Below are 115343 nucleotides of genomic sequence, written 5' to 3'. Positions count from 1 at the left end.
GCGACCACCACGACCGCAGAGGCGCCAGCTTCGATCGCCGAGAAGGGCGAGCCCTACGCGGACCTGCTCGAGCCGTGGTTGCAATCGTCAGTAACGGACGGCGCGGTCGGGGTGCCCGTCGACGCACCGGTGACCGTAAAGGCCGGCGACGGCGTGCTCGGCGCGGTGAAACTGGTCAACGCGCAAGGCGAGACTGTGGACGGTCAGGTCGATTCGGACGGCGTGACCTGGTCCACCGCGGAACCCCTGGGTTACAACAAGCGATACACGTTGACCGCCGAGGCACTCGGGATCGCCGACGCGATCACTCAGCAGATGACGTTTCAGACTCAGTCGCCAAAGAACCTGACGATGCCCTACGTGATGCCGAATGACGGCGACGTGGTAGGAGTGGGCCAGCCGGTAGCCATCCGCTTCGACGAAGACATCACCGACCGGACGGCTGCACAACAGGCCATCGAGGTCACCACGAGCCCCCGCGTCGAGGGAGCGTTCTACTGGCTGAGCGATCGCGAAGTCCGTTGGCGCCCAGCGGATTATTGGACACCCGGCACGACTGTCGAGGTCGCGGTGAACACCTACGGTGTAGACCTGGGCGAGGGACTGTTCGGACAGGACAACATCATCACCCGGTTCACCATCGGCGATCAGGTCATCGCCACCGCCGACGACGCCACCAAGACATTGACGGTGCGACGCAACGGCGAGGTAGTCAAGACCATGCCGATGTCAATGGGCAAGAACAGCACCCCCACCGACAACGGCGCCTACATTGTTGGCGACAGATACGCCAACCTCGTCATGGACTCATCGACCTACGGCGTCCCCGTCAACTCACCCAACGGCTACCGCCTCGACGTGGATTGGGCTACCCAGATGTCCTACAGCGGCATCTACGTCCACTCCGCCCCCTGGTCGGTGAGCAGCCAAGGCAAAACCAACGTCAGCCACGGCTGCCTCAACGTCAGTCCAGACAACGCAAAGTGGTTCTACGACAACACCAAACGCGGTGACATCGTTGAAGTAGTCAACACGGTGGGGTCGACCCTCTCCGGCGTCGACGGCCTCGGCGACTGGAACGTTCCCTGGGAACAATGGCGGACCGGCAACACCACCGTCTAAGAGCCGCGGCCATTGGCGGGGCGGTGTTCGTCACCGACAGGCCACTTACAATCTACGTAGCAACTGCGTAGACTTTCTTGAGTGGCGTAACGCGGTAACTGCGGCACGTCGTATGGGTGTAATTGTTTCGATCCCAGGAGGAGTCATGACTCGGCGAGCCAACGTGTGGGCTGCGCTCGGCGCAGTCGCCGCCATCGGCTTCAGTGCCACGCTATCGACGGCTCCGACCGCGAACGCCGAACCTGGGGTCCCGGTTCTACCCGATCCAGTCACGCCTGCATTGACCGTTGATCCGATGACGGACACGACAACCACTTCCGATCAATCGGCGGTGCCACCCCCGTCACGGCAGCCACCGGGTGCGTCGACCATTCCAACCACGGTCGCGTCCGGCATCCCAGCTGGTCAAAACCCGACTCCCTACTCCGGTCCACCGGTATTCGCCCCGCCCACGTTCAACCCGGTCAACGGCGCAATGGTGGGGGTCGCCAAGCCGATCGTCATCAACTTTCAGCGGCCCATCGGCGACCGTCCGATGGCTGAGCAGGCCATCCACATCTCGTCGAACCCACCCGTTCCAGGCAAGTTCTACTGGATGTCCGACAGCCAGGTCCGATGGAGACCGATCGACTTTTGGCCGGCCAACACAACAGTCACCATCGACGCCTCCGGAACTAAGTCGAGTTTCCGCACCGGCGAGTCACTCGTCGCCACCATCGACGACGCCACCCACCAAATGACCGTCGCGCGCAACGGCGTTGTCGAAAAGACGTTCCCGGTGTCGTTGGGCAAGTCCAAGTACGAAACCAAGAACGGTACCTACTACGTCTTGGAGAAGTTCGCCGACATCGTCATGGATTCCTCGACATACGGCGTCCCGATCGACTCGGCCGAAGGATACAAACTCAAGGTCCAAGACGCCGTCCGCATCGACAACAGCGGCATCTTCGTGCACGGCGCCCCCTGGTCGGTCGGTGACCAAGGCAAACGCAACGTCAGCCACGGCTGCATCAACCTCAGCCCCGCCAACGCCCAGTGGTTCTACGACAACTTCGGCAGCGGCGACCCCGTCGTCATCAAGAACACAAGCGGTGGCCTCTACGACCAACCAGACGGCGCTCAGGACTGGCAGATCTGATCAGCCGCGGTCAACTCTCTAAGACCGTGTGAGCATCACAAGCACCCAAGTCATACGAGCAGCAGCTGCGTCGGTGCCGACATGAACGCCCCACTAGCGCGGAAGTCTGATCTGAGACAGATCACCTACGAAGGGAGAAACCATGACAGCACTTGCCCCCTCCACCCCGAATCGGCCACAACGGCTTTACCAAGCCTTGGCGATCACGGGCATCGCGGTCGGATTCTTCATCATTGCCGTCGGCCTGTATTTCCTCATCGCGCGTCCGGGTTGCTGCGACTCCATGAACATGAGCAACAACAAAATGATGGAACAACCCATGGACATGCCGTCGATGTCACCGATGCCGGGGGCATCCGTTCCAGCCCCCACACCCTGAAGATCCTCGTAGCGACATGACCTCACCCAGGGTGGGTGACCGACCGTGGTCGATAGGGTTCTCACCTGTGACGGCTGGTGTGCCAGCCCTACCAACGGCCACTAGCTCGCCTCAGTGCTGACCTGGTCGCCCGTCCACCGACCTGGCCGGTCCTGACAGCGGACGTCCACGCGGCGGATGCATCGCGGCCTCGGTGCGGCCTCACGAATCCGCGTATGGGTCGGTTCGATCCGATATTCGACGACGCTGCCCCACCGGTACGTGGGGGCCGCGCCGCGTCATTTCGAGTGTCACGCCGTAGCCAAAAGCCACTCACTACGAGGTCAATACGTAGAGTGTCCAACGACCGGAAGGCGCCAGTGTGCAGCTCAGTAGAAGCATCGCCGCAATCCTGACCGGGGCTCTGGCCGCGGCGTGTTCGTCGAACGCCCCCGAGAGCGCGCCGCCCGCGGTCGTGCCGGGCATGGTGCACGTCCACGGGCTCGGTATCAATTCGTCCGACGAAACGCTGAACGTAGCAACTCATTACGGCCTTTTCACGGTCAAGCCCGGTCAGGCGCCACAACGAGTCGGCGACCTCGTGCAGGACTTCATGGGCTTCACCGTCACCGGGCCCGACGAATTCTTGGCCAGCGGCCACCCGGGTCCGACCGATCGCCAACAACCGCCCCATCTGGGCCTGATCAAGAGCAGCGACGCCGGCCAATCCTGGGAGACCCTGTCGCTACACGGCAGCGCCGATTTTCACGCACTCGAGTACCGCCACGGACAGGTCTACGGTCACGACAGCCAGTCGGGCACTGTGATGGTCAGCCCCGATGCGCAGTCCTGGCAGCGGCGAGCTGAAGTCCCGGCCGCGGACCTCGCAGTGTCACCCGCGAATGCCGATGAGGTTCTCGCGACCACACGCCAGGGGCTCCTCCGAAGCACAGACGGGGCAATGTCGTTCGACGCAGTCAACGGTGCACCGGCACTGGTGCTCGTCAGCTGGCCCGAGCGCGGCCCCCTCCTTGGAGCCGACATCGAAGGAAGCCTCTACTCCAGCACCGACGCCGGGCAGACCTGGCAGCCACGACACGCCCTCATCGCCAAGCCTCAGGCCCTTCTCGCTGCTGACAACGGTCACGTCTACGTCGCGACAGATACGGCCATCTACACCTCGACCGACGATGGTGCCACGGTGCACGTCCTCACCGCCGTCGAATAGAACTCCGGCAGCGGTAACAAGAACACCGCTAAGCCAGCATTTAAACCACGCAGGAGCCGTCGGCCGGGTCCACCACGTGTACCGAGATTGCCGCCTACGCGCGGCCCCTCGGACCCATCTCGGCCGCGGAGTTTCGGCGGTGTCCCACCCCCGACTCCCCGCAACTGCTGGGCCCGCACGGCCGGCGTTCCCGCCCGTCCTGTGCTGGTCGACGCCACCACGGTTCGCCGCGATGCACCGACATGATTGGTGAGTACACGTACTTTCGACGGAAGCTACTTGGTCCCGCTTCTAGGTGCCTCCAACTCGCCGACTGTTGGTGCGTCGCACCACCTTGCCGGTCAGGTCGATGCGCGGCGCGGGACTTATGGGCGCCCAATGCGACAGGACGCGCCATGGGCCACTGAGCGCGGCGAGTGCGTCCCTGAGGCGCCGCAGAGGCGCCGCCTCAGCGAGACGCTGCTTTCACCCAGCGTGGGTTGGTCGCCAAGCAGCGCCGCCTGCACAGCGGCGGCATCTCAGCCGTGCCGCACCGCGGCGCGCAACGCACCGATCGTGTGCGCCGCACACCGCGACTGTCGAAGCGCCGCACCGCATGGCGGCCACCGCCGCGACGCATCCGCGCCATCCGCTCAATGTCGTCGCCCTGGGAACCGGAAACGACGTGCGCCTGACGGTCTGTCGTCGCCGCGATCTTCACGCACATCGGGTTGTCGCACTCGTGCAAACCCAGCACCCCAGCTGCCATGGCTCCGCTTGCGATCGCCACGCGTAGGAAAGCGGGAGCACGCAGAACCCCACACCGTCGCGCGCGAGGTAGAACCGGCCGTAGCCATCGGCGCCGATGCCACCGATCAAGATGTCGCAGTCCGAACGCGATGGCCCGCAGACGACGTGACCGTCGGGGCGCAAACTTTCGGCGGCGCGCAGGCGCCGATCGACGAATAGTTGGCCCGCGCTTCCATGACCGACGGCCTAGAACCGAACACCGACACACTGCGCGGCCGCAGCAGCGCTCGAGGCGATCACAGGCCGGCCACTCTGGACCAGGAGCTGACCGCCGCCAGGCCTGGTTCCTCGCCGCATGTCGGCGCGCTCGCCACTGCATCACCGAGCGGCGCGCTGCCCTGCAGTGGAGCCGTCGCGCCCCGCGCACCGAGCACGGACGGTCAGACCACACGCCCTCCAGGTTTTGGCCCAGCGTCGCCGTTGTCACATCAAGGCTGCCTCGGGATTGTCTGTAGCACCGTCGCCAGGACCCCTGGCGTGGCGGCGACGCCATTGCCGCCGCCTAGTGCGAGTGCGCATGGGAACCGTTGCTCGCCGTGGGCCGCTCGGCTTTTGGGGCGTGTCGCAGCATGGTTCGGACGATCCCGACGCCCACGTCGGTCCGGGCGGCGATGGTCGACAGCGTCTCACCACGGCTCTGCATGCGGGCGACCGCCGCGCCGGCCTTGGCCCGGTGCGTGGCCACTCGCTTGGCTGCCTCGGTGTCGACCTGGTCGCGGAGCTGGGCCAGGCGCTCCTTCTTCCAGGTCTCGACTTCGGCAATCCTGCCGACCGCGACGAGAAAGTCGGTGGCGTCGTCGATGTTCGCCTTGTCCCGCGCGGCGCGGGCCTCGTTAGCTCGCCGGGTCGCTTCGACTGCCCGTCGCCGGGCTTCCAACTTGGACGTTCCTGCTGCTGTCATGACCGGGACACTAAAACCGGCCGGGCCGGACGTGCCACCACCACAGCCACATTCGCCATCTACCAATTTTTCGCCGTCACGCCTGCCACACCAACGCCCACCGCTCACCAGCCGCTCACCCCTGCAGCGCGCCGCCGCCTCTGCGCCCATTCAGCTCACCCCCTCACAGCCCCCTGCCACGGCTCCCCGGCAGACCACACACCTCTTGCACTCAGGAAACCCGGCAGTCTAAGAGTTTTGTGAGAACCTCCGGTTTGGTGGTGGCTTCGCCAACCCCGGAGTTCGTAGCGTGCGGCGCATGCGGACATCGGCGTGCGCGTCATGGTGATGACGCTGCACAAGCTGACCGCCGGGGACGGATACCTGTACCTGGTGCGGCAGGTCGCTGCCTCTGACAGCACTGAGCGGGGCCGCTCCACACTGGCCGACTACTACTCCGCCAAGGGGGAATCGCCGGGCCGCTGGATGGGACGCGGCCTGGCCGCACTGTCTGACACCGGCCGATGCGAAGTCAGTCCGACTGTCCGCGAACAAATTTGGACCGTCGAGGACGGGTCGGGGGTCAGCGAGGCACAGATGCGCGCCCTGTACGGGGTGGGCCTGCACCCCAACGCCGAGCGCATTCAGACTTACGTCACCGGCCGCAATATGGGCAACCAGCGCCCGGCGAGCCGCCTGGGGCGCGAGTTCGCGGTCCGCGACGGCGAGCCAGAGTTCGCGCGTCGGCTGGCAGTCGCGTTCCGCGATCACAACGCCGAAGTCGGTGCGCATTGGAACGCCACCATCGATCCAGAGATTCGTGCCGACATCCGGACGCGCGTGGCGATGGAGTTGTTCGGTGAGGAGCACGGTCGCCCGCCCGCCGATGACCGCGAACTGTCCGGGTTCATCGCCCGCAACACCCGCGCGAAGACCACCGCTGTGGCCGGCTATGACCTGACGTTCTCGCCGGTGAAATCGGTATCGGCACTGTGGGCTATCGCCCCGTTACCGGTGTCCGAGCAGATCGAAGCCGCTCACGATGCGGCTGTGGCGGACGTCCTGGAATGGTTGCAGGATCAGGCCGCATTCACCCGCACCGGCGCCGGCGGAGTGGCCCAGGTTGACACCGAAGGGCTCATCGCCGCGGTATTCAGCCACCGCGATTCCCGGGCCGGGGATCCCGACCTGCACACCCACGTGGCGATCTCGAACAAGGTGTCCTATGTCGACGCCAATGGCGTGCGCCGTTGGCTCGCGTTGGACGGCCAGCCCCTGCACCGCGTGACCGTCGCGGCCTCGGAGTTGTACAACACACGGCTGGAAGCCCATTTGATCGCCAGGCTGGGTGTGCGCTTCACCGAACAGTCCCGCGGGCGGGGCAATCGCCCGGTGCGTGAGATCGTCGGAATGTCAGCGAAATTGATGGAGCGGTGGTCACGTCGCCGTGCGGCGATCAAGGCCCGCACCGCCGAGCTGGCCAAGGCGTTTCAGGCCGATCACGGACGCGAACCGACCAACGTCGAGATCGTGGCATTGGCCCAGCAGGCGACCCTGGAATCGCGCGAAGCCAAGCACGAGCCGCGCTCACTGGGAGAGCAGCGCCAGCAGTGGCGCACCCAGGCCGTCGAGGTCCTCGGAGAACGCGGCGTGACCCAGATGCTGGCCGACACGTTGGCCGCACCGCAGACCACCCGCGAGGCCGTCACGATCGACGAGGAATGGATCGCGTCGCGAGCTGGCGAACTCATCGCCACGGTGGCGGAAACCCGGGCCACCTGGCAGCGCCACCATGTGCGCGCCGAAGCGCTGCGGATGGCCCGCGGCCACGACGTGGCGCACGATGTCGCATTGGTCGAACGACTCACCGATACCGCCCTCGGAGAGGGCTTCTCGGTGCCGCACGCCCGTGTCGAAGACGCCGAGTTGGGTGAGCCTGTCGCATTGCGTCGCCGCGACGGTGCCAGCGTCTACCGCCGCCACGGTGTGCAGTTCTACACCAGCCGCGAAACGCTGGCCGCCGAGCGTCGAATCCTGGATGCGGTGCATCGCGGCGACGGCCGTGTCGCGACCGCCGCCGACGTCGAACTGGCGCTCGCAGATTCGACGGCGCGGGGGCGCACACTCAACCCCGGTCAGGCCGCGCTGGTCTCGGAGATGGCCACCGCGGGGCGTCGTGTAGCACTCGCTCTGGCCCCGGCCGGAACCGGCAAGACCACGGCCATGGCGGCGCTGGCGCACGCGTGGCGCAGCTCGGGCGGACACGTCATCGGATTGGCCCCCACCGCCGACGCGGCGATCGTGCTCGCCGAGGACCTGCGCGCCACTACCGACACCCTCGACAAATACGTGTGGTCGGCCGATCCCGGCAAGGCCGCGACATCACATGTGCCCGACTGGTTCAGCCGCGTCGGACCCGACACCCTGATCGTGGTCGACGAGGCCGGCAAGGCCGCCACCGCCGGGCTGGACGCGATGATCACCGACGCGCTACGCAAGGGCGCCAGCGTGCGCCTGGTCGGTGATGACGGACAGCTCTCGTCGATCTCGGCCGGCGGCGTTCTGCGTGACATCGCCGAGGCCACCGACGCGCTCACCCTCAGCGAAGTGGTGCGGTTCACGTCCCCGGCCGAGGCCGCCGCCGGGCTCGCGCTACACGACGCCGACCCGGCCGGAATCGGCTTCTACATCGACCGTCACCGCATCCACGTCGGCACCGACGAGACCGCCGCCGACATGGCGTACGAGGCCTGGCGGGCCGACCTGGCTGCCGGTGGAGATTCCATCCTGCTCGCGCCGACCAACGACGTCATCAACGAACTCAACGCCCGCGCCCGCCTCGATCGCCTGGCCGCCGACCCCGAAGCCGCCAAGGCGCCCACGGTCGTGCTGGCCGACCAGCTGCACGCCAGCGTCGGGGACACCATCCGCACCCGCAAGAACAACCGCCGAATCGCGATCGGCCGCAACGATTTCGTCCGCAACGGCTACCGCTACACCATCACCGAAGTCCTCCCCAATGGCGGCCTGAAAGCCCGCCATCTGCGCAGCGGGCGCATCGTCACACTGCCCGCTAGCTACGTCGCCGAGCACGTCACCCTGGGTTACGCGGCCACCATCGACTCCGCCCAAGGCTTGACCGCCGGCCGCCGAGACACCAAGGGCACCTGCCACATCGTCGGCTCCGACATGCTGACCCGCCAAGGGCTGTACGTCGCGATGACCCGCGGCACCGACGAGAACCACCTGTACCTGTCCACGGCCGAGGGCGACCCGCACCGGCTGCTGTCCCCCAAAGCCACCCACCCCGACACCGCTGTCGACGTGTTGACCAGGATCTTGGCCCGCGACGGCGCACAGGTCTCGGCGACCACCGCCGCCCGACAGGCCGCCGATCCCGCCGCCCGGCTGCAAGCCGCGGCCGACATGTACTACGACGCGCTCGGTGCCGCCGCCGAGAACCGGCTCGGCGTCGGTGCCCGTGATCGCCTCGGTGCCATTGCCGACGCGGTCATCCCGCAGTTGAGCCAGCGTGAGGCCTGGCCGGTGCTGCGCCGCAACCTGTCCGTCCTCGCCCTGCGTGGGGCTCACCCGCGCGAGCTGCTGACCCAGGCGCTGGCCAAGGGCAGCGTCTCCGACGCCGCTGACCCGGCCGCGGTGCTCGATCACCGCATCGACCCCGCCGGCACGCATTCGTCTGGCATCGGGGTGCTGCGCTGGCTGCCCGCCGTCCCGGCAGCGCTGGCCGACGATCCGCAGTGGGGCGCCTATCTGGGCCGTCGCGAGAAGCTGGTCGAGGACCTGGCCGAGGAGATCCGCGAACGCGCACGCGGCTGGACCAACGCCACCGCACCCGCCTGGGCGCGCCCCCTGATCACGGTGAACCCAGTCCTGACCGCCGAGATCGCGGTGTTCCGCGCCGCCACCGGGGTCTCCGCCGCCGACACCCGCATCACCGGCGCACGCCAGTACCCGGTGCGCACCCGCGGTGTGCAGGCCGCGCTGCAACGCCAGGCCGCCGCCGACATCGGCCGCCACAGCGCCAACACCTCCCGCTGGAACGACCTCATCGACGGCATCGACCCACGGCTGCGCGCCGATGCCTACTGGCCCCAACTGGCCGCCCAGCTGGTCCAGGCCGCCCGCATCACCCCTGACCTGCGGCACATCATCACCACCGCGGCACGCCAAGGACCGCTACCCGACGAGCTGCCCGCCGCGGCCCTGTGGTGGCGCATCGCCGGAGCCCTGTCCCCCACGGCCACCCTGGCCACCACCCATTCACGGCTGCGGCCCGCCTGGATCACCGACCTCGACGCCGTATTCAGCGCCGCGTTGACCGAAACCATCACCTCCGATCCCGCCTGGCCTGGGCTGGTGGCCGCCATCAGCGCCGCCGACCCACGCAAATGGACGCCCCGCGACCTGCTCCACGTCGCCGCCGAACACCTCGCCGACGCCACCGACGAACACCACCCAACCCCGCCCGGCGACTATGCCCGGCTCATCACCTACACCGTCGATGCGTTTACGCACCGCCTCCGCAGTGATCTAGGCGCCGGCGACATTCCCATGGACCACGACGCCCCGCCGGACCCAGCAGACGATGCACTGCTTCCACCCGACCCCGACGACCTCTGCTCAACAGACGACGGATTCTTCGATGACGACCACCCGCCAGACGGTCTCCACACCTTCGACTACGGAGACGGTCCCTTCGAGGGACTGCACTTCGACCAACTGTCAACCAGACGCCCACCGCGTGACCTCAGCATCGCCATGACCAGTGTCGCCAGCCTGCGCGAGGAGTATCGAACTGTTCGCGAACAGATCACCGCACTCGATGCGGAGATCCGCACTGGAAGAGGACCGGCCCAGCGTGCCGCCGCCGACCAGCTGCTGCGCATGCGCCGCCAGGTCGACGCCGATCGCCCCTACAGCCACGCCGTCACCGATGTGATGGAGCAGTGGTCCGACGCCGATACCGCCTACAACGACACCCTGCGCCTCATCGAACACTCACGAACCCAGCTCGACCTCCTACTGACCAACCCCGACGCCAACCAAATCGACATCACCTCGGCCCGCCAACAGATCGCCTTCTACACCGGCCTGCTCCCCGATCAGCCGCCCGCTCTGCAGTTCCAGCAGGCCCTCGCCGACGCCCACGCCGCCCGCGCCGTTGCCGCCGGCGGTGCCGACAAGATCGTCACCGAGCGCGACATCGCCGCCGCACGCGGCGACGCCGAGCGCGCCGACCTGACCGCCCGAGCCGCACTGCGGCAGCGGCGCCAGGTGCTGCGCCGCGAACTCGAACGCGCTGACCGCGACATCGCCGCTGCGTTCGCCGCTGCGCAGACCGCCACCTCCGACACCCTCGAACACCTGCTGGAGTCGGCACGCTCGGAAGTCGCTCTCCTCCAGGTCGCCAGCGGCCTCGATCTCAGGGGCACTCCGCTGGTAATCCCCGACGCCGCACTGTCCGGCCTCGAACCCCAGACCGCCGACCGCCTCAAATCCGTGGCCGCGCAACCTTATCGACTCGCCGTCATCCGCGCCGACATCACCAACAGCGAAACCGCCGCAGCCCTCTACACCCTGCGCAACGCGGCCAACGCCGAAGACCGCAGGGTGCTGTGGCTTTCGCCCACCGAGGCCAGCTCGACCCCCGCCCACGACGCCGAACTGGCTGACACCATCACCACCATCGAGCACGCCCACCAGCAGGTCAGTGACCAGCAGTGGGCACTGCCGCCCGGCGCCATCGTCGTCATCGAGGATCCCGCGGCGGCTGAGTCCGGCCAGCTCGTCGACCTCGCCCGCCACGCCGCCGCGGCCGGCGCTCGGGTGATTCTGCTCGACCGTGGCGCCAGCCGCGGGCCCAGCTCGTCGGCGGTGCAGCTGCTCACGCGCTCGCTGCCCTGGAACGACACCCTCACGACCACCACCTCAGCGCCGGAAGATCCGCTCCAGGAGCCCACTCCGGCAGTCACCCTGGCCGACCGCCTCGGCAGCAAGCGCCTCAGCGAACCGTGGCAGCAACTGCTCACCCAGTACGACACCGCAGCCTCGGCGGTCCGCTCCGCCCAGCGTCGCCACCTCGCCCTGGGATGGCGTACCCAAGCCCGCTCGGCCGACCGCGACGCCGCCCTCGGCGCCAGCATCGACGACTAAAACAGATCACTTGGGCTTTGATTGTGGACTCGCGTAGGCATGCCCGCCACGATGTCCATGACTATGCGCGCCGAGCAGACTCCCTACTACGGTTTGGATGTCAGCAAGACGAACGATGTAAGAAAGTCGGGAGCGCTTCCCATGTCGCCCCCACGCGCGCCGGATATTCCCACGGTCCATCGGCAGCGCCTTCACCCCGGTCCGCTCAGATCCCAACCTCGTTGCACGAAGCGATAGCGGCCCCCAGATTGACGGGCTCGCGGGTTGTCGCTCTCGCAAATGTCTTTCAGACTTTGATCCGGCAGCGCTCATGCAAACGCTTCCCGTACGGGCGGACGGCCTGCGAGACTGGGGTCCTCCAGTAGCCGAAGCGACTCGACCATGCCCCTGCGCCGATCAATCGCCCTCGCTCAAAGGCGCCGCGACGATCCCGAGCTGTGGTGCACCACCGACCGCCGCTACCGAAAAGGACTTCTTTGGCAACGGACGCCCAACGCTTCACCGCCGGTTGGTTCGACAACGGCGTCTACGAGAGTTGTCTAGCTATCAGCCTCGTCCTACCCGATGACGTACCCGTTCAGGGGGTGTTTCCGCTCCGCGTCGTTGAACAGTTCTTTGACAACCGGGGTACGGGAGCACCCAAGCTGGACGACAGTTGGATGGAATGCCCATACACCCTCAAGATGAAGTGGATGCACCGCCCGTGGCCGGTCCAGCCTGCGCTGGAGGACTATTCAATCGCAAGAGATGTGCTTGATCGGACAACTCTTGGCGAGATCGGCAATGATGACATCTCGCCGCCGCGAGCGTCCCTTGGCCAACGGCGATCAGTTGTCGTCATTGTGCTTCCGGTAAAAGCTCGTGAGCCGGCCCTGTCTCCGAAGGATGGCGTGGTAGGCGCGTTGACCTTGGTGCATTGGGTTCTAACTGATTGGCTGCGGGCAGCTCGGATGAGCACCGGGGCCCCCATCAGGGAACTCACGTATGGTCGGCTTCCGCTAATCATCCCCGTCAGGCATGCAGGCGTCCTGGACGATGGGGCGCTCAGCTGGTCCGACGACCGGTACGACATTGTCGATGACGAAGCGATGGCCCGAGTGCTCCCGCGACCGGTCATGTCGGGTCCGCACGCCGATAGCATTGGCGAAGCGTTCGGACAAATCACATGGGGCAGGCTCGGCGCCGTTCAGCTCGATCACGTCAAACGCGGTGATTCGGCGGCCTTCCACGGTGATTACGTCGGCGCGGTACTGGCGTATGCCACGGCGTGTGAAATAGCGATTGTGACCCTGAGCCTTGCGTTGGCTTGGGAAGACGGCATGCAACCCGGAGATGCTGCCCGTAACTACCGCGACGCGAGTGTAACGAAGATGTTGACATCGCTGTGTCATCCGCTGGGCGGCAGGTGGTCCGTTGACGATCCGGGTTTCGCGCAGGATTGGCGCATTCACGTCTCGGAAATCAGAAATAAGATTATGCACGCCGGATTCCGGCCAGAACACACGGAAGTAAAGCAAGCCCGTCAGGCACTCGAGACCCTCATGACCACTATCCCCGAGCGCCTAGTCGGGAAGTGGAAAGCATATCCGAGGACGTTATCGCTGCTAGTCAGTCGGCAGTCGGTTGACCTGTACTCTTCGAAAAAGGCACGTCCAAAAATCCTTACCGATCTCGAAAGCCGAAGTCATGCTAGCGAAGAGGAGTTCGCAGCATGGCGTCGAGCCTACTATTCAAGCGCCGTCGGTGGCGGAACTCCAGGTTCGCGAGGACGATCCCCCGCGGTCGGTCGCATTCGCAGCAATTTACGAAGTTGGCGCCTCCGAAAGCGAACCCTTTGATGTGGTCGCGCAGTCGTCGCGACTCCGTGTCCGTTTGCCGTGGTCGTCACGCGCTTCGCGTCCATGGCCTCGGCGTCTTCGTCGGAACGAATCCTTTACCGTCGCGGCGATACCGGCGGCGGAGGCGTGTCGCTGAATATCTCAGTCAGGTTGTCCCAACCGTTGATAACACCCGTTGTGTCGAGCAGGAGGTTGGCCAACTGGTCAACCCTTTCCGGCTTTGCTAAGGCAGTTCTAGCTAACACAAGCAACTGCAGCCCGCTTACTAGGCAGTGATTCCGCATCTCGGCGTACCGACGCATCTGGTCGGGGAACGTGGGTTTCGTACGTTCGAGCGGAGGGTCATTGATGTAGGCGTTGATAATGAGAATTCCTTTCGACCTCTGCCCGGCTTCCAGATCCTCGGCGACCCACTTCTCGAGTTGGGCACAGTGGGATTCAGCCGCGCTCTTCGTGACTCCCTTGGTCTCGGCCACGATGCTGGCGTCGCCGCGCGAACCGCGCAAGTCGGTTCGACCAGGGATCGTCGGCTTAAGATCAAATCCCAGATGGGTAAGCGCGGCGGCCGCAGCTTCTTCGAAAGGCGTGCCAGTACCCGCGATTAGCAGCTTCCACTGCCGATCGGCATCTTGCTCTGCGTTCAGTAGGTCGAGTTCGGTTTGGAGCTGTGCGATTTTGGCCTGGCGCTGCGTAATCTCGGAGGCGCGGTCTACTTCGGTTTGGAAGCGATACTTGTCTGCCCAATCCGGCCATACAACCTTTTCGGCGCTGGTGAACGCGATCAACCAGTCCAGCACCATCTTGTCAATGGTGTCGCGGTCGAAGTCATCATCACCGATTGTCCTGTCTAATCCGAGCTGCTCCGACGGCTCCGCGCCGCCACCATGGTCGCGGGACTCCTCGCCGTCGCTATCGTCCTCGCCGTAGTCCGCATCCACATTGTCTTCGTCCCACGTGCCCGTCAGTAGGATGGGCAGAAATATGATGGTGCCGCCCTCGCAATCTGTATGCGCAGCAGTCAGCTTTGAGGTCCCTTTAACACGTAACAACGGTCGAAGGTCTTCAGATTCGTCAAATACGGACGCGTAACACCAGTAGTCTGCAGTTTGGCGATAAAGCGGGCCGATCGAACTGTGGGCAGGCTCCATTGCTTCGCCGAGTGTGGCTGCTCGCAAGGGCCTCTCGGGCAATGCGTCCAGTATGTTAAGAGGCTTCACAATGGTTGTGGTCTGGCGATTGCGCCCCGTCCCCGAGTGTGTGCGCTCACCCGAATCGATGTAGACGCGCATGTCGCCGGGCAGGAAGACGACAAGCGTACGCCCAAGTTTGAGAAACTCCTCGAAGTCGTTCTTTCGGCGGGAGATGTCATGCCGCAGCCGTGGGGAGTTGTGGTCCGATATGCGTGGTAAGCCATTGTGGGACCCGGCGCCGTAGCCACTCTGTAGATAGGTCTGCATGGAATTGTGCGGATCCCACATCACCAAGTCGTAGTCGTAGAGCGAATGTGTGGAATCGAAGCTGGCCTTCGCCGCGTCAATGGCCATGTCGGTATCAAGCAGAAGCACTCTCACGTTTTGATCAGCCCTCCGTCTTCATGTCTGAATTCTAGATGCTCTTATGCATCAAGGGCCTCAACGCGGACGGCGACGCCCGACCGCGACCGCGTCGCCGGCAGCGTACAGAGGATCCGAGGCACGTCGAGCGGCCTCGGTGGACTGGTTGGCCGAACTAGGAACGATTCAGAAAGAAGCTTGCCCCACGCGCCGCGGGAAGCGCGGATGAATGAACACCACGGTCTCTACCAACGGGCGCAACTTCATCACACAGCGGACGTGGACAAGATACACGTGGCTGGTGTGCGTGGAAGCCGGCGCCTGGCGACCGGCTTATCACGGAATTGTGCGCCGGATCCGCGGTGCGGCGCCGGAGCTTGAAGCGTTAGCCGGAATCATGGCCACGGCCCGCGCGGCGAGGCGTTTGATCGGGTCCTTGGCATAGGGGCCTACGAGCTGATAGCCCACGACACCTGCTATTCGTAGTTCCAGGCGGCCTAACCCAACTACCGGTCGTCCTGTGCGTCCGTGCAGGTCAAATTTCGTCGGTCGACGACGACAACGGCGGACATGTGAAGAATTTGCCCTGACGGCCAATCCAATATGGCTCAGCTGGTGGACCCGATTCCACCTGGAGTCATACGTTCACGTCATGCAATACCACGCCGGGGACCGTACGCCGGGTAGCGACCCGGTGACCTGTGGCCAAATCGCACCATCGGTGATCCTTTTGATCGCACTGCAACAGTTGTCCACAAACGCTGCCATCACGCCGCTGCTTCAGCGGTACGTGATGTACACCCCCGAGCTACCACGAGCTTCTGATCGAGGAGGTGAAACAATTGAGCACCAACATCTTTGACGGCTTGCCGCTGTTACTTGCAGTCCCTCAAGCCGCTGCAATCCTCGGCATCAGCCGGGCGGCAGCGTATCGGCTCGCCGCCTCGGGCGAACTGCCGGTGCGCCGACTTGGCGGCCGCGTCTACGTCGTCACCGCAGAGCTACAACAGCTGATTGCGTCGTAAGCCGCCGCGCCCTTCGAAGGGCGTTCGCGAGCGGTCCACGACGACTGGATCGAGCGTTAAGTGAGGCGAATCCAGTTCGCTGTGCGCACCTGTCGCAGACCTGAGGCAACATGGGATGGAACCACTCGGGCGCAGACGGGTGTCGGCAGGAGGGCAGATGACTACCACTGACGAGACAGGTGCCAAACGCTCCCGTCGCGCGGAGCCGATCACCAGACACACTGCAAGAAACGGCGCAGTCAGCTATAGGTTCCAGGTCGACGTCGGCATCCGGCCCGACGGCACCCGCGACAGGCAGCGATTCACCTACCCCACGCTCGCGGAAGCGCGTCGCGAGTACCGGAGAATCACCACCGAGGTGGCAGCTGGCGCATTCGTGAAACGTGATCCCACGACTGTCGCGGAGTATCTGAGCCGGTGGCTCGACAGCCGACGCGACGTGCGTCCTAACACCCTCACCGGATACCGGCATTCTCTAAAGCCTGTCATCGACACTCTCGGGAGCATGGGTCTTCAACAGCTGCGCACCGCTGACATCGACGCTCTGGTGACGGTGCGACTGAGCGGCGCGCCGATCACCCAGCGCGACAGAAGAGGCCGTCGTGCAGCAGAAGTCCTCACTTTCTTGCGAGGCCAGCCCGAAGGGGCGCAGTACAACGAGATCTTGGCCGCCCTCGGTGAACCCGGTATCAGGTCCCTTGACCGGCTTGTAACTTCGGGTGGCGTGGTGCGGAAAGGGCGCGGTCGCTACGTCGCCGCCGAACTCAGTGATCCACAGCGCCCCCGGGTTCCAGGCAGCGTCAGTCCGAGGACTGTGGTCACCATGCTCGTCGTGCTGTCGTCCGCCCTCGACGACGCGATGCGGGAAGGTCTGGTGGCGCGGAATGTGGCGCGATTGGTGAAGCGCCCGACAGTCGAACATCATGAAATGCAAAGCTGGACCCCTGAACAGGCCGGCCAGTTTCGGCATCACGTGCGCGACGACCGTCTGAACGCCTGCTGGTTGTTGACCCTCGCCGGACTTCGGCGCTCGGAAGTACTCGGGCTCAGATGGTCTGACGTCGATCTCGATGCCGGCACCGTGTCCGTCGCGCAGGGCCGCGTGGTGGTCGAAGGCACAGGCACAGTCACCGGCGATCCAAAGTCAAAGCGCTCACGCCGGGCGCTCCCGATGCCCGTCGACGTCCTTACAGCGCTCCGTACCTTCAGGCTTCGCCAAGCCGAGGAGCGCCTCGCAATCGGATCACAGTATCCCGACACCGGACTCGTTGCTGTCAACGCAGACGGCTCCCCCATCCGGCCGGAGACATACTCATCCCAGTTCGCGCAGCACGCGAAAGCCGCTGGCGTGCCGGTCATTCGGCTACACGATGTGCGGCACACCGCCGCCACCATGCTGCTCGACGGCGGCACCACACCGTCGGCGACGGCAAAGTGGCTTGGCCATGATCCGGCGATCACGCTGCGGGTGTATGGGCACGTCTATGACGATGCACTCGCCGCGGCGGGTGATGCGCTGATGGGACGGTCGCGCACTAGCGGCGAGCCGTAGGCGGGCGGTCGCCAGGGCTGCACGCCAGTGTTAGCGCGTGCCTCAACCCATTTGATTAGTCGGCGGCGGCGTTCTGCGATGCGCTCGGGATTCTGCTCCGCGTCACGCTCGGCGGCGTCGGCTTCCTCCCAGGCACGACGCATGTCAGCGCCGCGGAACTCCACAGTCTTCGCCATCACTCAACCCTCTCGGACAGCGCCAGCATAGCTGCGCCGACACAACACGTTAGGCATCTGCGACCTCGTTCAAAGCGAACGCCTAGGGCCGCCTACTTCCGCCTTTGCGCGATAGCAACGGGACCGAGGATCGAGTTGAGCGGTCAATTAACCGCGTCGGCCGGCGCGTTCGGCGAAAGCATCGAGCGCGGCGAGTACTTCTGGAGAACGCCACACTCTGTTGCGGGGCCCGTTGGTTGTCTCGATGAGAATTCCTGCTTTCGTGAGCGGGTTGAGATAGCGGTGAGCGTTGGTCGACTCGATGCCCAGTTCTTGCGCCAGTAGTACGGCGTTCAGGACCGGGCGGCGAGTCAACAAGTCGGCGACCTTCCACACCGCGGAGTCGGACCGCGCGGAGATCACACCGTTCCAGTTTTCCCGAATCTCGCGAAGTTCGACGACCAGTTGTCGCCCGTTGGCGATCGCCAGAATGGTGGCTCGCGAGAAGCTCTCGACAATCGGCGCAGCGTCACCGTCGCGATAGCTCGTCAATGCGGCGAAGTATGCGCCGGTGTCGGCCAACAGCCCGGCTGAGACCGGCACCGTAACCTGCCGCGTCAATCCCTTATTGCGCAGCATCGCTTGCACTAATGCGCGCCCTGTCCGGCCGTTGCCGTCGGTAAAGGGGTGGATGGTCTCGAACTGTGCGTGACTCACCGCGATCTGCGGCAGCGCGGGCACGTCGGCCCGGTAGGCGAACGCGATCAGATCGCCGATCGCCCCAGGGATCAGCTCATGACGCGGGCCGACAAACGTCGCGCCGATTGGGGTGGACCCACTCCCGATCCACACTGGCTCGGTGCGGAACTCGCCTGGGGTGTGGCGGGGATCGTTGATCATCAAGGCGCGGTGCATCGTCCGGATACTGTCCGCGTTCAAGGTGTCAGACAGGGTGACCGCTGCCTGCATCGCAGCGGTGTTGGCGACGACCATGGCCGCGTTTCGCTTGGACTTTCCACCGGGCAGCTCGGCCTCACCGATTGCGCGCGCCGAGGCGGTCAGGTTCTCGATCTGCGAACTCGCGGCGGATTCCGACCGCAGCAGCACTGATGCGAACGGAGCGATCTCGCCGCCGAGTTCGGCGTCAAACCGTGCAATCTCGCGGCTGGCTGACTCAGCGTCGGCCAACACAAATGATGGCAGCTCCAAAACTAGATCGGCAATGTTGGCGGGCACCGTGGGGTGATAGGTGCCGTACTTGGGCAGCGATCGCCCCGCATGCCTCCTGCTCTGCGGCTCCCAACGGACGTCCTCGCGAGTGACAGAGCTAAGTGAAGTCACCACCGCAGTCTAACTTCACTTATTTTCTACGTGAAGTCAGAATACACATCTGGCTTCAGTTAGCGGGATCGTCTGGGGTGTCCTACAACCAACTGGCGCCTCCGCGTGCAGGTCACGTCCACGGCCCGTTGGGCTCACCCGTTCGATACCTCTTGGCACACTATTGGCACACCGGGGGTTTTGAAATTAGCTCAAACTCGCGGCCGCGAGCCTCTGACCTGCAGTTATGACGGTGGGCGCGGAGGGTTTCGAACCCCCGACCGCTGGTGTGTAAAACCAGAGCTCTACCACTGAGCTACACGCCCGTGCCCGGGCAGGCTACCTGCAGCGTCGCCCGCGACGGAAATCCTGGTCAGCCCGCCAGCGCGGCCAACGCCTGGGTCCACAGGCCTTGGTCACGGCGCTCGCCGGGCTCCTTGCATTCGGCGAAGCGGATGACGCCGCCGCGGTCGATCAGGAAGGTGCCGCGGTTGCTCACGCCGGCGACCTCGTTGAAGACGCCGTAGGCCTGCGCGACGGCGCCGTGGGGCCAGAAGTCGGAGAGCACCGGGAAGGTGTAGCCGCTCTGCAGCGACCAGATCTTGTGGGTGGCGGGCGGCCCGACGGAAATGGCGAGTGTCTGGGTGGCGTCGTTCTCGAACACGCCGATGTTGTCGCGGATCTCGTCGAGTTCGCCTTGACAGACGCCGGTGAACGCCAGCGGGAAGAACACCAACAGCACGTTGCGGTGCCCGCGGAAGCTCGACAGCGAGACCGGTTGGTTGTTCTGGTCCTTCAGCGTGAAGTCAAGCGCCTCGGTTCCGGGCGGGAGCACCGCGTCAGGTCCGCCTGGCACGGGACTTCGGCTGCACCAGCCGGCTGGCGCTCCAGTCGCCCAGCGTGGCCGACGACGTCTGCATCAGCCCGGCCGTCGGCGCCGACTCGGCGATCTCGGCGGGCTGGACGTGCCCGGCTTTGCCCGTCTTCGGCGTGAGCACCCAGATCACGCCGTCATCGGCGAGCGGGGTGATGGCGTCGACGAGGGCGTCGACCAGGTCACCGTCCCCGTCACGCCACCACAGCAGCACGACGTCGACGACCTCGTCGGCGTCCTCGTCGAGCAGCTCACTGCCGCATGCCTCTTCGACGTCAGCCCGGATGTCGTCGTCGGTGTCCTCGTCCCAGCCGAGTTCCTGGACGACCTGGTCCGGTTGGATGCCCAGCTTTCGGGCGTAGTTCGGGGCGCCTGCCGCCGCGACCACCGTCGGACACCTCCTGACTCGATCTCGTCGATGCTGTCAACGTAACTGCTGCCCTATCGTCGCATGTCGCGAAACGGCAGGTAGTCATCGGCATGTCATGGCGCACCTCACCGCAGCCGGCAGCCCTCCGCTGCGGCGCGCCGCGTGGCGTTGAAGCGGTCCACCGCGTTGTTGTAATCGTCGCCGACGCCGTGGCGTTCGATGACCGCCCGCAGCGCGCGCGCCGCGTCCACCCAGTTATGCAACCGTGCGCGCAGATCGCTGCCGAGCGCATCGGTGATGCTGTCCTCGACGGCGTCGGAGACGTTGGTGAGCGAGGTGACGGCGCCCCGCGCGGCGCCGTCGACGTCGCCGCCGTGTTCGATGGCGTCGACGTAGGCGTTGACCGCGTCGATGGTGGCGCTGCTGCTCAGCAGCTCGTTGCAGGCCGACCGGACGGCCGCGGTGGTCGACGCCGCCTGCCGCGACGATTCGACGGAGCTCGCGATGGACTCCGAGCGCGCGACCGACGCCTTGTAGATCGGCACATCGCTGGAGTCGGCCACCGGGGTGCCGTCGGCGATGCGCGTGCAGCCCACCACCACCATGGCGACCACCGCCGCGCCGCCGGCCACGCTCCCGCCGATCCGCCACCGCCGTGAGCCGGCCCTGCAGTGCCCGGTCGGTCTGCCCACCACGGGGTCAGACGTTACCGGCTCGGGCCCGCGCGGCATCCGCTTCTCCCGCCGCTGCGACGTTTCGCACCTGGGCACACCGGCGCTGCATCTGCGGCACGATGAGAGGACGATGGGCGGTGACAGACACCTCGTCGGCCGACGTGCCGACCTCGCGTCGCACCGCCGGATAAGGAGTAGTGGGTTGACCACCGAGATCGTTCGCCGGGACGTAGCGGAAAACGCGTCCACCCCGCCGGATTCCGACCGCGTCCGGGTGATCCGAGAAGGTGTCGCCTCCTATCTGCCCGACATCGATCCGCAGGAGACGTCGGAGTGGCTGGAGTCCTTCGACGGCCTGCTCGCCGCATCGGGTCCGGCCCGGGCGCGCTATCTGCTGCTGCGGCTGTTGGAACGCGCCGGTGAGCAGCGCGTCGCGATTCCCGCGCTGACGTCGACCGACTACGTCAACACGATCCCGACCGAGCTGGAGCCGTGGTTCCCGGGCGACGAGGACGTCGAGCGGCGCTACCGGGCGTGGATCCGGTGGAACGCCGCGATCATGGTGCACCGCGCGCAGCGCCCGGGCGTCGGTGTGGGCGGGCACATCTCGACGTATGCGTCGTCGGCCGCGCTCTACGAGGTCGGCTTCAACCACTTCTTCCGCGGCAAGAGCCATCCCGGCGGCGGCGACCACGTCTTCATCCAGGGTCACGCCTCCCCCGGCATCTACGCGCGTGCTTACCTCGAGGGCCGGCTCACCGAGCATCAGCTCGACGGGTTCCGCCAGGAGCACAGCCACGAAAGCGGCGGCCTGCCGTCGTATCCGCATCCGCGCCTCAAGCCCGATTTCTGGGAGTTCCCGACGGTGTCCATGGGCATCGGCCCGATGAACGCCATCTATCAGGCCCGCTTCAACCACTACCTGCACGACCGCGGCATCAAGGACACCTCCGACCAGCATGTGTGGGCGTTTTTGGGCGACGGCGAGATGGACGAGCCGGAGAGCCGCGGGCTGGCGCATGTCGCCGCGCTGGAGGCGCTCGACAACCTCACCTTCGTGGTCAACTGCAACCTGCAGCGGCTCGACGGCCCGGTGCGCGGCAACGGCAAGATCATCCAGGAGCTCGAGTCGTTCTTCCGCGGCGCCGGCTGGAACGTCATCAAGGTGGTGTGGGGCCGCGAGTGGGACGTGCTGCTGCACGCCGACCGCGACGGCGCCCTGGTCAACTTGATGAACACCACGCCCGACGGCGACTACCAGACCTACAAGGCCAACGACGGCGGGTATGTCCGCGACCACTTCTTCGGCCGGGACCCCCGCACCAAGGCGCTGGTGGAGAAGATGAGCGACCAGGAGATCTGGAACCTCAAGCGCGGCGGCCACGACTACCGCAAGGTGTACGCCGCCTACCGCGTGGCGATGGAGCACAAGGGTCAGCCGACGGTGATCCTGGCGAAGACCATCAAGGGCTACTCGCTGGGTTCGCACTTCGAGGGCCGCAACGCCACGCACCAGATGAAGAAGCTGGCGATCGAGGACCTCAAGCAGTTCCGCGACACCCAGCGGATCCCGGTCAGCGACGCCGAGCTGGAGAAGGACCCGTACCTGCCGCCGTACTACCACCCCGGTCCCGAGGCGCCCGAGATCCGCTACCTCCTCGACCGGCGGCGGGCGCTGGGCGGTTTCGTCCCCGAGCGCCGCACCAAGGCAAAGGTGCTGACGCTGCCCGGCCACGACACCTACCAGGCGCTGAAGAAGGGCTCGGGCAAGCAGGAGGTCGCCACCACCATGGCGACCGTGCGGACCTTCAAGGAACTGTTGCGCGACAAGGAGATCGGGCACCGCATCGTCCCGATCATCCCGGACGAGGCGCGCACGTTCGGCATGGACTCGTGGTTTCCGAACCTCAAGATCTACAACCGCAACGGGCAGCTCTACACCTCGGTCGACGCCGAGCTGATGCTGGCGTACAAGGAGAGCGAAAGCGGCCAGATCCTGCACGAGGGCATCAACGAGGCCGGCTCGGTGGCGTCGTTCACCGCGGCGGGCACCGCGTACGCGACGCACGACGAGCCGATGATCCCGGTCTACATCTTCTATTCGATGTTCGGGTTCCAGCGCACCGGCGACTTCTTCTGGGCGGCGGCCGACCAGATGGCGCGCGGCTTCGTGCTGGGCGCCACCGCGGGCCGCACCACGCTGGTCGGCGAGGGGTTGCAGCACGCCGACGGCCACTCGTTGCTGCTGGCGGCGACCAATCCGGCGGTGGTGTCCTACGACCCGGCGTTCGCCTACGAGATCGCCTACATCATCGAGAGCGGGCTGGCCCGGATGTTCGGCGAGGACCCGGAGAACGTCTACTTCTACCTGACGATCTACAACGAGCCGTACCGCCAGCCCGCCGAACCCGAGGGTCTCGACGTCGACGGTCTGCGCAAGGGCATCTACCGCTACAAGCCGGCGCCGGAGCACAAGCGGTACTCCGCGCAGATCCTGGCGTCGGGGGTGGCGATGCCGTCGGCGCTGCGGGCGGCCGAACTCCTGGCCGAGGACTGGGACGTCGCCGCCGACGTGTGGTCGGTGACCAGCTGGGGTGAGCTGAACCGCGACGGCGTCGCGATCGAGAAGGCGGCGCTGCGCCATCCCGACCGCACGCCCGCCACGCCGTATCTCACCGAGGTGCTCGCCGACGCCCGCGGGCCCGTGGTGGCGGTGTCGGACTGGATGCGGGCGGTGCCCGAGCAGATCCGGCCGTGGGTGCCGGGCACCTACATCACGCTCGGGACCGACGGCTTCGGCTTCTCCGACACCCGCCCGGCGGCGCGCCGGTACTTCAACACCGACGGCGAGTCGGTGGCCGTCGCGGTGCTGCAGGGGCTTGCCCGCGACGGCGAGATCGACGAGTCGGCCGCGGTGGAGGCGGCCGAGCGGTACCGGATCGACGACGTGTCGGCGGCGCCGGAGCAGACGTCGGATCCCGGAGTCGCGTAGGCGACGACATTGGCCGGAGTCGCGTAGGCGACGCGACCTTGGAGGAACCTCTAACAGCGGGCGTACCTTTTGGGGATGGCCGACAACCGATTCGTGGTCCCGCAGTCGACGCTGGACCTCGTGGCGACCGTGCCGGATTCGCTGCTTCGGCGGGTCAAGCAGTACTCGGGCCGGTTGGCGACGCAGGCCGTGCAGATCCTGCAGGAGCGGCTGCCGTTCTTCGGTGACCTGGAGGCGTCGCAGAAGGCCAGCGTCCAGCTGGTGGTGCAGGCGGCGGTGATCAACTTCGTCGAGTGGATGCGCAACCCGCAGAGCGAGGTCAGCTACACCGTGCAGGCCTTCGAGATGGTGCCGCAGGATCTGACCCGTCGGATCGCGCTGCGCCACACGGTGGACATGGTCCGGGTCACGATGGAGTACTTCGAGGAGGTCGTGCCGCTGCTGGCGCGTTCCGACGAGCAGGTGTCGGCGCTGACGGCGGGGTTGCTGCGGTACAGCCGCGACCTGGCGTTCGCGGCGGCCTCCGCCTACGCCGACGCCGCGGAGGCCCGCGGATCGTGGGACAGCCGCATGGAGGCCAACATCGTCGACGCGGTGGTGCGCGGCGACACCGGCCCCGAACTGCAATCGCAGGCGGCGGCGCTGAACTGGGATCCCACGGCCCCGGCGACGGTCGTCGTCGGCATGCCGCATCCCGACCGGATCGACTTCGCGAGCCAGGATGTCCGCGACGCCGCCAAGCGGCACGGCCGGGCGGCGCTGTCGGACGTGCACGGCACCTGGCTGGTGGCGATCGTCTCGGGCGCCTTGTCACCCACCGAGCGCTTCGTCGGTGAGCTCATGGGCGCCTTCTCGGACGGCCCGGTGGTGATCGGGCCGACGGCGCCCATGCTGTCGGCGGCGCACCGCAGCGCGATCGAGGCCATCTCGGGCATGAACGCCGTCGCGGGGTGGAGTGGTGCGCCGCGGCCGGTGTCGGCGCGCGAACTGTTGCCGGAGCGGGCGTTGCTGGGCGACGCGTCCGCGATCGCCGCGCTGGAGTCGGAGGTGATGCGGCCGCTTGCCGACGCGGGCCCGGCCCTGACCGAGACCCTCGACGCCTACCTCGACAGCGGCGGCGCCATCGAAGCGTGCGCCCGCAAGTTGTTCGTTCATCCAAATACCGTCCGCTACCGGCTCAAGCGCATCGCCGACTTCACGGGGCGCGATCCGACGGCGCCGCGTGACGCCTACGTGCTGCGGGTGGCGACGACCGTCGGCCGGCTCTCCTATCAGGCACAGCGCTCGACCATGGGGAATGTGCCGGTCACCCGCGTGACGGGTCGAACCGGGATACCCCGGGTGGGCTGAGAGTCGCGGCACGGTCTCGGCCGTGTTGCATCGGAGGCCCTTTTGTGAGGACTGCACAAAAACCTAAGACAAGGTTCATAATCTTTAACACCGTGCGAAACCGTTTCCACAGTGTTTTCTTAATTCGTGCCACTTGGACCCGTAGCAGTGCTCGCTCCCGGGCAGGGATCGCAGACGCCTGGAATGCTCACGCCGTGGCTCGAGCTGCCCGGCGCCGCGGACCGCATCGCGACCTGGTCGGAGATCAGCGGGCTGGACCTCGCGCAGCTGGGGACCACGGCGAGCGCCGAGGAGATCACCGACACCGCCGTCACGCAGCCCCTCGTCGTCGCGGCGACCCTGCTGGCCCACGCCGAGCTCACCGGCCGCGGCATCTTCGCCGGCCGTGACCTTGTCGTGGCGGGCCACTCCGTCGGCGAGATCGCCGCGTACGCTATCGCCGGCATCATTTCCGCCGACGATGCGGTGAAGCTGGCCGCCACCCGCGGTGCCGAGATGGCCAGGGCCTGCGCCGTCGAGCCCACCGGCATGTCGGCCGTCCTGGGTGGCGACGAGGCCGAGGTGCTCGCCCGGCTCGAGAGCCTGGACCTGGTGCCCGCCAATCGCAACGCCGCGGGTCAGATCGTCGCCGCCGGCGCGCTGTCGGCGCTGGAGAAGCTCGCCGAGGATCCGCCCGCAAAGGCGCGTATCCGGCCGCTGGCCACCGCCGGCGCCTTCCACACCCACTACATGTCCTCGGCGCTGGCGGGCTACTCCGCCGCCGCCGACACCGTGGCCACCAACGAGCCCACCGCCACGCTGCTGTCGAACGCCGACGGCAAGCCCGTCACCTCGGCGGCTGACGCGATGGCGAAGCTCGTCGCCCAGCTCACCCGGCCGGTGCGCTGGGACCTCTGCACCCAGACCATGCGCGACGCGGCCGTTGCCGCCGTCGTCGAGCTGCCGCCGGCCGGTACGTTGGCCGGGATCGCCAAGCGCGAATTGAAGGGCACACCCAACCACGCGGTGAAGACGCCCGACGACCTGGCCGCACTGGCCGACCTGTAGCCCACAACTGCATACCGACCAAGACCACCGCAGTAAACCCGGGAAGAACCCCGGAAAAGAGATGAAGGGAGCCACACAGTGGCCGTCAGCCAGGATGAAATCATCGCCGGACTCGCCGAGATCATCGAAGAGGTGACCGGTATCGAGCCGTCGGAGGTCACCCCCGAGAAGTCGTTCGTCGACGACCTCGACATCGACTCGCTGTCGATGGTGGAGATCGCGGTGCAGACCGAGGACAAGTACGGCGTGAAGATCCCCGACGAGGACCTCGCCGGGCTGCGCACCGTCGGTGACGTCGTGGGCTACATCCAGAAGCTCGAGGAAGAGAACCCCGAGGCCGCCGAGGCCATCCGCGCGCAGATCGAAGCTGACCGCGCGTGACGCGTCCTTCCACTGCTAACGGCGGTTACCCCAGTGTCGTGGTAACCGCCGTTACGGCGACCACGTCCATCGCGGCGGACATCGAGAGCACGTGGAAGGGCCTGCTGGCCGGCGAGAGCGGGATCCGCGTCCTCACCGACGAGTTCGTCGACAAGTGGGACCTGCCGGTGCGCATCGGTGGGCATCTCAAGGAGCCGCTCGACCCGCTGATGACGCGGCTCGAGATGCGCCGGATGTCCTATGTGCAGCGCATGGCCAAGTACCTCGGCAACCAGCTGTGGGACACCGCCGGGCGGCCGGAGGTCGATCCGGACCGCTTCGCGGTCGTGATCGGCACCGGTCTGGGCGGCGGCGAGAAGATCGTCGAGACCTACGACGCGATGAACGAGGGCGGCCCGCGCAAGGTGTCGCCGCTCGCCGTGCAGATGATCATGCCGAACGGCGCCGCCGCCGTCGTCGGGCTCGAGCTGGGCGCCCGCGCCGGGGTCATCACCCCGGTGTCGGCTTGCTCGTCGGGTTCGGAGGGCATCGCTCACGCGTGGCGGCAGATCGTCATGGGTGACGCCGACATCGCCGTGTGCGGCGGCGTCGAGGGCGGCATCGAGGCGCTGCCGATCGCGGCGTTCTCGATGATGCGCGCGATGAGCACCCGCAACGACGATCCGGAAGGCGCGTCGCGGCCGTTCGACAAGGACCGCGACGGGTTCGTGTTCGGTGAGGCCGGCGCGCTCATGGTCATCGAGACCGAGGAGCACGCCAAGGCCCGCGGCGCCAAGCCGCTGGCCCGTCTCATGGGCGCGGGCATCACGTCCGACGCGTTCCACATGGTGGCCCCGGCCGCCGACGGTGCGCGCGCCGGGCAGGCGATGAAGCGGGCGCTCGAGACCGCCGGTCTGGAGCCCAAGGACATCGACCACGTGAACGCCCACGCCACCGCCACCTCGATCGGTGACGTGGCCGAGGCCAACGCCATCCGCGTCGCGGGGGTCCAGCACGCCGCGGTGTATGCACCCAAGTCGGCGCTCGGCCACTCCATCGGCGCGGTCGGTGCGCTCGAGTCGGTGCTGACGGTGCTGTCGCTGCGCGACGGCGTCATCCCGCCCACCCTGAACTACGAGACACCCGATCCGGAGATCGACCTGGACGTCGTCGCAGGCGAACCGCGCTACGGCGACTACCAGTACGCGATCAACAACTCTTTCGGCTTCGGCGGGCACAACGTCGCGCTCGCTTTCGGCCGATACTGAGTCGGTTTAGCAAGAAGGACAGCGCAGCAATGGCAGGCCTGACGACGGGGAACGGATTCCCCAATGTGGTGATCACCGGCTATGCACTGACCACGTCGGTGGCGTCGGACGCGGACACCACGTGGAAGGCACTGTTGGCCGGGCAGAGCGGTATCCGCCGCCTCGACGACCCGTTCGTCGAGGAGTTCGACCTGCCCGTCCGCATCGGCGGCCACCTCGTCGAGGAGTTCGACAGCCAGTTGACTCCCGAGGAGGCCGACGAACTGTCCTACGTGCAGAAGATGGCGCTGGTGCTCAGCCGGCGGGCCTGGGAGCACGCCGGTTCACCGGAGGTGGACCCCCGCCGGCTGACGGTGTCGATCGGCACCGGCATCGGCGCCACCGAGACGCTGTGGACGAACTTCGACGCCCTGCGCACCGAGGGCGTCAGCGCGGTCTCGCCGATGGCGGTGCCGACCTACATGCCCAACGCCGCGGCGGCCACCGTCGCGCGCGAGCGCAACGCCAAGGCCGGCGTCACCACGCCGGTCTCGGCGTGCGCCTCCGGTTCGGAGGGTGTGGCGCATGCCTGGCGGCAGATCGTGCTCGGCGACGCCGACGTGGCGATCTGCGGCGGCATCGAGAGCCGGATCGAGGCGGTGCCGATCGCGGCGTTCGCCCAGATGCGGATCGTCATGAGCACCAACAACGACGATCCCGCCGGGGCGTGCCGGCCCTTCGACCGCGACCGCGACGGGTTCGTGTTCGGCGAGGGCGGTGCACTGCTGGTATTGGAGACCGAGGAGCACGCCAAGGCCCGCGGCGCCACGATCCTCGGCCGGCTCATGGGTGCGAGCATCACCTCCGACGGCTATCACATGGTGGCGCCCGACCCCAACGGCGAGCGCGCCGGCTACGCGATGACGCGGGCCATCGAGCTGGCCGGCCTGACGCCCGACGACATCCACCACGTCAACGCGCACGCCACCGGCACCAACGTCGGTGACGTCGCCGAGGCGGCCGCCATCAACCGGGCCCTCGGCAAGGGCGGCAACAACGCCGTCGTCTACGCCCCGAAGTCGGCGCTCGGCCACTCCGTCGGGGCGGTCGGCGCGGTCGAGACGGTGCTGACGCTGCTGGCCCTGCGCGAGCAGGTGGTGCCGCCGACGCTCAACCTGCGCAACCTCGATCCCGACGTGGATCTCGACGTGGTTGCGGGTGAGCCACGACACGGCACATACGAGTACGCGATCAACAATTCTTTCGGCTTCGGTGGTCACAATGTGGCCGTCGTACTGGGCCGTTACTGAGCCGCAGTGGGAACAGGAGATCACCAGATGACCATCACGGTGCCCGAGGCCGTCAACGAGTCGCTCGATCCCCGCGATCCGCTGCTGCGGCTGGCGACGTTCTTCGACGACGATTCGGTCGAGCTGCTCCACGAGCGTGACCGATCGGGTGTGCTGGCCGCGGCCGGCACCGTCAACGGCGTGCGGACCATCGCGTTCTGCACCGACGGCACCGTGATGGGCGGCGCGATGGGCGTCGACGGCTGCAAGCACATCGTCGACGCCTACGACACCGCGATCGAGGAGCAGAGCCCGATCGTCGGCATCTGGCACTCCGGCGGCGCCCGGCTCGCCGAGGGCGTGCGCGCCCTGCACGCCGTCGGGCTGGTATTCGAGGCGATGATCCGGGCGTCGGGCTACATCCCACAGATCTCCGTCGTCGTCGGGTTCGCGGCGGGCGGCGCCGCCTACGGCCCGGCCCTCACCGACGTCATCATCATGGCGCCCGACAGCAAGGTGTTCGTCACCGGACCCGACGTCGTCCGCAGCGTCACCGGCGAGGACGTCGACATGGTGTCGCTCGGCGGGCCCGAGGCGCACCACAAGAAGTCCGGCGTCTGCCACATCGTCGCCGGCGACGAGCTCGACGCCTACGCCCGCGGTCGCCGGCTCGTCGGGCTGTTCTGCCAGCAGGGCCATTTCGACCGCAGCAAGGCCGAGGCCGGCGACTCCGATCTCAAGGCGCTGCTGCCCGACTCCGCCCGTCGCGCGTACGACGTGCACCCGCTGGTCACCGCGCTGCTCGATGAGGGCACGCCCTTCGAGGAGTTCCAGGCGAAGTGGGCCCCGTCGATGGTCGTCGGGCTGGGACGGCTGGCCGGTCGCACGGTCGGCGTGCTGGCCAACAACCCGCTGCGCCTGGGCGGCTGCCTGAACTCCGAGTCCGCCGAGAAGGCCGCGCGGTTCGTGCGGCTGTGCGACGCGTTCGGCATTCCGCTGGTCGTCGTCGTCGACGTGCCCGGCTACCTGCCCGGCGTCGACCAGGAGTGGGGCGGTGTGGTGCGCCGCGGCGCCAAGCTGCTGCACGCGTTCGGTGAGGCCACGGTCCCGCGGGTCACGCTGGTCACCCGCAAGATCTACGGCGGCGCCTACATCGCGATGAACTCCCGTTCGCTGGGCGCCACCAAGGTGTTCGCGTGGCCCGACGCCGAGGTCGCCGTCATGGGCGCCAAGGCCGCCGTCGGCATCCTGCACAAGAAGAAGCTTGCCGCTGCGGCGCCCGAGGAGCGCGAGGCGCTGCACGAGGAGCTGGCCGCCGAGCACGAGCGGATCGCCGGCGGCGTCGACTCGGCCATCGAGATCGGTGTGGTCGACGCGAAGATCGACCCGAGCCACACCCGCAGCGTGCTGACCCAGGCGCTCGCCGAGGCGGCTCCGCGCCGCGGCCGGCACAAGAACATCCCGCTGTAGCCGCTCGCCTCACCGCGCCCAAACCAACGAACGGGCGCGAAAGTACGAGTAGTCGCCGCCAGTTCGTCGATCGGCGAACTGGCCCCGGTCTGATGTCGTCGGCTACCCCACGCCCCTGCTGAGCCAGGTGACCTCCGCGCCCTCGCCGCCCGCGCGGAACGCCTCCAGCGCGTCGTCCCACGCGGTGCCGAGCACGGAGTCCAGCTCGCTCAGCAGGGTGTCGGCGCCGGCGGACATCATGGCGCGCAGCCGCATCTCGCCGACCATCACGTCGCCGTTGGCGCTCATCGCGCCGCTCCACAACCCGAGCTGTGGCGTGTGGCAGAACCGCTGACCGTCGACGCCGTGGCTCGGGTCCTCGGTGACCTCGAACCGCAGCACCGGCCACGACCGCAGCGCGTTGGCCAGCCGGGCGCCGGTGCCCACCGGCCCCACCCAGTTCGTCACCGCCCGCAGCTGCCCGGGCATGGCGGGCTGCGCCGTCCACTTCAGATTCGCCCTGGCTTCCAGGGTCGACGACAGCGCCCACTCGACATGCGGGCACACCGCCGCTGGCGAGGCGTGGATGAACACCACGCCCGTCGTCACGTCGGCGAACTGGTTCGACGCACGCATCGGCTGCTCCTTCGGCTCCTGGTGGGACGTCTTCCCCAACGACCCGGCGGCGCCGACTGAATTGCATCCGTGTAGTGCGTGCCTATTGTGCCCTGTGGGACGCCTGTTGCGCTAGTGTGCGCCGAAATCCCGCACCACGGCGTCCGACAGCGCCGGCCACCGCTCGTGCGTCCAGTCGCCGAAGTCGCGGTCGGTGAGCACCACCAACGCCAGGTCGGCGGCCGGATCCACCCACAGGAACGTGCCGCGCTGGCCGAAGTGGCCGTAGGTTCGCGGCGAGTTCGCCGACCCCGTCCAATGCGGCGTCTTGCCGTCGCGCAGCTCGAAACCGAGCCCCCAGTCGTTGGGTCGCTGCACACCGAAACCGGGCAGCACGCCGTCGACGCCCGGGAACTGGACCTGCGTCGCGGCGTCGTGCAGCTGCGGTGACACCAGCGCGGGCCGCAGCAGCTCGCCGGCGAACGACGCCAGGTCGCCGGCCGTCGCCGTCACCCCGTATCCCGCCGCGGCGGCGCCGCCGTCGAGCTGCGACGACGCCATGTCCACCGGCGCGAACACCGCGTCGTGGAGGTAGTCGCCGAACGGGATCTCGGTTGCGCGCTCGAGCGCCTCGGCCAGCACCGCGAAACCGGTGTTGGAGTAGATCCGTCGGGTGCCGGGCGCCGCCATGATCTCCGTCGACCGCATCGCGAGCCCGGAGGTGTGCGCCAGCAGGTGCCGCACCGTGGCGCCCGGCGGACCGGCGGGGGTGTCGAGGTCGACGGCGCCCTCTTCGATCGCGACGTGCACCGCCCGCGCCACCAGCACCTTGGTCACCGACGCCAGCGCGAAGCGGTGGCCCTGGTCGCCGAGCCACGCGAGCACCCCGTCGGGTCCGACGACGACGGCCGCCGCGGTGTCGACGGGCCAGTCGGCGACGGCCTGGAGGGCGGAGGGGGCGGACACCGTGTCGACGCTATCCGCCGAACAGCAGGTAGAGCCCGGTGAAGGTGTAGAAGACCATGACCAGCATCATGGCGAGCTGGCCGGTGAGCTGGTGTCCCCGGGGCAGTACCCGCAGCGCCTTGTCGTGCGCGGCGATGACCCCGCCCATGTGGCCGGCCACCACGCAGGCGACCTTCACGGTGGCCAGCACCGCGGGGTGCATCGACAGCACATACGTCACCTCGGCGTCGCCCAGACCCAGCAGGTTCCAGCCGCGCCCGAGCGGATCGGCGAGGTAGATCACCGTCTGCTGCCCGCGTTCGACGAGGTAGGTGAGGTAGTGGGCGAAGATGTACCCCACCACGATCGGGATGAGGGAGTGCGCGAGCAGACCCGGCAACGCGCGCCGCTGCGCCCGGTCGACCCCGCCCGTGGCTTGGGCCGCCAGCCAGAAGGTCACGCCGACGACCGTCACGAAGCAGAGCAGGCCGGCCGTCTTGAGCAGCGAGGCGGTCGCCGCGCTCGACGCCGTCGTGTCGAGGAAGTTCCGGAACGCCGGGCCGGCGGAGAAGCTGTCGAACGCCGTGGATCCCAGCAGCACCGCCAGCACGGCGACGAGGCCGGGCCGCACCGGCATCGACGGCAGGGTGTCGAAGGGGTTGCCCACCGCGATGCGGCCGTCCCGGCGCCGCCGCCACACCGACAGCCGGGACACCGCGACGCTGTACACCTCGAACGGGTCGGCGCGCCGCAGCCAGCCGTCACCGAAGGCGAGCGCACCGCCGAGCATCACGGCGGCGTAGCACAGCAGCCACCACTTGATCGCCGTGAGCGAGCCGGGGTCGGGGCTGGCCAGCTCGAGCCAGACGAACGCGAAGAGCCCGGCGGCCGCCGGCCAGTAGCCGAGCCGCACCGGATACCGCCGGCGGGGCTCCGGCAGCACCCGGGTGACGGTGCGCATCGGCGAGAGCACTCGCCACACCGGCCCGAAGAACAGCGACGCCGCGACCAGTCCCACCCACAGCAGCACGTAGAACGTGCCGGGCAGCGCGTTCTCCCCGTTCTGCGGCCCGAAGATGCCGGCCATCACCGCCCAGGCAGCGAACAGCAGGGCCAGCACCGCGACGACGAGCCGGGTGGCTCGCGCGTCGACCACTCGCTGCACCCCGGCCGGCACCGGCCTGCCCGGCTTCTCCGGGTCGAAGCGCGGCGTCCGCCACGCGAGCGCCACCACACCGAACGTGGCGGTCAGCGCCCACGCCGCGCCGATGAGCGCATAGCTGAGCGGGATCGGTAGGTCGGTGGACCCGCCGAGCCCGTGGGCCAGGACCGTCACGGTCGCACGTTGAGGGTGGCGACCGTCTTGTCGAGGTGGTGGAGTTCGACGTCGACGCGACCGGGTACGTCGACGGTGAATTCGAACGACTGCCCGGGTGCCGCCGCCACCGGGAAGCTGTGCTCCGGGTTGGAGTGCACGTGCAACTCGTCGGGTGCGTCGCTGGTGACCCGCAGGACGATCGGCTCACCGACCTTGGCGTCGAACGACCCGTTGGTCGGCGTGACCGAGCCGCCGGAAATGGTGATGTCGACGGTCAGCCCGGCGGGCTTGACCTCGCTGGGAGCGGTCGAGACGGCGATGCTGGTGGGACTTTCGCCGGCGGTCGCGCTGCTGGACGCGGCGGTGTCCTCGCCGGACGATCCGCACCCCGCCGCCACGGCCACCGTCACACCCGCTGCCGCCACGAGCCGTACCACTCTCACAGTTCCGTCGTCTCCTCGTCGTCGTTGTCTCCTTGGCGCCGGTCGCGGGCGACCACCCACAGCACCACGCCGGCGACCACGAAGGCCGGGATCACCGCGGGCAGCGCGAGCAGCAGTGAGTGGTCCGCCAGGTACACGCCCGGTCCGGTCACGCCTGCACGGTCGGACGGTTCTCGATCTCGGCCTCCGTCGGCGCCTCGGACTCGTTGATGCGGCCCGCGCCCCACGTGAGGCCCGCGATCATCACCAGCGTGCAGAACAGCACTACCAGGCAGGCGGCCGTCCACAGCCACGACGGAGCGTCGAAGGTGCGCTCGCGCTGCAGGATCTTGATCTCCGGCCCGAACGGCTGAGTGCTCTGCGGCTGCGCCGCATACTCCGGGATACCGACCTGCGGATCGCCGGCCAGGTAGATCGGCACGGCGGTGAGGGTCTTGCCGTCGTGGACGCGCAGCAGCGACTTCCACTTCCCGGAGATCGGGAAAGCCTGCGGCGTGCGGTAGTGACCCGGGCCGACCCGCTCCAGCGTGTCGACTTCGAGGCCGCGATCGTGGCTGAGGCCGCCCTGCCAGGACAGCACGGAGAGCCACTCCGGATCCTCCGACACGGTGTCGGGCGGCGTGATCCGCACGTCGGCGGTGGCCATACGCTGGCCGCCGACCTCCGGGGCGTCGGTCAGGGTGACGCTCGCGGTGGCGGTCGCCGGGACGTGGTAGCGCAGCCCGTTGGCCGTCGCTCCGCCGATCACCAGGACGGTCAGCACCACGGCGCCGATCGCGATGCCCCGGCTCGGCAGCCGCTGGCCCGTCAGCACCATGCCGAGCATGCCGCCGCAGATACCGGTCATGATGCCCACCGGCACCGCCATCGCCAGCGCCTCGGGGATCATGCTCGTGGTCCACGGGTAGTGGTACAGCGCGTCGACCCACAGCGACTCGAGCCACAGCCCGACGGTGCTGATCAGCAGGCCGCACACCGCGCCGAACACGATCGGTCGCTTGAACAGCGGCGTCAGCGCCAGCAGCTCGACCAGGACGGCCGGCCCCAGGTACAGCGCCCACCAGCTGATCGGCGCGCCGAGAATCGGGCCGACCACGAGCGCGACGGCGCCGCGCAGCACGATCGCGAACAGCGCCGCGGCGAGCGCCGCGCCGCGCCCCATCATGATCCGGGCGCCGACCAGCGCCACACCGGCGGCCGCGGCGATCAGCATCGGCTGGAAGACGAGCCGGAACTGCGGGACGCCGAAGTCGAACTCGATCTGATACACCGACAACCCGACGACGACGCCGCCGAATGCCAGGTACTGCATGAACTTCAGGCCCGGACCGTCCGGCCGCGCGTCGGGCCGCGGCACCCGCCGGCCCTCGTACTCCAGGTACAGCGCGGAGAGCGTCGAGAAGCCGGCACCGCCGATGAGCATGAGGTGGGTCGGTCCCCACAGCGTCACGTCCTGGCCGAAGATGCGGTGCCACACGTCGTCGAGCGGGAAGCCGATGAGCGCGTACAGGCCGCAGCCCGCCATGAGCACGCCACCGACGGGCGCATACCAGTTCTTGGTGATGCGGACGGCCGACGGGCCCGGCTTCTCGTACGGCAGCACACAGGCGGTGACGCCGGCGATGAACAGCATGAACAGCCCGACGAGGATGAAGTAGTGCGCCGGATTGGCCAGCGGCCCCTCGTCGCGGCCGTTGCCGATGTGCAGGCTCACGTCCCAGATGAAGCCGAACAGCGCCGTGATCAGCGTGGCGGTGAAGATGAAGATGGGCAGCGCCACCCACGCGGGCCGGTTGAACCGCTTGCCGGTGCGCTCGCCGAGGTTCGCCAGCCAGGTGATTCTCCGCATTCGGTGCATGTAGGCGATCCACAACACGACCGCCGTGACCACCAGGCCGGCCACCGAGAGGCCGATCACCTGGTCGAGTGCTGCACCACCTGCCGAAGCTGCAAGAAACATGGGACCGCCGGTATCGCTCATGGGGACAAGTATGGAGCACATCCGTACTCCGGAAAAGTACTTGCCCCTACCAATTGCGGATTAAACGCCCGCTGGACAAGTGTCCAGCGGGCAGTAGGTTAAAATCCATGAGTCAGACGGTGCGCGGTGTCATCTCGCGGGCGAAACGGGAGCCGGTGGAGCTGGTCGACGTCACGATTCCCGACCCGGGTCCCGGCGAGGTCGTGGTGGATGTGCTCGCCTGCGGCGTCTGCCACACCGACCTGACCTACCGCGAAGGCGGCATCAACGACGAGTACCCCTTCCTGCTGGGTCACGAGGCGGCGGGCACCGTCGAGTCGGTCGGCGACGGTGTGGTCACCGTGGCGCCCGGCGACTTCGTGATCCTCAACTGGCGCGCGGTCTGCGGCCGGTGCCGCGCCTGCCGACGCGGCCGGCCGTGGTACTGCTTCGACACCCACAACGCCGCGCAGAAGATGACGTTGGCCGACGGCACCGAACTCACGCCGGCGCTGGGCATCGGAGCGTTTGCCGACAAGACGCTGGTCCACGAGGGACAGTGCACCACGGTGGACCCCGCCGCGGACCCGGCGGTGGTGGGTCTGCTCGGCTGCGGGGTGATGGCCGGCCTCGGCGCCGCGGTCAACACCGGCGCCGTCGGCCGCGACGACACGGTGGCGGTGATCGGCTGCGGCGGGGTGGGCGACGCGGCGATCGCCGGCTCGGCGCTGGTGGGCGCGCGCACCATCATCGCGGTCGACACCGACGACCGGAAGCTGGCCTGGGCGAAGGACTTCGGCGCCACCCACACGGTCAACGCCCGGTCCGCCGACGTCGTCGAGGCCATCCGGGAACTCACCGGCGGGTTCGGCGCCGACGTGGTGATCGACGCCGTCGGCCGACCCGAGACCTGGAACCAGGCCTTCTACGCCCGCGACCTCGCCGGCACGGTCGTGCTCGTCGGCGTACCGACGCCGGAGATGATGCTCGAGATGCCGCTGGTCGACTTCTTCTCCCGCGGCGGCTCGCTGAAGTCCTCCTGGTACGGCGACTGCCTGCCGGAGCGGGACTTCCCGACGCTGGTCTCGCTGTACCTGCAGGGCCGGCTTCCGCTGGAGAAGTTCGTCACCGAGCGCATCGGGATCGAAGGCATCGAGGACGCCTTCCACAGGATGCACGCCGGTGAAGTCTTGCGGTCGGTGGTGATCCTGTGACCGCCATCGAACGCATCGTCACGTCGGGCACGTTCGAACTCGACGGGGGCAGCTGGGAGGTCGACAACAACGTCTGGCTCGTCGGCGACGACACCGACGTGGTGGTCATCGACGCCGCGCACGCGGCGGCGCCGATCATCGAGGCGGTGCGGGGCCGCAACGTGCTCGCGGTCATCTGCACGCACGGCCACAACGACCACGTGACCGTCGCCCCCGAGCTGGGCGCCGGCCTCGACGCGCCGGTCCTGCTGCACCCCGCCGACGACGTGCTGTGGCGGATGACCCATCGCGACAACGACTTCCGCGCACTCGAAGACGGGCTGTCGTTGACGGTCGGCGGCGTCGAGCTGCGGGCCCTCCACACGCCGGGCCACTCCCCCGGCTCGACGTGCCTGTACGCGCCGGAGCTCGGCGCGGTGTTCTCCGGGGACACGCTGTTTCACGGCGGCCCCGGCGCCACCGGCCGGTCGTACTCCGACTTCCCCACCATCCTCGACTCCATCTCCCGGCGGTTGGGCGCACTGCCGGGCGACACCGTCGTCTACACCGGCCACGGCGACACCACCACCATCGGCGGCGAGCTGGTGAACTACGACGAATGGGTCGCCCGCGGCTCCTGACACGCGTTCGCTGCGGCACAATCGGTGGCACCCGCCCCGCGTGATCCAACCGGAAGTGTGCGTGCCGCCGTCGCATGTGATTCGCCCCTCGCTGCCGGAGGGCAGCGGTCCCGGCGTGCTGCCCGCGGTCGAGTTGCTGGTGGCGGCCGCGGGTGCGGTCCCGATCGGCGGCTCACGGCCGCCGATCGTGGTCGCCGACTACGGCGCCTCGGGTGGTCGCGCGTCGTTGCTGCCGATCTCGCGGGCGGTCGAGGCACTGCGCGCCCGCGTCGGCACGCAGCGCTCGGTGCTGGTGGTCCACACCGACCGGCCGGACAACGACTTCACCAGCCTGTTCCGAACGCTGGCCGACGATCCCGCCAGCTACTTGCGCGACGATCCGGCGACGTTCTGCGCGGCGGTGGGCCGGGACTTCTTCGAGCAGGTGCTGCCCAGTGACAGCGTGACCCTCGGCTGGGCGGCGTCGGTGACCCAGTCGCTGCGACGGCCGCCGGTGCCGGTGCCCGACCACATCCACGTGGGCTACAGCGCCGACGCCTCCGCGCGGCGCGCATTCGCCGGGCAGGCCGCCCGGGACTGGCACGACTTCGTCGCCTACCGCGGACGCGAGCTGGCACCCGGCGGCCGGCTGGTGGTGCTGACCAGCACCGTCGACGACGAGGGCCGGCCCGGCTTCGAGCCGCTGCTGGATGCGGTGGCCGCCGAGCTCGACGCCCTGGCGACGGCGGGCGTGATCGGCGCCGACGAGGCCCGGCGGATGGCGCTGCCGACCTACGCCCGCACCGAGGCGGAGTTCACCGCGCCGTTCGCGCCGAGCGGGCGGCTGGAGAACCTCTCCGTCGAGCGGGTCGAACGCTACGTGGCCGCCGACGAGAACCACGAGCGCTACCTCGCCGACGGCGATGCCCGGCAGTTCGGCGCGCGCTGGGCCGGGCTGCTGCGCACTCTCATCCTCCCGGGGCTGGTCGCCGGCCTGGACGGCGGCCGCGCCGATCCCCGCTCCGCGGAGGTCGCGGACCGGATCGCTTCCGGCGCGGCGGCCCGGCTGGCGGCCGCGCCGCAACCGATGACGCTTCCCATGGCCCGGTTGCTGCTGGTCAAACGCCCGGCCGAGCGACCCTAGACCTGGACTGCGGCGACACCACAGGGCCGAAGCGCGGGTGACCGGACGTTTTGCGCGGCCGTCCTACGCCGGAGGTTGGAACAGCGGCGGTATGCCCGGGATCTGGGGTAGCGGCGGGATCTCCGGGAGCTGGAACGGCGGGGGCGGCGGGGCCGGCTCGGCGGGCGGCGGTTCCGGCGCGGGCTCGCTCGCCGGCGGTTCGGGCGCCGGCGCGGCGGGTGCCGGCTCCGGTGCGGCAGGCGGCGCGGCCTCGCTGGCCGGCGGTCGCGGCGCGTCGGCGGCGGGCGCCTGCGGTTCGGCGGCCGCCGGCGCCCCGGACTGCACCGGTACCGGGGTGGCGGCCGGCGGCGTGACGGGGCTCGTGGCCGGCGTCGAGGTGCTGCTGCGGGTTCCCGCATCGGACCCGTCGTCGCTGCGCGCCAGGTAGAGCACGCCGCCGGACGCCAGCGCGAGGACGATCGCCGCGGCGGCGATCACTCCGCCCGGCCGGCGGTACCACGGCGTCGTGGCGGCGGGCGCAGCAGCCGCGGCGGGACCGTCGCGGAACCGGACGCCGGGCCGGGCCTCGTCGGGATCATCGTCCGGCGGCGGTTCGGTGTCGCGGTACGACGGGTCGACGGGTGGCGCGACCGGCGGCACCGAATCGTCCTCGGACCAGGCCATGCCGCCGAACGCATGCGCATCGGCGTCATCCTCGGCCGGTGCGGCGGCTGCGGCCGGAGCGGCGACCGCCGCCGCCATGGCGGTCCGGCTGTCGTCGGCGGGAGTGCGGGCAGCGCGCCGGGCGGCGCCGTCGGCCGCCGCGAGTTCGGGATGGCGCGCCGTGACGACCGGCAGCCGCAGCTCCTCGGACAGGGTGGTCGTGATCGCCGGGATCGCCGCGCCGCCCCCGACCGTGGCGACGGCCGCCAGCGGCGGCACCGCGCTGCGCGCGACGGTGTCGCCCAGCAGCGCGACGAAGCCGGCGAGCGGTTGGCGGAGCTCGTCGTCGAGTTCGGTTCGGGTGAGCCGGATCTCGCCCCGGTAGCCGGGCAGGTCTGCGGGGAACGATGCGACCGTCGCCGCGGACAACCGCTCCTTGGCGGCGCGGCACTGCGCCCGCAACCGGCTCAGCGATCCGATGGCCGAGGTGTCCGACACGTCCGCCGACGCGGGCAGCGCGGCGACGAGGTGGCGCAACAACGCCTGGTCGATCAGATCGCCGGAGAAGTCGTTGTCGCGCACCGTCGGGGCGATCGGCCGGTAGCCGGCGGCGGCGTCGACCAGCGTGATGCTCGAGCCGCTGCCCCCGAAGTCGCAGACCGCGATCACGCCCCGCGCGGGCAGGCCCGGTCCGGCCTGCAGGGCCACCGCCGCTGCGGTGGCGTCCGGCAGCAGCACCGGCGGCGCACCCGCCCACTCGGGGACCGTCGCCAGCGCCCGCCGCAACGCCTCCACGGTGGCGGGCTGCCAGTGCGACGGGTAGGCAATCCCCACGGGTTCGGTCGGCGGGCGGCCGCCGGTGAGCGCGTACGCCATCGCCCGCAGCGCGGCCGCGGCCAGCGCGTCGGCGCGGTGGGTGGACCCGTCCGATGCCACGATGCCCACCGGGTCGCCGATGCGCTCGACGAAGTCCCCGATGACCAGCCCGCGTTCGGCCAGCTTCTGGTTCTCCTCCGGCGCACCCACCTCGGGCGGGCGGTGCCGGAACAGCGTGATCACCGACCGGCGGGTGAGCGCGCGCCCGGCGGTCACGCCCGCGAGGCGGGTGGCGCCCAGGGACAGCCCGAGCGTGGGCGACCCGCCGTCCGGGCCTGCAGCCATGTGCGTCACTTCCGTCGATTCAGCGAACGTGCTTCGCTATTCGGATATCCGCGGCGGGACGTCCTCCGTTACGGCCGATCTGTCAGTAGCACCGGGTCAGGTTGGGGCCGTAGCAGGTCAGCGGCCACGGCTCGACCGGCGTCGACAGCGGTTGCAGGTAGGTCAGCGTGAACCGCTTCTCCACCATGCCCGCGGGCTCGCCGCAGAACGCCGTCCGCAGCGTCTTGCGGACACCGGTCATGGTGACGTCGTCGAACGTGACGACCTCCTGCTCGGAGGTGGTGCTGCCGTCCGGGCAGGTGCGCGCGTTCATCTTGTTGACGGGGAACTGCCACAGGACGTTGGTCAGCCGGGCGTCGCCGCCGGGGACGTCGCCCTTGCTGATGATCACCAGTTTGCAACCGCCCGGCACGCACGACGGGAAGATGTCCCAACGCGCCGCCGGACCGTCCTCCTGCTGCACCAGGTACACGCCCTGGATCGGCTCGCTGGCAGCGGCCGGACCCGCCGCGACGACGGAGATCGGGACCAGCAACAGCAACGGCACGGTCATCCAGCGCAGGAACTTCATGACGGCCCTCCTGGGAAGCGGTGCATCGAGTATGGCAGCCGGCGGTGGCTTAGCCGAGACCCAACGCCTACGGTGAACCAATGCGCCGGCCCGTCGCACTCCGATTCGTCGGTGCGCTGGTGATATCGGCCGTGGTGGCGGCGGGCTGCTCGACCGGTCGGCGGGTCGATCTGGGTGACGCGGCGTCGGGAAACCTGATCGCCGCGATCGCCGGCGAACCCGACCAGCTCGATCCCCACAAGACGACGGCCTACTTCTCGTTCGAGGTGCTGGAGAACGTCTTCGACACGCTGGTGGAGCCGGACGAAAACCTGCAGATGCGCCCCGCCCTGGCGACCTCCTGGGAGACGACTCCCGACCAGCGCGTATGGACGTTCCACCTGCGTCCGGGCGTGACGTTCCACGACGGAACGCCGCTGCGCGCCGACGACGTCGTCTACTCCTACCGCAGGATCATCGACGAGAAATTGTCGAACGTCGACAAGTTCAGCGCGGTCACCGACGTCCGGGCACTCGATGACCGCACGGTGCAGATCACGGTGGCCCAGCCGACGCCGAACCTGCTGACCAACCTCGGCGGCTTCAAGGGCATGGCGATCGTGTCGCGGCGCAACGTCGAGAGCGGCGAGATCGCGACGCGCCCGGTCGGCACCGGCCCGTTCGCGGTGGTCGGCGCGACGAGCGGCGATTCGATCACGCTGAAGACCTACGACGGCTACTGGGGTGCCCGCCCGAAGATCTCCGGCGTGACGTTCCGCTTCGTCCCGGAGGCCACGACGGCCCTCTCGGCGCTGCAGGCCGGCGAGGTGGACTGGACCGACTCCATACCGCCGCAACGGGTCGCCCAGCTGCGCAACGACGATTCGCTGCGGTTGGCGGTGACGCCGAGCAACGACTACTGGTACCTCGCGCTCAACCAGGCCCGTGCGCCGTGGAACGACGTGCGGGTTCGCCGGGCCGTCGCCTACGGCATCGACCGCGACGCGATCGTCACGGCGACCAGTTACGGCACCGCCACCGCCAACCAGCTGGCCATCCCGCCGGGCAACCCCTGGTACACCCCGTACGACACCTACCGCTACGACCCCGACAAGGCGAAGGCGCTGCTCGAGGAGGCCGGCGTGCAGCCCGGCGACCTCGACATGTTGGTGACGACGGAATACCCGGAGACCGTCACCGCCGCCCAGATCATCGCCGACAACCTCGCCCCGCTCGGGTTCACGGTCAAGATCCGGACCGTCGACTTCGCCACATGGCTCGACGACCAGAACAACGGCAACTTCGACATGCTGATGCTCGGCTGGCTGGGCAACATCGACCCCGACGACTTCTACTACGCCCAGCACCACAGCAAGGGCACGTCGAACGCGCAGCACTTCAGCGACGCCGAGGTGGACCGGCTGCTCGACGCCGCCCGCGTCGAGGTCGACCGCAACGCCCGCGCGGCGGACTATGCGCAGGCAGCCACCCGCATCGCGGACCTGGTGAGCTACATCTACCTGTACAACCCGTCGGTGATCCAGGCCTGGACGACGGCGCTGACCGGCTACCAGGCGCGCCGCGACGGCGCGGTCCGCTTCGCCACCGCGCAACTCGACCGGGAGCAGGCGCGATGAGCGCCCACCCCGTGGTGCGGTTCCTCGCCCGGCGGGTGCTGCACTCGGTAGTGGTGCTCTTCGGCGTGCTCGTGGTGGTGTTCGCGCTCGTGCAACTCGTCCCGGGCGATCCGGTGCGGATCGCGCTGGGCACCCGCTACACCCCGGAGGCCTACGCGGCGCTGCGCTCGGCGAGCGGGCTCGATCGGCCGCTGATCGAGCAGTTCTTCGGCTACCTGACCTCCGCGCTCACCGGCAACCTCGGGGTGAGCTTCCGCAACGGCGACCCGGTCACGGGGCTGCTGCTCGAGCGGCTGCCCGCCACCGCCTCGCTGGCGCTCTGCGGGATCGTCATCGCGCTGCTCATCGCCCTGCCCGCCGGGATCTTCTCGGCGCTGCACCAGGGCCGGGCGGGCGATGCCGCGGTGCGGGTGGCGAGCCAGTTCGGGGTGTCGGTACCCGACTTCTGGCTCGGGATCCTGTTCATCGCGCTGTTCGCGTCGACGCTGGGCTGGCTCCCGACGTCGGGGTACCGCCCGCTGTTCGACGACCCGGGCGGCTGGCTCTCGCACATCGTGCTGCCCGCGCTGACGGTCGGGCTGGTGGCCGGCGCGATCATGACCCGCTACGTCCGCTCGGCGGTCCTGGAGGTCGCCGACTCCGGGTACGTGCGCACCGCGCGGTCGAAAGGCCTCGCGCCGCGGGTCGTCACGATGCGCCACATCGTCCGCAACGCGCTCGTGCCCATCCTCACGATCACCGGCATCCAGCTGGCTACCATCCTCGGCGGCGTGATCGTCGTCGAGGTGGTGTTCTCGTGGCCCGGGCTGGGACGGCTGGTGTACAACGCCGTCGCGGCCCGCGACTACCCCGTCATCCAGGGCGCGGTGCTGCTCATCGCCGCGCTGTTCCTGCTGATCAACCTCGTCGTGGACGCGCTGTACGCGGTCGTCGACCCCCGGATCCGGCTCTCATGAGCGACTCGCCCAGTACCCGCGTCGCCTCCTGGCGGTTGCTGCTCGGCAATCCGGTCAGTGCCGCCAGCGCTGCCGTGTTGCTGGTCGTCGCGGTCGTCGCGGTGTTCGCGACCTGGCTCGCGCCGTACGGCGTCAACGACGTCGACGTGCCCACCGCCCTCCAATCCCCCAGCGGCGCACACTGGTTCGGCACCGACGAGCTGGGCCGCGACGTGCTGTCGAGGGTCGTCGTCGCCATGCAGGCGTCGCTGCGCGTGGCGGTGGTCAGCGTGGTGTTCGCCGTCGTCGTGGGCGTGACGATCGGGGTGCTGAGCGGCTACCGCGGTGGCTGGCTCGACACGGTGCTCATGCGGGTGGTCGACGTGATGTTCGCGTTTCCGGTGCTGCTGTTGGCGCTGGCCGTGGTGGCGATCCTCGGGCCCGGGGTCACCACGACGATCCTCGCGATCGGCATCGTCTACACGCCGATCTTCGCCCGGGTGGCCCGCGCCAGCACGCTCGGCGTCCGGGTCGAACCGTTCGTCGAGGTGTCGCGCACCATCGGGGCCGGCGACCTGTTCATCCTGCGCCGGCACGTGCTCCCGAACGTCGCCGGCCCGCTGATCGTGCAGACCTCGTTGTCGCTGGCCTTTGCGATCCTCTCCGAGGCGGCGTTGTCGTTCCTCGGGCTCGGTATCCAGCCACCGCAGCCGTCGCTGGGCCGGATGATCTACGACTCACAGGGTTTCGTGACGCTGGCCTGGTGGATGGCGGTGTTCCCCGGCGCGGCAATCTTCGTCATCGTGCTCGCGTTCAACCTGCTGGGCGACGGCCTGCGCGACGTGCTCGACCCGCGGCAGCGCACGGTCATCGAGGCGCGGCGGACCCGATGACCGACCCCGTGCTGCGCGTCGCCGGCCTGACCGTCGCCATCGGCAGAAGCGAGATCGTGCACGGCATCTCGCTGCAGGTACAGCGCGAGCAGACCCTCGGCATCGTCGGCGAGTCCGGGTCCGGCAAGTCGATGACCGTGCTGGCGGCGACCGGCCTGCTCGACGCGCCCGCAGCCAGAGTGGGCGGGTCGAGCGTGCTTGCCGGCCAGGCGGATTCGCCCGTCGAGATCGTCGGCGCCCCCGCCCGCACGCTGCGCACGGTGCACGGCGGCCGGATCGGCTTCGTCTTCCAGGATCCCGGCACGTCGCTCAATCCGCTGCTGACGTTGGAGCGCCAGATCACCGAGTCGCTGACGGCGCATCGCGGACTCACCCGGCGCGCCGCCCGGGCCAGGGCGGTCGAACTGCTCGACGCGGTGGGGCTGCCCGAGCCGGAGCACCGGTTGTCGAGTTATCCGCATCAGCTGTCCGGCGGCCAGCGGCAGCGGGTGATGATCGCGATCGCGCTCGCGTGCGACCCCGAGCTGCTGATCGCCGACGAACCCACGACGTCGCTGGACGTGACGACGCAGGCGCAGACCGTCGAGCTGGTGCGCGCGCTGCAGCGCGACTTCGGCACCGCGGTGATATGGATCAGCCACGACCTCGGCGTCATCGGTCAGGTGGCCGACGACGTGACAGTGCTGCGCGAGGGGCAGGCGGTCGAGCAGGCGCCGGTGCTCGACATCTTCGACCGGCCGCGCGACGAGTACACCAAGACCCTGCTGGCGGCCCGCCCGCTGCTCGGCGGTGACGGGCCGGCCCCGGCACCCGCCGACGCCGAACCGCTGCTGACCGTCACCGGCCTCGACGTGCGGTTCGAGGTGTCGACTCCGGTCGGCCGCCAGGTGGTGCACGCGGTGAAGGACGTCTCGTTCGCGATCCGGCGCGGCACCACGCTCGGGCTGGTCGGCGAATCCGGCTCCGGCAAGTCGACCGTCGCCGCGGCGCTGACCGGTCTGGTCACCCCGAGATCGGGGACGGCCACGCTCGGCGACACGGACGTGCTCTCGGTGCGCGGCCGCGCCGTGCGGGCGTTGCGCCGCCGCATCGGCCTGGTGATGCAGGACCCGTTCGCCTCCCTCGACCCGCGCAGCCGCGTCGAGCAGTCCATTGCCGAGCCGCTGCTCGTGCACCGGCTGGCCGACGGCCGCGACGCGCGTCGCCGGCGGGTCGCCGAACTGCTGGACCTGGTCGGATTACCCGCCGACTTCGCCGGCCGCTATCCGCATGAACTCTCCGGCGGCCAGCGGCAACGCGTGAGCATCGCCCGGGCGCTCGCCGGTGAACCGGAGCTGATGATCTTCGACGAGTCCACCGCCTCGCTCGACGTCTCGGTGCAGGACCGGGTGCTCGATTTGCTCGCCGGCTTGCAGCGCGAACTCGGGCTGACCTATCTGTTCATCGCCCACGACCTCGCCGTGGTGCAGCGCATGAGCCACGACGTGCTGGTGCTGCGCCGCGGCGAGGCCGTCGAATACCGGCCCGCGGCCGAGCTCTTCGCATCCCCCGAGCACGACTACACCCGTGCGCTGCTGGCGGCGATCCCGCCCGCGCGGCCGCGGCTGGCGTCGGAGGCGACCGAATGACGGCCGGGTGAGCAGCACCGTGGTGCGCTCCCGCGCCACCGATCGCAGTGTGGCCGTGGCGGGTTCGATCGCGACCGCCGCCAGCGCCGGTGTTGCCGGTTCGATCGCCACCGCCGCCAGCGCCGGCGTTGCCGGGTCGGTCGCCACCTCGGCCAGTGCCGGTGTGTCCGGCTCCGTCGCCACGACGGCGAGCGCCGCGATCAGCGGCTGCGCGCTGACAGTGCTGTGCTTCGCGATGAGCGCATGCCTGGCCTGCGCCGGCTGCGCGGCATGCGCCCGATGTGTCGGCTGCGTGGGCTGTGCGCGTTGCGTGGACTGCATCGGCTGCGTCGGCTGCTACAACTGCTCGGGCTTGCGTCACGCGGTCGGGCTGCGCAACGTGCACGCCTGAGGCGGTTCGTCGCCGCTCTCGTCGCGGCCTCACACCGACCGCGCGAGCTCCCATCCCCGCTCGGCGAGCGCCCGGTATCGGTCGCGGAACTCGTCGGTTCCCGCGCGCGCGTCGGCCGCGTTGCCGTCGAGCCCGCGACGCCACACGCCCGCGACGATCGAGGCCAGCCGGAACAGCGAGAAGATGACGAAGACGTCGAGCGAGGCGGGGACGTCGCGGCCCGCGTGACGGCAGTACGCCGACACGAAGTCGTCGCGCCCGGACTCGATGCCGCCGTCCTGCTCGAAGTGGTAGACGAGGAAGTAGCCGACGTCGGCCAGCGGATGGCCGATGGTCGCCAGCTCCCAGTCGAGCACGGCGATGACGCGCGGTTCGTGCGGCGCGAGGATCACGTTGCCCAGCCGGAAGTCGCCGTGAGCGATGCACGCCGCCTCGTCCTCGACCGGCAGGTGCGCGGGCAGCCAGGCCGCCAGCGCGTCCATCGCCGGCATCTCCTCGACCTTCGCGGCCTCCCATTGCCGGGTCCAGAGCGCCACCTGTCGTTGCATGTAGCCATCCGGTCGTCCGTAGTCGGCCAGCCCGACACGTCGCCAGTCGACGCGATGAAGCTCGGCGAGCACCCGGGCGAGGTCGTCGTACGCGGCTCGACGGTCCTCGTCGGGCTCCCCGGGCATCGCCGCATCGGCGAAGACGCGTCCCGGCAGGTAGTCCATGACGAAAAAGGGCGTGCCGATGACGGTTGGGTCTTCGCAGAGCAGCCGCGCCCGCGGCACCGGGACCGCCGAATCTGCCAACGCAGCGATCACCCGGTACTCCCGCTCGACGGCGTGTGCACGCGGCAGCAGTCGGCCGGGCGGCTTCTTGCGCAGCACATAGTCGCCGGCGGCGGTGGACAGGTGGAACGTCGGATTGCTCTGCCCGCCCTGGAACTGCCGAATGACGACGTCGCCGTCGAATCCGGGTAGGTGATCGGACAGATACCGGGCCAGCGCCGCCTCGTCGAAGCGGTGGGCGGGCAGCGTCTCGACGAGCGCAGGTATGCCCGACGTCATGGCGCCTCCGTTGGTCGTCGATCCGACGCCACGAGCATCGCACAGGTGTCCCCGCTGGAAGGCGCCACCGAGTCCGGCTCGGCGACTTACGATCCGAGCATGGCGAGGGCGTTGCGCTCGACGGCGGGCATGTGCGCGCTCGTCGCGATGGCGTCGGGCTGCGGTGACGAGGCGAGCCCGCCGCCGCCCACCACCGCAACGACGAGCACGCACGCCCCCGCCGCGCCCAGTCCCCCGCTGCCCGCACCGACGGCGCAGGCAACGCCATGGATCTACCTCGACGTCGGCGATTGCCTGCGCGACCCGCCGCCCACCGATCCGACGGTGCTGACCGTGGACACCGTCGACTGCACCACCCCGCACGCGGCGGAGGTGTATCTGCGAGCCGACATCGACGTCAACGCGGCGATCGCCGAGGTGGCCGACCAACGCTGCGCCGCCGGCTTGCGCGACTACGCCGGCGACGCAGCGCCGCTTGCCTTTTCGTATCTGATCGACTCGGAGCAGAACCGGACGTCGTCGAATCCCGCGCCGAGCGCGGTGATCTGCCTGTTGCAGCGGACGGACGGCGGGCCGCTCATCGGAACGGCCCGCCGCTGACCCGCCTTCTAGTGCAGTGCGCCGCGGCGCCGCACGCCGAAGACGAACGCCAACGCGCCCAGGCTCATCACCGCTGCGGTGCCACCGGCCGCCATCAGGAACACGTCCATGCGTGACAGGCCCGTGTCGGGCGCGGCGTTGTCGGAGGCCAGCCGCAGCTGGTAGTTGCCGGGCAACGGACCTTCACCAGGCTCGTCGAGACCCGGGAACTGCTGGGTGCGGTGCACCTCGAACAACCGCTCTCCGCCGGGAGTCTGGTTCCACACGCCCCAGGCCGGGGTGACGCCGTCGAGCAGCACCCGACGCTCGCCGTACCGGACGTCATCGCCCATGTCGATGATGCGGTTGACGCGGAACGGCTCGTAACGGGCCTGGGAGTACCGCACGAAGACCGGGACGTTGTCGTAGCGCACCAGCGGTGGCGGGACGAAGGTCGGCAGCCCCGCGCGGGGGATGTACCCGCCGCCGAAGAAGGTGCCCACCGCCACGTCGACGGCGGTGTCAACCGCGGCGTTCACCAGGTTGACGGCGGTGTTGACGGTGTTCAGGACGACAGCCGTGAAGCTGTAGGCGGCGAATTCGGCGACGTCGAGCACGATGCGTGCGAGCGGCGGGACATAGACGACCCGCGGAAGGTTCTGGTAGACGTACACGATTCGCACCGGCGCCCGATAGGGGTTCAAGACGATCGGCCGGTAGAACTCGTCGTACTCCACCCAGTCGGGCCGCCACTGCCGTACCGGCCGGTTCCATTCGCGATCGTTGGCGAGCCGGACCTCCTGACGCTCGTCGGAGCGTTGGCCGTCGCGTGTCCGTTGCAGCTCGACGATCTTGGCCATCGCCTCGACATCGGTGGCGGGCGCCGGATCGGGCTTCACCTCGACGGGGTTCGCCTTGCGCGCCAGTTGCACGTCGGGTTCGGGCGCCACCAGGGTTTCCGGCGCCGTGGGCGTCACCGGCAGCGCCTGCTCCGAGATCGTCGACGACTCGCCGGAGGTCTTCGACCGTTCGGTCGCCCCGCCCGGCGAGGTCTCGCCGGTCGTGGGCGCCGCGGAGCCGGACGGCTCGGTCGGCCGCGGCGCGCTCGCGGCGCCCGGTGCGCTCGGCGAGGGTGACGCGTCGGCCGGCGGGGCGGCCGAGGACGGCGCGGCAGCTGGTGACGGTGCGGCAGCTGACGACGGTGCCACCGCCGCGCTGGGCGCAGCGGCCGGCGAAGGCGCCGGCGTGACGGCGGGTTCGGCAGGCGCGGCGGACGGCCGGGCAGCGGGAGCAGTCGAGGGCGCCGCGGCGCTGGGCCGAGGCGCGCTCGGTGCCGCCGACGGCGGGGCGCTCGGCGCCGACGAGGGGGCGGCGCTCGGCGCCGCCTGGCTCGGCGCGGGCCGACGTGCGGCGCTGGGAGCCGGGGCCGGGGCACTGGGGGCTGCCGCGCTGGGCGTCGGGGCTGCGGCACTGGGGGCCGCGGCGCTGGGCGCGGGCTGTTGTGGTTGCGCGGGAGGAGCAACCGGCGCAGCCGGCGCGGCGGGCGCTGCCGGGGCCGCCGGTTGCGCAGGCGCGGCGGGCGCTGCCGGGGCGGCGGGTTGCGCAGGCGCGGCGGGTTGCACAGGCGCCGCGGTGGGCACGTCCGGCACGGGCGCCGCCGGAACCGCCGGCGCGTCGACCTCCGGCATGACCGATGTCGGCGCGGTGGGCGCCGCCGGTTTGCGGTCCGGGTCGGCCAGGGCGGGCGCCACCCCGCCGGTCAGTGCCGTCAGCGAGATGACCACCCCCGACGCCAACACGGCGACGGCGGTGCGCTTGCGGCACATCTGAACGGGACCTCGCATCGGAACTCCTCCGGCTCTCAGGAACGTGGCTCGTCGCCACCGCTGCCACGCAGCCATCTCCCCCGACACCGACCTGCAGGCCGGCAGCCGCCGCGACACTTCCGGTGGTTCTATCGCTGCCGGCTCCGAAGTGTTACCGCGGCGAGCGCGCCGATGTCGGCCGCGGTCTCTAAGGTCTGAACGGTGACTCGCCTCGACCGGTTCTTCGACATCACCGCGCGCGGCTCGACGGTCGCCACCGAGGTGCGCGGCGGGGTCGTCACCTTCATCGCGATGGCCTACATCATCGTCCTGAACCCGATCATCCTCGCGGGCAAGCCGGACGTCGACGGCAACGAACTCGACTTCGCTCAGGTCTCCGCCGTCACCTCACTGGCCGCGGGTGCCTTGACGATCGTGTTCGGCCTCGTCGCGCGGCTACCGTTCGCCTTCGCCGCAGGCCTGGGCATCAACTCGTTCCTGGCGTCGTCGGTAGTGGGCTCGCTGAGCTGGCCCGAGGCGATGGGCCTGGTGGCCATCGACGGCCTCATCATCGTGGCGCTGGCCGTCACCGGGTTGCGCAAGCTGATCTTCGATGCGGTGCCGATGCCGCTGAAGCTGGCGATCACCGCCGGCATCGGCCTGTTCATCCTGTTCATCGGGCTCATCGACGCCGGCTTCGTCGGTTCGACCGGGCTGCCGTCGCCGCCGGTCGGGCTGGGCAAGGAGGGGCTCGGGTCCATCTCCACTGTGCCGGCCCTGATCTTCGTCCTCACGCTGCTGGGGACGGCGATCCTGGTGGCGCGACGGGTGCGCGGCGGCATCCTCATCGGTCTGGTGGCCGGCACCGTGGTGGCTGTGGTGATCGAGGCCAGCTGGCATCTGGGCTCGGCGCAGGACAACCCCGGCGGGTGGGGGCTGAGCGTGCCGGCGCTGGACGGCTCGCCCTTCGCACTGCCGGATCTGTCGCTGGTGGGTGCCGTCAGCCTGGACAGCTTCGGCCGGATCGGCGTCCTGGCCGCGGTGATGCTGGTCTTCACGCTGGTGTTCACCAATTTCTTCGACGCCATGGGCACTTTCACCGGGCTCTCGCGGCAGGCAGGGCTCGCCGACGAGCACGGTGATTTCCCGCGTCTGCGGTCGGCGCTGGTGGTCGAGGGAGCCGGCGCCGCGGTCGGCGGCGCGTCATCGGCGTCGTCGAACACCGTCTTCATCGAGTCCGGCGCCGGCATCGGCGAGGGCGCGCGCACCGGCCTGGCCAACGTGGTGACGGGCGTGCTGTTCCTCGCGGCCACGTTCCTCACCCCGCTGGCGAAGATCGTTCCCAGCGAGGTGGCGGCGGCCGCACTGGTGATCGTCGGCGTCATGATGGCCTCACACCTGCGGGAGATCGACTTCGGCGACTTCTCCGTGGCGCTGCCCGTCGTGCTGACCGTCGCGGTCATGCCGCTCAGCTACTCGATCGCCAACGGCATCGGCGTCGGCTTCATCTCCTGGGCCGTCATTCGCACCGCATCCGGGAAGGCCCGCGAGGTGAGCCCCTTGCTGTGGATTGTGGCGGTCGGCTTCCTGCTGTATTTCTCGCGCGGATGGATCGACTCGCTGGTCGGCGCGTAAGGCGCGGCCCCGAGCGCCGCTGAGCTCACGGCGCGAATCCGGGCCTCGGGCGCGCAGTACGCTCGCCTTCCGTGAGCTCTGAACCCGTCGACGGACCGCTGCGCATCACCACCGGCGACCACACGCAGACCTGGATCATCAACTTGCCGCAGGCTGGCAACGCGATCACCGACAAGGGCTTCATCCGCGCTGTCGAGGCCGCGGTGGACGCCGCCAACGCCGACATCGACGTCCGCGCGGTCATCCTCACCGGTGAGGGCAAGATCTTCTCCGCCGGCGGCAACGTGAAGGAGATGGCCGACCGCTCAGGCATGTTCGGGCTGGATCCGATAGCCCAGCGGCGCGCCTACGTCGACGGCATCCAACGCATCCCGCGGGCGCTCGCCCGCCTCGAAGTACCGCTGATCGCCGCCGTGAACGGGCCGGCCGTCGGCGCCGGCTGCGACCTGGCGATGATGTGCGACATCCGGGTGGCGTCCGAACGCGCGTCGTTCGCCGAGAGCTTCGTGCAGATCGGCCTCATCCCCGGTGACGGCGGCAGCTGGTTCCTGCCGCGGGCCGTCGGCTACGAACGGGCCGCAGAGCTGACCTTCACGGGCGACCGCATCGACGCCGCCACCGCCCTCCAGTGGGGCATGGTGAGCCGGGTGGTCCCCCACGAGCAGCTGCTCGCCGAGGCGGCGGCGCTGGCGGCCCGGATCACGAAGAATCCGCCCGAAGCACTCCGCATGGCCAAGCGGTTGCTGCAGGAATCCCGCTCCGGTTCGCTGGAGTCGACGCTCGGGATGGCTGCGGCGATGCAGCCGCTGGCCCACCACGACCCCGAACACGCCCAGCGCATCGACCGGTGGGCGTCGCGCTGATGGCCTGCCCCGGCTCGTGCCGACCGCGGCCCTGCGCTGCCGGCTGACCGCCGTCAGCGCAGGACGACGTCGCTGCGCTCTTCGCCGAGGCTTGAGCCGCTACGAGTTCGACTCAGAGTTGGACGACTTGTTGCTGGTGTGGTCCGAGCTCTGATCGGCTTGCGTGCGAGACTTCCCCGCGGCCTCGCCGTCGTCTGCCGCGCGGTGCTGGCCGGTGTTTTCGTCGTCCGCCGAGCGTTGCGTGCCGGTGTCGTTGGCGTCCGCCGCAGCGCGATGCTTGCCCAGGGACTCGTCGTCCACCACCGCCGCGCGGTGCTTGCCGACGTAGGCGTCGTCAGCCTGGTCGGCGACCGCCGTGGCTTGCGCTGGCGGCGTGGTGTTGCCGGCCGCGGTCCCGCCGTTGCCGAGCGCCGGCGCGGGGTCGTGCGCCGGCGGATTGATCGCCGCCGGGCGCGCTGCCGGCGCCGCCGCAGCGGTCGCCTGGGTGGTGCCGGTCTCGTGCTCAGCGGCCGCGCCGTCGGCCACCATGCTCCGGAACGGGGCGGTGGTTGCCTGCGGTGGTGCGGCTGCTGCCACCGGCGTCGGCGCCGTAGCGCTGGTGACGCTGATGACGCCTGCCGGGGTGGTGGGATCAGCGAACGACGCTGCAGACGGGACGAACCGGAGCGGCGAAAACCCGCCGGACGGCAGGAAGTTGAAGGTGAAGGCCACCGGCCCGACGTACAGCGTGGTCTGCAGCCCGCCGATGAAGTCCGCATTGCCGAGCCCGACGCCGACACTGCGGTTGGTGACGAATCCCGTTGTGCCGGTGTTGTAGAGCAGCCCGGGGATGCCGGCCTCCCACTGCCCGATGTCGACGGCCCGGACCGCGTCCAGCTGACCGTCCGGCAGCGTCTCCCCGTTCGGCGGTTGGACGAAGTTGATGTACTTGAGCACGTTGAGGTTGAAGACGGCGGGGCCCAAGCGGTTGGTCGTCTGCAAGAGGCCGGTCGCGTCGGCGATGCCGCCGTCGCCGGAACCGAAGGTGTTGTTGAGGATCCAGCCGATCGTGCCGTTGCTGCCGCCCAGATCGCCGAGGCTGGCCAGCCAGGTTCCCATGTTGGCGGCGTTGAACACCGGCCGCGCACCGGACGGCGCCGTGGGGTCCGGGTTCTGGTTGAAGAGGACGGTGCCGAAGTTGCCGCCGCCGAACGCCAACGGCCCCAGCGTGTTCAGCACCTGCCATGCCTGGACGGCGTCGACCGCCGGCCCGTCGGCGCCGTCAACCGCCCAGCCGCCGTCGGCGGCAGTGCTCGCAACGCCGGGAACACCGAAGGCCCAGAACGGGATTCGCCCCGGCGAGAGCAGCGAAGGATCGGCCTGCGCCTCGGCGAGGCGTGCGTCGACCGCCTCCCGATAGCCGTTGACGAGAGCCGCCACGGCCGCCGCCGCGTCCGCGGGCGCCAGGAAGGAGGCCGCGTAGGTCGCCGCCGAGTTCCGGCCACCCGCCGCGACCGCTGCGAGCACCTCCTGCGGTGTCGCCGCAGTGGTAGCCGCGGTGTTGGTGACACGGATGGTCGTCTCCCCGCTGGCGGGTAACCCGCTGATGGCCCCGGCGACGGCCGTCACACCGACGACCGCGACGGCGACCGCGAGCTGTTGCGAGCCCGAAGACCGGGAACGCTCGTGGCGACGCCCCACGCGCTCGGGCGACCGGTCGATGATGGGCTGCAGGACGCGACGTCGGTGAGCACCGATCCGGCGGTGCCGGCCTCGACGACTTCCAGGTGAACGCTTCATGTCAACCTCCCCCACTCGTGCCGTGGGGGAACCATACTATGGCCGAGCAGCAAACGCACGAACTAATCGCCGCGAACTGCTTGATTTGATTCATTCAGGTTTCACACGGCCCTGTGGCGGGCATCTGTGCGCCATTACCGCACGTCGGGTCCCGTTCAAGATCGGAAACGGAGTCGGCGCCGGACGGCACGACGGGCGCGATCAGCGAAACATTATTGACAACGACGCAAAGCGTGCGTCGCTGGGCAACGAAGTCGCGGGTGTCTGTGAGCTCGGCCGGCGTCGACGGCAACCAGTCATGTGGATTCAACGGCTTATGTGCCCGACGAACCTGTCCCGCCGATCGAGCGGGTACCGCGTACTTGCTGAACTTCCATGCCCGCTTGGACGGAATGTGCCAACCGAGACTCCGACGCAGGAGCTGATGGGAGCATAGGTGGCATGGACGAGGACTTTCGCCTGCCTGACGGCCGGAAGGTGCGGCTCACGCCAAGCGCGCTCGAGAACTCCGAGGACCACGACGATTGTCCGTTCTGCCTGGGCCGCGCCGCCGCGCATCGAGGCGACGGCGAGGACTGCAACCCGTTCCCTGAGTGTGACTTCCCCAAGGGTTCGCCAGAGCGGGACCAAGACGACCACTGGCTATGGGCGGTGGGTCACGCGCTCGGTTCCGAGGAGCCGGGCGGGCTGCTCTGGTTCGAGCAGTCCAACCGTGGTCATGACGCATAGGTTGCGGCTTCCCGATTTGCTGCGGCTGATAGCGTTGGACGCGTGGTTCGGCTCGCTTGCGGCGATCTCGCCGCCGACGCGCAACACGCATCCGATCACGCCGTGTGTGATCTCCCTGCGCAACCTCCCCGTCCGTTAGGCCGGCTGGCTGCCAGCGACCCGCTGCTCTTGGACCCTGCACTACTCAGGAACCAATGTTTGCTCCTGCTGGGTGTGCCACGGTGGTCCACAGCACCGGCAGGAGAACCGGAGCCTGCGCCATCGCGACCGCATGGCCCTCCACGCCGCGCTCGGTCGCTGGCGCCACGGCGACGAATTAGCGTTCGACGCCATCACTTTTCCGTCGCGAGTGCACTGCTGGTAATCGGTGACCGTGGATGGAGTAGGTCACCAGAAGCATGAATTAAGCCCGAGCCGCTTTCGGAACTCCGCGAGGTTGCCTGGGCAGGTGCGCTGACGGTCGGCATGGCGATCGGTGCCGCCGCTGAACCATTATCGGCGACGTACTGTTCCGCAACGAATTCAGCCACTTCGCAGCTGCAGCCCGCCTGCCGCTCACACCTTGGGCTCTAGGGTCAGGAAGTAGTCGGCCTCCACCTTCACGTCCTCCACGACGCGCTTGGTGGTGGAAACACCGATGGCGTTGTCCTTTAGCAAGTCGCACAAGCGGTCGCCATCGATGAGGTCGATGGGCGGCGCGCCGTCGCGCTTGGCCTCCGCGCGAGCGTCGTTCGTGAAAGTGCCGGTCGTGTCAGCAACCCCTTCTCACCGCGACCAGCCATTGCTCCACGGAAGTCCCGCACGGCCGAGCTGCCCACGCTGCCTCTGTAGCGCTTGCACTGGAAGAACACCGGGAAGCTCAAGAGTGAAATTTGGTAGAAGCCAAGGCCATCGATGCCACCGTCACCCGCCCTGCCGGTGACAACCGCACTGCTGAACCCGGATTCCCGCAACAGCCGCTGCGCTAGCCGCTCGAACGCGGTCGGTGACATCTTGAGCAGCGTCTCCAACAGGGCGTCCTTCCAGTCCGCTTCAGCTTCGGCCTCTACCTGGTCCAGCTCACTGGCCGCGTCGGACTTCGTTCGCCGCGCCCTTCTTCTTGCTCTTCTTGTTGTAGGAGTTAACGAACTGCTGGTGCAGTGGGCCGATCTGCTCTTGGGTCGCGGCCCGTCCGGCCTCCGTGACCGTCCACACTCCGCGCTTGCTGTTGGTGAGCAAGCCCATCCCTTTGAGGTAGGTCCGCGCCCAGGCGAGCCGGTATTGGATCTCGGTCTGCGGCCCGTCTCCGTGAAGGACGGCTTGTTGCTCCTCGGAGAACTGCTCGCGGTCGATCACCGCAGCGTCCAACTCGGCGATGGAGGCCGACCCTCCCAGAGCGATTGCAGCCTGAAGCGTCGGCCACAGCATGTCGGTGTAGGGAGGAACGGTCGCTGCCACAATCCGAGCATCTCAGAGCTTTGCGACAGATCGCCAATGCCACGTCCGTAGCCTGGGGTGGCGCCGGGGTGAGGGTGGACACGAGGGCGCCCTAAGCGTCACAAGAGCTTCTACCAGGCACTTTTCGGTGGGGCGGGCGGGGCTCGAACCCGCGACCAACGGATTATGAGTCCGCGGCTCTAACCGACTGAGCTACCGCCCCGTGCGCTCGACGCGCGACGGCTATCGTCTCACGCGCTCACTGCGCCTGACTGACCGACGACATGTGGAAATCCGGGACGCGCAGCGGCGGCATGGCCGCCCGCGTGGCCCAGTCACCCCATTCGCGGGGCAGCGTGATCTCGGTGCGCCCCGCCTCGGTGGCGCGCCGGAGCAGGTCGATCGGGCTTTCGTCGAAGCGGAAGTTGTTCACCGCGGCACTGACCTCACCGTCCTCGACCAGGTACACCCCGTCACGCGTCAGCCCGGTGAGCAGCAGCGTCGTGGGATCGACCTCGCGGATGTACCACAACGTGGTCAGCAGCAGCCCTCGCTCAGTGTCCGCGATCATCTCCTCGAGCGACGCGGTGCCGCCGGTCATCAGCAAATTGTCGGCCGGCACGGCCACCGGGGCACCGAACTCCGCCGCGGCGGCACGCGGATACGCCAGCGCGTTGAGGACACCGTCGCGGATCCAGTCGACGCGGCCGATGTCCATGCCGTTGTCGAACACCGACATCCGCTCCGACGAACTGGCCGCCGCCACGAACGGCATGCACCGCAACGGATCCGCCGCCGGGTCGGAGTACAGCGTGAGCGGCATGTTGCACAGCTTCTCCCCCACCCGCGTGCCGCCGCCCGGCGCCGACAGCGCGGTGCGGCCCTCGTGGGCGCCACGACCGTCGAGCGTCCACGCCAGGTAGATCATCATGTCGGCGACCGTCGACGGCGGCATCAACGTCGGATACCGCCCCGGCGGGAGATCGACAGAGCGGGCCGACCACCGCAACCGCGTATTCAGCTGCGCCAGCATGGATTCCAGTCCGACGTCGGCGAAGTCGGGCGTGCTGACGCCGGCCCACGCGCTGCCCGCGTCGTTCTTGGCGTTGACCTCCACCGATCCGGTCGGCTGCGTGAAGCGCCGGCGTACACCGGTCGAGGTGGCCAGGAACGTGGTCTCGACGACGTGGTGGGCGAAGCCGTAGAGCCGGTTCTGTCCCCCGAAGCCACGACGCAGCGGCTCGGCGATCCCGCGGAATACGTGGGCGCCGGTGCCCGCGATCTCGTCGTCCCAATCGTCGGGCACATCGGTACCGGCCAGCAGCGGCGCACTGTCACGCGCCTCCGGAGCCGACCGCGCTGCGTCCTCGCTGGCAGCGACCAGCTCCGGGATGACGGCCGGGTCGACCTCGCTCGATTGCACCGATCCGACGAACGCCCGACCGCGCTGTCGCACAACCGAAATCACGGTGGTGGTGCGCGCCGTCGAGACGCCGTTGGTGGTCATCGAGTTGCCGGCCCACCGCAGCGACGCCTCCGAACGATCGGTGACGATGACGATGGTCTCGTCCACGGTGGCGGCGCCCAGCGCGGTGTCGAGCACCTGCTGCGCGGGGATCACCGGCCGCCCTCGATCCGGGTGTTGAGGACGCGGACTCCGCGGAACAGCGCGCTCGGGGCACCGTGGCTGACGGGCGCCACCTGGCCGGGTTGCGCCTTGCCGCAATTGAAGGCGCCGTGCAGTTCCCATGTCTGCGGGCCGCCCACGGCTTCGAGGCAACGCCAGAAGTCGGTGGTCGTGGACTGGTAGGCGACGTCGCGCAGCTGGTGGACCACCTCGCCGTTGCGGATCTGGTAGAAGCGCTGACCGGTGAACTGGAAGTTGTAGCGCTGCATATCGATCGACCAGCTCTTGTCGCCGACGATGTAGATGCCGTCGTCCACCCGGCTGATGAGATCCTGGGTGGAGAACCGCTCGTCGCTCGGCAGCAGCGACACGTTGGCCATCCGCTGGATCGGAACGTGATGCGGCGAGTCGGCATACGAGCAGCCGTTCGAGCGGGTCTGTCCCATACGGTGGGCGAAGACCCGGTCGAGCTGATAGCCGACGAAGATCCCGTCCCGCACCAGATCCCAGCGCTGTGCTGCCACGCCATCGTCGTCGTACCCCACGGTGGCGAGCCCGTGCTCCACCGTGCGGTCCGCGGTGACGTTCATGGCGGAAGACCCGTAGCGCAGCGTGCCGAGCTTGTCCGGGGTGGCGAAGGACGTGCCGGCGTAGGCCGCCTCGTATCCGATCGCACGGTCGTATTCGGTGGCGTGGCCGACGGATTCGTGGATCGTCAGCCACAGATTGCTCGGATGGATGACGAGGTCTTTGATGCCCGCGGCGACGGTCGGCGCGGCCACCTTCTCGGCGAGCAGCGCCGGAAGGAGCTCCAATTCCCGTCGCCAGTCGAAGATCTCGGTGTCGACGACGGCTTCCCAGCCGCGGCCCATCGGTGGTGCGAGCGCCCGCATCGACTCGAAGGTGCCCTCCTTCGCGTCGACCGCCACGGCGTCGAGCCGCGGCAGTATTCGCACCCGCTGCTGGGTGATCGACGAGCCGTGGGTGTCGGCGTAGAAGCTCTGCTCCTTCACGGTGTTGAGGCCGGCCGACACGTGATCGATGCCGTCGGCGCGCAGCACCCGCTGCGTGTAGTCCGCCAGCACGGCGATCTTGTCGGCGGACGGGATCTCGAAGGGATCGATCCGGTAGCTCGACACCCAGGTGGCGTCGCGGTACACGGGTTCGCCGACCAGCTCGATGCGCTCACCGTTGAGCGCCGCCAGGGAGGTGGCCACCTCGACCGCACGCCGCGCGGTGGCCGCGGCGACGTCGGCGTCGAGTTCGGCGTGCGACGCGAATCCCCAGGTGCCGTCGACGATCACGCGGACCGCCAGCCCGATCTCGCGGCTGGTCACCGAGGTCTCGAGCTCGCCGTCGCGAAGCTGGATGATCTCGGTGGTGAGGCGCTGGATCCGCACGTCGGCATAGCTCGCGCCCGCCGAGGTCGCCGCGGACAGCGCCGCGTCGGCCAGCTCATGGCGGGGCAGAGCGAGGAATTCGGGGTCCACCTCGCGCTGGGCTGTCACGCGTCCACCGTAACGGTGCCACTGCCGCGTGGCAGACGTATCGCCGCGCGTCAGGTCGAGGGCGCCACCAATTCGAGACCCAGCCCCGCGCCGCACACCAACGCGACGACGACGAATGCCCAGAAGTCCGCTCGGGTGGGACCCGCGGGCGCCGCGGAGATCTGGCCTGCGCCACCTCGCGCGGTGATCGCGTCGCCCATCTCGTCGGCGCGGCGCAGCGCGACGGTGAGCGCCGCGGTGACCAGATCGATCACCTCCCAGCTCCACCGGCGCCAACGCGCCAGCCGGGTCGGCGGCACGACGCGCGGGCGGAGCCGCCGGGCGGCGTGCAGGGTGCGGAACTCGTCGATGAGCATGGGGAACGCCCGCAGCGCCAGGGCGAGCGCGACGGCCCACTCGTCGACGGGCACGCGCAGGATCTTGAGCGGCCGACCGAGTTTCGCGACGGCCGGTGCGACGTCGGCGACGTTCGTCGTCCAGGAGATCAACGCGCCGAGCCCGAGCAGCACGATCGACAGCGCGGTGATCCGCAAGAACTTGAGCAGGCCGCCGAAACCGACCGTCACCGAACCGATGTCGAGGTTGGGTGCGCCGCCGCTGAACGCCGCCGTGACCCCGCCGAGCACGAGCAGCGCCCACAGGAAGCGCGGCACCGTCGGCAGCGCGCCCCGCGACACGTGCGCCAGGCGCGCCGCGACCACCACCAGCACCGCGACCGCCGCGATCGGCAGCCAGCCGGGATAAAACGTCAGCAGGATCGAGATGAACAGCACCACCAGCAGTTTCGTGCCCGCCCACAACCGGTGGATGGGTGAGTCGCCGGGCAGCGGCCGCAGCAGCACGACCGGCCGGCGCTGCGACTGCAGCAGCAGATCGCGCGCCTTTGCGGCGGCCTGGACGGCCATGCTGTCGTCGGTCACGACGCGCCCTCCGTGGCTGCGGTGGCCGGTTCGATCGCGCCCTGGCGCAGGTGCAGCGTCCGGGGGCACAGGTCCTCCAGCCCGTGGAAGTCGTGTGAGATCACCACGACGGTCAGGCCGGCGTTGCGTCGCAGCTCGACGAGCAGGCGGAGCAGCCCGCGCTGGCTCTCGGCGTCGAGTCCCGCGAGGGGTTCGTCGAGGATCAGCGCCCGCGGCGAGCGCGCCAGCAGACCGGCCAAGACGACCCGCCGCATCTGGCCCCCGCTCAACTCGTCGACGCGGCGGTCCGCCAGCTCGGGTCCCAGGCCCACCAAGGACAGCGCCTCGACGATCCGATCGGTGTCGTCGGGCGGGAAACCGGCGGCGCCGGCGACGTCGCGCCCCACCTTGCCCCGCATGAGCTGCAGCCGCGCCGCCTGGAACGACATGGCAACGGCGCCCACCTGCTGGGACACCGGCTTGCCGTCGAGCAGGCAGCGCCCGCTCGACGGGACGGTGAGGCCCGCCATGATCCAGGCCAGCGTCGACTTGCCGGATCCGTTGCCGCCGTGGATCAGCACGCCGTCACCTTCGTGCACCTCGAAGCTAATGTCGCGCAGCGCGGTGGCCGCCCACGGGGTGTGCTGCGCATAGACGTGCCCGACCCGGTCGACGGTGATGACCGGCGCCGCGGACACCGCGGACCGCACACCGTCGTGCGGGGATTCGACGGTGTCGACCAGCCGGGGCGGCCCGGATGGGCCACTGCTGAGCTCGACGGTCCGGTCGGCGATATCGGCTTCGTTGTTGTAGTGGGTGATGTGCACCAGCGCCATGCGGTGCCGGTCGGTCAGACCGCCCAGCAGCGACAGCAGGTCGTCGCGGCCCTGCTGGTCGACCATCGTGGTCACTTCGTCGGCGATCAACAGGGCGGGTTCGCGGGCCAGGGCCGCGGCCACCGCAAGGCGCTGCAGTTCGCCGCCGGACAGCCCGCCGGTCTCGCGCTCCGCCAGACCGGTCAGCCCGACCTCGCCGAGCAGCCGCGCCACGTCGACGGCGGCGCCCGGCGGCAGCCCCCACACGACGTCGTCGGCGACCCGCGTGCCGAGGATCTGGCTCTCCGGGTGCTGCATGACGACGGCGGTGCCGCCGATACGTCCGAGGCCGACACCGCCGGGCCGTTCCACCGTTCCCGCGGTCGGCGGGCGGCCGGCGAGCACACGCATCAGCGTCGTCTTCCCCGAGCCGTTCGCGCCGGTGACCGCGATGTGCTCGCCGGGCTCCAGCCGCAAGGACACCGGGCCCAGGGCGTCGCGGTCCGCCGCGGGATACCGGAACCGCACGTCGCGCAGTACCACCGGGACCGGCCCGACGGGGCGGTCGTCGGCCGGAACGTCGTCGAGCTGGGAGGTGTCGGGCACACCGTGCAGCCGGGCGGTCACGCGGTTGAGGACCCACCAGCCGAAGAGCGTGACCCACAAGATCGCGACGACCGAAAACCCGGCCATGAAGGCCGGCCAGTACCGGACGAACACCCCGAAGCCCGTGCTGACCGCCTCGGCGAGCGGGACGAGCCGCGGGACCCGTTCCAGCACGGCGGTCATGCCGTCGACGTTGGCCTGCAGGGAGTCGAAGATGAGGTTGCGCAGCCGGGACAGGATGGCGAGCGCCAGCACGATCGCCAGCCCGAACGCGAGCCCGCCGGCGACCGCGGCGACCACGACGGTCGGTGTGCCGCGGCCGCGGCGCTTGACGACACCGATCATCGCGCCGATGAACGCGCAGTTGACCACGGTCATCATCCCGCCCAGCCCGGCGATGAGGAAGGCGATCAACCCCCCGGCGATGCCGGCCGTCAGCAGCACCCGCAGCCTCGACCGGTAGGCCAGGAGTCCCATCGGGACCGTGCCGAGCAGCGACAACGCCGCCGCGAACGGCACCACGACGGCGATGATGGCGGTCGCGGCGGTCAAGGCGGCCATGACCGCTGCCTGCGCCAGTTCGGCCGGTCGCAGCGGCCCGCGCGCCGCTGCGCCGGTGACGGTCATCGCTCAAGTCTGCCAGCCGGGATGCGGCCGGGGCCGCCGTGGTTTGAATCTACATAGTGAAGCTATGTAACATGACGGGCATGACCGCGTCGTCCACCGAGCCGCCCGAAGGTTCCCCCTCGTGGGGACTCGGTGCGGACCTCCTCGGCGTCGTCGCGCGTCTCAACCGGCTCGCCACCCAGCGCACCCGGCTTCCGCTGCCGTGGGCGCAGGCCCGGCTGCTGTCCACCATCGAGGAGCAGGGCGCGGCCCGCATCACGGATTTGGCGGCACTCGACCACTGCTCGCAACCGACCATGACCACGCAGGTCCGGCGGCTCGAGGACGCCAAGCTGGTCACCCGCGCCGCCGATCCCGACGATGCCCGCGCCACCCGCATCCGCATCACCGAGCTGGGCAGCCGCACCCTGGCGCAGGCTCGCGCCGACCGCACCGCCGCGATCGACCCCTATCTGCAGCGACTCACCGCCTCGGAGCGGGCGACGCTGGCCGAGGCCGTCGACATCCTGCGCCGACTGGTCGCCGATGCGACCGCCGACCGCACCGACTGAACTGAAAGTGAGGAGCTGCCGCAGCATGTGGCGTCAACCCAAAGCCGTCTGGGCCGTTGCCTTCGCGTCCGTCGTCGCGTTCATGGGGATCGGCCTCGTCGATCCGATCCTCAAGCCGATCGCCGAGACGCTCGACGCGACGCCGTCCCAGGTGTCGCTGCTGTTCACCAGCTACATGGCCGTGATGGGCGTGGCGATGCTCGTCACCGGCGTGGTGTCCAGCCGCATCGGCCCCAAGCGGACGCTGCTGCTCGGATTGGCGATCATCATCGCCGGGGCCGGGCTGGCGGGCATGTCCGACACCGTGCTACAGATCGTGGGCTGGCGGGCGCTGTGGGGGCTGGGCAACGCGCTGTTCATCGCGACCGCGCTGGCCACCATCGTCAGCTCGGCGCGCGGCTCGGTGGCGCAGGCGATCATCCTCTACGAGGCGGCGCTCGGCCTCGGCATCGCGGTGGGCCCGCTGGTCGGCGGCGTGCTGGGCGCCATCTCCTGGCGTGGTCCGTTCTTCGGCGTCTCGGTGCTGATGGTTCTCGCGCTGCTCGTCACCGCGTTCCTGCTGCCGGCCACCCCACCGGCCACGCGGGCGACCACCCTCGCCGATCCGTTCCGCGCCCTGCGCCACCGTGGGCTGCTCGGCGTCGCCGTGACCGCGCTGCTGTACAACTTCGGGTTCTTCACCCTGCTGGCGTTCACGCCGTTCCCGCTGGACATGGGCGCCTCCGGCATCGGCTTCGTGTTCTTCGGCTGGGGCGTGGCGCTGGCGTTCACGTCGGTCGTCGCGGCGCCGCGCCTGCAGCACCGGTTCGGCACGGTGCGGGTGCTGATCCTCAACCTGCTGGCGATGACCGCGACGTTGGTGGCCATGGCACTGGGCACCGACCACAAGGCGGTGCTGGCGAGCTGTGTCGTGATCGCCGGCCTGTTCATCGGCATCAACAACACCCTGATCACCGAGACGGTCATGAAAGTCGCGCCCGTCGAGCGGGCCGTGGCCTCCGCCGCCTACAGCTTCGTCCGCTTCGCCGGTGCCGCCCTGGCGCCCTGGCTCGCCACCACGCTCGGCGAGCGGGTCAGCATCCACCTGCCGTACTGGGTGGGCGCGGCGGCGGTGCTGGCCGGCGCGGCGGTGCTCGTCGCGTCGCGGCGCCACCTGGCCGGCGTCGACGACGAGGAGCCGGTGGAGCCGCTCGACACCGCCGAAGCGGTCACCGTCGGCAACGAGAGCTGACCCGGTTCACGACAGGAACGCGTCGACCTGTAGCCCCACCAGATGGGTCGCCGTGATGGCGATCGCACCGAACGCCAACTGCCGCACCGCTCCCCGCCACACCGGCCGGCGGGTGAAGCGCGCCGCCAGCCCGCCCGCGACCACCAGCCCGATCGCCCCGCAGGCAAGGCCCGCCGCCAGCGAGGTGTAGCCGAGCAGGTAGGGCAGCAGCGGGATCACCGCACCGACGGCGAAGGTGACGAACGACGAGACGGCGGCCACCCGCGGCGACGGCTTCTCCTGCGGGTCGACGCCCAACTCCTGGCTGAGATGGAAGTTCAGCGCCCGGGTCTCGTCGCGGTGGATTTCGTCGGTGGCGCGCTGCGCGGTCTCGGTGGACATGCCCATGCCCGTCAGCATGCCGATGAGCTCGGCGCGCTCGGCCGCGGGATGCTGGCGGAACGCTTGCCGCTCCACCCGCACCTCGGAGTCGATCTGCTCGTTGGCGGTGGTCACCGACGTGTACTCGCCGAGCGCCATCGAGAACGCCCCCGCGAGCAGGCCCGCGATGCCGCCGAGCAGCACCGTCCGGGGGTTGCCGGCGGCGGCCACGCCGGCGACGAGCGCAGTGTTGCTCACCAAGCCGTCCATCGCCCCGAACGTGGCCGCCCGCAACCAGCCTCCGCTGACGTCGGCGTGGGTGTGGTCGAACTGGTGCGGCAACGCGGGGTCCGGCTGCTGCGGTGCGGGCGGTGACGGGGTCATCCCGCCATTCAACGCCTACCGGTTTGTGCTGGTGAGCCCTGTCATCGGAGCGTTATCGGAGTCACGTATGGATCGACCCGAAACGGGTTACCGTTCAGTATGACCACCACCGCCGACCACCTCCGCAACGCACTCGACGGCCGCTGGCGCGACGTGAAGAACGCAATGCGGGAGAAGCTGAACGACGACGTCTTCAAGCCGCATTACACCCCCAACACCGTCATCGCCCGCACCAAGGTCAACGAGCAGTTGAGGATCATGGCCGCGGCCGGGGCGGCCGAGGACGGCTTCGCCAAGGAGCACGGCGGCAACGGCAACGTGGGCGCCGCCATCACCCAGATCGAGATGGTCGCGATGAGCGATCTGTCGCTGATGGTCAAGGCGGGCGTCCAATGGGGACTGTTCGGCGGCGCGGTGGAGAACCTCGGCACCGAGCGCCATCACGAGCGGTACGTGCGCAAGATCATCGATTGCGAGCTGCTCGGCTGTTTCGCGATGACCGAGACCGGCCACGGGAGCGACGTGCAGTCGCTGGAGACCACCGCGACCTACGATCCGGAGACCCAGGAGTTCGTCGTCAACTCCCCCACGCCCACCGCGCGCAAGGATTACATCGGCGGCGCGGCCGAGACCGCCCGCATGGCAGCGGTTTTCGCGCAACTGATCACCCACGAGAACGGTGAGCCCGTCAACCACGGGGTGCACTGCGTGCTGGTGCCCATCCGCGACGAGGACGGCAACGACCTGCCCGGCGTCACCACGTCGGACTGTGACTACAAGGGCGGCCTGCCCGGCGTCGACAACGGCCGCATCGTCTTCGACAACGTGCGGGTGCCACGGGAGAACCTGCTCAACCGCTACGGCGACGTCGCCGAGGACGGCACTTACTCGTCGCCGATCGAGAACCCGAACCGGCGGTTCTTCACCATGTTGGGCACGCTGATCCGGGGCCGGGTGACGGTCGGGGGGAGCGGTGCGGCCGCCGCCCGGGTCGCGTTGGACATCGCCACGCGATATGCGCTGCAGCGCAAGCAGTTCAAGGCGCCGGACAGCGACGACGAGGTCGTCATCATGGACTACCTGGTGCACCAGCGGCGGCTGCTGCCGCTGATCGCGAGGTCCTACGCCCTGCAGTTCGCCCAGAACGAGCTGGTGTCGAAATGCCACGAGCTGCAGTCGGCCGACGACGCCGACGCCGAGGAGCAGCGCGAGCTGGAGGCCCGCGCGGCCGGGCTCAAGGCGGCCAACACCTGGCATGCCAGCCACGCCATCCAGGAGGCCCGCGAAGCCTGCGGTGGCGCCGGCTATCTCGCCGAGAACCGGCTGATCGGGCTGCGCGGCGACATCGACGTCTTCACCACCTTCGAGGGCGACAACCACGTGCTGACCCAGCTGGTGGCCAAGGAGCTCCTCACCGCCTACGCCGACGACATCAAGAGCATGAGCCCGGTCGAGTGGGTGCGGTTCGCGGCGAACTTCGCCGGCGAGCGCGTGCTCCAGCGCACCGCCGCGCAGACCATCATCCAGACCATCCTCGACACCCGGCAGGACAACGAGGAGGAGGGCAGCCTCTTCAACCGCGGCACCCAGGTGCAGATGTTCGAAGACCGTGAGCGGTACCTGATCTCGACGGTCGCCCGTCGGCTGCAGAGCAAGTCGCGGGAGATGAGTGCGTTCGACGCGTTCAACGCGGTGCAGGACCACGTGCTGCATGCGGCGCAGGCCCACGTCGAGCGGATCATCCTGGAGGCCTTCGTCGCCGGTATCGACTCCTGCGAGGACGACGAGGCCCGCGAAATCCTGGGCATGGTGTGCGACCTGTATGCGCTCAGCGTCATCGAGGCGGACAAGGCCTGGTACATGGAGCACCGGTTCCTGTCCACCGAGCGGGCCAAGGCGGTCACCCGCGGCATCAACGACCGGTGCCGCCGGTTGCGCCCCCACGCCAAGACGCTGGTCGACGCGTTCGGGGTGCCCGAGAAGCTGCGCTACGTGGCGATGCTCGATCCGGACGAGCTACGGACCATCGAGCAGGATCACCTAGGGGCCGGGAATCGGGCCTGAGGGCGTCACCTTGCCGTCGTCGCCGAGCGTGAAGTCGACCGTGCCGATCCCGGTGGGCCGCTCGGGTGCGTCGGTCGGGGTCTGCCACTGGTACTGCACGGTGACGGTGTCCTCGCCGGTGCCGACCACCGTGAGGTAGGGCCGCGGCTCCGGGGTGGCGGCCCCTGCCGGTCGCTGGCGGTCGAAGAACAGCAACTGCTGCGGCGCGGCCGGGGCGTCACCGGCCGAGACCTGCACCCAGTGCAGCCGGCAGTTGTTGGTGTGGCCGCGCGCCACCTCGCGCCAGTTCGGGCCGAGGTCGTCGATCGCCATCTGGACCGTGCCACCGGCGGGGCTGTCCTCGGCGCTGCAGGTGATGTTGGGCGGCGGCGGGGCGGACGGCGGGCTCCACCCGCAGCCCGCCGACAGCAGCAGGGCGGTGCTGAGCAGGAGCGTGGCCGAGATCCGCGGGGACGCCATGCCCGAAGCCTAACCGCGGCGGCGCGCCCGGAGACTGCGATGGTTTGCCGCTCCCCCGGCTGGACTCGAACCAGCAACCGTCCGATTAACAGTCGGATGCTCTGCCAATTGAGCTACAGGGGACCGTCGCGGCCACGATCGGTTGCGCCGTGGGCCGAGGACCGACTCTAGCGCACGAGGCGGGCGCGACGCCAAAGCGGCCGACCGACCGTTCGTCAGGCAGGATGGACGGCAGGTTCGTCGCGCGGAGGGATTTTCAATTGTTCGGTTATGTCGCCGTCCTGGCAGTCGGTTACGTGTTGGGGTCGAAAGCCGGCCGTCGCCGCTACGACCAGATCGCCGGCACGTATCGGGCCGTCACCAGCAGCCCGGTCGCCAAGTCGGTGATCGACGCCGGCCGCCGCAAGGTCGCCGACCGGGTGTCGCCGGACCCGGCGCTCGTCGAGCTGACCGACGTCGTCGACGGCACCACCGTGCTGACCCCCGAGCGCAACGGCAGCGCCCGCCGGTAGGTCAGGCCGTCAGGTCGTGACCGTCGCCGGTGGCCTGCTCGAGCAGGCTGCGCCGGTAGGCCTCCATCGCCACCAGGTCGCCGAACAGGGCGTGGTATTCGTCGCCCTGCTCGATGGGCGACATCCGCTGCAGCTTGGACTTGACCTCGGCGATCTGCCGGCCGACCCACACCTCCTGCAGCCGCGCGAGCACGCCGGAGATGTAGCGCGGTAGCCGCTCGTCGTCGTCGACGCGGATGGCCTCCACGCCCAGCTCGTTGATCAGCGTCGCGGCCGCCGGTGACGGCGCCTGGCCCCGCACGGCCTCGATCCACTCGGCGCCCGACACCCCGGCGGCGGTGCCCCCGGCAGCGGCGATCGCCGCGCGCACGGCGCCGTACCCCGGATGGGTGAAACTCTGCACCGGCAGCGCGTCGAACACCGGCCCGGCGAGCGTCGGATACTGCAGCGCCGATTTGAGCGCCTCGCGCTGCGGCCACAGCGTGGGGTCCGTCGGGTCGGGTCGCGGCGTCGGCGCGGCAGCGGCCGGGCGGCGGCGCTGCGGCCGGCCCGGCGCGGGCGCACCGGCCTGCTCCCGGACCCGGCCGATCACCTGCGCGACGTCGTCCCAGCCCACCCAGCCGGCCAACTGCCGGGCGTACTCGTCGCGCAGTGTCGAGTCCTTGATGCGCGCCACCATCGGCACGCAGCGACGCAGGGCGGCGACCCGGCCCTCGGCGGTCTCCAAGTCCATCTCGGCCAGGGCGGTGCGGATCGCGAACTCGAACAGCGGGGTCCGGCGCGCCACCAGGTCCCGCAGCGCGCCGTCGCCGAAGTGAAGCCGGATGTCGCACGGGTCCATCCCAGCCAAGTTGTCGTCCGAGGCGACGGCGACGTAGGACTGGCCGGCGAGCTGCTGATCCCCCTCGAGCGCCTTCACCGCGGCGGCCCGGCCCGCGGCGTCGCCGTCGAAGACGTAGATCAGCTCGCCGCGGAAGAAGCTGTCGTCCATCATGAGCCGGCGCAGCATCGCGAGGTGCTCCTCGCCGAACGCCGTGCCGCACGCGGCGACGGCCGTCGTGACACCCGCGAGGTGCATCGCCATCACGTCGGTGTAGCCCTCGACGACCACCGCCTGGTGTCCCTTGGCGATGTCACGCTTGGCCAGGTCGAGGCCGAACAACACCGACGACTTCTTGTACAGCACCGTCTCGGGGGTGTTGACGTACTTGGCGGTGATGTGGTCGTCGTCGAAGATGCGCCGGGCGCCGAAGCCGATCACCTCGCCGCTGCTGGCGCGGATGGGCCACAGCAGCCGCCGCTGGAACCGGTCGATCGGACCGCGCCGGCCCTCCCGGGAGAGCCCCGCCGCTTCCAGCTCCGGGAACTCGAAGCCCTTGCGCAGCAGGTGTTTGGTCAGGACGTCCCAGCCGCCCGGCGCGTAGCCGCAGCCGAAGCGCTGGGCGGCGGCGGCGTCGAAGTTCCGGTCGATCAGGTACTGGCGCGCCGGGGCAGCCTCCTCGGACTGCAGCGCCGCGGCGTAGAACTCCTGCGCCGCGGCGTTAGCGGCGACCAGCCGGCTGCGCCCGCCGCGGTCGCGCTGCACGGCGGCACCGCCGCCGGAGTAGGTGATGGTGTAGCCGATCCGGTCCGCCAGCATCTCGACGGCCTCGACGAACCCCGTGTGCTCGATCTTCTGCACGAAGGCATACACGTCGCCGCCCTCGCCGCAGCCGAAGCAGTGGAAGTGGCCGTGGTTGGGCCGCACGTGGAACGACGGGGACTTCTCGTCGTGGAACGGGCAGAGCCCCTTGAGCGAATCGGCGCCGGCGCGTCGCAGCTGCACGTAATCGCCGACGACGTCCTCGATGCGGACACGTTCACGGATGGCCGCGATGTCGCGATCTGCTATGCGGGCGGCCACCGGGCCAGTTTAGGCGGCAGCGGCTGTCCGCCACGCCGGCTATGGGCCTTCGATGCGTTCCAGCCGGGTCTCCGTCAGCGACGCGATCTGGTCGATCACCACCCGCAGCCGAGCGCCGTCGTCGGGCGCGTCGTTGAACGCCGGCACGAACAGCGGGTCGAGCGTGGCGGGTGCGCCGGCGAGCAACCACTGCGCGATGCGCTGCACCCGTTCGCGCTGTTCGGACTGGAGCTGTAGGTGTCTCGGGTCGCTCATGATGTATTGCAGCGCCAAGATCTTGAGCACCGCCACCTCCGCGCGCACGGCGTTGGGCACCGCCAGGTCGGTGTCGAACCGGCGCAGGGGCGCGGTCCCCGACGCCTCGCGCGTGGCGGCGATGGCGGCCGACGCGAACCGTCCCACCAGCTCGCTCGTCAGTCGCTTGAGGGCGACCGAGGCGCTCAGCGTGGCGTCGTACTTGCCGACGGCGGCGACCACCGGCAGCCCCGAGAGCCGCGACGCCGCCTCCCGTAGGTCGTCGGCCGGCACGCCGCCGAACGCGCTCTCGCCGAGGCGCGCGAGCTCGTCGGCGGCATCGGAGTCGGCGAGCACCCGCAGGTCGATGCGGCCCGACACGACGCCGTCCTCCACGTCGTGCACCGAGTAGGCGACGTCGTCGGCCCAGTCCATCACCTGCGCCTCCAGGCACGGCCGCTCGCCGGCGCTGCCGCGCACCCAGTCGGCGATCTCGCGGTCGTCGTCGTAGAAGCCGAACTTCGGCCGGCCCGACTCCCGGCGCCATGGGTACTTGGTGACGGCGTTCAGTGCCGCGCGGGTGAGGTTGAGGCCCGCGCTGCGCCCCTCGGCGTCGAGCACCTTCGGTTCGAGCCGGGTCAGGATGCGGAAGTTCTGCGCGTTGCCCTCGAAACCGCCGCAGTGCGACGCGATTTCGTCGAGCGCGCGTTCGCCGTTGTGACCGTAGGGCGGATGGCCGATGTCGTGCGCCAGGCCGGCGAGGTCGACGAGGTCCGGATCGCAGCCCAGCCCGACGGCCATCCCGCGGCCGATCTGCGCCACCTCCAGCGAGTGCGTGAGGCGGGTGCGGGGCGTGTCGCTCTCGCGGGGCCCGACGACCTGCGTCTTGTCGGCGAGCCGGCGGAACGCCGCGCTGTGCAGCACCCGCGCCCGGTCCCGCGCGAAGTCGGTGCGGTGTTCGGTGTCGGCGCCGGGCAAAGCGGCGACCTTCGGCGATTCGCGCACCACACGCTCGCGGTCGGCGTCGTCGTATCGGTTCGTGGCCACCGCTGCACAGTCTGCCAGCTGTGGCGGCGGCCGCCCCGCAGCGGAGCACTACATTGTCGGTCATGCGCACCGCCCGTGGAGTGTCCGTGCTGCTCGCGCTGCTCAGCGCACTGATCGCACTGGCACCGGTGGTGGCGGCCGAGCCCCCGATGCGGGTACCCGAGCCGGTCACCGATCCGGCCGGTGCGCTCACGCCCGCGGACCGCGACCGGGTGCAGCAGGCGGTCGACGGCCTCTACGACACTCGCCGGGTGCGGCTGTGGGTGGTGTACGTCGACGACTTCGACGACCGCAACGCCGACTCCTGGGGCGACCGCACCCTGTCGTTGTCCAACTTCGGCGACCGTGACGCACTACTCGCGGTCGCCGTGGCGCAGGGGGAATTCGTGTTCCGGGTGCCCCGATCGGTGGCCTCCGATTCCCGGATCGACGACATCCTCGTCGACGGCGTCGAGCCGCGGCTGCGGACCCGGGACTGGGCGGGCGCCGCGGTGGCCGCCGCCACCGGACTCCAGACCGACTCCGAGAGTTCGGGTTCCGGCGTGCCGTGGCCGGCGGTGCTCGTCATCCTCGCGGTCCTCGCGGTGTTCGTCGTCTTGCTCACCGTGGTGGCGAGGCGCCGGCGGCGCGCGCGCCGAAAGGCGGAGGTGGCCGCGGCCCAGCGCGTCGATGCCACCGATCCCGCTGCGCTGGCGCCGTTTTCGACCGACGCGCTCGACGACCTGTCCAAGGCGATCGTCGTCGACGTCGACAACGCCGTGCGCACCAGCGAGGAGGAGCTGGCGCTGGCCGAGGGCGAATTCGGCGCCAGCGAGACCGAGCCGTTCCGGGCCGCGGTCTCGGCCGCGCGCACCGCGCTGGCGCAGGCGTTCTCGGCGCGGCAGCTGCTCGACGACGAGGCCCCGGAGTCACCGCAGCAGCGCCGGGACATGCTGCTACAGGTGATCGTCGCGGCGGCGCGGGCCGACCGCGAACTCGACCGGCAAAGTGACGCCTTCGAGGCGCTGCGCAACCTGCTGATCGACGCGCCGAGCCGGCTCGACGCGCTGACGCAGCAGGTCGTCGCCCTCACGGCCCGGCTGGCGCCCGCGGAGTCGACGCTGGCCGACCTGCGAGGGCAATTCAGCGAGTCGGCGCTGGCATCGGTGGCGGACAACGTCGACGAGGCGCGGCAACGGCTGGCGTTCGCCGATCAGCAGATCAGCACCGCCCGCGGTCTGGTCGCCCGGCCCGCCGGTGACCAGACCGGATTGATCGACGCGCTTCGCGCCGCGGAATCGGCTCTGGCACAGGCAGACACGCTGCTCGACGCGGTCGACACCGCGGCGCGTGACATCAACCGCGCCGTGACCGGTCTCGCCGCCGCCATCGCCGACCTGCAGGCCGGCATCGATGCGGCGAGCGAACAGTTGCGCCAACCGCAGACCCCGCACGCCGAGACGCTGGCGCGGGCCCGCGACCAGGCCGCGGCGGCCGTCGAGCACGCCCGCACGCGCGGTCAGGACGATCCACTCGGCGCGTTCCACCGGCTCAGCGCTGCGGACGCCGAGCTCGACCGGCTGCTCGCGGAGGCGGCGCAGCAGCGCGAGGCCACCGAGCGACTGACCCGGACGTTCGAGCAGGCCCTGTTCGCCGCGCAGGCGCGCACCAAGGCGGTGGCCGACTACATCGACACCCGGCGCGGCACCATCGGCCCCGAGGCCCGCACCCGGCTAGCCGAAGCCGTCCGGCAGCTCGAGGCCGCGACGGCCAAACGCGACAGCAACATCGCGGAGGCCCTCGCGCACGCCAACGGTGCGGCCACCCTCGCGGCTCAAGCGCAGACGCTGGCCAACGATGACGTCCGCGCGGCGCAGCAGAGCTTCACCGGCGGCGACTACGGCGGCGGATCCGGCGGCGGCTCAGGCGATCTCGGGGCGATGCTGGGTGGCATCGTCATCGGCAGCGTGCTACGTGGCGGGTTCAGCGGCGGCAGCGGCTGGGGCGGCAGCTTCGGCGGCGGCCGCGGGCTCGGCCGCTCGACGTCGTTCGGCGGCGCGTCGCGCTCCTCCGGACGCAGCTACGGCGGCCACGGTGGCCGCAGCGGCCGGTTCTGACCTCAGGCGCCCTTGAGCCGCACCGCGAGGTAGTCCGCGACCGCGTCGATCGCGATGCGCTCCTGCGTCATCTCGTCGCGCGTGCGGACCGTGACGGCGTGGTCCTCCAGCGAGTCGAAGTCGACGGTGATGCAGAAGGGCGTGCCGATCTCGTCCTGCCGGCGGTAGCGCCGCCCGATCGCCCCGGCGTCGTCGAACTCCACGTTCCAGTTGCCGCGCAGCTCGGCGGCCAGGTCGCGCGCCTTCGGCGACAGGTCGGCGTGCCGGGACAGCGGCAGCACCGCGGCCTTCACCGGCGCCAGCCGCGGATCGAGCCGCAGCACCGTCCGCTTGTCCACCCCGCCCTTGGCGTTGGGCGCCTCGTCCTCGGTGTAGGCGTCGACCAAGAACGCCATGAACGACCGGGTGAGACCGGCAGCCGGTTCGATGACGTACGGGGTGTAGCGGGTGTCGGTCGCCTGGTCGTAGAACGACAGCTCGGTGCCGGAATGCTTGCTGTGCGTGGACAGGTCGAAGTCGGTGCGGTTGGCGATGCCCTCAAGCTCGCCCCACGCGCTGCCGGCGAAACCGAACTTGTACTCGATGTCGACGGTGCGGTCGGAGTAGTGCGAGAGCTTCTCCGCGGGGTGCTCGTAGAGCCGCAGGTTGTCGCGGTCGATGCCGAGGTCGACGTACCACTGCAGCCGGGTGTCGATCCAGTACTGGTGCCACTGCGGGGCGGTCGACGGCTCGACGAAGAATTCCATCTCCATCTGCTCGAACTCGCGGGTGCGGAAGATGAAGTTCCCCGGGGTGATCTCGTTGCGGAAACTCTTGCCGATCTGGCCGATGCCGAACGGCGGCTTCTTCCGGGCGGTGGTGACCACGTTGGCGAAATTCACGAAGATGCCCTGGGCGGTCTCCGGACGCAGGTAGTGCAGCCCCTCCTCGGTCTCGATGGGTCCGAGGTAGGTCTTGAGCATCATGTTGAAGTCGCGCGGCTCGGTCCACCGGCCCTTGGTGCCGCAGTCGGGGCAGGCGATCTCGCTCATCGGCACGGAGTCCGGATCGATGATGTTGCCCTTCTTCGCCTCCTTTTCGCTGTAGGCCTCCTGCAGATGGTCCTGCCGGTGTCGCTTGTGGCAGTTCAGGCATTCGACCAGCGGATCGTTGAACACCTCGACATGACCCGAGGCCACCCACACCTCGCGCGGCAGGATGATTGCGGAGTCGAGGCCGACGACGTCGTCGCGGCCGGTGACCACCGACCGCCACCACTGCCGCTTGATGTTCTCTTTCAGCTCGACGCCCAGCGGGCCATAGTCCCACGCCGACTTCGTGCCCCCGTAGATCTCGCCCGATTGATAGACCAGACCACGGCGTTTCGCCAGGTTCGCAACGGTGTCGATGATCGAGGAAGACGGAGCCACGGAGGGACAGCCTAGCCGCCTTTGACATGCGTCATCGTGCATGCGATGGTGGCAGGAGATGAAAACCGTTTTCACCATCGGCACCGGGGCAGAGCACCACGGCGACGCCGCGCTGCCGCCGCGCGACGTGCTCGACGACGCCGGTGAGATCCTGCGGGCCCTCGCCGCGCCGGTGCGCATCGCCATCGTGCTGCAGCTGCGCGATGCGAGCCGCTGCGTGCACGAGCTCGTCGACGCGCTCGGCGTGCCCCAACCGCTGGTCAGCCAACATCTGCGGATCCTCAAGCAGGCCGGTGTGGTGGCCGGCGAACGCTCCGGCCGGGAGGTGACCTACCGGCTCGTCGACTCCCACCTGCTGCACATCGTCGAGGCCGCGGTCAGCCATGCCGCCGAGGACTCCGCAACGGGCGACCGATGACCACCGGAGTGCGGGCGACGCGGCAGCGCGCCGCCATCACGGCGCTGCTGGAGACCGTCGAAGGGTTCCGGTCGGCCCAGGAGCTGCACGACGAGCTGCGTCGCCGCGGCGACGAGATCGGGCTGACCACCGTCTATCGCACGCTGCAGGCGATGTCGGCCGCCGGTCACGTCGACACGCTGCGCACCGACAGCGGCGAGGCGATGTACCGCCGGTGCAGCTCGGCGCAGCACCACCACCACCTGGTGTGCCGCGCCTGCGGATCCACCGTCGAAGTCCAGGGCCGGGCGGTCGAATCCTGGGCGGAGTCGGTGGCCCACGCGCACGGCTACTCCGAGGTCACCCACACCATCGAGATCTTCGGCACCTGCGGGGACTGCGCCGCGACGCGCTAGGGACTCTTGGCGGGCATGAGCTCGCGACGGATGTCCGCGCCGATCCCCAGCACCATCAGGATCAGCGTCCGCAACGCATCGTCGGACAGTCCGCTGCCGGGAAAGTTGTACCGCAACAACACATCCGCCTGCGACTTCTTCTCCAGCAGGATCACGCTGCCCAGCATGCTGTCGCGGGCGTAGCCGGCGATCTTGGCGCGCACCGCTTTCGTGAGCGCCATGTCCCACGCCAGCACCGTCGACAGCGACACCAACTCCAGGTCGTCGGCGATCGGCACCACCCGCAGCGACACCGGCGCGCCCTCGTGGCGCACGGTGATGGCGCCGTCGGCCTCCTCGGTGACCGGCAGCACCTCACCGAGCACCGCGAGCAGCCGCTCCTGCAGCGTCATGCTCGACCGCTCAGGCACATCATTCGGCTCGACCGAATCTGCGGTTCCGGTTGACGTACTCCTCGCACGCCGCCCACAGGTCGCGCCGGTCGTAGTCCGGCCACAGCTTGTCCTGGAACACGTACTCGGCGTACGCGGCCTGCCACAACAGGAAGTTGCTGGCGCGCTGCTCACCGGAGGTGCGGATGAACAGGTCGACGTCCGGGATGTCGGCTCGGTGCAGGTGCTTGGCGAACATCGCCTCGGTGATCCGCTTCGGGTTCACCTTTCCGTCGGCCGCCTGCTGCGCGAGTTCGCGGGCGGCCTCGACGATTTCGGTACGCCCGCCGTAGTTCACGCAGTAGTTGATGGTGATGACGTCGTTGCCGACGGTCATCTGCTCGGCGATGTCGAACTCCTTGATGACGCTGCGCCACATCCGCGGCCGGGAACCGACCCAGCGCATCCGGACGCCCATGTCGTTGAGGTTCTCGCGCCGGCGCCGCACCACCTCGCGGTTGAAACCCATCAGGAAGCGCACCTCTTCGGTGCTGCGCTTCCAGTTCTCGGTGGAGAACGCGTACACCGAGAGGTGCTTGATGCCGAGTTCGATTGCCCCGCAGGTGACGTCGATGAGCACCGCCTCACCCATCTTGTGGCCCTCGGTGCGGCTCAGCCCGCGTTGGGTGGCCCACCGGCCGTTGCCGTCCATCACCACGGCGACGTGTTGGGGCACCTGGTCGGCGGGTATCTGCGGCGCGGCGGCCTTCGACGTGTGCTGCGGCGGCCGCGCGAACCGGCCGTTGGTGTGCCGCGGCAGCTCCGGGAAGACGACGGGCCAACGCGACGTGTCGGGGAACGTCGGGTAGTCGTCGGCCGGCGGCGGCAACTGCGGGTATGGCGCCTTCCGGTTGCGGTCAGCCACCCGCGACCAGTTGTTCACCCGGTTCCCCTCCGGCGTCGAAGCCATGGCCCACATCCTGCCCGACCAGCCTGATGCGCTGTTCGCCGACCGTGCGATCGGGCCGCTCGACCAGCGGCAGCGTGCGTAGCTGGCGCTCCAGATGCCACTGCAGGTGGGCGGCCACCAGCCCGCTGGCGGTGCTGCGGTACTGCGCGGGCGCGGACTCGGCGGCCGCCCAGTCGCCGTCGCGCAGGGCGGTCATCAGGTCGAGCACCGCGTGCGGCGGTGTCGTCGACCCCGACGGCCGACAGTGCATGCAGACGCTGCCGCCGGCCGCGACGGAAAAGGCGCGGTGGGGACCGGGCGTGGCGCAGCGGGCGCACTCGGTCAGCGACGGCGCCCACCCCGCGATGCCCATCGCACGCAGCAGGTAGGCGTCGAGCACCAGCTCACGCGGCCGCGTGGCGTCGGCCACCGCGCGCAGCGCCCCGATGGTCAGCTGGTGCAGCGCCGGCGCGGGCGCCCGTTCCTCCCCGGCCAGCCGCTCGGCGGTCTCCAGGATGGCGCAGGCGCTGGTGTAGCGGCCGTAGTCGCTGACGATGTCCGCGGCGAACGCGTCGATGGCAGCCACCTGGGTGACGATGTCGAGGTTGCGGCCCGGGTGCAGTTGCACGTCGATGTGGGCGAACGGCTCCAGCCGGGCGCCGAACTTGCTGCGGGTGCGCCGCGCCCCCTTCGCGACCGCCCGCACCAGACCGTGGTTACGGGTGAGCAGGGTGACGATCCGGTCGGCCTCGCCGAGCTTGTGCTGCCGCAGCACCACCGCCCGATCCCGGTACAACCGCATTGAGCCAGTCTCCCACCACGCGCTGCGAACGCCGCGTCGACACTCGCCCTAAAAGCCCAGCCGGCCCAGTTGTTTGGGGTCCCGCTGCCAGTTCTTGGCCACCTTGACGCGCAGGTCCAGGTAGACCTTGGTGCCGAGCAGGGTCTCGATCTGCTGCCGGGCCGCCGTGCCCACCTCGCGCAGCCGCGCGCCGCCCTTTCCGATCACGATGCCCTTCTGGCTGTCGCGCTCGACGTAGATGATGGCGTGGACGTCTATCAGATCGTCCCGGTCCGCACGTTCCTCGACCTCGTCGATGACCACCGCCAGCGAATGCGGCAGCTCGTCGCGCACCCCTTCGAGCGCGGCCTCGCGGATGAGCTCGGCCATCAGCGTTTCCTCGGGTTCGTCGGTGAGTTCGCCGTCCGGGTAGAACGCCGGCCCCTCCGGCAGCTTCGCCGCCAGCAGGTCGGTCAGCACGTCGACCTGCTCACCGGTGGTCGCCGAGACCGGCACGATGTCCGCGGCCCGCTCGCCGGCGAACTCGGCGACGGCCAGCAACTGCTGGGCCACCCGGTCCTTGCCGACCTTGTCGATCTTCGTGACGACGACGACGAGCGGGGTGCGGGGTGCGGCGGCGGCCAGCTGGTCGAGGATCCACCGGTCCCCCGGCCCGATCTTCTCGTCGGCGGGGATGCACAGCCCGACGACGTCGACCTCGGAGTAGGTGGCGCGCACCAGGTCGTTGAGCCGCTGACCGAGCAGCGTGCGCGGCCGGTGCAGACCCGGGGTGTCGACGAGCACGATCTGGAAGTCGTCGCGGTGGACGATGCCGCGGATGGTGTGCCGCGTGGTCTGCGGGCGGTTGCTCGTGATGGCCACCTTCGCGCCGACGAGCGCGTTGGTCAGGGTGGACTTGCCGGTGTTGGGTCGGCCGACGAAACAGACGAAGCCGGAACGGAATCCGCTCACACCAGGTTCCCGCGGCGGTCGGTGACGATGACGGCGGCGTGCGGGGCCAGCTCGCGCACCGCGGCGACGCCCTCGTCGGCGGCGTCACCGCCGACCAGCACGGCCGCCTCCAGCGCCGTCGCCCCGCTCGACACCGCCGCCGCGACCGCCGCCTGCAGCGCAGTGAGCCGCAGCGCCGTGAGCGTCACCGGAGCGGCGGCGTAGGTCCGGCCGTCGCCGTCGCGGACGGCGGCGCCGCTGCCGGCCTCCGCACGGGCCATCGCGCTGCGCGCCAGCGTCACCAGCTTGGCATCCTCGGCGTCGAGCGGGTCACTCATCGTCGGCGGTTTCCTTCTTCTCGTCCTCGGGCTCCTCGATGCGGCTCACCAACACGGTGCCGATGCGTGTGCGCCCGCGCCGGTCGCGGCCGCCCTCGGCGACGAGCCGCAGGCCGTGCGTGGTGACCTCGGCGCCCGGCAGCGGCACGCGGCCCAGCTCGAACGCGACCAGGCCGCCGACGGTGTCGACGTCGAGGTCGTCGTCGAACTCCAGGCCGTACAGCTCGCCGAGATCCTCGATCGGCAGCCGGGCCGACACCCGGTAGCGGCCGTCCTCGAGTTCCTCGATCGGCGCGACCTCGTCGGTGTCGTATTCGTCGGCGATCTCCCCGACGATCTCCTCCAGCACGTCCTCGATGGTCACCAGCCCGGCGATGGCGCCGTACTCGTCGACCAGCAGCGCCATGTGCTTGCGGTCGCGCTGCATCTCGCGGAGCAGCTCGTCGAGCGGTTTGGAGTCCGGCACGAACACCGGCGGGCGCATGACCTCGCTGACCTTCGTGTCGCGGCCGCCGTTGGTCGAGTAGTACGTCTGCTGCACCAGGTCTTTGAGGTAGACGACGCCCAGGATGTCGTCGACGTTCTCCCCGACGACCGGGATCCGGGAATGGCCGCTGCGCACCGCCAACGACGTCGCCTGACCTGCCGACTTGTCGCTCTCGATCCACACCATCTCGGTGCGGGGCACCATCACCTCGCGGGCCGGGGTGTCGCCGAGCTCGAACACCGACTGGATCATGCGGCGCTCGTCGTCGGCGACCACCCCGCGCTGCTGCGCGAGGTCCACCACCTCGCGCAGTTCGATCTCGGAGGCGAACGGGCCGTTGCGGAAGCCGCGACCGGGGGTGACGGCGTTGCCGAGCAGGATCAGCAGCCGGCTGATGGGCGTCAGCAGCACCGAGATCGCCTGCAGCGGAACGGCCGCCGCCAACGCGATGGTGTAGGCGTTCTGCCGGCCGATGGTGCGCGGACCGACGCCGATGACGACGAAGCTCACCACCACCATGACGGCGGCCGAGACGAACAGCCCCCACCGCACGCCCAGGTCGTCGTAGAGGTAGGCGACCAGCAGCACCGTCGCGGTGATCTCGCAGGTGATGCGGAGCAGCACGACGAGGTTGACGTAGCGGGGACGCTCGGCCATCACGCGGGCCAGCCGGGTGGCGCCGGGACGCTCGTCGCGGACCATGTCCTCGACGCGGGCCACCGACACGGTGCCGATGGCGGCGTCGATGGCGGCGAAGATCCCGCCGAGGATCACCAGCGCGACGGCGCCGACGAGCGGTTCGATGCCGTTCACGAATCGCCGAAGTAGCGGGTGTCGTCGAGCAGCCGGCGATCGCGTTCACTCTGGCGGTCGGAGTGGTAGGCGTCGACCTGGTCGGCCACCCACTCCTCCAGCAATCGGCGCTGCAGGCCGAACATCTCCTTTTCCTCCTCGGGTTCGGCGTGGTCGTACCCCAGGAGGTGCAATACGCCGTGCACCGTCAGCAGCGCGAGCTCCAGGCCCAGGGAGTGCCCCGCGGCGGCGGCCTGGGTGGCGGCGAACTCCGGGCACAGCACGATGTCGCCGAGCATCGACGGGCCGGGCTCCGGCGCGTCGGGCCGCCCGCCGGGCTCGAGCTCGTCCATCGGGAAGCTCATGACGTCGGTGGGGCCGGGCAGGTCCATCCAGCGCATGTGCAGGTCGGCCATCGCGGCCGAATCGAGCAGCACCATTGACAGCTCGGCGGCCGGGTGGACGTCCATCTTGTCGAGGACGAACCGGGCGACGCTGATCAGCTCTTCCTCGGAGACGTCCATTCCTGATTCGTTCGAGACCTCGATGCTCACCGGCGCGATCGACTCCCGGCCGCCCGACGTTGCGCCCGGTTCGCCGCCGTCGGATCCTCGGCCCGCGCATACGCGTCGACGATCTCCGCCACCAGCCGGTGCCGGACCACGTCGGCGCTGGTCAATTCGGCGATGTGGATGTCGTCGATGCCGTCGAGGATGTCGACCGCGGCGCGCAGGCCGGAGCGGGCGCCGCCGGGCAGGTCGATCTGTGTGGTGTCACCGGTCACGACGACCTTCGAGCCGAATCCCAGCCGGGTGAGGAACATCTTCATCTGCTCGGCGGTGGTGTTCTGCGCCTCGTCGAGGATGATGAAGGCGTCGTTGAGGGTGTTGTGCGTCAGCAGGAAATCCTCGGTGACGTACAGCGAGTCCTCGGCGGCAACCCGGATGCAGACGGCTTCGTGCGTGCCGGCCGGCTCGATGTCCTCCACGTACCGCTTCGGCGTACCGCCGCCGGTGGCGTCGTACGTCGCCGCTTTGCGCGTCAACCGGAACGGGACGACGCCGGCAGGAAGCCGGATGTCGAGCACGTGGGCGTCGTACCGGCGGGGCACCTCGCGCCCCGTGGCTCGACCCGGTGTCCTGCCCGCCGCGGCGCGGGTTCGCTGGTGAACCACGCCGCCGAGAGACTGGACGAGGAAGCGTACGTCGTCGCGCAGTCGATCGGACACGGTGGTGAACTGAATCCGGCAGGTCCGGCCGGTTTGGGTGACCGGGCCGCCGTCGGAGTCGAGCAGTCCCTGCAGAACGGCCAGCCGGACGTCAGCCGAGTTCTGCAGATAGATCTGCGGCACGAATTTCGTGTGCGACCGCGTGCCGGCGAGGCCGAGCTGCCGAAGTGCACCCGTCACCGGGTTCTCGATCGCTCGACTTTCACCAGGCCGCGTCGTGTGGTTGAGGACGTAGTCGATGTCGGACTCCCGCCGCACGGTGATGCCAGGCATCGCTGATCGCAGCGCGTCGGCCAGCTCCGGGTCGGTGGTGCTGTCGCTCGGCGTGGTCGAACACGTGAGGCAGCCGCCGCCCAGCAGCACGCCCAGCGCGTACGGATCGATGGGCACCGACTGCGCGGCAAACCGCACGGGCGCATCGAGCAGCGGCAGCTCGTAGCGGTGGTGGTGCGCCGCCCGCAGATTGCCGATCATCTCCTTCGTCTGCAGGACGCGGGGGCCTTTGCCGCGGCGCCGGTCGTCGCGGGTGAACACCGACCACAAGTGATCGCCCGACGCCAGAGTCGACGCGCCGTCCTGGGTGTGGAGGCGGTAGATCTCCTTGAACCCCTGCGGGTAGACGCCCAGCACCTCGGTCGGTTCGCCGTTGGAGCCGATTACGGCATCGCCGACACAGATGTCGCCGATGGGCCGGAATCCGGCGGGTGTCAGCACCTTGGTGGTGAGCGGCTGCGCGCGGCCACGCATGTATGCCAGCGGCGCGACCTCGATGACGCCCGACGCCATCAGCTTCGGGATGAGTTCGGGATCCATCATGTCGTGCAGCGCGTCGTAGAGCGGCCGCAGATACGGGTCGATCTTCTCGCTGAGCGTGCCGGGCAGGAAGCCGAGCCGCTCGCCGGCCTCGACCGCCGGCCGGGTGAGGATGATGCGGGTGACCTGCTTGGCCTGCAGCGCGCTGACCGCTTTCGCCATCGCAAGATAGGTCTTGCCCGTGCCGGCCGGGCCGATGCCGAACACGATGGTGTGGCGATCGATGGCGTCGACGTAGCGCTTCTGGTTCAGCGTCTTCGGCCGGATGGTCTTGCCGCGCCGCGACAGGATGTCGAGGCTGAGGACCTCGGCGGGCGACTCGGAGCCGCTGTCGTGGAGCATCGCCACGCTGCGGCGCACCACGTCGGGGGTGACGATCTGACCGCCGCCGAGAATGGCCACCAGCTCGGTGATCGCCCGCTCGGCGAGCGCCACGTCGGCGGGCAGACCGGTGAGCGTGATGCTGTTGCCGCGGGCGTGCAGGTCAGCCGTGAGCGCGCGCTCCAGGGCGCGCATGTTCTCGTCGGCGGACCCCAGCAGGCCCACGATCAGGTCGGGCGGAACATCGATGCTGCTCGTCACGGTGGTGGCGGCGGCGCCGGCAGCGGCGGTCTCGCGGGGCGTCACGTGGCTACGAAGCCTGCTTTCGTTCGGGGGCTGGTCCTCCCGAGCTTACCGCTGTGGCTTGGACCAGCACAGTTGTCACCGCCACCGCGGCGTCAGCGCGCCCAGCGCGCCGAGCGCGACAGCCGCCGCCGTCGAGGTGCGCAGCACCGTCGGGCCGAGCAGCACGGCATGCGCGCCGGCGTCCGTGAGCGCCGCGAGCTCGTCGTCGCCCACGCCGCCCTCGGGCCCGACGATCAGCTCGATGCGGTCGACGGCGGCGAGGTCGATGTCGGCCAGCGGCGCGGTGGCCGACTCGTGCAGCGCCAGGGTGATCCCGTCGCCCGCGGCGGTGCGCCGCACCAATTCGGCGGTCGACAGCACACCGGTGACGGGCGGGATGAAGGCGCGGCGCGACTGCCGGGCCGCGGAGCGCGCGACGGCGTTCCAGCGGCGCAGGCCCTTCTCGGCCTTGGCGGCATGGTCCCAGCGGGCAACGCAGCGCGCGGCCTGCCAGGCGACGATCGCGTCGGCACCGGCCTCGGTGGCCAGCTCGACCGCGAGCTCCGAGCGGTCCGACTTCGGAATCGCCTGCACGACAGTCACTTCCGGCCGCGGCGGCCGGACCTGCCGACGCCGGGTGACGCGCGCCCGCAGCGCGGCCTTGGCCACGTCGGTGACCTCACAGTCGGCCAACCCGCCGGCCCCGTCGCCCAGCAGCAGCCGCTCGCCCGGGCGGATCCGGCGAACGGTCGCCGCGTGGAACCCCTCGTCCCCGCTGACGGTCGCCTCGGCGCCGACATCGGGCAGCGCGTCGACGTAGAAAAGCGCCGCGCTCACGTGCGCTTCATGCGGGCGTCAGCGGCCGCTGAACGTTTCGCGGAGCCGGCTGAACAGCCCGCCATTGTGGTGGTCGGTGTGCACGGAGCGGACCACCGCCACGTCACGGCTGCGCCGCTTCTTCAGCTCCCGCAGCAACTCGGCGTCGCCGTGGTCCAGCCGCGTCGGCACCACCACGTCGACGTGGGCGTGCAGGTCGCCGCGCACCCCGGAGCGCAGGTGCGGCATGCCGAGGCCCCGCAGCGTGATCACGGCACCCGGCTGGGTGCCGGGAGGAATGGTGAGCTCGGTAGGGCCGTCGATGATGGCGTCGACGGTGACGGTGGTGCCCAGCGCCGCGTCGACCATCGGCACCGACACCGTGCAGCGCAGGTCGTCGCCGTCGCGGACGAACACGTCGTGCGGCTGCTCGTGGACCTCGACGTACAGGTCGCCGGCCGGACCGCCACCCGGGCCGACCTCGCCCTGGGCGGCCAGCCGGACGCGCATGCCGTCGCCGACGCCGGCCGGGATCTTGACCGTCACGTCGCGGCGGGCGCGGATCCGGCCGTCGCCGCCGCAGCGGTGACACGGATCGGGGATGACCTCGCCGACGCCGCGGCACGTCGGGCACGGCCGCGACGTCATGACCTGGCCGAGCAGCGAGCGCTGCACCGTCTGCACCTCGCCGCGGCCGCCGCAGGTGTCGCAGGCGACCGGCATCGAGTCGCCGTGGGTGCCGCGGCCCTGGCACAGGTCGCACAGCACCGCGGTGTCCACGGTGACCTGCTTGGTGACGCCCGTCGCGCACTCGGCGAGGTCGAGCCGCAGCCGCAGCAGCGAGTCCGAACCCGGGCGGACGCGGCCGACGGGACCGCGGGTGGTGGTGCCGCCGCCGAAGAACGCCTCGAACACGTCGCCGAGGCCGCCGAAACCGCCGGGGAAGCCGGCTCCGTTCGCGGCGGCCGCCGCGTTCTCCAGCGGGTCGCCGCCGAGGTCGACGATGCGGCGCTTCTCCGGATCGCTGAGCACCTCGTAGGCCGCGCTGATCTCCTTGAACCGCGCCTGTGCCTCGGCGTCGGGATTGACGTCGGGATGCAGCTCGCGCGCCAGCTTCCGATAGGCGCGCTTGATCTCCTGATCGCTCGCGCCCCGCTTCACACCGAGCAGGCCGTAATAGTCGCGTGCCACGTTGTCCTCTGTCCGTTCTGTCGTTCCGGACCCGGGCTACCGATTACCCAGGACTTCGCCGATGTACATGGCAACCGCGGCGACGCTGGCCATAGTCCCCGGATAGTCCATTCGGGTGGGACCCAGCACCCCCATGCCGCCGTAGACCGTGCCGGCCGCGCCGTAGGTGGTGGTGACCACCGACGCGCCGGTCATCTGCTCGGCGTCCACCTCGTGACCGATGCGCACCGTGACCTTACCGGCCTCCTGCTGGGCGGCGAGCAGTCGCAGCACCACGACCTGCTCCTCGAGCGCCTCGAGGATGGGGCGCAGCGAACCGCCGAAGTCGGCGGTGTTGCGGGTGAGGTTCGCGGTGCCGCCGAGCAGCAGCCGCTCCTCGGCGTGCTCGACGAGGGATTCGAGCAATACGGTCGCCGAGCGGCCGACCGCGTCGTTGAGGCTGCCCGGCGTGGCGCCCATCTCGCTCACCAGGTCCGCAACCGCCGTCGACGCCGCCGCCAGCTTCTTGCCCTCGAGCGCCTGGCCGAGGATCTCCCGCAGCCGGGACAGCTGGTGGTCGTCGAGCACGTCGCCGAGCTCGACGATCCGCTGATCGACGCGGCCGGTGTCGGTGATCACCACCATGAGCAGCCGCGCCGGCGTCAGCGCGACCACCTCGAGGTGGCGCACCGTCGACGTCGACAGCGTCGGGTACTGCACCACCGCGACCTGGCGCGTGAGCTGCGCCAGCAGCCGCACCGCACGGCGCAGCACGTCGTCGAGGTCGACGCCGGATTCCAGGAAGTTCAGGATCGCGCGGCGTTCGGCGGCCGACAGCGGCTTGACCTGGTCGATGCGGTCGACGAACTCGCGGTAGCCCTTCTCGGTGGGGATGCGGCCGGAGCTGGTGTGCGGCTGGGTGATGTAGCCCTCGGCCTCCAGCACCGCCATGTCGTTGCGGATGGTGGCGCTCGACACCCCCAGGTTGTGGCGCTCGACCAGTGACTTGGAGCCGATGGGCTCCTTGGTGGCGACGAAATCGGCCACGATGGCCCGCAGCACCTCGAAGCGGCGGTCCTCGGCGTTACTCATGTGCACTGTCCGTCGACATCTCACCTCCCTGGTCGCATTCATTTTACGGTGACTCAGCTGGGCCGATACGGTGGCAGACGAGCGCGAAGGGACTGCGGGTGATCTTCAAGGGCGTGCGCGACGGTAAGCCGTATCCGGAGCACGGGCTGAGCCACCGGGACTGGTCGCAGATCCCGCCGCGGCAGATCCGGCTCGACGAGCTGGTGACGACCACGACCCATCTCGCGCTGGATCGGCTGTTGAGCGAGGATTCCACCTTCTACGGCGACCTGTTTCCGCATGCGGTGAAGTGGAAGGGCGTCATGTACCTCGAGGACGGCCTGCACCGCGCCGTGCGGGCCGCGCTGCGCAACCGCACCGTGCTGCACGCCCGGCTGTTCGACATGGACTTCCTGACGGACTGACGCGCGACGCTGAGGCGCCGCGAGCGTGCGCTCGGTACACGCCCGCCGCGGCGTGCCGGCGTACAGACACGCACGCTCGCGGTGCGAAGCGGTGCAGGTCAGGGCGTGCGCATGGCGTCGCGGAGGGTCTTCGGCCGCAGGTCGGTCCAGGTCTGCTCGACGTAGGCCAGGCAGTCGGCGCGCGAGCTCTCACCCAACACCTGCCGCCAGCCCGCGGGCACCTCGGCGAACGCGGGCCACAGGCTGTACTGCTCCTCGTCGTTCACCAGCACGACGAAGCGGCCGGCGTCGTCATCGAACGGATTGCTGCTCATGGGGTTTCCTTTGCGGCGGTGCGGTCAGGTCGGCGCCCAGCACCCGGTCGCTCAGCAGACCGAGGCAGGAGAGGTTGGGGAAGCCCGGCCCCTGCGTGAGGCCGGAGAGCCCCGGCAGGAACAGCTTGGGGTACACGCCGGTGACGGCGAGGTCGTAGCCGACGGCCTCCTGCAGCGCCTCGGCGGTCAGCGGGCCGCCGAGGCCGAGCTCGAGCAGGTCGAGCGCATCCTGGCCGAACAGCGGCAGGAACCACAGCGGGTCGGCGCCCGAGCCGTCGATCACCAGGTCGAAGCCGTGCACGGTCTCGACCGCCTCGCCGCCGGTGCTGGTGGACAGCGTCAGCCGGATGCGGTCGTCGCGGGCGACGGCGTGCGCCACCCGGCCGCGCAGGTGCCGGATGCGGTCGTCGGCGAGCAGGGCGTCCTGCACCCGCGCCGAGAACACGCCACGGTCGGTGCGGGCCAACGCATCCCGGCGCTCAGCCGGGGTCAGCGCGCTCCACCCGGTCGGATCGGAGAACAGGGTGTTCTCGAAGAAGCTCTCCCCGCGGGTGAACAGCGTGACGGCGGGCGAGATGACGGTGATCGTCGAAACCCGGTGCCGGAACAGCTCGCTCAGCATCGACGCGGCCGTTTCCCCGCCGCCGATCACCGCGACGCGCTCGGCGACGATGCGCTCCTGCGACGCGACGTGGTTCCAGAACCGGGCGATCGACATCACCCGCGGATGGCCGCAGAGCACGCAGCGTTCCGGCTGGCCGGGGCCGGTGATCATCACGCCGTCGGCGGCGACCGTGCGCCCGGCGGTGTGCACCAGCCAGCGACGCTCGTCGTCGTCGACCGAGATGCGCTGCGCCTCACCGATGACGACGTCCATGCCGATGTCCGCGGCGACCCACGACAGGTAGTCGCTCCACCGCTGGTGGGTGGGCGCCGGCCGGCCGCGGTCGACCCACTCGGCGAAGGCGCCGGTCGCGACGAGATAGGCCTGCCAGCTGTGACGGGTCATCCGCTCGTCGAGCTCGGCGTTGCGGCGGGGCACCAGCGACGAGCGGTAGGGGAAGCCGACGTCCTTCTCGGGGCCGGTGCCGAGCCGGTGCCGGCCGTCGGTCCAGCCGCCGCCGCTTCGCCAGTTGGCGGCCACCCGGGACCGCTCGACGGCGATCACCGCCGGTGCGGCGACGCCCATCGCGCGCAGTTCGGCCGCCTTGGCGGCGACGGCGACGGCCTTGGCGCCGGCGCCGACCACGGCCAGGGTAGGAGTCATGCGAGCACCTCCCGGAGGGCCTCGACCCACAGCGCCTGCAGGGCGGTGACCCCGTCGGCGGTGAGGATGTCGGGCAGCGTCCGCCACTGACTGCCGAGCACCGGCCGGCCGTCGCGCGCCAGCACCGCGACCTGCAGCGTGATCTCGTGGCGCACCGCGGCGTTCGGCTCGGGGCAGCGCGACGCGTCGGCGAGCAGGGCGCGGTCGCTCACCAGGGCGCCGCCGGGCGCACCGCCGTCGAGCCGGCCGAGGAAGTTGAGCAGCAGCTGCGGCTCGGGGTGGGCGGCCAGCCGTGCCGCGGTGTCGTCGCGTAGGTACCGCAGCAGTCCGAAGTCGATGCCGTCGCCGGGGATCGCGGCGCGCTGCGCGGCCACCGCGGCCGGATCGTCGGCCGGCACCCGCAGCGGGAAGATGGCGCTCAGCAAGCCGACGGTGTCACCGGTGTCGACGTCGGGGCCGACGACCGCATCGGCGCGGCCGTGGGTCTCGATCGCCAGCAGCGGCGGCGGCGTCGGCTGGCCGCGGCGCTGCCGCCAGCGGGTGACGGTGCGGGCCGTCGCGGCGACCAGCACGTCGGGCACCGGCACCGGGCTCGCGAAGAGCCGCGCCGTCAGCTCGGCGTCGGCCAGCGCGACGGAAAGGCGCGTGTCGCCGAGCCGGTCGACCGCCGGCCGGACCCGCCGCGCGCCGAGATCGGGATCGGCTCCGGCGAGCTGGCGCTCCCAGTAGTCGCCGGTGTCGAGTGCCCGCGCCCGCTCGGCGAGGCGCGCCGACCACGCCTGCAGCGAGGTGTGCTCGCCGGCCGGCACCGGCGTGCGGCCGCGACGCCGGGCGTGCCACGCGGTCTCCAGCTCGCCGAGCACGATGCGCCACGACGCCGGGTCGACGGCGAGCACGTGCGGGGTGAGCAGCAGCACGTCGCCTACGGCGGCGCGCAGCCACACCGCGTCGACCATGACACCGCGCTGCGGATCGAGCCGCTCGACGGCCGCCCGGGTGTGCTCCGCGACCGCCGCGCGCAGCTCACCGGTGACCGCCACCTCGCTGAGGATGTCGCCGGCCGGCTGCGGCACGAGCGTGCGGCGCGCCGGATCCAGGCGGCTGCGCAGCGCCGGGTGGCCGTCGACGACACAGCGCAGCATCGCCTCGATGTCGGCGCGGGTGATCTCGGCGGGCAGCCGGATCGCCTCGGTCTGCGCCAACCGCCGGGGATCGCCGTGCTGGTGGAGCCAGTGCCCGCTGGGCAGCAGCGGGATCGGCTCGGTGTCGGTGGCGGGGCCGGCAGTATCGCCGGAGTCGGCCTCCAGTGCCGCCGCCAGCTCGCGGACGCTGTGGGTGTCGAGCAGCAGCCGGGCACGCAGCGCGATGCCGCGCCGCCGCACCGCCTGGACCACCGACAGCGCGGCGATGCTGTCGAGCCCGAGGTCGAGGAAATCGGCGGTCACATCGACGTCACCGGCGTCGAGCACCTCGGCCAGCGCCTCGGCCAGCATGGTTTCGGTGGCGGTGGCGGGCGCCTCGCGCTCGGCGGTCACCCGATCCGACGCCCGGGCGGCCAGCGCCGCGTCGTCGACCTTGCCGTGCCGGGTCAGCGGGATCTCGTCGACGACGACGATGTGGTGGGGCACCAGGTGCGCGGGCAGCGTGGCCGCGAGCGCGCGGCGCAGTCCGGGGAGGTCGACGCCGTCGGCGGGCGCGGGCACCACGTACGCCGTGAGCCGGGGGCCGCTGCGGTGGTGGCGCACCGCGACGTGGGCGTGGTGGACGTCGGCGTGGCGGAGCAGCGCGGCGGCCACCTCGCCGGGCTCCACCCGGAAGCCGCGGATCTTCACCTGGTCGTCGCTGCGCCCGAGGAACTGCAGCGCGCCGTCGGGCAGCCGCCGCGCCACGTCACCCGTGCGGTACATGCGCGCGCCGGGGTGGAACGGGTCGGCGACGAACCGGCTCGCGGTCTCGCCGGGCCGCCCGAGATAGCCGCGGGTGACCTGCCCGCCGCCCAGGTAGAGCTCGGCGGCCACCCCGGGCGGGACGGGCCGCAGCCACGCGTCGAGCAGGTAGGCCGAGGTGGGGTCGGTGGGGACGCCGATGCACGGCTCGCGGTGACCGGCGATCGGCGCCACCACCGCCTCGACGGTGGTCTCGGTGGGGCCGTAGCAGTTGTGGGCGGTCATGCCGGTGCGGGCGCAGACGTCGCCGATCGCCCGCCATGTCGCGGTGTCGACGGCCTCGCCGCCGAGCGCCAGCGCCGCCAGCGGCACCCTCGACAGCAGGCCCGCCGCGCGCAGCTGCGCGAACATCGACGGCGTGGTGTCGATGAGGTCGATGCAATGGCGTTCGATGCTTTCCACCAGCGCCTCGGCGTCGCGTTGCACGGCGTCGCCGACGATGTGGACGGTGTGGCCGGCGAGCAGCGCGGCGAGCGGCTGCCAGGCCGCGTCGAAGGTGAACGACCAGGCGTGCGCGACGCGAAGCGGGCGGCCCAGCCGGTCAGCGGCCGGCGCGAGCACGCGGCGAGCGTGGTCGGCGGCGTACGCCAACACCGCGTCGTGAGTGCCGATGACGCCCTTCGGTGTCCCGGTGGTGCCGGAGGTGAAGACGATGTAGGCGCCCTGTCCCGGCGCGGCGTCGGGGGCGCAATAGTCGGGGGCACAGGGCAGGTCGGGGGCACAGGGCAGGTCGGCGAGCAGCGCATCGTCGACGACGAGCCGCGCGCCGGTGCTGCCGACGATCTCGTCGATGCGGGCCGCCGGCGTCGCCGGGTCGAGCGGCACGATCAGCCCGCCCGCCTTGAGCACCCCGAACATCGCGACGACGTATCCGGGTCCGCGGGGCAGCAGGATCGGGACGGCCGTCTCGGGGCGGACGCCGCGGCCGACCAGCTCGGCGGCCACCCGGTCGGCGGCCGCGTCGAGCTCGCGGTACGACAGCGTTCCGCCGTCCCAGCTGACCGCGGTCGCGTCGGGCTGCGCGGCGGCGACGGCCGACAGCGCGGTGTGCACGCCGCCGTCGCGCGGGGCTGTGTGGGCCGACGCGGCTGTGTGAGCCGGTGGCGCGGCGGCCGGCTCGCCGTCGAGGGTGATGCCGACCGCGGCGAGCGGGCGGTTCCAGCCGTCGAGCAGCCGCTGCACCACGGTCAGGACCCGACAGCCGAGTTCGGCCGGGTCCAGCGTGCCGAGCGCACCGTCGAGCACCTCCACGAGCACCGTCAGCCGGCCGCCGGTCGGGTGGGCGGCGACGGTGACCGGGAAGTGCGAGAGGCTCTCCAGCGCCGCGGGCCGCAGCACCGCTTCCCCGAGGTCGAAGGCGTCGCGGCCGACGAGCCCGCCGGGCGGGACGTTCTCGTAGACCAGCAGCGTGTCGTAGAGCTCGCCGACGCCGGCGAGCGACCGCAGCTCGGCGTGGCCGAGGTAGCCGTGGTCGCGCAGCTCGGCGGCCTCGCGCTGCAGGTCGAGGCACTGCCGGCCCACCCGTTCGGCCGGGTCGAGCCGCACCCGCAGCGGCACGGTGTTGACGAACAGGCCGACCATCGACTCGACGCCGGACAGCTCGTCGGGCCGCCCGGACACCGTGACGCCGTAGACGACGTCGCCGCGACCGGTGAACGCCGACAGGATCACCGCCCACGCCAGCTGGCACAGTGTGCCGATCGTGACGCCGCGGGCGCGGGCGGCGGCCAGCAGCGCGGCCGTGGCGCGCTCGTCGAGGGTCGCCTCGGTGCGCTGCGGCAGCCCGGGCGGCACGTCGCGGCCGGCCAGCGCCGGCGTGAGCAGCGTGGGTGCGTCGAGCCCGCGCAGCCGGTCCTGCCACCACCGCCGGCTGGCGTCGTGGTCACGGCCGGCGAGCCAGCCGATGTAGTCGCGGTAGGGCCGGGGGTCGGGCGGCAGTGCGGCCGGATCGCCGCCGGACCGGTACAGCGTCAGCAGTTCGCCGACGAACACCGGCAGCGACCAGCCGTCGATCGCGACGTGGTGGGCGGTCACCACCAGCCGCCAGCGCAGGCCGGGCAGCTCTATCAGCAGGAACCGCAGCAGCGGGCCGTGGGCCAGGTTGAACCGGCGCCGGCGTTCGGCGGCCTCGGCCGGCGCCGCGCAGTCCGCGCGGATGTGCGCGAAGGGCAGCGTGACCGCGACGGGCACCACGGCGACGGGCCGGCTGAGATCGCCCTGGTGGTAGCCGGCCCGCAGGTTCGGATGGCGCACCAGCAACCGCTCCGCGCAGGCCCGCAGCAGCGCGACGTCGAGGGCGCCGTCGATATCGGCGGCCATCGAGATGAGGTAGGGGTCGGGGCCGTCTGCGCCGTCGGTCAGCCCGGCCAGCGAGAACAGCCCCTGCTGCAGCGGGCTGAGCGCCAGCACGTCGACGATCGGCGGAGTGACGGTCGCCGTCATGGTGCGCCCTGTCCGGCGGTCGCCGCCCAGCCGGCCGTCAGCGCCGCGAGTTCCGCGCTCGAGAGCCCCGACACCGCCATCGGCTCGTGGCGAACATCGGCCGCGGCGGGCGCTGCCGCATCGACCGCCGCGGCGAGCTCGGCGAGCGTCGGGTGCTCGAACACCAGCCGCGCGGTCAGCGGGACGCCGTCCTCGCGGGCGCGCGCGGCGAGCTGCACGGCCAGGATGCTGTCGCCGCCCAAGCCGAAGAAGTCGTCGTGGCGGCGGACCTCGTCGACCGCGAGCAGGTCGACGAGCAGCCCGGCGAGCGCCCGTTCGGTCGGCGTGCGGGGCGGTTCGCTCGGCGCGGCGGCCACGATCCGCGGGCGGACCAGCGCGGCGGGCGTCAGGTCCGCGACGGCAACGATCGCGTCGACGGTCACGTCGTCGGGCAGCGCGGCCCGCACCTGGTCGACGAAGCCCTCCCCCGCCCCGGCTGTCGGCACGACGTAGCCGACGAGCAGGTCGGCGGCGCGCCCCGCGAAGCGCCGGGTGGCCGCCGCGGCCACGCCGTCGACGGCTTCGAGCGCGGCCTGCAGTGCGGGATCGCCCGCCGCGACCGGTTCGAGCCTGCCGTCATGGTTCCAGCGGGCGCGGTCGCCGGTGCGGTACAGCGCGGCTCCCCCGGCGTACGGGTTGGCGGCGAACCGCGCGGCGGCCGCCCCGACGGCTCGGGCGGCGGCGTCGTCGACGGCCCCGCCCGCGTAGTACACGTCGCCGACGACGCCGACGGGCACCGGGGCCAGATACTCGTCGAGCAGGTAGACGTGCGTGGCCCCGGCGGTCTGCGGCAGCGGCGGCGGCGCCGCGGTGCGGCTCCACTCGCCGAGCACTCGGTCGCTCTCGGCGGCACCGGGAGCGGCGACGTCGCGCAGCGTGGCGTCGGGGTCGGCGGCGAAGGCGGCGAGCACCCGGCGGAACCGGTCGACGAAGCACCGCACGGTGTCGCGCGAGTACAGCTCGGTGCGGTAGATGACGGCACCGCGGTAGCCGCCACCCTCGTCGTCGGCCAGCAGATTCACCGACAGGTCGGCGTGCGCGACGTCGAAGGTGGGTTCCAGTGCGGTGAACCGGGTTTCGCCGTCGATCGGCTGGTCTGTCGGCAGGCCGTCGCGGACGTGGACGACGACGCCGAACAGCGGATTGCGGGCCAGCGAACGCACAGGGCTGACCGCGTCGACCACGCGGTCGAACGGCAGGTCCTGGTGCCGGTAGGCGGCCAGCGCCCGCTCGCGCGCGCGGCGCAGCACCTCGCGCAGCGTCGGGTTGCCCGACAGGTCGTTGCGCAGCACCACGATGTTGACGAAGAACCCGATCAGCGCATCCAGTTCCGGCGCGGTACGGCCGGCGACCGGCGTGCCGAGCGGGATGTCGGTGCCCGCACCGGACTTGTGGAGCGCGACGGCCACCGCGGCCTGCAGCAGCATGAACTCGGTGACGCCGAGCTCGCGGGTCAGCGCGGTGAGCCGGGCGCGGGTGGCGGCGTCGACGGCGACGTCGAGCGCGGCGCCGTCACCGCTGGGCACCGCCGGGCGGGCGAAGTCGGGGGGCAGGCTGGTCTCTTCGGGTAGCCCGGCGAGCTGGGTGACCCAGTAGTCGCGCTGCTCGACCAGCGCGCCGTCGGCGAGCAGCGCGGCCTGCCAGGCGGCGTAGTCGGCGTACTGGACAGCCGGTGGCGGCAGCGGGCCTTCGCCGGCGCGCCGCCGGCGGTAGGCGCTCACCACATCGGCGAACAGCACGCCACCGGACCAGTGGTCGGCGGCGATGTGGTGGATCACCACCGACAGCACCACGTTCTCCGGAGTGGCGAGCACCGCCGCGCGGATCGGCCGGTCGCGCTCCAGGTCGAAGCAGTGGCGGCGTTCGGCGGCCAGTTCGCGCTGCAGCCACCGCTCGCCGTCGCCGCGGGCACGACGGATGGTGAGCGGCGCCGGCGGGTGGATCAGCTGTACCGGTGCGCCGTCGACCTCGCCGTAGGTGGTGCGCAGGATCTCGTGGCGCGCCACGACGTCCTCGACCGCGCCCGCCAGCGCGTCGACGTCGACCGGACCGGTGAGCCTGGCCGCGAACGGGATGTTGTTCACCGGGTTCGGGCCGTCGATGCGGAACTGGAACCACTGCCGCAGCTGCGCCGCCGACAGCGGTGACGGCCCGTCGTGGGCGGTGGCCACGATCGCGGGCCGGACGGTGGGGGCGCCCGCCGCCCGCAGCGCGTCGACGTGCGCCGCGAGCGCGGTCACGGTGCCCGATTCGAAGACGTCCGGCACGCCGACGTCCACGCCGAACCGGCTCCGCACCGCGGCCACGAGCCGGGTGGCGAGCAGCGAATGTCCGCCGAGGTCGAAGAACGAGTCGTCGGCGCCCACCCGGTCGCGGTCGAGCAGTTCGGCGAACAGCGCGGCCACCTCGCGCTCGGTGTCGGTACCCGGTTCCCGGTACGCCGTTACGGGATTCAGCTCCGGCGCCGGCAGCGCCGCGCGGTCGATCTTGCCGTGCGCGGTGATCGGGATCTCCGGCAGCTCGACGTAGGCGGCGGGCACCATGTACTCCGGCAGCGCGACGGTCACCCGGGCCCGGATGCGCGCGATGTCGACGGCGTCGACGTCCGGTGCCGGCGTCACATACGCGACGAGACTCCGGCCGACCGACGGCAGGTCGCTGACGACGACGACGGCCTGGCCGACCGACGGATCGACCGAGATCGCCGCGGCGACCTCGCCGAGCTCGATGCGGAAGCCGCGGATCTTCACCTGTTCGTCGGCGCGGCCGACGAATTCGAGGTCACCGTCGGCGTTGCGGCGGGCGAGGTCGCCGGAGCGGTACAGCCGGCCGCCGACGCTGAACGGGTCGGCGACGAACCGCTCGGCGGTCAACCCCGGACGGCCGAAGTAGCCGCGGGCGACATGCGTTCCGCCGATGTAGATCTCGCCGATCGCGCCGACCGGCACCGGCTGCAGCGCGTCGTCCAGCAGGTGGATCGCGGTGTTGATCTTCGGGGTGCCGATGGGGACGATCCGCGCGCCCTGGGCGCCCTCGACCTGATAGCGCGTGCAGTTCAGCACGGTCTCGGTGGGGCCGTAGAAATTGTGCAGCAGCGCGTCGAAGGTGGCGGTGAACTTGTCGGCGATCTCGCCGGGCAGCGCCTCACCGCCGACGGGCACCCGCCGCAGCGTCCGCCATTCCGCGACGCCGGGCAGCGACAGGAACAGGCCGAGCAGTGACGGCACGAAGTGCATCGACGTGATGCCCTCGGTGCGCAGCAGGTCGGTGAGGTAGCCGATGTCGGTCAACCCGCCGGCGCGCGGGATCACCAGGCGCGCACCGGCGGCCAGCATGCCGAAGATCTCACCGATCGACACGTCGAAGCTCTGCGACGCGACCTGCAGCAGCCGGTCGTCGGCGGACACCTGGTACTCCCCGCCGAACCACACGAAGTACTCGGCGATCGGCCGGTGCGACACCGGAACACCCTTGGGCATACCGGTGGATCCGGACGTGTAGATGAGGTAGGCGGTGTTGTCGGGAAGCAGGGGGCGCACCCGGTCGGCGTCGGTCGGATCGCGGTCCGGGTAGTCCTGCAGGTCGGTGACCGGTTCGCGCAGCACCACTTTCGGCTTCGAGTCGGCGAGGATGTAGGTGAGCCGGTCGGTGGGATAGTCGGGGTCGACCGGGAGGTACACCGCCCCGGCCTTGACGATGCCGAGCGCGGTGATGACGAGGTCGGGCGATTTGTCGAGCAGCACCGCGACGCGGTCCTCGGTGCCGACGCCCTGGGCGATCAGCCAGTGCGCCAACCGGTTGGCGCTGGCGTTGATCTCGGCGTAGGTGTGATGGCGGCCTTCGTAGGCGACCGCCACCGCGTCCGGGGTGCGGGCCGCCTGCTCGGCGACGAGCGCGCCGAGCGTCGTCGGCGGGGTGTCGAACGCCGCGCCGTGCGACACCTGGCGCAGCCAGTCGGCGTCTTCGGCCGACAGCAGCTCAAGCCGCGACAGCGCGGTGTCCGGCTCGTCGAGGGCGTGCGCCAACAGCACGCCGAAGTGATCGAGCATGCGGTGCACCAGGTCGGCGTCGAGCACCTCCACGAGGTGTTCTGCCTCGACGAGCACGCCGGTGTCGTCGAATTCGACCATGATCCCCAGGGGCAGCGGTGTGACGGGAGCCCGCAACTCCGCCCGCCGGCAGGTGACACCCGCCGGCGCGAAGCCGCCACCGTCGGGTGCGCGGAAACCGAAGCTCACCCGGGTCAGCCGTTCGGCGCCGTGCCGGCGGTCGGGGTTCAGCTCCCGCACCACCCGGTCGAGGGCGGTGCGCTGATGCGCAAAGGCGCCCAGGGCGGTGTCGCGGGTCTGGGCCAGCAGCTCGCGGAACGTGGCGGTCGCGGTGGGCCGGAGCCGCAGCGCGACCGTGTTGCCGTGATAGCCGATCGCGTCGTCGGAGTCGCGGTTGAGCACCGGGCTGGCGACCAGGAAGTCGTCGGTCGCGGTGTAGCGGAAGATCAGCGTGCCGAACGCGGCGAGCAGCACCATGTACGGCGTCGCGCCGGTGTCGCGGGCGAGGCCGGCCACGCGCGCGGCGACGTCGGCGGGCAGCCGCAGCGTGGTGCGGTGGGCGCGGAAGTTCGTCGGCACCGCGGATCCGTGCGGGCCGGGCAGCTCGAGCGGTTCGGGCGGGTCGGCGAGCACCGTGCGCCAGTAGGCGAGGTCGGCGGCGGACGTGTCGGGCACGGCGGCGGCGCGCCGCGGCGGCGGCGGCAGTTGCTCGCCGGTGTAGGCGCGGGTGAGGTCGGCGAAGAACGGCCGCCACGAGCCGTCGTCCCAGGCGACGTGGTGGGCGACCAGCAACAGCACGTGCTCGGCCTCGCCCAGCCGGATCAACGTGATCCGCAGCGGCGCCGCGGTGCTCAGGTCGAACGGCGTCGCGAACTCGCGTTGGGCGATCACCTCCAGGCGCAGGTCGCGCGCGCGGCCGGACTTCTGCGACAGGTCGTGGGTGGTCCAGGCCGGCAGCAGGTCGTCGTGCACCGTCGCTCGCGGTTCGCCGTTCTCGCCGGCGCCAAAGGTGGTGCGCAGCACCGGATGCCGGCGCGCGACGGCGTTCACCGCCGCGTGCAGGCGCGCGGCGTCGAGGTCACCGGTCAGCCGATAGGACACGCTGACGTTCAGCAGCACCCCGCTCGGGTCGACCGATTGGACGAACCACATCCGGCGCTGCCCGTCGGACAGTGCGGCGGCTCCGGCGGGGTCCGGAGCCGCGGTCGCGCGCAGGCCGCGGTCGGCGAGCTTGCGCCGCAGCAGTTCCAGCCGGCGGTCGGGGGCGATGTCGGTCACGGAGTTGCCTTCGCTGTCGTCAGGTGGGCGAGCACCTCGGTGGCGGACGCGCCACCCAGGATCATGGCCAGCGGAACGGTGCGGCCCGTGGTCTTTCCGAGCCGCTTGCGCAGGTCGAGGGCCAGCAGCGAATCGACGCCGAGGTCGATCAGGGACGCATCGCGGTCCAGCGCCGCCGGTTCGGCGACGTCGAGCACCGCGCCCAGCGCCTCGAGCAGCGCGTCCGCCGGATCGCGTTCTGCGGAAACAGGATCGAGGTCCGCGGGCGTGGTGCCGGGCGCGCAGTCGCCGAGGAAGGCGCGCAGCCGCCCAGGGTCCGCCGAGAACACCAGCGGGTCCGCGGTTCGGTCGCGCAGGCTTTCCTCGACCGCCCGGCCGGGGTCCATCGCCCGCAGCCCGGACCGTTCGACGCGGGCGATCTCGTCGGCGTCGAGGATGCCGGTGTCCTGCCACAGGCCCCACCGCACCGCGGTGCAGTGTCGCCCGTCCGCACGCAGCCGGGCGGCCGCGGCGTCGAGCAGCCGGTTGGCCGCCGCGTAGACCGCATGGCCGCGCCCGCCCCAGCGCCCGGACACCGAGGAGCACAACAGCATCCGGGCGTCCGCGCGCATCGGCCAGTGCGCCACGAGGTGCTGCAGGCCGGTCACCTTGGCGGCGAACGCCGCCTTGGCCGTGGCGGACGTCAGCTCGCGGTGCGGCGCGAGCGGGGCGGTGCCCGCGGCGTGGATCAGCAGCGACGCGCCGCCGCCACCGAACCGCGTGGCGGCGTCCGCCACCTGGTCGGCGTCGCCGACGTCGCAGCGCACCGCCACCACCTCGGTGCCGTGCCGCGCGACGGCGAGCCCGGCGGGCAGGGTGGCGCGCCGGCTGAGCAGCACGATGCGCCGGGCGCCGGCGGCGGCGAGGTGCCGGGCGTAGTGGCCGGCGATCGCGCCGCTGCCGCCGGTGATGACCACCTCGTCGAAACGCTGGGCGGGCCAGCGCGGCGAGGCGCGCGGCTCGTCGCGCAGCACCCTGCGGTAGGCCACGTCGCACAGCGCCACGACGTCGGCGGGGGCCGCCAGCGCACGCACCGCGGCGTCGGCGGTCGCGTCGTCGAGCACCCAGCTCGGTAGGTCGAGGTGGGCGAACCGTTGATCGGGGTACTCGAAGCCGACGCTGCGGTGCATCGCGGCGAGGGCGGCCGGCCCGGCACACGGCACCGGGTCCGCCGGGCGCACCTGCTCGCCGCCCACCGTCACCAGCCACACCTCGCGGCACGACGGGCCGATGGCGGCGGGATACGCCAGGAGTCCCCCGTCGATACGCGCCGCGAGATCGGCGACGCCCAGGTCGTCCGAGCGGGGCGCCACGACCACGAGCAGGTCGGCGTCGGCGGATCCGACGGTGCGCCAACCGGATCGGCGGTCGATCGCCGCCCGCAGCGCATCGCGAAGCGGTGAGCCGGCGGCATCGAGCACCACGACGCGGCGGGCGGGCGCCGCATCCGCCGCGGGCAGCGGTTCCCACGCCTCGACGGCCACCGTGAGAGCGGCGACGGGCGGCAGCGGCTCGGCGGCAGCCCAGTGGTGCTGCCGGCGCATGGGCGCGAACGGAAAGTCCCGCAACGGCGCTCGACGTTCGACCAGCTCGGGCCAGTGACAGCCGGGTTCGCGCAGCGCGACAGCGACGGCGCCGGCGGCGAGCCGGTCGGTGATCGGTTCGCCGCGCCGCCCGGAGCCGACGGTGAGGACGGCGGCGTCGGGCACCACCTGCTCCGCGACCTCGGCCACCGCGAACAGCAGTGCCGGATGGGCCGAGAGCTCGACGAAGGTGCGGGCGCCGAGGTCGGCGGCCGCCGCCACCGCCCGGTCGAAGCGCACCGTTGCGCGCAGGTTGGTCCACCAGTAGCCGGCGAAATCGGCGTCCGCTCCGACGGGCTGTCCGGTGGCGGCGCCGACGAACGGCACGGCGGTGTCGGTAAAGGCACCGGCGGGCAGCAGCGCCTCGAACTGGTCGCGCAGGCCGTCCAGCGCGCGGGTGTGCGCCGGGAACCACATCTCGATTTCCTTGGCGAACTTTCCCTGCGCGCTGACCGCGGCGACGGCGGCGCTCACCGCGGCGCGCTCGCCGGACACCGCGACCGAGGTGGCGGAGTTGACCACCGAGAGTTCCAGCCAGCCCGTGACCGCCGAGATGACCTGCTGCGCTTGCGCTTCCGTCACCCCGAGCGCCGCCACCCGGTAGGGGCCGGTGAGCCGGTCGAGCAGCGTGGCGCGGGCGATCACCACCCCGACCGCGGTGCGCAGCGGCAGCACGCCGGCGACGTGGGCGGCCGCGATCTCGCCGAGGCTGTGGCCGACGGTGATGTCGGGGACCACACCCAGCGACCGCCACACCCGGGCCAGCGCGACGCCGTGCACGAACTGCGCACCCTGGATCTGCACCTGGGAGAAGTCGCCTGTGTGGGCGCCGGCCGGGGCCAGCAGGTAGTCGCGCGGCGACGCGGCGCCGGCGAACGCGGCCGCGCACCGGTCGACCTCGGCCCGGTACCCGGGCAGCCGGTGGTAGGCGTCGGCGCCCATCCCGGGCCACTGGCTGCCCTGGCCGGGAAACACGAACGCGATGCGCCCGCGACCCGACTCCGACGCTCGCGTCACCAGTGGGTGCTCGTCGCCCGCGGCCAGCGCCGCGAGCCCGGCGCGCAGTTCGCTCGTGTCGGCGGCCCGCACGACCGCGCGGTGTCGCCGCACCCGCCGGGTGGCGAGCAGCGTCGCTGCGACCGAGCCGACTCGGGCGGCCTCCGGGTGGCGGTCGAGGTACGCCAGGATCGCCGCGGCGTCCGGTGCGATCAGGTCCTCGGCGTGGGCGGTCAACAGCACCGGTGTCCGGCCGTCGGGCAGCGCGACCATCAGGCGGCCCCGGCCGCGCCGTCGGCGGGGATCGACACCAGCACATGGGCGTTGGTGCCGCTCATGCCGAACGCCGACACCGCACCGATCCGCAGGCCGTCGACCGCCGGCCACGGCGTGTGCTCGGTGGCCAACCGCACACCCTGGCGCTGCCAGTCGATCTCGCGGCTCGGCTCGTCCACGCCCAGGGTGGCGGGCACCGCGCCGTGGTGGGCGGCCAGCAACACCTTGGCGAGCCCGAGAGCGCCGGCCGCGGCCTGACTGTGCCCGACATTCGATTTCACCGATCCGAGCAGTGGACCCCGGCCCGGCTCGGTCTCGCCGTACACCGCGGCCAGCGACCGCAATTCGGTGCGGTCGCCCAGCCGGGTGCCGGTGCCGTGCCCCTCGATCATGCCCACGTCGTGCGGCCGGACGCCCGCCGCGGCGACCGCCTTGCGGTACAGGCGGACCTGCGCGTCGCCGCTGGGCGCGGTCAGCCCGACCGTGCGGCCGTCGGAGTTGACGCAGCTGGCGCGCACCTCGGCGAGGATCGGCCGGCCCGCCGCGCGCGCCGCGGATCGGCGCTGCAGCACGAACATGGCCGCGCCCTCGGCCCAGACGGTGCCGCTGGCGAGCGCGCCGTAGGGCCGGCAGTGCCCGTCGTCGCTGAGGGCGTGCTGCTTGGAGAACTCGACGAAGTAGCCCGGCGAGCCCATCACGCAGACACCGCCGGTGAGCGCCAGGTCGCAGTCCCCCGCCCGGATGGCGCCGACCGCGGTGTGCAGCGCGGTCAGCGCCGACGAGCACGACGTGTCGACGGTGAGCGCCGGGCCGGCCAGGCCGAGCGTGTAGGCGATCCGCCCGGAGATCACCCCCAGCGAGGTGCCGGTGATGAGATGCCCGCTGAGCGAGGTGAACCGCGACAGTTCCGGTCCGTACTCCAGGTAGGAGGCCCCGACGTAGCACCCCGCGTCGTGGTCCGCGACGTCGTCGGGGTGGATGCCGCTGTGCTCCAGGGCGCGCCACGCGAGCCGCAGCGCGACCCGCTGCTGCGGGTCCATGGCGGTCGCTTCGCGCGGCGAGATGCCGAAGAACGCCGGGTCGAATGCGGCTGCGTCGGTGAGGAATCCGCCGGAGTCGGTGACCGGCTTGCACCCGTCGCGCCGCGACCCGTCGAGCACCTCGGAGACGTCCCAGCCGCGGTCGCTCGGGAAGTGGCCCAACGCTTCTCGCTGTTCGCAGAGCAGCGTCCAGTAGGAGTCCGACGAGTCGACGCCGCCCGGCGCCTCGATCGCCATGCCGACGATCACCACCGGATCGTCAGAGCTCATGGACCAGTTCCGCGATGTCGGCGAGGTGGTCGTTCACGTAGAAGTGGCCGCCGGGGAACGTGGACACGGTGAACGCCCCGGTGGTGTGGGGCTGCCAGCGGCGCAGCATGTGCTCGTCGACGCGGTGGTCGTCGTCGCCGCCGAGGGTGTGGATGTCGGCGGCGACGGTCACGCCGGCGTCGCAGGAGTACCGGTTGAACGCCGCGTAGTCGGCCCGCACCGCCGGCAGCAGCAGGTCGACGAAGTCGTCGTCGGCGAGCAGTCGCGCATCGGTGCCGCCGAGGTCGGCGAGCTCGGCGAGGATGTCGGCCTGCGCGGTCGGCAGGTCGGGCCGCGCCGCGACGGTCGACGGCGCCTCGCTGGCGGACGCCCAGAGCGCGTCGACGGCCACCCCGCGGCGCTCGGCGACGCGGGCGAACTCGAACGCGACCACCGCTCCCATGCAGTGCCCGAACAACCGCAGCGGTGCCAGCTCGGCCCAGTTCGCCGCCGCGAACAGGTCGTCGGCGAGCTCCGGCACGCCTGCGGGCGCGGGATGGGTCAGCCGGTCGCCGCGCTGCGGGTACTGCATCACGTACGCATCGGCTCCGGCCGCGGCGAGCGCGGCGCCCAGCGCGCGGTAGGCCGACGCCGCGCCGCCGGCATGGGGGAACACCAGGACCGGCCGCGAGCTGTGCTGTCCCGCAAAGCGTTTTAGCCACGGCGCGATGGGGTGCACGTCACCGGTCACGATGTGGCCCGCTCCAGCTCGGCGGCGACGTCGGCGCCGGGCATGGCGGTGACCTCCAGGTACAGCTCGGCGACCTGTTCGAGGCGGGCGCTTGCCGGTTCGCGGGCGGTGAGCCGGTCGGCGAGCCCGGCGACGGTCCGGGCGGCGAAGACGTCGGGCACGCCGGCCGTCGGGGTGTCCAGCCAGTCACGGATGCGGGCCACCGCGGTGGTCGCGAGCACCGAGTCACCGCCGAGCGCGAAGAAGTCGTCGTCGATTCCGATGTCGTTGCGCAACAACAGCTCTGCGAATATTGCGCTAAGCGCCGCCTGCAGTGCCGTCGCCGGGGCGCGGTGCACCGGCTGCTCGCCGGCGTCGGCCTGCAGCAGTGCCACCGCCGCCGGGCGGTCGATCTTGCCGCCGACGGTGAACGGGATGCGGTCGGCGGCCACGATGCGCTGGGGCACCATGTGGGGCGGCACCATGTCGGCGAGCGCGGAGCGCACCGTCGCCGCGGTGACCGCGTCGGCCGCCACCAGCGCCACCAGCACGTCACCGGGTCGGTCGGCGGCCGCCGGCAGCACGGCCGCCACCGCGCCGGTGACCCCCGGCACTCGCTGCAACGCGGCCTCGACCTCGCCGAGCTCGATGCGGTAGCCGCTGATCTTCACGCGGTGGTCGGCGCGGCCGACGAACTCGATGGTGCCGTCGGGCCGGTAGCGGGCGAGATCACCGGTGCGGTACCAGGTCCGGCCGGCGTATTGGACGAACCGCTCGGCGGTCAGGTCGGGCCGCCCGCGGTAGCCACGCGCGATGCCGCGACCGCCGACCCACAGCTCGCCGGGCACCCAGTCGGGGCAGTCGTCGCCGGCGGCGTCGACGATGCGGCAGGCGTTGCCGGGCAGTGGGCGACCGAACGGCACGGCGGCCCAGTCGGCGGGCAGTTCCTCGACCTCGCAGCAGGTGTGGTGGATGGCGGTCTCCGTGGCGCCGCCGAGGCCGGCGAACCGCACGCCCGGCGCCGCGGCCCGGAGCCGGCGCACCAGGTCGGGCCGCACCCAATCGCCGCCGGTGGGCACCACCCGCAGCGACGACAGCCGGTCACCGCCGACGTCGAGCAGCATCTGCAGCCAGCCGGGCATCCAGTGCAGCACCGTGACCCGATGCCGCTCGACGAGCGCGGCCCAGTGATCGGGATCGCGCCGGTGCGCTTCGTCGACCACCACCATCGAGCCGCCCGCCGCGAGCATGCCGAAGATGTCGAGGGTCGACAGGTCGCCTTCGAGCGTGGACAGTGCCAGCGCGCGGTCGTCGCGGCCGATCGCGAAGTGGCGGTTGACGAATTCGTGGGTGTTCATCACCGCGTCGTGCGTGAGCTCGACGCCTTTCGGCTCGCCGGTCGAGCCGGAGGTGAACAGCACGTAGGCGAGATCCTGCGGGTCGACGTCGACCGGCCGCAGCCGGGATCCGTCGCCCGCGGCCGCCGCCTCGGTGACCGTCACCGCCGGTATTCCGGCGAGCACGTCGGGTCGGAGGTCGCCGGTGGCCAGCGCGAACCGTACGTCTGCCGCGGCGAGGATGCGGGCGGCGCGCGGCGCGGGCTGGTCGGCGCCGATCGGCAGATAGGCCGCGCCCACGGTCAGGATCGCCAGCACCGCCGGAACCTGGTCGGCGCACTTCGGGCCGAGCACCGCGACGACGTCGCCGCGGCCGACGCCGCGGTCCTGCAACGTCGCCGCGATCCGCCGCACCCGCTGCTGCAGCGCGCCGTAGCTGACCGACTCCGAGCCGGTGATCACCGCGGTGGCGGCGGGCCGCGCCGCGGCGCTGCGGACGAATCCGTCGAGCAGCGTGTCACCGCTCGGCGTGACGATCCGGGCGTTGTCGAGAGCGCGCACCCCGCGCGACGGCGCGCTGAGCGCGGGTGGATCGGCCGCCTCCCAGGCGGCGTCGTCGGCCGCGAGGCGCTGCAGTTCGGCGATCTGGTGGTCGAACATCGCCTGCGCGACGCCGGGCGGGAAGTGCTCGACGCGGACGTCCCAGTTGATCATCAACTCGTCGGCCACCGGCGTGGCCTGGGCGTCGATGAGCACCTGCGGCCCCTGCGAGATGGTCCACACCGGCTCGCCGAACTGGTCGGTGACGTCGCCGGCGAACAGGTCGCCGAGCCCCAGCGCGCTGGTGTAGACGATGGTGGCGAGCACCTGGGTGCCGCGGTGACGGCGCAGCTCGCGCAGCACGTCCAGTCCGGGGACCGAGGCGTGCGCCGCGGTGCGGTGCAGCTCCTCCTGGACGGCGCGGGCCCGGGCGGCGGGCGTGTGCAACCCGGTCAGGTCGACGTCGAGCAGCAGCGACGACGTGAAGTCGCCGACCAGCCGGTCGACGTCGGGGTGGAACGGCTCGCGGCCGAACATCGGGAGGTTCAGCAAGAAGCGCTTGTTCGTCGACCACCGCGCGAGCGCGTGGGCGTAGGTCGCCGCGACCGCCATGGCCGGGGTGACGCCCCGGCGGTGCGCGGCGGTGAACAGCGCGTCACGGGTGGCGACGTCGAACGTGTGCCAGAGCCGGATGCTGCGCAGCGGGTCGGTCTGGGCGTCGCGCGGCAGCAGCGGCAGCGTGGGCGGCTCGGGCAGCTCCGGGATGCGCTCGGCCCACCACCGCAGGTCGGCCTCGGTGGGTGGCGGCGTCGAGGCGGCGAGCGCGGCCCGGTACTGCCGGTAGGTGTAGCGCAGCGGGGGCAGCTCCGCGCCGCGGTACAGCGCGGCGAGATCGGCCATGAGGGTGCGGTAGCTGACGGCGTCGGCGGCCTGCATGTCCAGGTCGACGTGCAGTCGCGTGCGGCCCTCGGGCAGCCGCGACAGTGAGAGCTCGAACACCTCGCCGTCGAGCTGTTGGTGCGACTTCGCCTGCCGGATGTCGGCGAGTCGCTCGGCGGCGGCGGCCGGGCCGAGGTCGCGCAGGTCGAACACGGTGACGTCGAGCGTGCGGTCGCCGATGCGCTGGCGGCCGTCGGGCAGGATCTCCTGGCGGAGCATCGGGTGCCGCGCGGCGAGCCGGGCCGCGGCGGTGCGCAGGCGCTCCGGATCGACTGCGGTGCCGTCGAATTCGACGTAGAGGTGCGCGGCGACGCCGCCGAGTTCCTGGTCGCCGTGCCGGCCGACCCACATCGCGTGGCCGATAGGCGCCAACGGGAACGGGGTGCCGTCGTCGTCGGCGAGCGGTTCCGTTTCGTCGGGCACCGGCGCGGCGGCGGGTTCGCCGCCGATCAGCCGCATCCAGGCGTCGACGGTCGGGGCAGCGGCCAGGGCGGCGAAGGTGACGTCGACGCCTCGTCTGCGCCAGCGCCCGGCGAGCGACATCATCCGGATGGAGTCCAGCCCGGCGGCGATGAGATCCGCCTGGGGATCGAGCGTGTCGGGATCGACGCCGAGCAGGTCGGCCACGTCGTGCCGGACGGTCGACGCGTTCGTCGCACTCACCTGGTCGACTCCTCCGTTACTTAAGACAGGCTTTCCTAACTTTGAGGAAGCTACCCTATATTCGGCGAGGGCACGACACCTACCCCGAAGGGCCGACGTCACCGATGAGCACCGGCTTCCAGCAGGCGAAATCCGACCTCGCCGACGGTTTCGTCCCGTTTCCGCCCGAGCGCGCCGAGCGGTACCGGCGGCTCGGCTACTGGCAGGGCCGGCGGCTCGACTCGCTGTTGCGCGGGGCGGCCGACCGGTGGCCCGACAAGCCCGCCGTCGTCGATCCGGCGGCCCGGTACACCTTCGCCGAGCTCGACGCGTCCGCCGACCGGATCGGCGCGGCGCTGGCGGCGCGAGGCATTGCGCCCGGCGACCGGATGCTGCTGCAGCTGCCGAACTCGTGTGCGTTCGCGCTGGCCTTCTTCGGGATGCTGCGCGCCGGCGTCGTGCCGGTGATGTGCCTGCCCGGACACCGCGCCGCCGAACTGGGGCACTTTGCTGCCGTCAGCGGCGCGGTCGGCATGATGATCGCCGATGTGGCGGGCGGCTTCGACTACCGGGACATGGCGCGGGAGCTCGTCGCCGCCCACCCCGCGCTGCGGCATGTCCTCGTCGACGGCGATCCGGGGCCGTTCGCGCCGTGGTCGGCGCTCGCCGCCACCGACGCCCCCCTCCCGGACGTCGCGGTCGATCCTGCGTTGCCGGCGCTGCTGCTGGTCTCCGGCGGCACCACCGGGCTGCCGAAGCTGATCGCCCGGACCCACGACGACTACGTCTACAACGCCCTCGCCTGCGCCCGGGCCTGCGGCCTCGGGCCCGAGGACGTCTACCTCGCGGTGCTGCCGGCCGGGCACAACTTCCCGCTGGCCTGCCCCGGCCTGCTCGGCTCGATGGCCGTCGGGGCCACCACGGTGTTCACCGCCGATCCGAGCCCGGAGGCGGCGTTCGCGCTGATCGACCGCCACCGCGTGACGGTCACCGGCCTGGTCAACGCGCTCGCCAAGCTGTGGGCGCAGGCCTGTGCGTGGGAGCCGGTGCTCCCGGCGTCGCTGCGGCTGGTGCAGGTGGGCGGCTCGCGGCTGTCGCCGGAGGAGGCCCGCTTCATCCACGACAACCTGTCGAGCGGCTTGTCGCAGATCTTCGGCATGGCCGAGGGCATGCTGCAGTTCACCCGGCCCGGCGACCCGCTGGAGGTCGTGCTCAACACCCAGGGCCGGCCGATGTCGCCGCACGACGAACGCCGGGTGGTCGGCGACGACGGGGTCGAGGTGGCGCCCGGCGAGGAGGGCGAACTCCTGGTCCGCGGGCCGTACACGCTGAACGGCTACTACCGCGCGCCCGACGCCGACGCCCGCTCGTTCACCCCGGACGGGTTCTACCGCAGCGGTGACCGGGTGCGGATCTTCGCCGACGGCCCGCTCGCCGGGAACGTGGAGGTGGTCGGCCGGGTCAAGGACGTCGTCCATCGCGGCGGAGAGACGGTGTCCGCGACGGACCTGGAGGATCACCTGGTCGCCCACCCGGCCATCGAAGCGGCCGCCGCGGTCGCCCTGCCCGACGAGTACCTCGGCGAGAAGATCTGCGCCGCAGTGGTTTTCCGCGGGACACCGATCGACCTCGCCGAGCTCAACCGGTACCTCGATGCCCGCGGCGCCTCGACCCACGCGCGCCCGGACCTGGTGGTGCCGCTGCCCTTGCTACCGACGACGGCGGTCGGCAAGGTGGACAAGAAGGCGCTGGTCGCGCGGCTGCGCGGCGCCTGACCGTCACCGACCGAGCAGCTCGACGATCCGGGCGGTGACGGCGGCCGCGGTCGGGTGCTCCCACAGCAGTGTCGGCGGCAGCGAGAGCCCGGTCTCCTTCTCCAGCTCGCGGCGCAGCCGCACCGTCATGATCGAGTCGACGCCCAGCTCGATCAGCGGCGAGCCCGGATCCACCTCGGTCGCGGCGAGACCCAGTTGCGCGGCCACCGCCGCCCGCACCCGGTGCGCCAGCGCATCCGGATCGCCGGCGGTCACCGGGGCAGGGGCGTCGGCGGTCGCCGGTGCCACGTCGGCCAGCATCGGCACCGCCGCGGCAGCCGGAAGGACCGGCAGGACGACGACGTTCGGCTCACCGGTGTGCATCGCCAGGTCGAGGGCGCGCATCGCCTCGTCGGCTCCGACGGTGCCCATGCCGAGCGCGTCGAGCTGTGCGGCCACGTATTTCGACGTCGAACCCATGCCCAGGCCGCGCCACGCGGTCCACGCCACGCTCACCGTGTCGTTCCCGTGACGGCGGCGGTGCCGGGCCATGGCGTCCAGGAAGGCATTGGCGGCCGCGTAGGCGCCCTGGCCGGGGAAACCGGCGAGGTAGCCGCACGACGAGAACAGCACGAGCCAGTCGAGCCGGCCCGGCGGGAACACCTCGTGCAGCGCGAGCGTGCCGCGCACCTTGGGGTGCATGGTGGCGGCCAGATCGCCGGCCGAGGTGTCCGCGAGCAGCGCGCCCGCCGACACGCCCGCCGCGTGGATGACGCCACGCACCTCGGGTATTTCGGCGACCAGCGCGCGCAGCGCGGCGGCGGCGTTGGGGGCACCGATGTCCAGCGCCGGCACCTCGACGGCGACGCCGCGCGCTGCCAGCGCGGACACCGCCTGCGCGGCACTCGATTCCGGCAGCAGGCCGCCCCGCGATAGCAGCACCAGCCGCCGGGCGCCGAGATCGGCGAGCCGGTGCGCCAGCCGGAGCCCGAGCGCGCCGGTGCCGCCGGTGATCAGGTAGCTGCCGTCGGGTGAGCACCGAAGCGGCGCGCCGTGCCCCCGGTCGGCGGCCGCGAGCCGCGCCACCCGGGCGGTGCCGCCGCGCACCACGACGACGCCGTGGCCGGGCAGCGAGGCGAGCGCCCCGAGCGGCAGCGGGCCGTCGGCCGCATCGAGCACGCCGCCCCACAGCCGGGGATACTCCGCGGCCGCGATGCGGGACAGGCCCCACAGCGGCGCGTGCGCCAGGTCGTCGCCCTCGGCGACGCCGCAGGTCAGCGCCCACAGCCGCGCGGGCGACGCGCTCGCCGACAACCGCGTGAGCGTGGACAGCACCTGCCCGGCCGCCGCCTCGGGTGTGTCGTCAGCGCGCGGCAGCACCAGCGCCACCGGGGTGGCGCCCAGCCCGGCGACGTCTTGTGCGCCGTCGAAATCCTCGACGGCGCGGTACGGCACCGCCGCCGCATCGAGGTCGTGCACCGCCGCGTCGAGCGACTCGGCGTCACCGCCGACGAGCAGCACGCCGGTGGGCCGGTCCTCGGGACGCCAGGCCACCGGATGCCAGGCGACGCGGTGAACCATGCTGTCGACGCCGGCGGCCGCCGGGTCCAGCTCCTCGAACGCCATGCCGGTGAGGGTCAGCAGCACCGCGCCGTGCTCGTCGGCGAGCGCCACGTCGGTGACGGTGGTGCCCGGCCGCCGCCGGACCGACAGGGCGGCCACCGCGGGCGCTGCGCCGGTGACGTGCACCCGTTCGATGCGGGCGGGCATCCGCAGCCGCGGCGGGCCGTCGAACACCGTCGACGCCGCCGAGGTGGCCGCGTCGATCAGCGGCGCCCAAGTAAGAGGCGATGCGCCGTCGGCATCGGCACGGACGATCCCGAGCAGTTCGCCGTCGCCGCACCACAGTTCGCCGCATTGCCAACCGAAGCCCATGGCCGCGACACCGAGGGTCGCGAGCACGTCCTCGACGTGGCGGGGCGGCAGTGCGCGGGCGCATCGCCGGCGTGCCGCGGCGAGGTCGAGGCGCTGTGGCGGGCGGTGGTCGGTGGGTGCCACGGCGGCAGTGGTGTGGGTGATCCAGCCGCCGTCGCCGTCGTGGGCCACCGGCCGCGACGCCAGCGTCAGCCGCCGCTCCTGCAGCACCACCTGGACGTCGCGGGCGTGGGCCGGCGCCACCGGGGTCCGCAGGAAGACGTCGGCCAGCGCCGGCGGATGTGCCGGCGACCGGGTGTCGCCGGCTGCGGCGAGGAAGGTGTTGAGCAGCACGGCGGCCGGCACGATCTCGGTGCCCTTCACCGGGTGGTCGCCCGGATACGGCCGGCCGGCCAGGTCGAGCCGGGTCTGCCACAGCCGCACGGGCGGCGAGCCCGCGACGTCGGTGCGGCCGCCGAGCAGCGTGTGCGATGCGTTCTCGTGCAGGGCCCGCCCGCCCGGCGGCGGCGTCGGTACGCGCCAGAACCGGCGGTGCTGCCACGGCGCGCCGGGAAGGTCGCCGGCCCACGAATCGTGCCGCGCAACACCGGATTCCACGGTGGCGCCGTGGCACCACAGCGCGGCGACCGCGGAGGTGAGCGTCCGCTGCTCGGGCTGGTGACGGCGCAGCACCGGGAAGACGCCGTGCTGGTCGATCCCGAGGTGCAGCAGGGTCTCGGCGATCGAGTGGGACACCACCGGATGGGCCGACACCTCGCAGAACAGCCGGTGGCCGTCCTGCGCCGCGGCCGTCACCGCCTCCGCGAAGCGCACCCGGCCGCGCAGGTTCAGCGCCCAGTAGCCGGCATCGCGCGGGGCGGTCGACCGCGGGTCGACGAGTGCCGTCGAGTACAGCGGCACCGCGGCGGGCCGCGGGGGGTCGAGATCCGCGACGGCGCGGGCCAGTTCGTCGGTCAGCGCGTCCATCGCCGGGCTGTGGAAGGCGACGTCGGTGGCCACGCGGCGCACCGGGATGCCGTCGGCCGCCCACTCGGCCGCGACCGCCTCGACGGCAGCGGCGGCGCCGGAAATGACCGTGGAGTCCGGCGATGCGCTGATCGCCGCGACCACGTCGGCGCGGCCGGCCAGGCGCGTCTCGGCGTCGGCGAACGGCACCCCCACCAGCGCCATCGCGCCGTGACCCGACACCGCGCGAAAGCCCCGGGCGCGGTAGCACGCCACCGCGGCGCCCTGGCGCAGGTCGAAGACGCCGGCGGCGACGCACGCCGCGACCTCGCCGACGGAATGCCCGAGCACCGCCGCCGGCCGGACGCCGCGCTGCCGCAACACCGCCGCCAGCCCCACCTGCATCGCGAACGTGAGCGCCTGCACGCGGTCGGTGCCGCCGAGCTCACCGGTCGCGAGCGCTCGGCGCGCGGAGAAACCCCATTCGCGGCCGAAGACGTCGTCCACCTCGTCGATCACCCGGGCGAACTCCGGCTCGGCGGCCAGCAGTCCGGCGCCCATGCCGGGCCAGTGCGAACCGTGTCCGGAGAACACCCAGACCGGCTCGCGCGGCACACCGTCGGGGACGGTGCCGGTGACCAGGCCTGCGACGGTCTCGCCGCGGGCGAGCGCGTCGAGGCCGGTGACCAGATCGTGCGGCTGCTCGGCGATCAGCACGGCGCGCACCGGCTCGTGGGCGCGCCGCGTCCACAGTGTGGCCGCCACCGCCGCGATCGAGTCCCCCGCGGTGCGCAGGTGGTCGGCGAGGGCGTCGGCGTAGCGGGCCAGTCGCGCGGGTGAGATCGCGGACACCGGAACGATCCGCGGACCGGCCGGGGTCGGGCCGGGCGTCGCGGTGTCGGCGGCGGGCGCCTCCTCGACGAGCACGTGCGCGATCGTGCCGCCGTAGCCGTAGCTGCACACCGCGCCGCGACGCGGGACATCGCCGCGCGGCCACGGTTCGGCCGTCGTCGGAACCCGCAGGCCGCTGGCCGACCAGTCGATGGCCGGGTTGAGGGTGCGGACGCCGGCGGTGGGTGGAATCGCCTCGTGGTGCAGCGCCAGCACGGTCTTGATGAGCCCGAGCACGCCGGCACCGCCTTCGAGGTGGCCGACGTTCGGCTTGATCGATCCGATGCGGCACGGGGCGTCGGCGGGCCGGCCGGCACCGTAAACGGTTGCCAGAGCGCCGATTTCGACGGGATCCCCGGCCGGCGTGCCGGTGCCGTGCGCCTCGACGTAGTCGACCGACTCCGGTGTCACACCAGAGATTTCGCAGGCCCGTCGAAACATCGCCGCCTGCGCGTCGCCGTTGGGGCTCATGATGCCGACGGTGCGGCCGTCCTGGGCGACGGCGCCGCCGCGGATGACGGCCAGCACCCGGTCGCCGTCGCGGCGGGCGTCGGCGAGCCGCTTGAGGACGACCACCCCGGCGCCCTCGCCGCGGCCGTAGCCGTCGGCGGCGGCGTCGAACGTCTTGCAGCGGCCGTCGGGTGCGGTGGCGCCGGCCTCGTCGAGCACCCGTACCAGGCCCGGGCCGATCAGCGCACTGACCCCGCCGGCCAGCGCGAGCGACGTCTCGCCGGCCCGCAGCAGCTGGCACGCCTGGTGCACCGCGACGAGCGACGCGGCGCAGGCGGCGTCGAGGGCGACACTCGGACCCCGCAGGTCGAGCAGGTGCGAGACCCGGTTCGCGACGCCGCACAGCGAGGTGCCGATGCCCGTCCACGCCTCGATGCCCGGCAGGTCCTCCAGCAGCAACCTGCCGTAGTCGTCGGAATTGACGCCCATCAGCACGGCGGTGTCGGTGCCGGCGAGCGCCCGCGGCGACACCCCAGCGTGCACCAGCGCCTCCCAGCTCACCTCCAGCGCGAGCCGCTGCTGCGGGTCCATCAGCTCGGCCTCCCGCGGCGGCACCCCGAAGAACTCCGCGTCGAATCCGGGTAGATCGGTGAGGAAGGTGCCGCGCCGGGTGGTGCGGCGCAGCACCTCGGCATTGCGCGGATCGCGGGTCAGGTACGGCTCCCACCGCTGCGCCGGCACGTCGCGCACGTCGCTGCCGCCGTCGAGGAGGAACTGCCACAGCGCCGCCGGCGATCCGACGTCGCCTGCCACCCGGCAGCCGATCCCGACGACCGCTATCGGCGCTCGCCAGGTATCCAAAGCGTGGTTAGCCTTGCCTAACTCCACGCGCCACATAGTGGCACAGCCCATCGCGTCGCCGGGGCGCACACCGGCGCGTTGGGATCAGGCTGCGCGCAATGCTTCGGCGGTGCCGCGCCGCATGGTTCGAATAGCGGACGTGACCGTCACCGACCCCACCGCACCGGCCGCTGCCCCCGACAGCGCATTGCGACCCGCCGGCCGTCCCGCGGCCCGCACCGCGCTGTGGGCCAGCCTCGTCGGCACCACCATCGAGTGGTACGACTTCTTCCTCTACGCCACGGCCGCGGGCCTGGTGTTCAACCAAGCGTTCTTCCCGGACCAGACGACGTTCGTCGGCACGCTGCTCTCGTTTGCCACCTTCGCGGTCGGCTTCGTGGTGCGCCCCATCGGCGGGTTCGTGTTCGGCCATGTCGGCGATCGCATCGGCCGCAAGAAGACGCTGGCGCTGACGATGCTGCTGATGGGCGCCGCGACCGCGCTGATGGGTGTCCTGCCGACCGCCGCCCAGATCGGCGTCGCGGCGCCGCTGCTGCTGTTGCTGCTGCGCGTGGTGCAGGGGTTCGCACCCGGCGGCGAGTGGGCCGGTGCGGTGCTGCTGGCCGTCGAGCACAGCCCGGCCCGGCGCCGGGGGCTGTTCGGCAGCATCCCGCAGGTGGGGCTGGCGCTCGGCCTGGCGCTGGGCACCGGGGTGTTCGCGCTGCTGCAAAGCGTGCTTCCCGACGACGCCTTCCTGACCTACGGCTGGCGCATCGCGTTCCTGTTCTCCATCGTGCTGGTCGTCTTCGGGGTGGTGGTGCGGCTCAAGGCCAGCGAGACACCGGTGTTCGAGAAGGTCCGCGACAGCGACGGCCGGGCCGCGGTCCCGCTGCGCGAGGTGTTCCGGCCGCCGTCGCTGCGTTCCACCGTGCTGGGAATGCTGTCGCGCTGGGGCGAGGGCGCGGCGTTCAACACCTGGGGGGTGTTCGCCATCGCGTACGCGACGGGCACGCTGCACCTGCCGAAGGTGCCGGTGCTCGTCTCGGTGACCGTCGCCGCGCTGGTCATGGCGGCACTGCTCCCGGTGTCGGGGCTGGCCACCGATTGCTTCGGTGCCCGGCGCGTCTACGCCACGGGTATCGCCGCCTACGCCGTCGCGGTCTTCCCGGTGTTCGCGCTGTTCGGCACCGCTGAGATCGGCTGGTACGCGCTGGGCATGCTCATCGTGTTCGGCGTCATCCACGCCTGGTTCTACGGCGCGCAGGGCACGCTGTACGCGTCGCTGTTCCCGGCACGGGTGCGCTACACCGGGCTGTCGACGGTCTACCAGCTGTCCGGCGTGTACGCGTCGGGCCTCACCCCGCTGATCCTGACCGCCCTGATCGGCGCGGCCGACGGCTCGCCCTGGCTCGCCTGCGGCTATCTCGTCACGACGGCCGTCGTCAGCGTCGTCGCGACGGCGCTGCTGCGGCCACACGCCGACAGCTGAGGACCCATCAGACGAGCAGGTCGCGCACCACGGCGTCGGCGAGCAGCCGGCCGCGGTCGGTGAGCACCACCCGGTCCCCTTCCCGCTGGAGCAGCCCGTCGGCGATCGCGCGGTCCGCGCGCGCACGTTCGGCGGCCGACAGCGTCCCGAGCGCCAGGCCTGACCGCAGCCGGAGCCGGAGCATCACCGCCTCGGTGTGCGCACCGGCGGCATCGAGGCGCTCGAAGTCGTCGATCGGCGATCGGCCGCGCGCCAGCGCCTCGCTGTAGGCGGCGGGCCGTTTGACGTTCCACCACCGGACGTCCCCGACGAAGCCGTGAGCGCCGGGACCGGCGCCCCACCATTCGCCGCCGTCCCAGTAGCCGAGGTTGTGCCGGCATTCGCCGCCGGGGCGCGCCCAGTTCGACACCTCGTACCAGCCGTAGCCCGCGTCGGACAGCCGCTGATCGACGAGCTCGTAGCGGTGAGCCAGCACGTCGTCGTCCGGGGCGGCGACTTCTCCGCGGCGCACGCGTCGGGCCATCGCCGTGCCGTCCTCCACCACCAGCGCATAGGCCGACACATGGTCGACGTCGGCGTCGAGCACGGCGTCGATCGAATGCAGCAGGTCCTCGTCGCGCTCACCTGGCGTGCCGTAGATGAGGTCGAGGTTGACATGCCGGAAGCCGGCGGA

The 115343-nt window shown here is 70.8% G+C and carries 84 protein-coding genes, 3 tRNA genes and 4 pseudogenes (2 of these 91 cut by a window edge); 37 read left to right on the top strand and 54 right to left on the bottom strand.

All coding sequences use genetic code 11. The annotated features are described in order from the left end of the window. The 4 genes from LV457_RS09990 to LV457_RS09975 form a co-directional block, all read left to right on the top strand. A protein-coding gene (locus LV457_RS09990) for an Ig-like domain-containing protein (RefSeq protein WP_374198804.1) crosses the window boundary here: on the top strand, positions 1 to 1122 show its 3' portion. Its footprint begins 51 nt before the window's first position; only the last 1122 of its 1173 coding nucleotides appear in the window; the start codon falls outside the window, past its left edge; it ends in the stop codon at positions 1120 to 1122. Between the two features lie 145 nt (positions 1123 to 1267). Beyond that, positions 1268 to 2260: a L,D-transpeptidase family protein gene (locus tag LV457_RS09985; RefSeq protein ID WP_232170633.1), complete on the top strand. Its 993-nt coding sequence runs from the start codon at positions 1268 to 1270 to the stop codon at positions 2258 to 2260. Positions 2261 to 2402: 142 nt separating this feature from the next. After that, complete coding sequence (locus tag LV457_RS09980) at positions 2403 to 2639, top strand: hypothetical protein (RefSeq protein WP_232170632.1); 237 nt, start codon at positions 2403 to 2405, stop codon at positions 2637 to 2639. Between the two features lie 361 nt (positions 2640 to 3000). After that, the gene (locus LV457_RS09975; RefSeq protein WP_232170631.1) at positions 3001 to 3846 is read left to right on the top strand and encodes a F510_1955 family glycosylhydrolase; all 846 of its coding nucleotides are present in this window, start codon (positions 3001 to 3003) and stop codon (positions 3844 to 3846) included. A 1291-nt stretch (positions 3847 to 5137) separates the two neighbouring features. On the opposite strand, the gene LV457_RS09970 is transcribed toward LV457_RS09975, so the two are convergent. Beyond that, positions 5138 to 5536: a hypothetical protein gene (locus tag LV457_RS09970; protein WP_232170630.1), complete on the bottom strand. Its 399-nt coding sequence runs from the start codon at positions 5534 to 5536 to the stop codon at positions 5138 to 5140. A 321-nt stretch (positions 5537 to 5857) separates the two neighbouring features. Between LV457_RS09970 and mobF the strand changes: the two genes are divergently transcribed. Then, positions 5858 to 11689, top strand: coding sequence for a MobF family relaxase (gene mobF / locus LV457_RS09965; RefSeq protein WP_232170942.1), 5832 nt, complete (start codon positions 5858 to 5860; stop codon positions 11687 to 11689). A 998-nt stretch (positions 11690 to 12687) separates the two neighbouring features. Here the strand turns inward: mobF and LV457_RS09960 are convergent. After that, positions 12688 to 13206: a hypothetical protein gene (locus tag LV457_RS09960; RefSeq protein WP_232170629.1), complete on the bottom strand. Its 519-nt coding sequence runs from the start codon at positions 13204 to 13206 to the stop codon at positions 12688 to 12690. A 416-nt stretch (positions 13207 to 13622) separates the two neighbouring features. Continuing rightward, positions 13623 to 15071: a hypothetical protein gene (locus LV457_RS09955; RefSeq protein ID WP_232170628.1), complete on the bottom strand. Its 1449-nt coding sequence runs from the start codon at positions 15069 to 15071 to the stop codon at positions 13623 to 13625. A gap of 851 nt (positions 15072 to 15922) precedes the next feature. Between LV457_RS09955 and LV457_RS09950 the strand changes: the two genes are divergently transcribed. Then, positions 15923 to 16105, top strand: a complete 183-nt coding sequence (locus LV457_RS09950) for a helix-turn-helix domain-containing protein (RefSeq protein ID WP_232170627.1) — start codon at positions 15923 to 15925, stop codon at positions 16103 to 16105. Positions 16106 to 16262: 157 nt separating this feature from the next. After that, the gene (gene xerC, locus LV457_RS09945; protein ID WP_232170626.1) at positions 16263 to 17657 is read left to right on the top strand and encodes a tyrosine recombinase XerC; all 1395 of its coding nucleotides are present in this window, start codon (positions 16263 to 16265) and stop codon (positions 17655 to 17657) included. Between the two features lie 323 nt (positions 17658 to 17980). Here the strand turns inward: xerC and LV457_RS09940 are convergent, their stop codons facing one another. From LV457_RS09940 to LV457_RS09920, 5 genes are all read right to left on the bottom strand, one after another. Further along, the gene (locus LV457_RS09940; RefSeq protein WP_232170625.1) at positions 17981 to 19048 is read right to left on the bottom strand and encodes a Fic family protein; all 1068 of its coding nucleotides are present in this window, start codon (positions 19046 to 19048) and stop codon (positions 17981 to 17983) included. A 338-nt stretch (positions 19049 to 19386) separates the two neighbouring features. Beyond that, a tRNA-Val gene (locus tag LV457_RS09935) sits at positions 19387 to 19458 on the bottom strand. A gap of 47 nt (positions 19459 to 19505) precedes the next feature. Further along, positions 19506 to 19967 carry a peroxiredoxin gene (locus tag LV457_RS09930; protein ID WP_232170624.1) on the bottom strand — a complete coding sequence of 154 codons (462 nt, stop codon included), beginning with the start codon at positions 19965 to 19967 and terminating at the stop codon, positions 19506 to 19508. Between the two features lie 4 nt (positions 19968 to 19971). After that, entirely contained in the window at positions 19972 to 20394 is a 423-nt protein-coding gene (locus LV457_RS09925) for a DUF3052 domain-containing protein (protein WP_232170623.1), read from the bottom strand. Between the two features lie 107 nt (positions 20395 to 20501). Further along, entirely contained in the window at positions 20502 to 21071 is a 570-nt protein-coding gene (locus LV457_RS09920) for a hypothetical protein (protein WP_232170622.1), read from the bottom strand. 181 nt (positions 21072 to 21252) lie between these two features. Between LV457_RS09920 and aceE the strand changes: the two genes are divergently transcribed. From aceE to LV457_RS09885, 7 genes are all read left to right on the top strand, one after another. Beyond that, positions 21253 to 24042, top strand: coding sequence for a pyruvate dehydrogenase (acetyl-transferring), homodimeric type (gene aceE, locus LV457_RS09915; protein ID WP_232170621.1), 2790 nt, complete (start codon positions 21253 to 21255; stop codon positions 24040 to 24042). A 75-nt stretch (positions 24043 to 24117) separates the two neighbouring features. Continuing rightward, a complete protein-coding gene (locus LV457_RS09910) occupies positions 24118 to 25392 on the top strand; it encodes a CdaR family transcriptional regulator (RefSeq protein WP_232170620.1) in 1275 nt (424 codons plus the stop codon). A 126-nt stretch (positions 25393 to 25518) separates the two neighbouring features. Beyond that, the gene (locus LV457_RS09905) at positions 25519 to 26439 is read left to right on the top strand and encodes an ACP S-malonyltransferase (RefSeq protein WP_308192182.1); all 921 of its coding nucleotides are present in this window, start codon (positions 25519 to 25521) and stop codon (positions 26437 to 26439) included. Between the two features lie 78 nt (positions 26440 to 26517). Next, on the top strand, positions 26518 to 26820 hold the full coding sequence (gene acpM / locus LV457_RS09900; protein WP_232170618.1) for a meromycolate extension acyl carrier protein AcpM: 303 nt from the start codon (positions 26518 to 26520) through the stop codon (positions 26818 to 26820). Beyond that, entirely contained in the window at positions 26817 to 28067 is a 1251-nt protein-coding gene (kasA, locus tag LV457_RS09895) for a 3-oxoacyl-ACP synthase KasA (protein ID WP_232170617.1), read from the top strand. The genes acpM and kasA overlap by 4 nt, the downstream gene beginning before the upstream one ends. A 29-nt stretch (positions 28068 to 28096) precedes the next feature. Then, on the top strand, positions 28097 to 29356 hold the full coding sequence (locus tag LV457_RS09890; protein ID WP_232170616.1) for a KasA/KasB family beta-ketoacyl-ACP synthase: 1260 nt from the start codon (positions 28097 to 28099) through the stop codon (positions 29354 to 29356). Positions 29357 to 29383: 27 nt separating this feature from the next. Continuing rightward, positions 29384 to 30805: an acyl-CoA carboxylase subunit beta gene (locus tag LV457_RS09885; RefSeq protein ID WP_232170615.1), complete on the top strand. Its 1422-nt coding sequence runs from the start codon at positions 29384 to 29386 to the stop codon at positions 30803 to 30805. A 102-nt stretch (positions 30806 to 30907) separates the two neighbouring features. Here the strand turns inward: LV457_RS09885 and LV457_RS09880 are convergent, their stop codons facing one another. The 6 genes from LV457_RS09880 to LV457_RS09855 all read right to left on the bottom strand — a co-directional run bounded on the left by LV457_RS09880 (position 30908) and on the right by LV457_RS09855 (position 36086). Then, a complete protein-coding gene (locus LV457_RS09880; protein ID WP_232170614.1) occupies positions 30908 to 31420 on the bottom strand; it encodes a DUF3145 domain-containing protein in 513 nt (170 codons plus the stop codon). Positions 31421 to 31531: 111 nt separating this feature from the next. Continuing rightward, positions 31532 to 32365, bottom strand: coding sequence for a serine hydrolase (locus tag LV457_RS09875; RefSeq protein WP_232170613.1), 834 nt, complete (start codon positions 32363 to 32365; stop codon positions 31532 to 31534). Positions 32366 to 32375: 10 nt separating this feature from the next. Beyond that, a complete protein-coding gene (locus LV457_RS09870; protein WP_232170612.1) occupies positions 32376 to 33680 on the bottom strand; it encodes a hypothetical protein in 1305 nt (434 codons plus the stop codon). Beyond that, the gene (locus LV457_RS09865; RefSeq protein ID WP_232170611.1) at positions 33677 to 34087 is read right to left on the bottom strand and encodes a hypothetical protein; all 411 of its coding nucleotides are present in this window, start codon (positions 34085 to 34087) and stop codon (positions 33677 to 33679) included. The genes LV457_RS09870 and LV457_RS09865 overlap by 4 nt, the downstream gene beginning before the upstream one ends. A 14-nt stretch (positions 34088 to 34101) precedes the next feature. After that, entirely contained in the window at positions 34102 to 34257 is a 156-nt protein-coding gene (locus tag LV457_RS09860) for a hypothetical protein (RefSeq protein WP_232170610.1), read from the bottom strand. Then, a complete protein-coding gene (locus LV457_RS09855) occupies positions 34254 to 36086 on the bottom strand; it encodes a hypothetical protein (RefSeq protein ID WP_232170609.1) in 1833 nt (610 codons plus the stop codon). Before LV457_RS09855 ends, LV457_RS09860 begins: the two co-directional genes overlap by 4 nt. Before the next feature lie 107 nt (positions 36087 to 36193). Between LV457_RS09855 and LV457_RS09850 the strand changes: the two genes are divergently transcribed. Genes LV457_RS09850 through LV457_RS09840 form a run of 3 tightly spaced genes read left to right on the top strand, consistent with a single transcriptional unit; the run spans position 36194 to position 39022 of the window. Continuing rightward, positions 36194 to 37279 (top strand): S-(hydroxymethyl)mycothiol dehydrogenase, encoded by a 1086-nt coding sequence (locus LV457_RS09850; protein ID WP_232170608.1) that lies wholly within the window; start codon positions 36194 to 36196, stop codon positions 37277 to 37279. Beyond that, positions 37276 to 37899 carry an MBL fold metallo-hydrolase gene (locus LV457_RS09845; RefSeq protein ID WP_232170607.1) on the top strand — a complete coding sequence of 208 codons (624 nt, stop codon included), beginning with the start codon at positions 37276 to 37278 and terminating at the stop codon, positions 37897 to 37899. The genes LV457_RS09850 and LV457_RS09845 overlap by 4 nt, the downstream gene beginning before the upstream one ends. Before the next feature lie 40 nt (positions 37900 to 37939). Next, entirely contained in the window at positions 37940 to 39022 is a 1083-nt protein-coding gene (locus LV457_RS09840; RefSeq protein WP_232170606.1) for a class I SAM-dependent methyltransferase, read from the top strand. A 63-nt stretch (positions 39023 to 39085) separates the two neighbouring features. Here the strand turns inward: LV457_RS09840 and LV457_RS09835 are convergent, their stop codons facing one another. Next, on the bottom strand, positions 39086 to 40825 hold the full coding sequence (locus LV457_RS09835; protein WP_232170605.1) for an Hsp70 family protein: 1740 nt from the start codon (positions 40823 to 40825) through the stop codon (positions 39086 to 39088). A gap of 82 nt (positions 40826 to 40907) precedes the next feature. Next, positions 40908 to 41396, bottom strand: coding sequence for a hypothetical protein (locus tag LV457_RS09830; RefSeq protein ID WP_232170604.1), 489 nt, complete (start codon positions 41394 to 41396; stop codon positions 40908 to 40910). A gap of 80 nt (positions 41397 to 41476) precedes the next feature. On the opposite strand from LV457_RS09830, the gene LV457_RS09825 reads away from it, so the two are divergent. From LV457_RS09825 to LV457_RS09805, 5 genes are read left to right on the top strand one after another with little or no spacing between them, the layout of a single operon-like run. Beyond that, entirely contained in the window at positions 41477 to 43012 is a 1536-nt protein-coding gene (locus LV457_RS09825) for an ABC transporter substrate-binding protein (RefSeq protein ID WP_232170603.1), read from the top strand. Beyond that, positions 43009 to 43968, top strand: coding sequence for an ABC transporter permease (locus LV457_RS09820; protein WP_232170602.1), 960 nt, complete (start codon positions 43009 to 43011; stop codon positions 43966 to 43968). Before LV457_RS09825 ends, LV457_RS09820 begins: the two co-directional genes overlap by 4 nt. Next, a complete protein-coding gene (locus LV457_RS09815) occupies positions 43965 to 44840 on the top strand; it encodes an ABC transporter permease (protein ID WP_232170601.1) in 876 nt (291 codons plus the stop codon). Before LV457_RS09820 ends, LV457_RS09815 begins: the two co-directional genes overlap by 4 nt. Continuing rightward, positions 44837 to 46468: an ABC transporter ATP-binding protein gene (locus tag LV457_RS09810; protein ID WP_232170600.1), complete on the top strand. Its 1632-nt coding sequence runs from the start codon at positions 44837 to 44839 to the stop codon at positions 46466 to 46468. The genes LV457_RS09815 and LV457_RS09810 overlap by 4 nt, the downstream gene beginning before the upstream one ends. A gap of 7 nt (positions 46469 to 46475) precedes the next feature. After that, the gene (locus LV457_RS09805) at positions 46476 to 46859 is read left to right on the top strand and encodes a hypothetical protein (protein ID WP_232170599.1); all 384 of its coding nucleotides are present in this window, start codon (positions 46476 to 46478) and stop codon (positions 46857 to 46859) included. Positions 46860 to 46888: 29 nt separating this feature from the next. Here the strand turns inward: LV457_RS09805 and LV457_RS09800 are convergent, their stop codons facing one another. Then, positions 46889 to 47911 carry a phosphotransferase gene (locus LV457_RS09800; protein ID WP_232170598.1) on the bottom strand — a complete coding sequence of 341 codons (1023 nt, stop codon included), beginning with the start codon at positions 47909 to 47911 and terminating at the stop codon, positions 46889 to 46891. Between the two features lie 99 nt (positions 47912 to 48010). On the opposite strand from LV457_RS09800, the gene LV457_RS09795 reads away from it, so the two are divergent. Continuing rightward, positions 48011 to 48511, top strand: coding sequence for a hypothetical protein (locus tag LV457_RS09795; protein WP_232170597.1), 501 nt, complete (start codon positions 48011 to 48013; stop codon positions 48509 to 48511). Between the two features lie 8 nt (positions 48512 to 48519). Here LV457_RS09795 and LV457_RS09790 read toward each other — a convergent pair whose 3' ends face one another. After that, positions 48520 to 49467 (bottom strand): hypothetical protein, encoded by a 948-nt coding sequence (locus tag LV457_RS09790; RefSeq protein ID WP_232170596.1) that lies wholly within the window; start codon positions 49465 to 49467, stop codon positions 48520 to 48522. On the opposite strand from LV457_RS09790, the gene LV457_RS09785 reads away from it, so the two are divergent. The 3 genes from LV457_RS09785 to LV457_RS09775 all read left to right on the top strand — a co-directional run bounded on the left by LV457_RS09785 (position 49457) and on the right by LV457_RS09775 (position 52793). After that, on the top strand, positions 49457 to 50320 hold the full coding sequence (locus tag LV457_RS09785; protein ID WP_232170998.1) for a hypothetical protein: 864 nt from the start codon (positions 49457 to 49459) through the stop codon (positions 50318 to 50320). The two genes, LV457_RS09790 and LV457_RS09785, sit on opposite strands and share 11 nt — an antisense overlap. Positions 50321 to 50517: 197 nt before the next feature. Beyond that, positions 50518 to 51930 carry an NCS2 family permease gene (locus LV457_RS09780; RefSeq protein WP_232170595.1) on the top strand — a complete coding sequence of 471 codons (1413 nt, stop codon included), beginning with the start codon at positions 50518 to 50520 and terminating at the stop codon, positions 51928 to 51930. A 71-nt stretch (positions 51931 to 52001) separates the two neighbouring features. Next, positions 52002 to 52793: a crotonase/enoyl-CoA hydratase family protein gene (locus LV457_RS09775; RefSeq protein ID WP_232170594.1), complete on the top strand. Its 792-nt coding sequence runs from the start codon at positions 52002 to 52004 to the stop codon at positions 52791 to 52793. A gap of 99 nt (positions 52794 to 52892) precedes the next feature. Here LV457_RS09775 and LV457_RS09770 read toward each other — a convergent pair whose 3' ends face one another. After that, positions 52893 to 54401 carry a hypothetical protein gene (locus LV457_RS09770; RefSeq protein ID WP_232170593.1) on the bottom strand — a complete coding sequence of 503 codons (1509 nt, stop codon included), beginning with the start codon at positions 54399 to 54401 and terminating at the stop codon, positions 52893 to 52895. A gap of 612 nt (positions 54402 to 55013) precedes the next feature. Here LV457_RS09770 and LV457_RS09765 point away from each other — a divergent pair. Beyond that, positions 55014 to 55301, top strand: coding sequence for a hypothetical protein (locus LV457_RS09765; protein ID WP_232170592.1), 288 nt, complete (start codon positions 55014 to 55016; stop codon positions 55299 to 55301). A gap of 555 nt (positions 55302 to 55856) precedes the next feature. Here LV457_RS09765 and LV457_RS09760 read toward each other — a convergent pair. The 6 genes and pseudogenes from LV457_RS09760 to LV457_RS09735 form a co-directional block, all read right to left on the bottom strand. Further along, positions 55857 to 56749 (bottom strand): annotated as a pseudogene (locus tag LV457_RS09760) (restriction endonuclease); the annotation flags it as partial. A gap of 117 nt (positions 56750 to 56866) precedes the next feature. Beyond that, positions 56867 to 56940 (bottom strand) — tRNA-Ile (locus LV457_RS09755). Positions 56941 to 56976: 36 nt separating this feature from the next. Then, positions 56977 to 58338: a TldD/PmbA family protein gene (locus tag LV457_RS09750; RefSeq protein WP_232170591.1), complete on the bottom strand. Its 1362-nt coding sequence runs from the start codon at positions 58336 to 58338 to the stop codon at positions 56977 to 56979. Next, on the bottom strand, positions 58335 to 59852 hold the full coding sequence (locus LV457_RS09745; protein WP_232170590.1) for a TldD/PmbA family protein: 1518 nt from the start codon (positions 59850 to 59852) through the stop codon (positions 58335 to 58337). Before LV457_RS09745 ends, LV457_RS09750 begins: the two co-directional genes overlap by 4 nt. 50 nt (positions 59853 to 59902) lie before the next feature. Next, positions 59903 to 60772: a CbiQ family ECF transporter T component gene (locus tag LV457_RS09740; RefSeq protein ID WP_374198792.1), complete on the bottom strand. Its 870-nt coding sequence runs from the start codon at positions 60770 to 60772 to the stop codon at positions 59903 to 59905. Continuing rightward, the gene (locus LV457_RS09735; RefSeq protein WP_232170589.1) at positions 60769 to 62799 is read right to left on the bottom strand and encodes an ABC transporter ATP-binding protein; all 2031 of its coding nucleotides are present in this window, start codon (positions 62797 to 62799) and stop codon (positions 60769 to 60771) included. Before LV457_RS09735 ends, LV457_RS09740 begins: the two co-directional genes overlap by 4 nt. Before the next feature lie 71 nt (positions 62800 to 62870). Between LV457_RS09735 and LV457_RS09730 the strand changes: the two genes are divergently transcribed. Both LV457_RS09730 and LV457_RS09725 read left to right on the top strand, forming a co-directional pair. Then, the gene (locus LV457_RS09730; protein WP_374198791.1) at positions 62871 to 63350 is read left to right on the top strand and encodes a MarR family winged helix-turn-helix transcriptional regulator; all 480 of its coding nucleotides are present in this window, start codon (positions 62871 to 62873) and stop codon (positions 63348 to 63350) included. Between the two features lie 25 nt (positions 63351 to 63375). Beyond that, complete coding sequence (locus LV457_RS09725; RefSeq protein WP_232170587.1) at positions 63376 to 64581, top strand: MFS transporter; 1206 nt, start codon at positions 63376 to 63378, stop codon at positions 64579 to 64581. Between the two features lie 6 nt (positions 64582 to 64587). On the opposite strand, the gene LV457_RS09720 is transcribed toward LV457_RS09725, so the two are convergent. Continuing rightward, a complete protein-coding gene (locus LV457_RS09720; RefSeq protein WP_232170586.1) occupies positions 64588 to 65325 on the bottom strand; it encodes a VIT1/CCC1 transporter family protein in 738 nt (245 codons plus the stop codon). A 99-nt stretch (positions 65326 to 65424) separates the two neighbouring features. Here LV457_RS09720 and LV457_RS09715 point away from each other — a divergent pair, with 99 nt between their 5' ends. Further along, the gene (locus LV457_RS09715) at positions 65425 to 67389 is read left to right on the top strand and encodes an acyl-CoA dehydrogenase (RefSeq protein ID WP_232170585.1); all 1965 of its coding nucleotides are present in this window, start codon (positions 65425 to 65427) and stop codon (positions 67387 to 67389) included. On the opposite strand, the gene LV457_RS09710 is transcribed toward LV457_RS09715, so the two are convergent. Then, positions 67366 to 67848, bottom strand: coding sequence for an LppP/LprE family lipoprotein (locus LV457_RS09710; RefSeq protein ID WP_232170584.1), 483 nt, complete (start codon positions 67846 to 67848; stop codon positions 67366 to 67368). The genes LV457_RS09715 and LV457_RS09710 overlap by 24 nt on opposite strands. Positions 67849 to 67898: 50 nt before the next feature. After that, positions 67899 to 67971 (bottom strand) — tRNA-Asn (locus tag LV457_RS09705). Positions 67972 to 68108: 137 nt separating this feature from the next. On the opposite strand from LV457_RS09705, the gene LV457_RS09700 reads away from it, so the two are divergent. Continuing rightward, a complete protein-coding gene (locus tag LV457_RS09700) occupies positions 68109 to 68360 on the top strand; it encodes a hypothetical protein (RefSeq protein ID WP_232170583.1) in 252 nt (83 codons plus the stop codon). A 1-nt stretch (position 68361) separates the two neighbouring features. Here LV457_RS09700 and dnaG read toward each other — a convergent pair whose 3' ends face one another. Continuing rightward, complete coding sequence (dnaG, locus tag LV457_RS09695; protein ID WP_232170582.1) at positions 68362 to 70263, bottom strand: DNA primase; 1902 nt, start codon at positions 70261 to 70263, stop codon at positions 68362 to 68364. A gap of 39 nt (positions 70264 to 70302) precedes the next feature. After that, entirely contained in the window at positions 70303 to 71544 is a 1242-nt protein-coding gene (locus LV457_RS09690) for a deoxyguanosinetriphosphate triphosphohydrolase (protein ID WP_232170581.1), read from the bottom strand. Between the two features lie 62 nt (positions 71545 to 71606). Between LV457_RS09690 and LV457_RS09685 the strand changes: the two genes are divergently transcribed. Beyond that, positions 71607 to 73640 carry a TPM domain-containing protein gene (locus LV457_RS09685; protein WP_232170580.1) on the top strand — a complete coding sequence of 678 codons (2034 nt, stop codon included), beginning with the start codon at positions 71607 to 71609 and terminating at the stop codon, positions 73638 to 73640. 2 nt (positions 73641 to 73642) lie between these two features. On the opposite strand, the gene LV457_RS09680 is transcribed toward LV457_RS09685, so the two are convergent. Continuing rightward, the gene (locus LV457_RS09680; protein ID WP_232170579.1) at positions 73643 to 75091 is read right to left on the bottom strand and encodes a glycine--tRNA ligase; all 1449 of its coding nucleotides are present in this window, start codon (positions 75089 to 75091) and stop codon (positions 73643 to 73645) included. A gap of 16 nt (positions 75092 to 75107) precedes the next feature. Here LV457_RS09680 and LV457_RS09675 point away from each other — a divergent pair, with 16 nt between their 5' ends. Both LV457_RS09675 and LV457_RS09670 read left to right on the top strand, forming a co-directional pair. Further along, positions 75108 to 75467 carry a helix-turn-helix transcriptional regulator gene (locus LV457_RS09675; RefSeq protein ID WP_232170578.1) on the top strand — a complete coding sequence of 120 codons (360 nt, stop codon included), beginning with the start codon at positions 75108 to 75110 and terminating at the stop codon, positions 75465 to 75467. Beyond that, the gene (locus tag LV457_RS09670) at positions 75464 to 75862 is read left to right on the top strand and encodes a Fur family transcriptional regulator (RefSeq protein ID WP_232170577.1); all 399 of its coding nucleotides are present in this window, start codon (positions 75464 to 75466) and stop codon (positions 75860 to 75862) included. The genes LV457_RS09675 and LV457_RS09670 overlap by 4 nt, the downstream gene beginning before the upstream one ends. On the opposite strand, the gene LV457_RS09665 is transcribed toward LV457_RS09670, so the two are convergent. The 13 genes and pseudogenes from LV457_RS09665 to hrcA form a co-directional block, all read right to left on the bottom strand. Then, entirely contained in the window at positions 75859 to 76254 is a 396-nt protein-coding gene (locus tag LV457_RS09665; RefSeq protein ID WP_232170576.1) for a hypothetical protein, read from the bottom strand. The genes LV457_RS09670 and LV457_RS09665 overlap by 4 nt on opposite strands. A 19-nt stretch (positions 76255 to 76273) precedes the next feature. Then, on the bottom strand, positions 76274 to 77203 hold the full coding sequence (locus LV457_RS09660; RefSeq protein ID WP_239030556.1) for a decaprenyl diphosphate synthase: 930 nt from the start codon (positions 77201 to 77203) through the stop codon (positions 76274 to 76276). After that, positions 77151 to 77984, bottom strand: coding sequence for a DNA repair protein RecO (recO, locus tag LV457_RS09655; RefSeq protein WP_232170575.1), 834 nt, complete (start codon positions 77982 to 77984; stop codon positions 77151 to 77153). Before recO ends, LV457_RS09660 begins: the two co-directional genes overlap by 53 nt. Positions 77985 to 78032: 48 nt before the next feature. Next, entirely contained in the window at positions 78033 to 78935 is a 903-nt protein-coding gene (gene era / locus LV457_RS09650) for a GTPase Era (protein ID WP_232170574.1), read from the bottom strand. After that, complete coding sequence (locus LV457_RS09645) at positions 78932 to 79252, bottom strand: cytidine deaminase (RefSeq protein ID WP_232170573.1); 321 nt, start codon at positions 79250 to 79252, stop codon at positions 78932 to 78934. Before LV457_RS09645 ends, era begins: the two co-directional genes overlap by 4 nt. Continuing rightward, on the bottom strand, positions 79245 to 80552 hold the full coding sequence (locus tag LV457_RS09640) for a hemolysin family protein (protein WP_232170572.1): 1308 nt from the start codon (positions 80550 to 80552) through the stop codon (positions 79245 to 79247). The genes LV457_RS09645 and LV457_RS09640 overlap by 8 nt, the downstream gene beginning before the upstream one ends. Continuing rightward, positions 80549 to 81085 (bottom strand): rRNA maturation RNase YbeY, encoded by a 537-nt coding sequence (gene ybeY, locus LV457_RS09635; RefSeq protein ID WP_232170571.1) that lies wholly within the window; start codon positions 81083 to 81085, stop codon positions 80549 to 80551. The genes LV457_RS09640 and ybeY overlap by 4 nt, the downstream gene beginning before the upstream one ends. Beyond that, positions 81082 to 81417, bottom strand: a pseudogene (locus tag LV457_RS09630) (PhoH family protein); the annotation flags it as partial. The gene ybeY and the pseudogene LV457_RS09630, both read right to left, overlap by 4 nt. Positions 81418 to 81696: 279 nt before the next feature. Beyond that, a pseudogene (locus LV457_RS09625) lies at positions 81697 to 82032 on the bottom strand (LAGLIDADG family homing endonuclease); the annotation flags it as partial. A gap of 462 nt (positions 82033 to 82494) precedes the next feature. Continuing rightward, positions 82495 to 83199: pseudogene (locus LV457_RS09620) on the bottom strand (PhoH family protein); the annotation flags it as partial. 75 nt (positions 83200 to 83274) lie between these two features. After that, positions 83275 to 84015, bottom strand: a complete 741-nt coding sequence (locus LV457_RS09615) for a 16S rRNA (uracil(1498)-N(3))-methyltransferase (RefSeq protein WP_232170570.1) — start codon at positions 84013 to 84015, stop codon at positions 83275 to 83277. Positions 84016 to 84033: 18 nt separating this feature from the next. After that, positions 84034 to 85185 (bottom strand): molecular chaperone DnaJ, encoded by a 1152-nt coding sequence (dnaJ, locus tag LV457_RS09610; protein WP_232170569.1) that lies wholly within the window; start codon positions 85183 to 85185, stop codon positions 84034 to 84036. Positions 85186 to 85221: 36 nt separating this feature from the next. Then, positions 85222 to 86256 carry a heat-inducible transcriptional repressor HrcA gene (hrcA, locus tag LV457_RS09605; RefSeq protein ID WP_232170568.1) on the bottom strand — a complete coding sequence of 345 codons (1035 nt, stop codon included), beginning with the start codon at positions 86254 to 86256 and terminating at the stop codon, positions 85222 to 85224. A gap of 98 nt (positions 86257 to 86354) precedes the next feature. Here hrcA and LV457_RS09600 point away from each other — a divergent pair, with 98 nt between their 5' ends. After that, positions 86355 to 86660 carry a type II toxin-antitoxin system VapB family antitoxin gene (locus LV457_RS09600; protein ID WP_232170567.1) on the top strand — a complete coding sequence of 102 codons (306 nt, stop codon included), beginning with the start codon at positions 86355 to 86357 and terminating at the stop codon, positions 86658 to 86660. 98 nt (positions 86661 to 86758) lie between these two features. On the opposite strand, the gene LV457_RS09595 is transcribed toward LV457_RS09600, so the two are convergent. The 8 genes from LV457_RS09595 to LV457_RS09560 are packed head-to-tail and all read right to left on the bottom strand — an operon-like array spanning position 86759 to position 106387. After that, positions 86759 to 86974, bottom strand: a complete 216-nt coding sequence (locus tag LV457_RS09595) for an MbtH family protein (RefSeq protein WP_232170566.1) — start codon at positions 86972 to 86974, stop codon at positions 86759 to 86761. After that, complete coding sequence (mbtG, locus tag LV457_RS09590; RefSeq protein ID WP_232170565.1) at positions 86952 to 88241, bottom strand: NADPH-dependent L-lysine N(6)-monooxygenase MbtG; 1290 nt, start codon at positions 88239 to 88241, stop codon at positions 86952 to 86954. Before mbtG ends, LV457_RS09595 begins: the two co-directional genes overlap by 23 nt. Next, positions 88238 to 92629 (bottom strand): non-ribosomal peptide synthetase, encoded by a 4392-nt coding sequence (locus LV457_RS09585; protein WP_232170564.1) that lies wholly within the window; start codon positions 92627 to 92629, stop codon positions 88238 to 88240. The genes mbtG and LV457_RS09585 overlap by 4 nt, the downstream gene beginning before the upstream one ends. Next, positions 92626 to 97995 carry a non-ribosomal peptide synthetase gene (locus tag LV457_RS09580; protein ID WP_232170563.1) on the bottom strand — a complete coding sequence of 1790 codons (5370 nt, stop codon included), beginning with the start codon at positions 97993 to 97995 and terminating at the stop codon, positions 92626 to 92628. The genes LV457_RS09585 and LV457_RS09580 overlap by 4 nt, the downstream gene beginning before the upstream one ends. After that, the gene (mbtD, locus tag LV457_RS09575) at positions 97992 to 100886 is read right to left on the bottom strand and encodes a mycobactin polyketide synthase MbtD (RefSeq protein ID WP_232170562.1); all 2895 of its coding nucleotides are present in this window, start codon (positions 100884 to 100886) and stop codon (positions 97992 to 97994) included. The genes LV457_RS09580 and mbtD overlap by 4 nt, the downstream gene beginning before the upstream one ends. Next, entirely contained in the window at positions 100886 to 102199 is a 1314-nt protein-coding gene (locus LV457_RS09570) for a polyketide synthase (protein ID WP_232170561.1), read from the bottom strand. Before LV457_RS09570 ends, mbtD begins: the two co-directional genes overlap by 1 nt. After that, positions 102189 to 102929 (bottom strand): thioesterase II family protein, encoded by a 741-nt coding sequence (locus LV457_RS09565; RefSeq protein ID WP_232170560.1) that lies wholly within the window; start codon positions 102927 to 102929, stop codon positions 102189 to 102191. The genes LV457_RS09570 and LV457_RS09565 overlap by 11 nt, the downstream gene beginning before the upstream one ends. Then, positions 102926 to 106387, bottom strand: a complete 3462-nt coding sequence (locus LV457_RS09560) for a non-ribosomal peptide synthetase (protein WP_232170559.1) — start codon at positions 106385 to 106387, stop codon at positions 102926 to 102928. The genes LV457_RS09565 and LV457_RS09560 overlap by 4 nt, the downstream gene beginning before the upstream one ends. A 104-nt stretch (positions 106388 to 106491) precedes the next feature. Between LV457_RS09560 and LV457_RS09555 the strand changes: the two genes are divergently transcribed. Further along, positions 106492 to 108141 carry a (2,3-dihydroxybenzoyl)adenylate synthase gene (locus tag LV457_RS09555; RefSeq protein ID WP_232170558.1) on the top strand — a complete coding sequence of 550 codons (1650 nt, stop codon included), beginning with the start codon at positions 106492 to 106494 and terminating at the stop codon, positions 108139 to 108141. A gap of 3 nt (positions 108142 to 108144) precedes the next feature. Here the strand turns inward: LV457_RS09555 and LV457_RS09550 are convergent, their stop codons facing one another. Next, positions 108145 to 113238 (bottom strand): type I polyketide synthase, encoded by a 5094-nt coding sequence (locus tag LV457_RS09550; protein ID WP_232170557.1) that lies wholly within the window; start codon positions 113236 to 113238, stop codon positions 108145 to 108147. A 103-nt stretch (positions 113239 to 113341) separates the two neighbouring features. Between LV457_RS09550 and LV457_RS09545 the strand changes: the two genes are divergently transcribed. Beyond that, on the top strand, positions 113342 to 114670 hold the full coding sequence (locus LV457_RS09545) for an MFS transporter (protein ID WP_374198789.1): 1329 nt from the start codon (positions 113342 to 113344) through the stop codon (positions 114668 to 114670). Positions 114671 to 114677: 7 nt separating this feature from the next. On the opposite strand, the gene hemW is transcribed toward LV457_RS09545, so the two are convergent. Further along, positions 114678 to 115343, bottom strand: partial view of a radical SAM family heme chaperone HemW gene (gene hemW, locus LV457_RS09540; protein WP_374198788.1) — the 3' portion only. 495 nt of this gene lie beyond the right edge of the window; 666 of the gene's 1161 nt are visible here — the last part of the coding sequence; its start codon lies beyond the right edge, outside the window — the gene reads right to left on this strand; it ends in the stop codon at positions 114678 to 114680.

This window comes from Mycobacterium sp. MYCO198283 (assembly GCF_021213805.1).
Taxonomy (GTDB): domain Bacteria; phylum Actinomycetota; class Actinomycetes; order Mycobacteriales; family Mycobacteriaceae; genus Mycobacterium.
The sequence above is the reverse complement of the archived record's forward strand: the minus strand, read 5'-3'. Positions and strand labels throughout refer to the sequence as shown.

What these genes read in the sequence shown, in the direction of transcription:
- LV457_RS09985 (WP_232170633.1), top strand. Translation starts at nt 1,268, where the DNA reads ATGACTCGGCGAGCCAACGTGTGGGCTGCGCTCGGCGCAGTCGCCGCC.
- LV457_RS09980 (WP_232170632.1), top strand. Translation starts at nt 2,403, where the DNA reads ATGACAGCACTTGCCCCCTCCACCCCGAATCGGCCACAACGGCTTTAC.
- LV457_RS09970 (WP_232170630.1), bottom strand. Translation starts at nt 5,536, where the DNA reads ATGACAGCAGCAGGAACGTCCAAGTTGGAAGCCCGGCGACGGGCAGTC.
- mobF (WP_232170942.1), top strand. Translation starts at nt 5,858, where the DNA reads ATGGTGATGACGCTGCACAAGCTGACCGCCGGGGACGGATACCTGTAC.
- LV457_RS09955 (WP_232170628.1), bottom strand. Translation starts at nt 15,071, where the DNA reads ATGGCCATTGACGCGGCGAAGGCCAGCTTCGATTCCACACATTCGCTC.
- xerC (WP_232170626.1), top strand. Translation starts at nt 16,263, where the DNA reads ATGACTACCACTGACGAGACAGGTGCCAAACGCTCCCGTCGCGCGGAG.
- LV457_RS09910 (WP_232170620.1), top strand. Translation starts at nt 24,118, where the DNA reads ATGGCCGACAACCGATTCGTGGTCCCGCAGTCGACGCTGGACCTCGTG.
- LV457_RS09890 (WP_232170616.1), top strand. Translation starts at nt 28,097, where the DNA reads ATGGCAGGCCTGACGACGGGGAACGGATTCCCCAATGTGGTGATCACC.
- LV457_RS09885 (WP_232170615.1), top strand. Translation starts at nt 29,384, where the DNA reads ATGACCATCACGGTGCCCGAGGCCGTCAACGAGTCGCTCGATCCCCGC.
- LV457_RS09880 (WP_232170614.1), bottom strand. Translation starts at nt 31,420, where the DNA reads ATGCGTGCGTCGAACCAGTTCGCCGACGTGACGACGGGCGTGGTGTTC.
- LV457_RS09855 (WP_232170609.1), bottom strand. Translation starts at nt 36,086, where the DNA reads ATGAGCGATACCGGCGGTCCCATGTTTCTTGCAGCTTCGGCAGGTGGT.
- LV457_RS09850 (WP_232170608.1), top strand. Translation starts at nt 36,194, where the DNA reads ATGAGTCAGACGGTGCGCGGTGTCATCTCGCGGGCGAAACGGGAGCCG.
- LV457_RS09835 (WP_232170605.1), bottom strand. Translation starts at nt 40,825, where the DNA reads ATGGCTGCAGGCCCGGACGGCGGGTCGCCCACGCTCGGGCTGTCCCTG.
- LV457_RS09830 (WP_232170604.1), bottom strand. Translation starts at nt 41,396, where the DNA reads ATGAAGTTCCTGCGCTGGATGACCGTGCCGTTGCTGTTGCTGGTCCCG.
- LV457_RS09825 (WP_232170603.1), top strand. Translation starts at nt 41,477, where the DNA reads ATGCGCCGGCCCGTCGCACTCCGATTCGTCGGTGCGCTGGTGATATCG.
- LV457_RS09820 (WP_232170602.1), top strand. Translation starts at nt 43,009, where the DNA reads ATGAGCGCCCACCCCGTGGTGCGGTTCCTCGCCCGGCGGGTGCTGCAC.
- LV457_RS09815 (WP_232170601.1), top strand. Translation starts at nt 43,965, where the DNA reads ATGAGCGACTCGCCCAGTACCCGCGTCGCCTCCTGGCGGTTGCTGCTC.
- LV457_RS09810 (WP_232170600.1), top strand. Translation starts at nt 44,837, where the DNA reads ATGACCGACCCCGTGCTGCGCGTCGCCGGCCTGACCGTCGCCATCGGC.
- LV457_RS09800 (WP_232170598.1), bottom strand. Translation starts at nt 47,911, where the DNA reads ATGACGTCGGGCATACCTGCGCTCGTCGAGACGCTGCCCGCCCACCGC.
- LV457_RS09795 (WP_232170597.1), top strand. Translation starts at nt 48,011, where the DNA reads ATGGCGAGGGCGTTGCGCTCGACGGCGGGCATGTGCGCGCTCGTCGCG.
- LV457_RS09765 (WP_232170592.1), top strand. Translation starts at nt 55,014, where the DNA reads ATGGACGAGGACTTTCGCCTGCCTGACGGCCGGAAGGTGCGGCTCACG.
- LV457_RS09735 (WP_232170589.1), bottom strand. Translation starts at nt 62,799, where the DNA reads ATGACCGTCACCGGCGCAGCGGCGCGCGGGCCGCTGCGACCGGCCGAA.
- LV457_RS09730 (WP_374198791.1), top strand. Translation starts at nt 62,871, where the DNA reads ATGACGGGCATGACCGCGTCGTCCACCGAGCCGCCCGAAGGTTCCCCC.
- LV457_RS09725 (WP_232170587.1), top strand. Translation starts at nt 63,376, where the DNA reads ATGTGGCGTCAACCCAAAGCCGTCTGGGCCGTTGCCTTCGCGTCCGTC.
- LV457_RS09720 (WP_232170586.1), bottom strand. Translation starts at nt 65,325, where the DNA reads ATGACCCCGTCACCGCCCGCACCGCAGCAGCCGGACCCCGCGTTGCCG.
- LV457_RS09715 (WP_232170585.1), top strand. Translation starts at nt 65,425, where the DNA reads ATGACCACCACCGCCGACCACCTCCGCAACGCACTCGACGGCCGCTGG.
- LV457_RS09710 (WP_232170584.1), bottom strand. Translation starts at nt 67,848, where the DNA reads ATGGCGTCCCCGCGGATCTCGGCCACGCTCCTGCTCAGCACCGCCCTG.
- LV457_RS09685 (WP_232170580.1), top strand. Translation starts at nt 71,607, where the DNA reads ATGCGCACCGCCCGTGGAGTGTCCGTGCTGCTCGCGCTGCTCAGCGCA.
- LV457_RS09680 (WP_232170579.1), bottom strand. Translation starts at nt 75,091, where the DNA reads ATGCACGATGACGCATGTCAAAGGCGGCTAGGCTGTCCCTCCGTGGCT.
- LV457_RS09675 (WP_232170578.1), top strand. Translation starts at nt 75,108, where the DNA reads ATGAAAACCGTTTTCACCATCGGCACCGGGGCAGAGCACCACGGCGAC.
- LV457_RS09670 (WP_232170577.1), top strand. Translation starts at nt 75,464, where the DNA reads ATGACCACCGGAGTGCGGGCGACGCGGCAGCGCGCCGCCATCACGGCG.
- LV457_RS09665 (WP_232170576.1), bottom strand. Translation starts at nt 76,254, where the DNA reads ATGACGCTGCAGGAGCGGCTGCTCGCGGTGCTCGGTGAGGTGCTGCCG.
- LV457_RS09660 (WP_239030556.1), bottom strand. Translation starts at nt 77,203, where the DNA reads ATGGCTTCGACGCCGGAGGGGAACCGGGTGAACAACTGGTCGCGGGTG.
- recO (WP_232170575.1), bottom strand. Translation starts at nt 77,984, where the DNA reads ATGCGGTTGTACCGGGATCGGGCGGTGGTGCTGCGGCAGCACAAGCTC.
- LV457_RS09645 (WP_232170573.1), bottom strand. Translation starts at nt 79,252, where the DNA reads ATGAGTGACCCGCTCGACGCCGAGGATGCCAAGCTGGTGACGCTGGCG.
- hrcA (WP_232170568.1), bottom strand. Translation starts at nt 86,256, where the DNA reads ATGAGTAACGCCGAGGACCGCCGCTTCGAGGTGCTGCGGGCCATCGTG.
- LV457_RS09595 (WP_232170566.1), bottom strand. Translation starts at nt 86,974, where the DNA reads ATGAGCAGCAATCCGTTCGATGACGACGCCGGCCGCTTCGTCGTGCTG.
- mbtG (WP_232170565.1), bottom strand. Translation starts at nt 88,241, where the DNA reads ATGACTCCTACCCTGGCCGTGGTCGGCGCCGGCGCCAAGGCCGTCGCC.
- LV457_RS09585 (WP_232170564.1), bottom strand. Translation starts at nt 92,629, where the DNA reads ATGACGGCGACCGTCACTCCGCCGATCGTCGACGTGCTGGCGCTCAGC.
- mbtD (WP_232170562.1), bottom strand. Translation starts at nt 100,886, where the DNA reads ATGGTCGCGCTGCCCGACGGCCGGACACCGGTGCTGTTGACCGCCCAC.
- LV457_RS09570 (WP_232170561.1), bottom strand. Translation starts at nt 102,199, where the DNA reads ATGAGCTCTGACGATCCGGTGGTGATCGTCGGCATGGCGATCGAGGCG.
- LV457_RS09555 (WP_232170558.1), top strand. Translation starts at nt 106,492, where the DNA reads ATGAGCACCGGCTTCCAGCAGGCGAAATCCGACCTCGCCGACGGTTTC.
- LV457_RS09550 (WP_232170557.1), bottom strand. Translation starts at nt 113,238, where the DNA reads ATGTGGCGCGTGGAGTTAGGCAAGGCTAACCACGCTTTGGATACCTGG.